Source organism: Rhodoligotrophos appendicifer (assembly GCF_007474605.1).
In the GTDB taxonomy this organism is placed as follows: Bacteria; Pseudomonadota; Alphaproteobacteria; order Rhizobiales; family Im1; genus Rhodoligotrophos; species Rhodoligotrophos appendicifer.
In genome coordinates this window covers 57,672-173,014 of sequence record NZ_VHKL01000007.1, presented here as the reverse complement: position 1 = coordinate 173,014, position 115,343 = coordinate 57,672, and the positions used below count along the sequence as shown (strand labels likewise).

103 protein-coding genes (2 of these 103 cut by a window edge) are annotated in these 115,343 nt (G+C 56.6%); 58 read left to right on the top strand and 45 right to left on the bottom strand.

Annotated features, from left to right (window positions below; genetic code table 11):
• A protein-coding gene (locus tag FKM97_RS16540) for an FAD binding domain-containing protein (RefSeq protein ID WP_144293540.1) crosses the window boundary here: on the bottom strand, positions 1–271 show its start. The gene continues 788 nt to the left of window position 1, outside the view; only the first 271 of its 1,059 coding nucleotides appear in the window; its start codon is at positions 269–271; its stop codon lies beyond the left edge, outside the window.
• Positions 268–780: a (2Fe-2S)-binding protein gene (locus tag FKM97_RS16535; protein WP_144293539.1), complete on the bottom strand. Its 513-nt coding sequence runs from the start codon at positions 778–780 to the stop codon at positions 268–270. The genes FKM97_RS16540 and FKM97_RS16535 overlap by 4 nt, the downstream gene beginning before the upstream one ends.
• Positions 781–968: 188 nt before the next feature.
• Between FKM97_RS16535 and FKM97_RS16530 the strand changes: the two genes are divergently transcribed.
• On the top strand, positions 969–1,547 hold the full coding sequence (locus FKM97_RS16530; protein ID WP_144293538.1) for a TetR/AcrR family transcriptional regulator: 579 nt from the start codon (positions 969–971) through the stop codon (positions 1,545–1,547).
• A gap of 287 nt (positions 1,548–1,834) precedes the next feature.
• Here the strand turns inward: FKM97_RS16530 and FKM97_RS16525 are convergent, their stop codons facing one another.
• The gene (locus FKM97_RS16525) at positions 1,835–2,752 is read right to left on the bottom strand and encodes a LysR substrate-binding domain-containing protein (protein ID WP_144293537.1); all 918 of its coding nucleotides are present in this window, start codon (positions 2,750–2,752) and stop codon (positions 1,835–1,837) included.
• Between the two features lie 127 nt (positions 2,753–2,879).
• Here FKM97_RS16525 and FKM97_RS16520 point away from each other — a divergent pair, with 127 nt between their 5' ends.
• The 11 genes from FKM97_RS16520 (at position 2,880) to FKM97_RS16480 (ending at position 11,734) form a co-directional block, all read left to right on the top strand.
• Positions 2,880–3,740: a fumarylacetoacetate hydrolase family protein gene (locus FKM97_RS16520; protein WP_144293536.1), complete on the top strand. Its 861-nt coding sequence runs from the start codon at positions 2,880–2,882 to the stop codon at positions 3,738–3,740.
• 50 nt (positions 3,741–3,790) lie between these two features.
• Entirely contained in the window at positions 3,791–4,423 is a 633-nt protein-coding gene (locus FKM97_RS16515) for a VOC family protein (RefSeq protein WP_205015121.1), read from the top strand.
• Positions 4,390–4,761 carry a VOC family protein gene (locus FKM97_RS26970; RefSeq protein ID WP_205015116.1) on the top strand — a complete coding sequence of 124 codons (372 nt, stop codon included), beginning with the start codon at positions 4,390–4,392 and terminating at the stop codon, positions 4,759–4,761. Before FKM97_RS16515 ends, FKM97_RS26970 begins: the two co-directional genes overlap by 34 nt.
• An 82-nt stretch (positions 4,762–4,843) precedes the next feature.
• A complete protein-coding gene (locus FKM97_RS16510) occupies positions 4,844–6,463 on the top strand; it encodes an FAD-dependent oxidoreductase (protein WP_246105132.1) in 1,620 nt (539 codons plus the stop codon).
• A gap of 45 nt (positions 6,464–6,508) precedes the next feature.
• Positions 6,509–7,402, top strand: coding sequence for a branched-chain amino acid ABC transporter permease (locus FKM97_RS16505; RefSeq protein ID WP_144293534.1), 894 nt, complete (start codon positions 6,509–6,511; stop codon positions 7,400–7,402).
• Positions 7,399–8,280 (top strand): branched-chain amino acid ABC transporter permease, encoded by an 882-nt coding sequence (locus FKM97_RS16500; RefSeq protein WP_144293533.1) that lies wholly within the window; start codon positions 7,399–7,401, stop codon positions 8,278–8,280. The genes FKM97_RS16505 and FKM97_RS16500 overlap by 4 nt, the downstream gene beginning before the upstream one ends.
• Positions 8,277–9,032: an ABC transporter ATP-binding protein gene (locus FKM97_RS16495; RefSeq protein ID WP_144293532.1), complete on the top strand. Its 756-nt coding sequence runs from the start codon at positions 8,277–8,279 to the stop codon at positions 9,030–9,032. The genes FKM97_RS16500 and FKM97_RS16495 overlap by 4 nt, the downstream gene beginning before the upstream one ends.
• Before the next feature lie 2 nt (positions 9,033–9,034).
• Positions 9,035–9,760, top strand: coding sequence for an ABC transporter ATP-binding protein (locus FKM97_RS16490; protein WP_144293531.1), 726 nt, complete (start codon positions 9,035–9,037; stop codon positions 9,758–9,760).
• Positions 9,761–9,788: 28 nt separating this feature from the next.
• Positions 9,789–10,793: an ABC transporter substrate-binding protein gene (locus tag FKM97_RS16485; RefSeq protein ID WP_144293530.1), complete on the top strand. Its 1,005-nt coding sequence runs from the start codon at positions 9,789–9,791 to the stop codon at positions 10,791–10,793.
• Entirely contained in the window at positions 10,769–10,909 is a 141-nt protein-coding gene (locus tag FKM97_RS26355; RefSeq protein ID WP_170240959.1) for a hypothetical protein, read from the top strand. The genes FKM97_RS16485 and FKM97_RS26355 overlap by 25 nt, the downstream gene beginning before the upstream one ends.
• A 51-nt stretch (positions 10,910–10,960) precedes the next feature.
• Entirely contained in the window at positions 10,961–11,734 is a 774-nt protein-coding gene (locus tag FKM97_RS16480; protein ID WP_144293529.1) for a glucose 1-dehydrogenase, read from the top strand.
• A gap of 463 nt (positions 11,735–12,197) precedes the next feature.
• Here the strand turns inward: FKM97_RS16480 and FKM97_RS16475 are convergent, their stop codons facing one another.
• The 3 genes from FKM97_RS16475 to FKM97_RS16465 all read right to left on the bottom strand — a co-directional run bounded on the left by FKM97_RS16475 (position 12,198) and on the right by FKM97_RS16465 (position 17,022).
• A complete protein-coding gene (locus FKM97_RS16475; RefSeq protein WP_144293528.1) occupies positions 12,198–12,488 on the bottom strand; it encodes a hypothetical protein in 291 nt (96 codons plus the stop codon).
• Between the two features lie 401 nt (positions 12,489–12,889).
• Positions 12,890–15,988, bottom strand: coding sequence for an efflux RND transporter permease subunit (locus FKM97_RS16470; RefSeq protein ID WP_144293527.1), 3,099 nt, complete (start codon positions 15,986–15,988; stop codon positions 12,890–12,892).
• Positions 15,985–17,022 (bottom strand): efflux RND transporter periplasmic adaptor subunit, encoded by a 1,038-nt coding sequence (locus FKM97_RS16465; RefSeq protein ID WP_170240958.1) that lies wholly within the window; start codon positions 17,020–17,022, stop codon positions 15,985–15,987. Before FKM97_RS16465 ends, FKM97_RS16470 begins: the two co-directional genes overlap by 4 nt.
• Positions 17,023–17,743: 721 nt before the next feature.
• Between FKM97_RS16465 and FKM97_RS16460 the strand changes: the two genes are divergently transcribed.
• Together FKM97_RS16460 and FKM97_RS16455 are read left to right on the top strand one after the other, a co-directional pair.
• The gene (locus FKM97_RS16460) at positions 17,744–18,466 is read left to right on the top strand and encodes a response regulator (RefSeq protein WP_144293525.1); all 723 of its coding nucleotides are present in this window, start codon (positions 17,744–17,746) and stop codon (positions 18,464–18,466) included.
• A gap of 17 nt (positions 18,467–18,483) precedes the next feature.
• Complete coding sequence (locus tag FKM97_RS16455; protein WP_246105121.1) at positions 18,484–19,737, top strand: ATP-binding protein; 1,254 nt, start codon at positions 18,484–18,486, stop codon at positions 19,735–19,737.
• 545 nt (positions 19,738–20,282) lie between these two features.
• Here the strand turns inward: FKM97_RS16455 and FKM97_RS27050 are convergent.
• Together FKM97_RS27050 and FKM97_RS16445 are read right to left on the bottom strand one after the other, a co-directional pair.
• Positions 20,283–20,450, bottom strand: a complete 168-nt coding sequence (locus FKM97_RS27050) for a Thivi_2564 family membrane protein (protein ID WP_144293523.1) — start codon at positions 20,448–20,450, stop codon at positions 20,283–20,285.
• A 165-nt stretch (positions 20,451–20,615) separates the two neighbouring features.
• On the bottom strand, positions 20,616–21,113 hold the full coding sequence (locus FKM97_RS16445) for a universal stress protein (protein WP_246105120.1): 498 nt from the start codon (positions 21,111–21,113) through the stop codon (positions 20,616–20,618).
• 703 nt (positions 21,114–21,816) lie between these two features.
• Here FKM97_RS16445 and FKM97_RS16440 point away from each other — a divergent pair.
• The 6 genes from FKM97_RS16440 to FKM97_RS16415 all read left to right on the top strand — a co-directional run bounded on the left by FKM97_RS16440 (position 21,817) and on the right by FKM97_RS16415 (position 28,791).
• Complete coding sequence (locus tag FKM97_RS16440; protein WP_144293522.1) at positions 21,817–22,707, top strand: LysR family transcriptional regulator; 891 nt, start codon at positions 21,817–21,819, stop codon at positions 22,705–22,707.
• A gap of 101 nt (positions 22,708–22,808) precedes the next feature.
• The gene (locus FKM97_RS16435) at positions 22,809–23,282 is read left to right on the top strand and encodes a formate dehydrogenase subunit gamma (RefSeq protein ID WP_144293521.1); all 474 of its coding nucleotides are present in this window, start codon (positions 22,809–22,811) and stop codon (positions 23,280–23,282) included.
• Positions 23,279–24,835 carry a formate dehydrogenase beta subunit gene (locus tag FKM97_RS16430; RefSeq protein WP_144293520.1) on the top strand — a complete coding sequence of 519 codons (1,557 nt, stop codon included), beginning with the start codon at positions 23,279–23,281 and terminating at the stop codon, positions 24,833–24,835. Before FKM97_RS16435 ends, FKM97_RS16430 begins: the two co-directional genes overlap by 4 nt.
• Before the next feature lie 10 nt (positions 24,836–24,845).
• Positions 24,846–27,725 (top strand): formate dehydrogenase subunit alpha, encoded by a 2,880-nt coding sequence (gene fdhF / locus FKM97_RS16425; RefSeq protein WP_144293519.1) that lies wholly within the window; start codon positions 24,846–24,848, stop codon positions 27,723–27,725.
• Positions 27,726–27,731: 6 nt separating this feature from the next.
• A complete protein-coding gene (gene fdhD, locus FKM97_RS16420; protein ID WP_144293518.1) occupies positions 27,732–28,565 on the top strand; it encodes a formate dehydrogenase accessory sulfurtransferase FdhD in 834 nt (277 codons plus the stop codon).
• Positions 28,555–28,791 (top strand): formate dehydrogenase subunit delta, encoded by a 237-nt coding sequence (locus FKM97_RS16415; RefSeq protein WP_246105119.1) that lies wholly within the window; start codon positions 28,555–28,557, stop codon positions 28,789–28,791. The genes fdhD and FKM97_RS16415 overlap by 11 nt, the downstream gene beginning before the upstream one ends.
• Before the next feature lie 9 nt (positions 28,792–28,800).
• Here FKM97_RS16415 and FKM97_RS16410 read toward each other — a convergent pair whose 3' ends face one another.
• Positions 28,801–29,049 carry a hypothetical protein gene (locus FKM97_RS16410; RefSeq protein WP_144293517.1) on the bottom strand — a complete coding sequence of 83 codons (249 nt, stop codon included), beginning with the start codon at positions 29,047–29,049 and terminating at the stop codon, positions 28,801–28,803.
• Positions 29,050–29,142: 93 nt separating this feature from the next.
• Between FKM97_RS16410 and FKM97_RS16405 the strand changes: the two genes are divergently transcribed.
• Positions 29,143–30,054, top strand: a complete 912-nt coding sequence (locus tag FKM97_RS16405; protein WP_428977914.1) for a DUF72 domain-containing protein — start codon at positions 29,143–29,145, stop codon at positions 30,052–30,054.
• A gap of 6 nt (positions 30,055–30,060) precedes the next feature.
• Here the strand turns inward: FKM97_RS16405 and FKM97_RS16400 are convergent, their stop codons facing one another.
• The 10 genes from FKM97_RS16400 to FKM97_RS16355 form a co-directional block, all read right to left on the bottom strand.
• The gene (locus FKM97_RS16400) at positions 30,061–31,119 is read right to left on the bottom strand and encodes an ABC transporter substrate-binding protein (RefSeq protein ID WP_144293515.1); all 1,059 of its coding nucleotides are present in this window, start codon (positions 31,117–31,119) and stop codon (positions 30,061–30,063) included.
• Between the two features lie 18 nt (positions 31,120–31,137).
• Positions 31,138–32,172, bottom strand: coding sequence for an ABC transporter ATP-binding protein (locus FKM97_RS16395; protein ID WP_170240957.1), 1,035 nt, complete (start codon positions 32,170–32,172; stop codon positions 31,138–31,140).
• 32 nt (positions 32,173–32,204) lie between these two features.
• The gene (locus FKM97_RS16390; RefSeq protein ID WP_205015110.1) at positions 32,205–33,005 is read right to left on the bottom strand and encodes an ABC transporter permease; all 801 of its coding nucleotides are present in this window, start codon (positions 33,003–33,005) and stop codon (positions 32,205–32,207) included.
• On the bottom strand, positions 33,002–33,841 hold the full coding sequence (locus FKM97_RS16385; RefSeq protein ID WP_246105118.1) for an ABC transporter permease: 840 nt from the start codon (positions 33,839–33,841) through the stop codon (positions 33,002–33,004). Before FKM97_RS16385 ends, FKM97_RS16390 begins: the two co-directional genes overlap by 4 nt.
• A 24-nt stretch (positions 33,842–33,865) precedes the next feature.
• Positions 33,866–35,035 carry an acyl-CoA dehydrogenase family protein gene (locus tag FKM97_RS16380; RefSeq protein ID WP_144293513.1) on the bottom strand — a complete coding sequence of 390 codons (1,170 nt, stop codon included), beginning with the start codon at positions 35,033–35,035 and terminating at the stop codon, positions 33,866–33,868.
• The gene (locus tag FKM97_RS16375) at positions 35,035–37,209 is read right to left on the bottom strand and encodes an acetate--CoA ligase family protein (RefSeq protein ID WP_144293512.1); all 2,175 of its coding nucleotides are present in this window, start codon (positions 37,207–37,209) and stop codon (positions 35,035–35,037) included. Before FKM97_RS16375 ends, FKM97_RS16380 begins: the two co-directional genes overlap by 1 nt.
• Before the next feature lie 440 nt (positions 37,210–37,649).
• Positions 37,650–39,671: an acetyl/propionyl/methylcrotonyl-CoA carboxylase subunit alpha gene (locus FKM97_RS16370; protein ID WP_144293511.1), complete on the bottom strand. Its 2,022-nt coding sequence runs from the start codon at positions 39,669–39,671 to the stop codon at positions 37,650–37,652.
• A gap of 132 nt (positions 39,672–39,803) precedes the next feature.
• Positions 39,804–41,210, bottom strand: a complete 1,407-nt coding sequence (locus FKM97_RS16365; protein WP_205015108.1) for an aminotransferase — start codon at positions 41,208–41,210, stop codon at positions 39,804–39,806.
• Between the two features lie 77 nt (positions 41,211–41,287).
• Positions 41,288–41,962: a hypothetical protein gene (locus FKM97_RS16360; protein ID WP_144293510.1), complete on the bottom strand. Its 675-nt coding sequence runs from the start codon at positions 41,960–41,962 to the stop codon at positions 41,288–41,290.
• Between the two features lie 76 nt (positions 41,963–42,038).
• Positions 42,039–42,926: a cation diffusion facilitator family transporter gene (locus FKM97_RS16355; protein ID WP_144293509.1), complete on the bottom strand. Its 888-nt coding sequence runs from the start codon at positions 42,924–42,926 to the stop codon at positions 42,039–42,041.
• 189 nt (positions 42,927–43,115) lie between these two features.
• Between FKM97_RS16355 and FKM97_RS16350 the strand changes: the two genes are divergently transcribed.
• Positions 43,116–44,183: a DmpA family aminopeptidase gene (locus FKM97_RS16350; protein ID WP_144293508.1), complete on the top strand. Its 1,068-nt coding sequence runs from the start codon at positions 43,116–43,118 to the stop codon at positions 44,181–44,183.
• 83 nt (positions 44,184–44,266) lie between these two features.
• On the opposite strand, the gene FKM97_RS16345 is transcribed toward FKM97_RS16350, so the two are convergent.
• Together FKM97_RS16345 and FKM97_RS16340 are read right to left on the bottom strand one after the other, a co-directional pair.
• Entirely contained in the window at positions 44,267–46,531 is a 2,265-nt protein-coding gene (locus FKM97_RS16345) for an autotransporter domain-containing protein (protein ID WP_170240956.1), read from the bottom strand.
• 368 nt (positions 46,532–46,899) lie between these two features.
• Complete coding sequence (locus tag FKM97_RS16340; protein WP_144293506.1) at positions 46,900–47,841, bottom strand: 3-hydroxyacyl-CoA dehydrogenase NAD-binding domain-containing protein; 942 nt, start codon at positions 47,839–47,841, stop codon at positions 46,900–46,902.
• Between the two features lie 130 nt (positions 47,842–47,971).
• Here FKM97_RS16340 and FKM97_RS16335 point away from each other — a divergent pair, with 130 nt between their 5' ends.
• The gene (locus tag FKM97_RS16335) at positions 47,972–49,291 is read left to right on the top strand and encodes an NAD(P)/FAD-dependent oxidoreductase (RefSeq protein ID WP_246105117.1); all 1,320 of its coding nucleotides are present in this window, start codon (positions 47,972–47,974) and stop codon (positions 49,289–49,291) included.
• 3 nt (positions 49,292–49,294) lie between these two features.
• Here the strand turns inward: FKM97_RS16335 and FKM97_RS16330 are convergent, their stop codons facing one another.
• The 3 genes from FKM97_RS16330 to FKM97_RS16320 all read right to left on the bottom strand — a co-directional run bounded on the left by FKM97_RS16330 (position 49,295) and on the right by FKM97_RS16320 (position 51,707).
• Positions 49,295–49,987, bottom strand: a complete 693-nt coding sequence (locus FKM97_RS16330) for an aspartate/glutamate racemase family protein (protein WP_144293504.1) — start codon at positions 49,985–49,987, stop codon at positions 49,295–49,297.
• An 88-nt stretch (positions 49,988–50,075) separates the two neighbouring features.
• Positions 50,076–50,990 (bottom strand): bifunctional helix-turn-helix transcriptional regulator/GNAT family N-acetyltransferase, encoded by a 915-nt coding sequence (locus FKM97_RS16325; protein WP_144293503.1) that lies wholly within the window; start codon positions 50,988–50,990, stop codon positions 50,076–50,078.
• A 96-nt stretch (positions 50,991–51,086) separates the two neighbouring features.
• The gene (locus FKM97_RS16320) at positions 51,087–51,707 is read right to left on the bottom strand and encodes a carbonic anhydrase (RefSeq protein WP_144293718.1); all 621 of its coding nucleotides are present in this window, start codon (positions 51,705–51,707) and stop codon (positions 51,087–51,089) included.
• Between the two features lie 504 nt (positions 51,708–52,211).
• Here FKM97_RS16320 and FKM97_RS16315 point away from each other — a divergent pair.
• From FKM97_RS16315 to FKM97_RS16290, 6 genes are all read left to right on the top strand, one after another.
• Positions 52,212–53,654 (top strand): site-specific integrase, encoded by a 1,443-nt coding sequence (locus FKM97_RS16315; protein ID WP_170240955.1) that lies wholly within the window; start codon positions 52,212–52,214, stop codon positions 53,652–53,654.
• Positions 53,655–53,790: 136 nt separating this feature from the next.
• A complete protein-coding gene (locus FKM97_RS16310) occupies positions 53,791–54,000 on the top strand; it encodes a hypothetical protein (protein WP_144293501.1) in 210 nt (69 codons plus the stop codon).
• A gap of 569 nt (positions 54,001–54,569) precedes the next feature.
• Positions 54,570–56,303 carry an AAA family ATPase gene (locus FKM97_RS16305; protein ID WP_170240954.1) on the top strand — a complete coding sequence of 578 codons (1,734 nt, stop codon included), beginning with the start codon at positions 54,570–54,572 and terminating at the stop codon, positions 56,301–56,303.
• Positions 56,304–56,315: 12 nt separating this feature from the next.
• The gene (locus FKM97_RS16300; protein WP_144293499.1) at positions 56,316–57,560 is read left to right on the top strand and encodes an MBL fold metallo-hydrolase; all 1,245 of its coding nucleotides are present in this window, start codon (positions 56,316–56,318) and stop codon (positions 57,558–57,560) included.
• Between the two features lie 36 nt (positions 57,561–57,596).
• Positions 57,597–58,505, top strand: a complete 909-nt coding sequence (locus FKM97_RS16295; protein ID WP_144293498.1) for a hypothetical protein — start codon at positions 57,597–57,599, stop codon at positions 58,503–58,505.
• A 50-nt stretch (positions 58,506–58,555) separates the two neighbouring features.
• The gene (locus FKM97_RS16290) at positions 58,556–59,113 is read left to right on the top strand and encodes a hypothetical protein (RefSeq protein WP_144293497.1); all 558 of its coding nucleotides are present in this window, start codon (positions 58,556–58,558) and stop codon (positions 59,111–59,113) included.
• 9 nt (positions 59,114–59,122) lie between these two features.
• On the opposite strand, the gene FKM97_RS16285 is transcribed toward FKM97_RS16290, so the two are convergent.
• Positions 59,123–60,115: a helix-turn-helix transcriptional regulator gene (locus FKM97_RS16285; RefSeq protein WP_144293496.1), complete on the bottom strand. Its 993-nt coding sequence runs from the start codon at positions 60,113–60,115 to the stop codon at positions 59,123–59,125.
• 82 nt (positions 60,116–60,197) lie between these two features.
• Here FKM97_RS16285 and FKM97_RS16280 point away from each other — a divergent pair, with 82 nt between their 5' ends.
• Genes FKM97_RS16280 through FKM97_RS16270 form a run of 3 tightly spaced genes read left to right on the top strand, consistent with a single transcriptional unit; the run spans position 60,198 to position 65,059 of the window.
• A complete protein-coding gene (locus tag FKM97_RS16280) occupies positions 60,198–63,497 on the top strand; it encodes a TM0106 family RecB-like putative nuclease (RefSeq protein WP_144293495.1) in 3,300 nt (1,099 codons plus the stop codon).
• Positions 63,498–63,545: 48 nt separating this feature from the next.
• Entirely contained in the window at positions 63,546–63,815 is a 270-nt protein-coding gene (locus tag FKM97_RS16275; protein ID WP_144293494.1) for a hypothetical protein, read from the top strand.
• 14 nt (positions 63,816–63,829) lie between these two features.
• A complete protein-coding gene (locus FKM97_RS16270; protein ID WP_144293493.1) occupies positions 63,830–65,059 on the top strand; it encodes a PDDEXK-like family protein in 1,230 nt (409 codons plus the stop codon).
• A 6-nt stretch (positions 65,060–65,065) separates the two neighbouring features.
• Here FKM97_RS16270 and FKM97_RS16265 read toward each other — a convergent pair whose 3' ends face one another.
• The 3 genes from FKM97_RS16265 to FKM97_RS16255 all read right to left on the bottom strand — a co-directional run bounded on the left by FKM97_RS16265 (position 65,066) and on the right by FKM97_RS16255 (position 67,723).
• Positions 65,066–66,049 (bottom strand): ADP-ribosylglycohydrolase family protein, encoded by a 984-nt coding sequence (locus FKM97_RS16265; protein WP_205015105.1) that lies wholly within the window; start codon positions 66,047–66,049, stop codon positions 65,066–65,068.
• Positions 66,050–67,021: a metallophosphoesterase gene (locus FKM97_RS16260; RefSeq protein ID WP_144293492.1), complete on the bottom strand. Its 972-nt coding sequence runs from the start codon at positions 67,019–67,021 to the stop codon at positions 66,050–66,052.
• A gap of 84 nt (positions 67,022–67,105) precedes the next feature.
• The gene (locus tag FKM97_RS16255; RefSeq protein WP_144293716.1) at positions 67,106–67,723 is read right to left on the bottom strand and encodes a hypothetical protein; all 618 of its coding nucleotides are present in this window, start codon (positions 67,721–67,723) and stop codon (positions 67,106–67,108) included.
• A gap of 307 nt (positions 67,724–68,030) precedes the next feature.
• On the opposite strand from FKM97_RS16255, the gene istA reads away from it, so the two are divergent.
• Together istA and istB are read left to right on the top strand one after the other, a co-directional pair.
• Positions 68,031–69,530 carry an IS21 family transposase gene (gene istA / locus FKM97_RS16250; RefSeq protein ID WP_144293491.1) on the top strand — a complete coding sequence of 500 codons (1,500 nt, stop codon included), beginning with the start codon at positions 68,031–68,033 and terminating at the stop codon, positions 69,528–69,530.
• Positions 69,527–70,399, top strand: a complete 873-nt coding sequence (gene istB, locus FKM97_RS16245) for an IS21-like element helper ATPase IstB (protein WP_281290112.1) — start codon at positions 69,527–69,529, stop codon at positions 70,397–70,399. The genes istA and istB overlap by 4 nt, the downstream gene beginning before the upstream one ends.
• 71 nt (positions 70,400–70,470) lie before the next feature.
• Here the strand turns inward: istB and FKM97_RS16240 are convergent, their stop codons facing one another.
• The 3 genes from FKM97_RS16240 to FKM97_RS16230 form a co-directional block, all read right to left on the bottom strand.
• Positions 70,471–71,736, bottom strand: a complete 1,266-nt coding sequence (locus FKM97_RS16240) for a hypothetical protein (RefSeq protein WP_144293490.1) — start codon at positions 71,734–71,736, stop codon at positions 70,471–70,473.
• 104 nt (positions 71,737–71,840) lie between these two features.
• Positions 71,841–72,695: an alpha/beta fold hydrolase gene (locus FKM97_RS16235; RefSeq protein ID WP_144293489.1), complete on the bottom strand. Its 855-nt coding sequence runs from the start codon at positions 72,693–72,695 to the stop codon at positions 71,841–71,843.
• Between the two features lie 17 nt (positions 72,696–72,712).
• Complete coding sequence (locus FKM97_RS16230) at positions 72,713–74,905, bottom strand: lytic transglycosylase domain-containing protein (RefSeq protein ID WP_144293488.1); 2,193 nt, start codon at positions 74,903–74,905, stop codon at positions 72,713–72,715.
• Positions 74,906–75,092: 187 nt separating this feature from the next.
• Here FKM97_RS16230 and dapA point away from each other — a divergent pair, with 187 nt between their 5' ends.
• Together dapA and smpB are read left to right on the top strand one after the other, a co-directional pair.
• A complete protein-coding gene (gene dapA, locus FKM97_RS16225) occupies positions 75,093–75,971 on the top strand; it encodes a 4-hydroxy-tetrahydrodipicolinate synthase (RefSeq protein WP_144293487.1) in 879 nt (292 codons plus the stop codon).
• A gap of 7 nt (positions 75,972–75,978) precedes the next feature.
• Positions 75,979–76,461 (top strand): SsrA-binding protein SmpB, encoded by a 483-nt coding sequence (gene smpB, locus FKM97_RS16220; protein ID WP_144293486.1) that lies wholly within the window; start codon positions 75,979–75,981, stop codon positions 76,459–76,461.
• Here smpB and FKM97_RS16215 read toward each other — a convergent pair.
• Together FKM97_RS16215 and FKM97_RS16210 are read right to left on the bottom strand one after the other, a co-directional pair.
• Complete coding sequence (locus tag FKM97_RS16215; RefSeq protein ID WP_144293485.1) at positions 76,458–77,114, bottom strand: uracil-DNA glycosylase; 657 nt, start codon at positions 77,112–77,114, stop codon at positions 76,458–76,460. The two genes, smpB and FKM97_RS16215, sit on opposite strands and share 4 nt — an antisense overlap.
• A gap of 5 nt (positions 77,115–77,119) precedes the next feature.
• Positions 77,120–77,725 (bottom strand): LabA-like NYN domain-containing protein, encoded by a 606-nt coding sequence (locus FKM97_RS16210; RefSeq protein ID WP_144293484.1) that lies wholly within the window; start codon positions 77,723–77,725, stop codon positions 77,120–77,122.
• A gap of 182 nt (positions 77,726–77,907) precedes the next feature.
• Here FKM97_RS16210 and folK point away from each other — a divergent pair, with 182 nt between their 5' ends.
• From folK to FKM97_RS16135, 15 genes are all read left to right on the top strand, one after another.
• The gene (gene folK, locus FKM97_RS16205) at positions 77,908–78,456 is read left to right on the top strand and encodes a 2-amino-4-hydroxy-6-hydroxymethyldihydropteridine diphosphokinase (RefSeq protein ID WP_144293483.1); all 549 of its coding nucleotides are present in this window, start codon (positions 77,908–77,910) and stop codon (positions 78,454–78,456) included.
• 135 nt (positions 78,457–78,591) lie between these two features.
• Complete coding sequence (locus FKM97_RS16200; protein WP_428977913.1) at positions 78,592–79,158, top strand: L,D-transpeptidase; 567 nt, start codon at positions 78,592–78,594, stop codon at positions 79,156–79,158.
• A 107-nt stretch (positions 79,159–79,265) separates the two neighbouring features.
• Positions 79,266–79,673 carry a DNA-directed RNA polymerase subunit omega gene (gene rpoZ / locus FKM97_RS16195; protein ID WP_144293482.1) on the top strand — a complete coding sequence of 136 codons (408 nt, stop codon included), beginning with the start codon at positions 79,266–79,268 and terminating at the stop codon, positions 79,671–79,673.
• Positions 79,674–79,806: 133 nt separating this feature from the next.
• Positions 79,807–82,014: a RelA/SpoT family protein gene (locus FKM97_RS16190; protein ID WP_144293481.1), complete on the top strand. Its 2,208-nt coding sequence runs from the start codon at positions 79,807–79,809 to the stop codon at positions 82,012–82,014.
• Between the two features lie 52 nt (positions 82,015–82,066).
• Positions 82,067–82,681 carry a DUF2062 domain-containing protein gene (locus FKM97_RS16185; protein WP_144293480.1) on the top strand — a complete coding sequence of 205 codons (615 nt, stop codon included), beginning with the start codon at positions 82,067–82,069 and terminating at the stop codon, positions 82,679–82,681.
• Positions 82,678–83,085: a holo-ACP synthase gene (acpS, locus tag FKM97_RS16180; protein WP_144293479.1), complete on the top strand. Its 408-nt coding sequence runs from the start codon at positions 82,678–82,680 to the stop codon at positions 83,083–83,085. The genes FKM97_RS16185 and acpS overlap by 4 nt, the downstream gene beginning before the upstream one ends.
• Positions 83,086–83,254: 169 nt before the next feature.
• Positions 83,255–84,046 carry a signal peptidase I gene (gene lepB / locus FKM97_RS16175; RefSeq protein ID WP_144293478.1) on the top strand — a complete coding sequence of 264 codons (792 nt, stop codon included), beginning with the start codon at positions 83,255–83,257 and terminating at the stop codon, positions 84,044–84,046.
• Positions 84,047–84,055: 9 nt separating this feature from the next.
• Positions 84,056–84,751, top strand: a complete 696-nt coding sequence (gene rnc, locus FKM97_RS16170; RefSeq protein WP_281290117.1) for a ribonuclease III — start codon at positions 84,056–84,058, stop codon at positions 84,749–84,751.
• 29 nt (positions 84,752–84,780) lie between these two features.
• Positions 84,781–85,677, top strand: a complete 897-nt coding sequence (gene era, locus FKM97_RS16165) for a GTPase Era (protein WP_144293713.1) — start codon at positions 84,781–84,783, stop codon at positions 85,675–85,677.
• Between the two features lie 3 nt (positions 85,678–85,680).
• A complete protein-coding gene (gene recO / locus FKM97_RS16160; RefSeq protein WP_144293476.1) occupies positions 85,681–86,406 on the top strand; it encodes a DNA repair protein RecO in 726 nt (241 codons plus the stop codon).
• A 71-nt stretch (positions 86,407–86,477) separates the two neighbouring features.
• Complete coding sequence (gene mce / locus FKM97_RS16155) at positions 86,478–86,882, top strand: methylmalonyl-CoA epimerase (RefSeq protein WP_144293475.1); 405 nt, start codon at positions 86,478–86,480, stop codon at positions 86,880–86,882.
• Positions 86,879–87,157 (top strand): DUF1467 family protein, encoded by a 279-nt coding sequence (locus FKM97_RS16150; RefSeq protein WP_144293474.1) that lies wholly within the window; start codon positions 86,879–86,881, stop codon positions 87,155–87,157. Before mce ends, FKM97_RS16150 begins: the two co-directional genes overlap by 4 nt.
• 499 nt (positions 87,158–87,656) lie before the next feature.
• On the top strand, positions 87,657–88,982 hold the full coding sequence (gene proS / locus FKM97_RS16145; RefSeq protein ID WP_144293473.1) for a proline--tRNA ligase: 1,326 nt from the start codon (positions 87,657–87,659) through the stop codon (positions 88,980–88,982).
• A 38-nt stretch (positions 88,983–89,020) separates the two neighbouring features.
• Positions 89,021–90,292, top strand: coding sequence for a lipoprotein-releasing ABC transporter permease subunit (locus tag FKM97_RS16140; RefSeq protein WP_144293472.1), 1,272 nt, complete (start codon positions 89,021–89,023; stop codon positions 90,290–90,292).
• The gene (locus tag FKM97_RS16135) at positions 90,285–90,995 is read left to right on the top strand and encodes an ABC transporter ATP-binding protein (RefSeq protein ID WP_144293471.1); all 711 of its coding nucleotides are present in this window, start codon (positions 90,285–90,287) and stop codon (positions 90,993–90,995) included. The genes FKM97_RS16140 and FKM97_RS16135 overlap by 8 nt, the downstream gene beginning before the upstream one ends.
• Here the strand turns inward: FKM97_RS16135 and ybaL are convergent.
• Complete coding sequence (ybaL, locus tag FKM97_RS16130; RefSeq protein ID WP_246105115.1) at positions 90,992–92,806, bottom strand: YbaL family putative K(+) efflux transporter; 1,815 nt, start codon at positions 92,804–92,806, stop codon at positions 90,992–90,994. The genes FKM97_RS16135 and ybaL overlap by 4 nt on opposite strands.
• Positions 92,807–92,914: 108 nt before the next feature.
• On the opposite strand from ybaL, the gene FKM97_RS16125 reads away from it, so the two are divergent.
• The 5 genes from FKM97_RS16125 (at position 92,915) to FKM97_RS16105 (ending at position 99,984) form a co-directional block, all read left to right on the top strand.
• Positions 92,915–93,163 carry a helix-turn-helix transcriptional regulator gene (locus FKM97_RS16125; RefSeq protein WP_144293469.1) on the top strand — a complete coding sequence of 83 codons (249 nt, stop codon included), beginning with the start codon at positions 92,915–92,917 and terminating at the stop codon, positions 93,161–93,163.
• Between the two features lie 48 nt (positions 93,164–93,211).
• Positions 93,212–96,652 carry a DNA polymerase III subunit alpha gene (gene dnaE, locus FKM97_RS16120; protein WP_144293468.1) on the top strand — a complete coding sequence of 1,147 codons (3,441 nt, stop codon included), beginning with the start codon at positions 93,212–93,214 and terminating at the stop codon, positions 96,650–96,652.
• A 313-nt stretch (positions 96,653–96,965) separates the two neighbouring features.
• On the top strand, positions 96,966–97,349 hold the full coding sequence (locus FKM97_RS16115; RefSeq protein ID WP_144293467.1) for a response regulator: 384 nt from the start codon (positions 96,966–96,968) through the stop codon (positions 97,347–97,349).
• Between the two features lie 123 nt (positions 97,350–97,472).
• Entirely contained in the window at positions 97,473–98,708 is a 1,236-nt protein-coding gene (locus tag FKM97_RS16110; RefSeq protein ID WP_246105131.1) for an MFS transporter, read from the top strand.
• Positions 98,709–98,826: 118 nt separating this feature from the next.
• Positions 98,827–99,984, top strand: coding sequence for a DUF2336 domain-containing protein (locus FKM97_RS16105; RefSeq protein WP_144293465.1), 1,158 nt, complete (start codon positions 98,827–98,829; stop codon positions 99,982–99,984).
• On the opposite strand, the gene FKM97_RS16100 is transcribed toward FKM97_RS16105, so the two are convergent.
• The 10 genes from FKM97_RS16100 to FKM97_RS16055 all read right to left on the bottom strand — a co-directional run bounded on the left by FKM97_RS16100 (position 99,981) and on the right by FKM97_RS16055 (position 111,357).
• Complete coding sequence (locus FKM97_RS16100; RefSeq protein WP_144293712.1) at positions 99,981–102,029, bottom strand: oxidoreductase; 2,049 nt, start codon at positions 102,027–102,029, stop codon at positions 99,981–99,983. The two genes, FKM97_RS16105 and FKM97_RS16100, sit on opposite strands and share 4 nt — an antisense overlap.
• Before the next feature lie 415 nt (positions 102,030–102,444).
• Positions 102,445–103,566, bottom strand: a complete 1,122-nt coding sequence (locus FKM97_RS16095) for an arginase family protein (protein ID WP_170240951.1) — start codon at positions 103,564–103,566, stop codon at positions 102,445–102,447.
• Between the two features lie 186 nt (positions 103,567–103,752).
• Positions 103,753–104,928 (bottom strand): vWA domain-containing protein, encoded by a 1,176-nt coding sequence (locus tag FKM97_RS16090; RefSeq protein WP_144293463.1) that lies wholly within the window; start codon positions 104,926–104,928, stop codon positions 103,753–103,755.
• Positions 104,929–104,967: 39 nt separating this feature from the next.
• Positions 104,968–105,579 carry a DUF2585 family protein gene (locus tag FKM97_RS16085; RefSeq protein ID WP_342783558.1) on the bottom strand — a complete coding sequence of 204 codons (612 nt, stop codon included), beginning with the start codon at positions 105,577–105,579 and terminating at the stop codon, positions 104,968–104,970.
• A complete protein-coding gene (locus FKM97_RS16080; RefSeq protein ID WP_170240950.1) occupies positions 105,548–106,492 on the bottom strand; it encodes a YcjF family protein in 945 nt (314 codons plus the stop codon). Before FKM97_RS16080 ends, FKM97_RS16085 begins: the two co-directional genes overlap by 32 nt.
• A gap of 53 nt (positions 106,493–106,545) precedes the next feature.
• Positions 106,546–108,006, bottom strand: a complete 1,461-nt coding sequence (locus FKM97_RS16075; RefSeq protein WP_144293461.1) for a YcjX family GTP-binding protein — start codon at positions 108,004–108,006, stop codon at positions 106,546–106,548.
• Between the two features lie 2 nt (positions 108,007–108,008).
• The gene (locus FKM97_RS26965; RefSeq protein ID WP_281290116.1) at positions 108,009–108,515 is read right to left on the bottom strand and encodes a SixA phosphatase family protein; all 507 of its coding nucleotides are present in this window, start codon (positions 108,513–108,515) and stop codon (positions 108,009–108,011) included.
• 64 nt (positions 108,516–108,579) lie between these two features.
• Positions 108,580–109,533: a homoserine O-acetyltransferase MetA gene (gene metA, locus FKM97_RS16065; RefSeq protein ID WP_144293459.1), complete on the bottom strand. Its 954-nt coding sequence runs from the start codon at positions 109,531–109,533 to the stop codon at positions 108,580–108,582.
• Between the two features lie 115 nt (positions 109,534–109,648).
• On the bottom strand, positions 109,649–110,449 hold the full coding sequence (locus FKM97_RS16060; protein WP_246105113.1) for an ATPase: 801 nt from the start codon (positions 110,447–110,449) through the stop codon (positions 109,649–109,651).
• A gap of 62 nt (positions 110,450–110,511) precedes the next feature.
• Entirely contained in the window at positions 110,512–111,357 is an 846-nt protein-coding gene (locus tag FKM97_RS16055) for an AAA family ATPase (protein WP_144293457.1), read from the bottom strand.
• Positions 111,358–111,549: 192 nt separating this feature from the next.
• Here FKM97_RS16055 and dksA point away from each other — a divergent pair, with 192 nt between their 5' ends.
• The gene (gene dksA, locus FKM97_RS16050) at positions 111,550–111,966 is read left to right on the top strand and encodes an RNA polymerase-binding protein DksA (protein WP_144293456.1); all 417 of its coding nucleotides are present in this window, start codon (positions 111,550–111,552) and stop codon (positions 111,964–111,966) included.
• Positions 111,967–111,987: 21 nt separating this feature from the next.
• Here the strand turns inward: dksA and FKM97_RS16045 are convergent, their stop codons facing one another.
• Positions 111,988–112,977: a cation diffusion facilitator family transporter gene (locus FKM97_RS16045; RefSeq protein WP_144293455.1), complete on the bottom strand. Its 990-nt coding sequence runs from the start codon at positions 112,975–112,977 to the stop codon at positions 111,988–111,990.
• Positions 112,978–114,840: 1,863 nt separating this feature from the next.
• Here FKM97_RS16045 and cckA point away from each other — a divergent pair.
• On the top strand, positions 114,841–115,343 hold the 5' portion of the coding sequence (cckA, locus tag FKM97_RS16035) for a cell cycle histidine kinase CckA (RefSeq protein WP_144293453.1). It continues 1,972 nt past the right edge of the window; the window shows 503 of its 2,475 coding nt (coding positions 1–503); its start codon is at positions 114,841–114,843; its stop codon lies beyond the right edge, outside the window.

The window sequence follows — 115,343 nt, the reverse complement described above, 5'->3', positions numbered from 1 at the left end:
CGGCCGGGAAGGTCCGCGCGAAGCGCTCGTCATAGGCAAGGTCCGAATTGCGGACCAGGGCGCCGACGCGCACGCTGCCATCCGCCAGCCATTCGATACGATCGAGTCCAGGCAGGCGCGTGATGTCGATCAGCCGCTTCGGCCGCGCCGTCCCCATCTTCATCAGATCGAGCAGGTTCGTTCCGCCCGCAAGATAGGCGGTGTCCGACTCGGCTCCCGCGGCAATAGCCTCCGATACGCTCGCCGGCTGTAGATAATCGAAACGGTTCATGCCGCGTTCCTCCGGCGGCGCCCTTCTTCACTCGCGTCGGCAAGCATCTTCTGGGCTTCGAGCACCGCTTCGGTAATGCCCTGATAGGCGCCGCAGCGGCAAATATTACCGCTCATCAGCTCGCGGATCCGCTCGGGGTCGTCTCCCGCATGTCCTTCTGCGATTAGCCCCAAAGCGCTCATGATCTGGCCCGGCGTGCAGTAGCCGCATTGGAAGGCGTCATGGGCGATGAAGGAGGCCTGGACCGGATGCAGTGTTTCATCCTCGGCAAGCCCTTCAATAGTGGTGACCTGGGCTCCGTCGAGGCTGGCAGCCAGCGCAAGGCAGGAATTGATGCGCCGGCCGTCGACGAGAACCGTGCATGCACCACACTGGCCCCGATCGCACCCCTTCTTGGTGCCGGTCAGATCAAGCCGCTCGCGCAACAGGTCGAGCAACGTTACGCGCGGGTCTTCAAGCGCGACTATGCGCTGCCGACCGTTAATGGCGAGGCTGATGGAGAGTGACATGGAGTAGCCCATTCAGTGTTTGTGATATATGGATCGAAGCCGCCGAGTGCGGAGAGATGAGGTCGCGTGCGGAGTTTTGATGCCGACTACCGTCGCGGGGAATGCGTACCCTATGCGGTTTCCCAATGAACTATATATACGGAGGATGCCTCCGTTTATCAAGGGGGATTTGGTCCTGGTCGGGATGAATGGCACCTGAGAGCACGACACGGACCCGCCGCAAGCCCCGCGCGGATTCCATCCGCAACCGGGAGCGCCTGATCGAGGCGGCGACGCAAATCTTCAGTGCGGGTGGCCCACAGGCAAGCCTGGAGGCCGTCGCGCGGGAGGCGGGCGTCGGGATTGGCACGTTCTATCGCCACTTTCCCACACGCGAAGCGCTGTTCGAAGCTGTCTACCGCCATGAAGTGGACCTTTTAGGCGACCTTGCCGAGCAGCTTGCCAACGACGAACCCGTCGAGGCTCTGCGAAAATGGCTCCATGCCAATGTCCGCCTCGTCGCTGCCAAAAAAGGGATGATTGAGGGCCTCCAGCTGGTCGCGCATGGCTCCTCGGAGCTGAAGGCGTATTCCTTCGAGCGGTTAACCGGGGCGATCGGACTGCTGCTCGATCGCGGTATCGCGGCAGGTGCGATCCGTTCCGACGTTTCGGCGGAAGACCTGCTGCGCACGCTTGTCGGTATCTTCTATGCGCAGGTAATGACCGACTGGCAGCCGACCGCGCTTCGCCTTGTCGATGTTTTTGTCGACGGGCTGCGCAAACGCTGAGATCGGTCCAATACTGCTTTAGACTATTTCCCAGAGGCCTGTCCAAGTTGGGAGGACATCGCCGCCGACGATAGCCCCAGCAGGCGATGGCAGCTTTCTCTGTGCCGTGGTTTAGTAACCGAAGTCCGCTTTCGACCTCGCTATGGTCGATTGTGTGAGCTGGTCGGATCGGCAGCTTCTGGTATGCTGAACACGACTGACCAACGACCGAAATTGCGGCGCAAAGTGGACGAGCAAACTTTCGCTGCGACTCTCGTGCTTTCCGCTGGGGAAAAACTCCTTACTCGCTACGTGGGCCCGGCAGATAATGGCCCAGCTTTCCGCCAACTGTTTTGCATCTGGTCAGCAAAAAATTGCGCCGCTGGGGTGAGCGGCAAGGAAGTTCGCCGTACCAGCACCATCGGGGGAGCAGGTAAAGGTTCGCTTACATTTATGGAAACTAAAGATGCCGAGGTTATAGCGAGCTCGGTCCACTGGATTGGGACCATGGCCAGCATATCGCTGTAGGCGAGTGTCATAATCAGGGTCAGGGCAGATTGAGTTTGAATGACCAGTGTTGGAGGCGGAAGACCATTTCTCGCAAAGAGAGTATCCATTTCTTCGTCAGCTTTATGAGTAATTGAGGTCATTACCCATTCCGCATCGACCAGTTCACGCAAACTGCGGGCATTCGCCAGGGGATGGCCGGCGCGCCCAAGTACAGTGCGCGTGTTGTCGAACAATTTCTCTACCAACAACTCCTTAGGAGTGGCCTGGCTCGGCTGCGGCCCAATGTAGAAGTCGACGGACCCGTCAATCAAACTAGATTCCAACGTGGGATAAAATCCCTCAATCAGTCGCAATTTTACGTCCGGATATCGTTGGCGGAACAGTTTCAGCGAGCGTGGTAACATGGCGATATGTGCTGCAATCGACAGACCAGCGGTCACGCTGCCCCCTAGCCCTCCCCTGATCTGATCGACTTCCTCCTGGGTTCGCCTGACCTCGTTGAGGATGACGTTCGCGCGCTTCACGACGGCTTCGCCAATCGGTGTGAGCGCCATTCCCCGGGCCCGGCGTTCGAACAATGGAGCGCCGAGTTCGTGTTCAATCTCGGTGACGCTGCGTGTCAAAGCAGGCTGCGAGAGCCCTAGAGCACGGGCTGCAGCTCTCAGACTGCCTCGGCTCGCAATTGCAGAAACGTTCCTCAGCTGATTGAGCTTCATGGCTCATCATGCGATAACTAAAAGGCATCGAAAAGACGTTTTTGATATCTTACTGTAACCACCTGCCCGTCCTAAGGTCCCCGGAATACGACAACGGCACAGACCGTTGCGATGGAGGACCAGCTGGATGCGCTTTGTGGCTTTCAATGACGGGACCCTCGACGGTCTCGCGGTCGAGGGTGAGAATGGAAGTCTGCGTGGACTGCTGGCCTCGGACAGCCGATTCCCCGGTCATCTCGATCACCTCGTTAATGGTGGCACATCAGTGCTGCAGGCCGCAGGACAGGTGCTTAGGTCCGGCTCGGCAATCGATCCTAGTGGGATCTCCTACAGGCCTCCCTTTGCCAATCCGGGAAAGATTGTCTGCGTCGGACTAAACTATGCGGACCATTCCGCAGAAGCGGGCTTTAAGGTTCCTGACTACCCTTCGCTCTTCACACGATTTGCCTCCAGTCTCATCGGCCATCAGGCGCCAATCCTGCGCCCTCGGGTCTCCGACCAATTGGATTTCGAAGGCGAACTCGTCGCCGTCATCGGATCGCCAGGCCGGCACATTCCCAAGGCTTCCGCTCTCGATCACGTGGCGGGCTATTCGGTGTTCAATGATGCCACGGTGAGGGACTACCAGTTCAAGTCGACGCAATGGACGATCGGCAAGACCTTCGACGGCACTGGCGCATTCGGACCGAGCTTCGTAACCGCGGATGAACTTCCACGCGGGTGCAATGGGCTTCGGCTCGAAACGCGTCTCAACGGTGCCACCGTTCAAAGCGCCCCCATCGACGACATGCTGTTCGATGTGGCCACGCTCATCTCTCTGCTCAGCGAGGCCTTCATTCTGGTTCCCGGCGATATCATCGTCACTGGGACACCGGCTGGGGTCGGTTTCGCGCGAACGCCAAAGCTTTTCATGAAGCCGGGAGATGTCTGCGAAGTGGAGATCGAGGGCGTCGGGCTGCTCAGAAGTCCGGTCGCAGACGAAATTTGAAGACAAACCCTCGCATTACGACGGGGGGATAGCAGGAAGGCAAGGCCGAGATGACGCAAATTCGCAGTGTCGCGTTGCCGACACGCCGGGCAGGTGAGCTTGGCGTCCACTCGCTCGATCATTTCGACCTGACGGTCCCCGACCTGAAGGTTGCTGACCATTATTACGGCGCCTTCGGTCTAGATCTGCATCCGCAAAGGGAGAGCCTCACCGTTCACACGGCGGGCGGCAGCCATTGCTGGGGCCGAATCTCGGAAGGACCTAGAAAAAAGCTGAACTATCTATCCTTTGGCGCTTTTGCCGATGATGTTCCGGCATTTAAGGCGCGCCTCGAGGCCCTAGGCGTGAAGCTCCTCGATCCTCCGCCGGGTGTGGATAGCGCCGGATTGTGGTTTCGCAACCCGGACGGCCTTCTCATCGAAATCAAAGTGGCAGAAAAGTCCTCGCCGAACGAGAAGTCGAGCATCGATCTCTCCTCGGCTCCTGCCGGAGCACAAGGGGCGCCGAAGCGCAGCCAGGTGTCCTTGGTGAGACCGCGACGTCTCGCGCATATCCTGATTTTTACCAGCGATGTGGGCGGCGCCATCAAATTCTACACTCGCACCCTAGGATTGCGGCTCGCCGACCGATCGGGCACGGAATCGCGTTCATGCACGGCATCCACGGCAGCGATCATCATTTGATTGCCCTGGCGCGGGCAGAGGGCACCGGCCTCCATCACCTGAGCTGGGATGTGAGTTCAGTCAACGAGATTGGCCTCGGTGCGATGCAAATGGCCGATCGCGGGTTCACCGAGGGCTGGGGTTTGGGGCGTCACGTTTTGGGATCCAACTACTTTCACTACGTGCGCGATCCCTGGGGCAGCTATGCGGAGTTTTCCTGCGATATTGACTACATCCCGGCCAACTGCGACTGGGATGCCGGCGATCACGCCGCGGAGGATGCATTCTACGTTTGGGGCCCAAGGCCACCGCAGGATTTCGCGTTCAACTACGAGGCCGCCTCGTCGAGTGATCGATGATGTCTGAGCGTCGCCAGGAGATGGGACAGTGATCCCGGATCGAACGCAGGTCCTTATCGTGGGCGGCGGCCCATGCGGCCTGATGCTCGCAAATGAGCTTGGCCGGCGCGGCGTCGATGTGGTTCTCGTCGATCTCAAGGCCTCGACGGCGGTAAACCCGCAAGCAAATGCGACCCAGGCGCGATCCATGGAGCACTTCCGGCGTCTGGGGTTCTCAGAAGAGATCCGCGCCCTCGGTCTGCCGGAGGACTATCCCACGGACATTGCTTATTTTACGCGCTTTTCGACCTATGAGATCGCCCGTGTCGAGCTTCCGTCCGCGCGTGACGCCAAGGTGGCTGTGCGGAACACCAACGGCTCGTTCAGCGCTGCAGAACCGCCGCATCGGGTTTCACAGAAATTCGTCGAAGGCGTTCTAGCAAAACATGCGAAGTCGCTGGCCACAGTCTCCGTGAATTTTAACTGGGCCCTGACGGATTTTACCGATACTGGCCATGATGTTGAGGCAAGACTTGTCAACACCGTCACCGGCGAAACGCGAACGATCCGGGCGCTCTACCTGTTCGGAGCAGACGGCCCGCGAAGCTTGGTTCGGCGCCAGTTGGGCTTCGATTACATTGGCGAAGGCAGTGCCGACCGTGACTTCATGGGTGGGCGGATGTTGGCGATGTATATCCATGCGCCACAGTTCTACGAGTTTTGTCCGCATCCGCGGTCTTGGATGTACTGGACCTTCAACGGCGAGCGTCGCGCCTTGATGGCCGCCGTCGACGGAACCGGCGAATTCGCCTTCCACACCCAGCTGCGCAATGGTGAGAACGTCCAGGAGATCGACGACAAAACTTGCCTTCAATACTTCGAGCAGGCGATGGGGATAAGCATTCCCCTGACCATCCTGTCGCGCGATTCCTGGCTGGCGGGCCGAACGCTCGTTGCCGACAGATTTCACAGCGGCCGCGTATTTCTCGGCGGTGACGCGGTCCATTTGTTCACGCCCACCGGCGGAATGGGCTACAACACCGCGATCGAGGATGCCGTCAATATCGGCTGGAAGTTTGCCGCTGTCGTTAAGGGTATCGCGCCACCGTCCCTGCTGGACTCCTACGAGGCAGAACGTCGTCCGGTCGCTCAGCGCAACACCATGCATGCGCGCCGTTTCGCCGATTCCGTGGGTCTCTATCGCCCGTCACCCGCAATCGAAGACGACACCTCTGCCGGGATCGCCGCGCGCCGGCGAGCGGGTGCATATCTGAGCGCTCATGCGCGCGCCGAGTTCAACATTCCCGGCTTCACCTTCGGCGGACGCTATGACGGCTCTCCCATCATTGTGAGCGACGGGACGCCCGCACCACCGGATTCCCCGACGGCCTATGTTCCAACCGGTAACCCCGGTGGACGCGCCCCGCATGTGTGGCTGAAGGACGGGCGCTCCTTGTTCGATCTGTTCGGCTTCGAATGGACCTTGCTTCGCCTTGGCGGCAAGCCCACCGATCCAACCCCCTACGTGCAGGCGGCTGCGAAGCTCGGAGTCGAGCTCAAGGTCGTCGATTGCAATGACGAAGAGGCCTTCGACCTCTATGAGGCAGACCTTGCCTTAATCCGGCCGGATCAGGTGGTGGCTTGGCGCAATTCGTCCCGAAAAAGTGTGTCGGCTGAAGAAGTGTTGGGGCGAGTGACAGGAAGACAGGCCGTACAGCAATAAGGGGCGGAAAGAAACCGCCGGCCTCGCTGGAGGGAGGGAAACACTATGTTAGCGCAGCAAATTCTCAATGGCGTGGTGGTCGGATGTATCTACGCCCTGTTCTCCCTAGGATTCACTCTGATTTTCGGCGTCATGAACATCATGAATCTGGCCCATGGCGCAATTTTCATGTGCGGCGCCTTTGTGGGCCTCTATGCGCTGACCTTGGCAGACTTGCCGATCGCGGTCGCTTTCGGCGCAGCGATCATTGCCGGGGGACTTGTCAGCATGCTGCTCGATTTCGTCGCATTTCGTCCGCTGCGAGCACGGGGCGGCGACGAGTTTGGTGCGGTGGTGTCCAGCATCGGAGCGGGTCTCGTGATCATTAGCGTCGCGCAACAGGTTTCGGATGCGCAGATCATGAGCTTCCCCTTCGGGTCGTTTCCCGTCGTGATCTACAAATTCCTCGGACTTCGCATAAGCCTGCTGCAACTCACGGTCATCGGAATCACGGCCGTGTCTCTCATCTTTCTCTATTTCTATGTTTACAGAACCAGCATGGGCCGAAAGATCAGAGCGATTTCGGTCAACGAGGGGGCCTCTCTGATCTTGGGCATCAACCCCGCCAGCGTTTATGCGCAGATCTTCTTCATCGCGGGGGCTTTTGCCGGTGCGGCAGGCTTCATTATCGGACTGACCTTCAATTCGGTCCAGTTCCTCATGGGCGAGTCGATCATGCTGCGCGGCTTCGTGGTCGTGATCCTTGGCGGTCTTGGAAGCATACCTGGAGCAATTGCTGCGGGCATCTCGCTCGGCATCGTGCAAACGCTTCTGGTGACCTATGTCTCGTCGGAACTGAGCGATGCGATCCTGTTCGCCCTGCTGTTCTTGACCCTGTTGCTTCACCCGACCGGCTTCTTCAAAGGGCTGCGGTCCGAGATGCGCGTGGTGCGGCAATGACCAACTTCTTCCTCGCCTATATTCCACTGGCCGAGCTCATCATTCTCAGCTCAGGGTTGGCCTATAGCCAGTACATCGTGCTCCGTGCCGGGGTCTTCTCCCTCGCGACGGCCGGATTTGCGGCCATCGGCGCCTATGCGGCTGCCAATGTGGTTCAAACGCTAGGATTATCGCCCGTTCTTGGCGGAATCTTCGGCACAGCCATGGGCGCGCTGGCGGGGCTCATGTTGTCGCTGCCTTTGTCGCGTCTACGAGGTGCCTTCCAAGCCATCGCCACCGTGGCTTTTATCGAGATCATGGTGTCGCTTATTCTCTATGCCGAGCCGATCACCGGGGGCGCCCTGGGCATGAATGGGATCCCGAAAAGCATTGCACTTCCTGGGCTGCTGGTCTTTCTCGTGCTGGTCTATGGAATGATCCAGGTGGTCGTCTCCTCAGGGGTGGGACGCGCCTTCGATGCGATCCGGCAGGACGAGACGGTCGCGGTCTCGCTCGGGATTTCGGTGCAGCGATATCAATGCCTGGCCTTCGTCCTGAGCGGCGGGATTGCGGGTCTGACAGGAGCGCTGATCGCCTTCAACACCTACAGCCTTTCGCCCGAGCAGTTCGGCTTTCCGATGTTGGTCGCAGCTTTGTCCGGCGTGATTCTGGGTGGTCGGATCTCCGTCGCAGGTCCCTTGGTTGGAGTGATGGTTCTCTCGATCCTGCCGGAGCTCGCGCGCCCGTTGGCCGACCAGCGTCTGGTGATGCAGGGCGTGATGATCGTCCTCGTCATCATCTTCATGCCGCTTGGCATTGTCGATACTGCGAGAACCTATTGGCGGAGCCGACAGGCCAGCGACGCAAAGGCCATCCTCGAGCGGAGGAAAATCGCATGACGGCCTTGCGGCTCGAAAGGATAAGCAAATCATTTGGTGGCGTTGCCGCTGTGGCAGACTTCTCCATGGAGATCGCGCCGGGGCGCATCACCGGACTGATTGGTCCGAATGGCGCCGGAAAATCGACCGTCGTCAACCTTATTGCCGGAATTCTCGGGGTAAATTCCGGTCGGGTTCTGCTCGACGGGGCCGATATCTCGAAGGAAAACGCGCACGCGATCGCCCGGCGTGGCGTCGCTCGGACCTTTCAGAACATTCGGCTGCTGCGTGAGGCAAGCGTGGTCGAGAACATCGTCATCGGCTTTCACCGCCACGAGCGAACGTCTCTTCTGACTAACATTCTCGGCCTGCCCTCGGCCTGGGCGGAAAAGTCCGACTTCTTTCACCGCGCGGATGCGCTGCTCGAACGGTTCGGCCTCGCCGCCTATCGCGACAAGCCGGCAGGCGCCCTCGCCTATGGTCATCAGCGCAAAGTCGAGATGATGCGCGCATTGGCAATGGCACCGTCGATCCTGCTCCTGGACGAGCCGGTCGCTGGAATGAACGACGTCGAGGCGGATGAACTGGGCACCATATTTCGCGAGGTGGCGGCCGAGGGCGTCGGGGTGCTGCTCATCGAGCACAATGTGCGCTTCGTCAGGGAGATGTGCAGCACGGTCTATGCATTGAACAGCGGCCGCCTGATCGCTGCTGGAACGCCGGACGAGGTGTGCGCCGATGCCGGCGTCATCGAAGCCTATCTGGGGGTGTGACCATGCTGACAGTGAACGATCTCACCTCCCGTTATGGCGGTATTACGGCCATTCGCGGGATCTCCATGTCAGTCCCCAAAGGCAGCATCACGGCCGTCATCGGACGCAACGGTGCCGGCAAGACGACATTGCTCAAGTCCATCTGCGGATTGATCAAGACGGCGGGCGGGGAAATTCTATTCGAAGGCCGGCCGATCACCGGCCTCCCCGCTTACAAGGTCGCTCGCATGGGCCTCGTTCTCGTTCCGGAAGGCCGCCAGATCCTGGCGCCGCTGACCGTTGCAGAAAATCTCGATCTTGGGAGGCAGGCGCTCGGCGGTCGCGCAAGCCGCGGCAGCGACGAGCTTGAGCGGGTCTATGCCCTGTTTCCGATTCTTAGGGAGCGGCACAATCAGGCTGGCGGCTCGCTGTCCGGCGGCCAGCAGCAGATGCTTGCGATCGGTCGTGCGTTAATGGGCAAGCCGAGAATGCTGCTGCTCGATGAACCCAGCCTGGGACTTGCGCCGCTCGTCACCTCTCAGGTTTTCGAGGCCCTCGTCCAACTCAACCGCGAGGGCCTGACCGTCGTCCTGGTGGAGCAAAATGCCCGACGTGCGCTCGATGTCACCGAGAATGCCTATGTGATCGAGCAGGGAAAGGTCGTCCAGAGTGGTGCAAGTCGGGAGATGGCTCAGGACCAGATGATCGTCGCCCATTACCTGGGCACGGCTTCAACCAAACAACTCTGACCAACAACAAACAGCAAGGGGAGACACCATGAAGAACCTATCCTTACACAGCGCTGCGCTCATATTCGGCATACTATCGGCCGGATCAGCCTTTGCTGACGAAGCCACCATAGCGGTTCAGCTGCCTTTGACCGGCGCGGTCGCCTCCTGGGCGGGGCCGCCGATGGAACGCGGCGTCGAAGTCGCGATCGATCATCTTGCCGCAGAGTTCGGCGACAAAGCCAAGTCGATCAAGATGATCATGCAGGACAATGCGAGTGATAAAAATCAAGCGATCACCCTGATGAACCGCTTCATCACCAATGACAAGGCCTCAGTGATCATCGGTCCACCCACCTCTCCCTTGGCACTGGCGGCCGCGCCGGTTGCAAATGCTTCGAAGACACCGGTCCTCGCTCTCGGGGTGTCGCAGAAGATCACTGAGTCCGGGGAATGGGCATTCAAGCTTTATCAGAACCCGCCCGAGGTGCTTGAATCTCTTGCGAAATACGCCGTTGAGACCGCCAAAGTTAAGTCAATCGTTCTCGTTTACGGACGTGATAACGAGGCGATGGTCGCTTACAAGAACATCCTGAAGGACTATCTCGCCGCCCATGGCGTGACCAACATCGCCGAGGAGTCCGTCCTCACTTCGCAGACGGACTTCATTGCCCTGGCGACCAAGCTGGTGGATATGGATCCGGAGATGATCTACCTAGGCGCCCTTCCAGAAGCCTCGGCGAACATCGTTCTGCAGGCGCGGCAGGCAGGACTTCCGGAGACGGTCAAGCTTGTGGGTTCGGATTCCATTGGGGCGCCTGACTTTATTCGCATCGGCGGCAAGGCGATCGACGGCACAATCTATCCCGCCTTTTATTATCCCGACGATAGCAACCCCGTGACCACAAAGTTTCGGGCCACCTTCAGGGAGAAGTTCGGCAGCGAGGCGGATCCCTATGCGGCGATCAGCTATACGGCAACCATGCTTGCCGGCTCGGCGGTCAGAAGGCCGGATCGGAGCCCTCGGCAGTGCGCCAGGCGCTCGCCGAGGTGAAGGATTTCCCCACCGTCCTGGGTACCGGCAAATTCACCTTTGATGCCAACAGAAATCCTATTTTCGGCATGCAGCTCGTCGTCATCAAGGACGGAAAGCCGGAACTTTTGAAATAACCGACTGGGGCAACCCCGTCACGATGCCGGCCGTCTAATGAAGAGAGACACATGAACGATAGACTGAAGGGTAAGGTAGCCCTCATCACGGGGGCGGCCGGCGGCCTGGGCCATGGATTGGTGCGGCGCATGGGGGAGAGCGGTGCAAAGCTCGTGCTGACCGATATTGACCGTGCTGAAGGTGAGGCCGCGCTCGAAATCTCCAGAACCGCAGGTGTCGAGGCGATCTTCCTGGAGCACGACGTTGCCGACGAGGCGAGCTGGGCAGAAGTCATCGGAGCTGCCGTCGCCCATTTCGGCAAGATCGACATCGCCGTCAACAATGCCGGGGTGGGCAGCTCCGCTCCCCGCGGCATTGAAGACGTATCGCTTGAGGAGTGGCGGCGGGTGATGCGCGTCAACCTTGACGGAGTGTTTCTGGGCTGCCGGACACAAATAGCAGCGATGAAGGAGACGGGAGGCGGCTCGATCATCAATATTGGCTCCACCGCGGGTTATGTGGGCACGAGAGGTGGCCCTGCCTACGGCACCAGTAAGGGCGCCCTGCGGACATTGACGAAGCATTGCGCCACCAGTTGCGCGCGGCTGGGCTACGGTATTCGGGTGAACTGCCTGCACCCCTCCTATGTGTGGACGCCCTTGGCGGCACGTCTGGCGACAGGAACGCCGGAAGAGGCGAAGGCGAAACTCAGGGAAATCCATCCCTTCGGCGGCCTTGGGGAACCCGACGACGTTGCCTGGGCCGTCGTGTATCTCGGGTCGGATGAGGCCCGCTTCGTAACAGGCTCGGACCTGATCATCGATGGAGGATTCCTGTCTGTCTGAATTTTGAGGACCGGCTGCTTCCACATCTAGGAGACCTAGGTGAGCGTAGACAGAGTTCTAATTGCGGACTCTATGGTCTTTCAGAGGAGGAGAGCTGGCCGTAGCGCAACGTTCCATTGGTCAGTAGCGGTTTGGTGTTGCTAGACGCACACGCCCAGCTTCATCGCTCGATGAGCTTGCCAAGCTGAACGACTGGAGCCCCGTCGCCAGCCTTCTCGATCCGATCCAGTCAGTCATCATGGATGAGGCTGAGGCCGCTTGGCCGCCCCTGGCGATGGTCAAGGTGCTGCTGCTCTCGGTCTGATACGATTTGTCGGACGTAAAGCTGACCGTGGCCCTCGACGACTGGGCTTCCTTGCTCCGAATCTGTGGGGTCTCCGGGAATGACAGCACCCGAGCGGAGCTCTAACACGTCAGGTATCGCAGACTGCCCGGCCTTGAGCTCGCATCTGAAGGCGAACTATTATTGTGCGTCTCCTGCCCTTCGCGTTGTGCTGGACTTGCGACTGCTGGCAAAATTGAGCTCAAAAGGAAGACACAGCTCCATGCTGCGCGTCGACGTGTCCCACGCGGACTCACAAATCCACTCGGCTTCCTCGATGGAAAGGTCCCTGTCAATTTTGATGTTCCATTGTTCAGGTCTGTCTTCTCCCTGGCGCTGAATAAAAACGATGATCTCCACGCCACTCGGTGAAATACCGTGCCTTCCAATTCGAACTTCCTTGAGGATCATTGATGTTTCTTGGAATTGCATGTTAGCTCCGTAGATAGGTCTCGGTCTGATCACGGTGAAACAGAACTGTAGAGCTTCACGAATAGAGAACCTTGTGCCCCCCGTCCTGATGATGCACGCTCACATCAGGACGTTTGGACTCAAAAGGCCCAGTTCCCATAGGGCGGTATCTAGGTCTATAAGGTTGGACTCTAAGAGATAAACAATTCTTGTTTGTTGAATTTTGTTTCCAACCTTTTCTGATGAAATCATTTTTGTTATTTTTTGTTTCCGGTGTACTCTACGATTGAGCGAAAGATGAATAATACTCGATATATATTTATAGTGGCGAGTGTCCGCCACCTCGATTTTGATCATTATTCGGCTTCAAAACCATTGACCAAGCATGGCCTCCACAAACGGGAGCACGTGAATGCTTCCCGCTAAGTGGAAGGCTGCCTTGGCACTTGAGCCGGTAAGAGGCGTTTAAGATGGCGCCCTAGGACGCTCTGGAAATCATCCATGAGCGTATAAACAACAGGCACATAGATCAGGCTGAGCAAAGTTGATGACAGCAGCCCTCCGATCACTGCAATGGCCATGGGGGCCCGTGTTTCGGTATCGGCCCCAATACCGATGGCAATGGGCAGCATACCGACCCCCATAGCCATTGAAGTCATAATGATGGGTCGGACACGCTTTCTCGCGGCATCCAAAAGAGCGTCTATGCGGCTCAACCCCCGGACCTCTGCGACGAGCGCATATTCGACCAGCAAAATGGAATTCTTCGCAGCAATTCCCATCAGCATGAGAAGTCCGATGAGAACCGAAAGACCAAGAGCTTTGTCTGTAACCATCAAAAAACCGAGTGCTCCCCCAACGGACAGTGGGAGCGCAACAAGGATGGTGATGGGCTGAATGAAACTTCGAAACAGCAAAGCGAGGGTCAAGTAAATCAGCAGGATGCCCGCGATCATCGCCGTCGCAAATCCTGAGAACAGCTCCTGCATCCGTGCTGTCTCTCCCCGCGAAAGTTCTCTCACGCCTGGCTGAAGAGATGTCATGACCGGCAGTGACTGGATTGCCTGATTGGCCTCGCCGAGAGTGAGTCCGGCGAGTTCCGCTTCGATGGTTTGGCTTCGGCTTCTTCCCACCCTTGATATCGTGTTGGAGCCAGCGCTGAAGCTGATGTCAGCCACGGAGCTCAGCGGCACAGGGCCCCCTCGTCCGTTGAGTGGGAGGATCGACAATATTGATGGATCGGCGTTGTCTGCATCGCTCAAGGCCACGACGATGGGGATCTGTCGATCTTCCAGATTAAACTTGGCAAGATCGGCATCGGCGTCGCCAATCGTGGCAATTTTGATGGTCGAGGCGATGTCGCTCGGTGTAATTCCGAGTTCCGAGGTGCGAGCGCTGTCTGGCCGAATGATCACTTCCGGTTTTGTGTTCGCGTCGGTCAACTGGGCATTTTTCAACCCAGACAGGCCTTTGAGCTGTTCCAGCAGGGCACTGCTGGTCTGCTCCAGGAGTTCGAAATTGTCGGAGACGAGGGTTACGGACACCTTGGAGCCGGAAAAGCCGTCGGCCCCGAATTGCAGTTTTACGCCGGCGATGTCAGCCAGCTTAGACGATGCCTCTCGCTCGAATTCCTGCTGCGAAACCGTCCGGTCGGCGCGCGGCACCAGATTGATCGTGATCGTCCCTGTATGCACTTCGGCGCTGGTCGAACCCCGGCTCGGACCGCTGCCGGATTCGGCAGCCTTGCCAATGGTAGCGAAGATGCCATCAATCGCCGGGTCCGATTTCAGCGCCGTTCGAACCTGTTGAACAACGGCAGTGGTCTCTTCGATGGTCGATCCTGGCGCCAATTCGACGGAAAGTGTCGATGTTCCGCGATCAGCTGCCGGCATGAACTCGGTCGGCAGCTGGGTCGCCAGGGACAGCGAGCAAACGAAAAAGAGGACGCCGGAGAAAATCGTGATCCAGCGGTGCCTGAGGGCAAGCCTTAATGCCCAGAGATAGGTGTGGACCCAGCTCGGAACATGGTCGGCTTTTGCAGCGGTCGACTTGAGCAGGTATGCCCCCATGAGGGGCGTGAGCATCCGAGCCACGAGCAGGGAAAACAGCACTGAGACGCAGATCGCGATTGCGAAACTGAGAAACATCTTGCCCGGTATGCCCGGCATGAAGGCCACGGGTAAAAAAACCGCCACGATGGTCGCTGTCGTTGCGACCACCGCAAGCCCGATTTCATCTGCGGCCTCGATGGCGGCTTGGTATGCAGTCTTCCCCGCTTGCTGCATGTGTCGAACGATGTTCTCTATTTCAACGATAGCGTCGTCAACGAGGATGCCCACCACGACCGACAGCGCAAGCAGGGTAATGTTGTTTAGCGACAGGTCGAGGATTGCCATGACTGCGAAGGTGGGAATCAAGGAAAGCGGCATGGCAATCGCCAATACCAGGGTCGCCCGGAGGTCGCGCAGAAAGGCCCAAACGATAATGATGGCCAACAATGCGCCCACCCATAAGGCCTCGAGCGCGGCATCGTAGCTCTCCTGGACGAATCCTGACGAAGAGCTCACCTCGACAAACTCGATCGTGGGGTTTTCGGCCTGCAGCAAAGCCACTTGCATCCGGACGCGATCAACGACATCGAGCTCACTCGAGCCGACCGAGCGAAAAACATTGAAGGAGACGACATTCTGACCGCTGAGAAGTGCAGCCTGGCGCGGCTTTTCCCAGGAATCGATGACGTGGCCTAATTCGGAAAGCTTGACCGAAGTACCCTGACTGGTTGCGATTCGTGTTTCAGCGAGCACCTCCACAGTCTCGGCCGATCCGATGGTCTGGATGGATTGCTCTTTGCCGCCGATCGTCATTCGCCCGCCGGGTTGATTGACATTGCTGGAGGCCAAGGTCTGGCTGATGCTCCCCGCGCTGATGCCAAAGGCTGCAAGGCGCTCGGCATCGAGCTCGACGCGAATGACCCGATCGACACCTCCCGACCGTTCGATTTTTGAGATATCTCCGACGCCGAGCAACGCCTTGGCGACGTCATTGTCGATGTACCAGCTCAGCTGTTCAGGCGTTAACGTCGGTGCTTCGACAGCGAATGTGAGGACTGAGTTTCCGGTAGCGCTGACCCTGGTGATGATGGGCTCTGTGGCTCCGGCGGGCAGATTGGCTTGCACTGAAGAGATGGCGTTGCGCACATCATTCGTTACGGTCTCGGGATCAGAATCGAGCGTGAACTCGATGGTCGTTATCGATGACCCTTCCGACAGGGTAGTGGACACTTCGTCGACACCATCCAGGGTGGCGACCGCATTTTCGATGACTTGAGCGATTTGCAGCTCAATCTCCCTCGGCGCGGCTCCGGGCTGTGTCACGGTTACGGTGACTGTTGGAAGATCGATATCCGGCATATTGTTGGTACGAAGCTGAGAAAAGCCCCACAAGCCGGCGACTGTCAGCGCTATGAATAGAACAAGGACTGGGACGGGGTTGCGGATTGACCAAGCTGAAATTGCGTTCACTGAAGAAGGTCCCGGCCGGTCGTGGCCCCTGCAGCATTCGCCACTGAATCCGTGACCCTGACGAGAGATCCTTCTGAGAGGAAGGCAGCCCCGGACGTCACCACGACCTCACCCTCGGACACTCCTGATGTCACGGCGATGCGGGTCTGATCTTGTTCACCAATGATGATAGTCCTCAGCGTAACCTTGCCGTTCGGTTCAACTACGAACACGCATGCTTTCCCGCCTCTCCAAATTACCGAGGATTGGGCCACGCTTAAGGAGGATGTCATCGCTGTTTCGATGGTGATCACGGCAAACATACCGGCCCTCAAGCCGCTATCGCGCGGAACCGTGATGTGGACCGTCCCCAGGCGGGTGGCAGGATCGACCTTTTGGGAAATCAAGGAGACTTCCCCCTCAAACCTCTCGCCGGAAGGACTTACGATCTTTGCCTTCTGCCCGATGTGGAGCAGTGCGATTTCCTTGTCCGATACAAGGGCTTCCACTTCTAAGCGACCCTCACGGATGAGAGACAGGAGAACTGTCCCGACCTGCACCGTGGAGCCCACGACTGCGGGCTTGCTCGCTACGGTTCCGTCAAACGGCGCGCGGACAGAGGTGCGATCGAGCTGAACGCGAATACGTCTGGCGACTGCTTCCGCCTGTGCCAGTTGGGCGCGGCTTGTCTTTACTTTCGTTTCCCTTTCTTCGGCAGTCTCTGCACTGATCGTTCTGCTGGCGAGGAGTCTCTCACCTCGGGCCGCAGTGGAGTTTGCTCGCTCCAACGTGGCAGTGGCCTCTTGAATGACCGCCTCCTGCTCAGCCAGTTGTGCCGCCAGAAGATCGCTGTCGAGGCGAGCCAGAATTTGATCTTTCCTCACCCACTCACCCTCAACCACGGACATTTCGGCGAGCCGGAGACCGCTTGACTCGGAGCTGATCGTTACCTCCTGCCAGGGAGCAACGGACCCACTGGCCGTAACGCTCCTTCGAAATGCTTCTTCTTTCACAACCTGAGTTGTTACTGTTGATGATGCTTCATGTGTCGTCATGCCCTGCTGCGAAACGTCGTCTGAATTTGACTTCGCGTATGCTCGCAGGAACAAAACTGATCCCAAGATCAGGATAACTGCAAATGTGGTGATGAACTGCGTTCGCATGCGATGACCCAATGACGACGAAGTCTGGGAATCCGGCCGATCATCGCGGGGGATGACCGGCCGGCAGTCAGCCGGATCGATACTGCTCTACCTGGGGGAGGTAAGTGGCAGCAGGCAACCCGGCTGCTTTCGACGCCTCAAGCGAACTTAGATGGCAGTTCGGCATTCGTTTGAGGACGCGAAATCAGTTCCGCAAGAGTTCTGAGATGATGGTAGTGAGCATGGCCGCCGGGTGTGAAGCGATCATGATGCCGAAGCCCACAAGCCGGACAGGACGGGCGCCCTGTCCTCCGCGTGAGCCGATGTGATCGCCGGTATCCGTCCACTCCGGGTTGATAGGGCCCCAGCGGCCGAGGTGACGTGAAAAGCTCTCCAAGACGGATCATTAGCCGCATTCGCCAAACACGTGGCATGTGGGCCCCTTTTCGCTGATGAACATGCACAAAAGATGAGCTCAGCGTTTTTCTGGGGTGCTTCGATTTGTTGCCGGAATGTGGCTGGCAAAGCCATTTTGTTTCCAGAAGTTGCTGCGCGCGTTGAGGAAATGTTTCGTTGCAAAATTGTCCACCTGAAGCGCGGCCGAGGCGATATTAAAGGTCTGAGGACAGAATGAATGACACAGACACACATCTTAGTCGTCGACGACGATAAGGAAATCCGTACTCTTCTTGGGCGCTATCTGGTTGGCCAGGGCTTCAAGGTGTCTGTCGCAGCAGATCGTCATGAATGTGAGAAGATGCTTGATACGGGCAGCTTTGATCTGATCGTTCTCGACGTCATGCTGCCTGACGGCTCGGGGTTGGAGATCTGCCGAGATCTTCGTAACCGGCGCCCTGCCCCGGCCGTCATCCTTCTGACGGCACTTAAGGAGGAAGTCGACCGCATTGTCGGATTGGAACTTGGTGCCGATGATTATTTGGCAAAGCCATTCAACCCGCGAGAGCTCACCGCTCGCATCAGAGCGGTGCTCCGTCGGTCGATCGGCCCCATCTCCGACCGGCCATCGGTCAATCTTTATCGGTTTGCAGGATACGTCCTTGAGCCGGAGACTCGAACAATTATGAACGCCGCCGGTGAGTACATCGATTTGACAGGAGCGGAGTTCGATCTTCTTCAAGTTTTCTTGGACCGACCCGGTCGGGTCCTTTCGCGGGATCAACTTCTTGATCTTACGCAGGGTCGAGAACGAGAGCCATTTGATCGATCGATCGATGTCCTGATCAGCAGACTCAGGAAGAAGCTTGGCGAGGGTCCCGATTGTATCCTTGTGAAGACGGTGCGGAATGGCGGCTATCAGCTGGTTGTCCGCGTAGTGGCTGACGAGCGCTTCGGATGAGCTCTCTGAAGACCCGAATGGCACTTCTTCTCGTCGTCGCCATCATCAGCGTCGTTGCTCTTGCGAGCCTCGCCGCCATCAGCGTTCTTCGAGAGCCGGCGATTGGGCAGACAATAACACCGATCGCCCAACAGCTTGCGCTGCAAATTGATCTCCTGTCCGGGTCAGATCCGGCGACCGTCGATCGACATCTGATGAACCATAAGGCCTTGGGGGAGGTTGATGAATGGACGACGCAAGTCATATCCCGAGCATTGCGTGCAATCGGTAAAACTCCACAGATTTTTGTCACCGACGATGCCGACCTGAACCATAAGCAAGTTTCGATTCGACTGGATAGTGGTCGGTGGCTGGTCCTGGGATTTCCAGATTTTTCTCCCCCCTCCAATACTTGGTATGTGTTCGGTGGTTGGATCTCTCTCATCGTTGCCGGCGCCGTTGCTGTTTCTATTTTTTTTGCGACGATCCTGACGCGCCCCCTGGAGATGATCGAGGCCGCAGTGACCTGGATCGGGCCGGATGGGATGCTTGAGCCTCTCCCGGAGGAAGGCTCTGGGGAAATTCGGGCCACGGCTCGCGCGCTGAACCAGTTGTCTAGCCGACTGAAGTCGGCCGTAGAAAGCCGGATGCGCCTCGTCGCGGCGGCCGGCCACGACTTACGCACTCCAATGACCCGTATGCGACTGCGTGCAGAGTTCTTGACCGAAAGTGAGCGGGAGAATTGGTTGGCCGACTTGGATGAACTTGAAAGGATTGCCGATAGTGCAATCATCCTTGTTCGCGAGAACGGGCGGCCAAGTCCGTGGGAGCTCCTTTCCTTGAAGACCCTTCTAAGCGAGCTGATCGATGATCTTTCACATCTGAACCTGCCAGTCTCAAGGGGAGTGCTGAATGAAATATTTGTCGAAGCGAACAAGGTCGGGCTGAACCGTGCCTTGCGCAATTTGGTTGTGAATGCCGCCACTCATGGGAAAAGATGCGAGGTGCATCTCCGCGAAGAGGAACACTCGGCGGTCATTGAAATCAAGGATTTTGGCCCAGGGATTCCTGCTGATCTGATTGACAAGGCCTTTGAGCCGTTCTTTCGCGTCGACCCTGGTCGGCGTCAGTCGGTGCCGGGGGCAGGCTTGGGTCTTGCGATCGCCAAGGAGATCATCGAACGATTGGGCGGAACGATCGTGCTCGTGAACATCGCCGAGGGCGGCCTGCTTCAGACCATTCAGCTTCCGAGCGCACCTTCACGAGAGGAAAGGCGTTTCCAGGCCGCGTAAAGGGGAACTCTTCATCCTAGCGTTTGCCGCCCTAGGCAGGGCGAAGTGCCGGTGTCGACTCCGCACCGGACGGTGCCATCATCTGCGCGGACAGTCCGCTTCCCGTTGCTCCACGGCACCGAACTTCTGCCCACGTGCCATGATGCCATTGCTGGAGCGGCTACAGTTTGGAATGAGAAGACCCCCGGCAGTGATGCGATCACGGCGAACGCGGTCACAGGGAACCGCCGCCGAGTCAACCAATCTGACCCGAATGAATCGATGAGGGTTCCAGCACGAGCCCCCTGCGATCCCTGTCGCTCCTCCACAGCTTCAGAGCAGACCGGTCCCAGCGCTTTCCCAGCCAAGCTGCACCGGATGTGCCGTCAAAACGCACGCCGGTATGCTCGCCAAGCCGAGTAGCCGCTCCGCGATTTCAGGCTCGTGAGATGACAGATATTCGGATTTCAGCGTCCATCTACTGTTTGAGGTAAGGAGGCTGTCAGGAAACGGAGGAAAAGGTCATGCACCGGGTCTCACGCTTCCCGCAGGACACGCAGGTGGTCTCAAAAAACCGCAAGATATCGCAGCAGAGATACGATTCCAATGATGATCACCACGATCTGAAGGATCTGACGAACTCGCCCATCCATTGGTAGCCGCTGTATTAGCCAAAGTACTAAAACGATCACCAGGAAGGTGATCAGAATGCTCACGAGAGCTGACATTGCCATGAAGTGTCCCCACTAGGGTGCAGATTGCACCTTCAGGAAGCTAGCCTGTGTGGAGATTTTGCGCCAACCAAAATGTCCCGAGGCGTAAGCGAGCCTTCCCGGCAATGTTAGAGAGCAAACGGGTCAACTGCAGCATTTCAGTGAGTGGGGAAACCAATCCATAGATTACCGGTAGACGAGAACCGGGATCTTTGAATGGGTCAAAACCTTCAACGTCTCGCTTCCAAGCACTATTGCAGACACTCCGCGGCGTCCGTGAGACGCCATCGCTATTAGATCACAGCCTTTTTGTTCTGCAGCCCGGATTATAGCCTGGTGGGGGTGATCATCTTGGATCTGCATCGTTTCATATGACACCTGAAGCTTATCCGCCATACGAGCCGCTTCCGCCAGAATCTTATTGGTTTGCTCGCGCACCTGCTGTTCGTGGCCTTCGCGTGTGCTCAACAACTGATGGGAGTCGATGGAAGCTGCGTGAAATGGCAGGGCAACAGTAAGAATGGTCACCTTTGCACCGAGTTCTCGGGCGAATGTAAGCGCCTTCTCCACTGCAGCGGCTGATAGCTCAGACCCGTCTGTGGGAACGAGAATGTGTTTATGCATTTCAACTTCTCCTTCGTAAGAATCTTGATGATTGCCGCGATTACCCTGCATCATTTTCATAGATGCGATCGCTCTCACCCCACGCTTGCGCCGCACTGGAGATGCCGCAATAAGTATCTGAGAGTTGCTACGACATTGCCCCTTCATGGGGGACTACGCTGGCATGTAGGGCCACCCTTAGTTTTGCAGGGCCAATATGAGGTTCAATTTTCAGCTCATCCGAGCGTCTTGAACAACTGGATTTCTTCTTCATGATAATTCGATCAAGAACCTCCCGTTACTTCCCTCAACTTTTCCTCCCAATAATTGTTATTCAGGACTTCAGCTGAATCAGTAGCTGTGCCTACAGCCTCAGCATTGATCTACATCAACATAGAAATACTTGAGACGTGATTCTGGCATCGGAAACGCCCACGACAATTTCTGCGAAGTCCGCCCGAGTGAATGCGCTGCTTCATGGATGACTTCAGGGCCGTTCTGTAGGGGGGAGCAGAGGATCGCGAAACCGAAGAGCGGGGACGCCTCTGAACGGGTGATCCTGTTGCAAGCTTCGGGTGCTGGCGCTAGCCAAGCTGACTGAGACGGTTGAACGGATTGACCCGGCAGCCTTAAATGTCGCGTTGAGCTTGCTCGAAGCTCAACAGGACTCAGCGGATATCTGGCCAATCGGCTGGCAATCCGATGTGACTATGCTGATACAATAGCTCCGTGCGGCCAGATATCAGCTGGGAAGATTTGGTTGCCGTCATAATGAGGCCGTTCTCTGATCGACAAGCTCGAATTCTTCATTGCACTCGCAAAAGAGCGGCATTTTGGGCGCGCCGCCATCATTTGCGGCGTTACGCAGCCTACCCTTTCCGCCGCGATCAAGCAGCTGGAAGACACTCTCGGAGTCATGCTGGTGCAACGAGGCTCCCGCTTCCAAGGCCTGACAGCCGAGGGACAGCGTGTCCTTGAATGGGCGCGGCGCATCGTCGATGACAGCCGTACGATGCGGGAGGAAATGCGCGCCACCCGTCACGGCTTGGCAGGGCATGTGCGTATCGCGGCCATCCCAACGGCTCTTGCCATGACCCCACGCTTGACGACACCTTTCAGGGAGAAACACCCAAATGTTACGTTTTCAATCCTATCGCGAACCTCGATCGAAGTGCTGACGCTGCTTGAGAATTTTGAAATCGATGTCGGCATCAGCTATCTCGACAACGAACCTCTCGGCCGGGTGGAAACTGTGCCGCTCTACTCCGAGCGCTATCAGTTGATCACGGCTGCCGGGACGCCCTTCTCCGAACATTCGAGCGTGAGTTGGGCCGAGGTGAGCCTACTACCGCTCTGTTTGCTGACGCCCGACATGCAGAACCGGCGTATCATCAATCATCATCTCAACGAGGCAGGTGCCGAAGCCAAACCTACGCTCGAGTCCAACTCAATGATCGTGCTGTTCTCTCATATCCGGACTGGAAAATGGTCATCGATCATGCCGCTCAATCTGGCCGAGACCTTTGGCTTTTCTGAGCCCATCCGTGCCATTCCCATTGTCGAGCCGGATGCGAGCCATTTGGTGGGCATAGTGGCCGCTCATCGGGAGCCGCATCCACCTTTGGTATCGGCGCTGCTCTACGAAGCACGACTCCTCGCCAAAACTTTCGCATGATCGATAGGAATTTTCTATCGACTGACGAGACGGCAGTATTGATGGGGCCCTCTCCTTTCGACTAGTTCTAAATAGGACTTATGAGAAGGAGGTGCCGCGTTATGCGGCCTGGAAATTCGCCTCTGATCGAACGTGTCATGGCAGTGGTCGAGAGACACAAGCCGTTGGAAGGTCCTCTTCTGCCGATCCTGCATGGTCTGCAGGATGAATTCGGCTATGTGCCTGTCGAAGCTCTTCCTCTGATTGCAGAGGCACTCAACATTTCCCGCGCCGAGGTCCATGGGGTCTTCACGTTCTATCATGACTTCCGACATCAACCTGCAGGGCGTCACATCCTGAAACTTTGTCAGGCGGAAGCCTGCCAGGCGATGGGAAGCGATCACATTCGGTACCAACTGGAAAGTGAGCTCGGTATCGGCTTGAAACAGACTGCACGGGACAATTCCGTCACATTCGAGCCGGTCTATTGCTTGGGGCTCTGCGCCTGTGCACCAGCGGCTATGCTGGACGGTGAAATGATCGGCCGCATCGATGCCAAGAGGGTAGCGGAGATCATTCAGGCGGTTCGGTCATGACGGTCAAGATCTATGTTCCTCAGGATTCGGGAGCTCTGGCTCTGGGGGCCGAGCAGGTTGCCGGCGCCATTAAGCAGGAGCTCGCTGCAAGAGGTGTCGATGCTATTCTGGTCCGCAATGGTTCGCGCGGCCTTTATTGGCTCGAGCCGATGCTCGAAGTGGAGACGCCGACGGGCCGGGTTGCCTATGGACCCGTCACTGCAAAGGATGTTCCATCGCTCTTTCAGGCGGGGCTGTTGAATGGTGGCCCCCATCCACTTTCCCTTGGCGATCCTCAGGAGATTCCGTTCCTTGCCAAGCAGACCCGCCTGACCTTCGCCCGTTGCGGTGTCATCGATCCTCTCAGCATCGAGGCATACGAAGCACACGGCGGCTGGCGCGGCCTCAAGGCCGCAATTGGCATGGTGCCTGAGGCCATCGTGGCACAGGTGACTGACTCCGGTCTGCGCGGGCGAGGCGGAGCGGGGTTCCCTACCGGCATAAAATGGAAGACGGTTCTGGAGACCGCCGCGGATCGAAAGTATATCGTCTGCAATGCGGATGAAGGCGACAGCGGCACATTTGCAGATCGCATGATCATGGAGGGCGATCCGTTCGTCCTGATCGAGGGCATGGCCATTGCCGGGCTTGCCGCTGGCGCTACAAAGGGCTTTGTCTATATCCGTTCCGAATATCCTCATGCCATCAAAGTTATGAGCCAAGCCGTCCAGCTCGCACAGCGCGCCGGATTTCTTGGCGGCAACATGCTCGATAGTTACCGCACCTTCGATATTGAGATCCGCTCCGGTGCCGGCGCCTATGTCTGCGGTGAGGAAACATCCCTCCTGGAAAGCCTTGAGGGCCGTCGCGGCACGGTGCGAGCCAAACCGCCGCTCCCGGCGCATAAGGGTCTCTTCGGCAAGCCCACAGTCATCAACAATGTGATTTCGCTCGCCTCCGTGCCCATCATCATGGACAAGGGCTCTGCCTTCTACAAAGATTTCGGCATGGGCCGATCGCGCGGCACCATTCCCATCCAGATCGCCGGCAATGTACGTCATGGCGGCTTGTTTGAGGCGGCCTTCGGCCTGACCTTGGGCGAGATCGTCGACGACATTGGCGGCGGGACAGCAACGGGAAGGCCGGTCAAGGCCGTACAAGTCGGTGGTCCCTTGGGTGCCTATTTCCCCCGCAGCCTGTTTGATACACCCTTCGACTATGAGGCGTTCGCCGCCAAAGACGGTCTTATCGGACATGCGGGTATTGTCGTCTTCGACGACACGGCCGACATGTTAAAGCAGGCTAGGTTTGCGATGGAATTCTGCGCCATCGAAAGCTGCGGCAAGTGTACTCCCTGCCGCATCGGCTCTGTCCGCGGCGTCGAAACTTTGGACAGGCTGGCCCAGAACATCGAACCCGAGAAGCAGATCGCTCTGGTGACCGATCTCTGCAGCACGATGAAGTTCGGTTCGCTTTGCGCGCTTGGGGGGTTCACCCCATATCCCGTGATGAGCGCGCTTACGCATTTTCGCGAAGACTTCAGGCCGTCTTCCGTCCGCCAGGCGGCCGAATAGGAAAAAGTCCATGGGTCTCGTCCAAGAAATCGACTACGGCACACCCGCCGTCCGAACCGCGAAGCTAGTGACACTTACCGTCGACGGTTTTGAGGTTACGGTGCCAGAGGGCACCTCCGTCATGCGCGCCTCAATGGAGGCGGGGATACAGGTCCCAAAGCTGTGCGCCACGGATATGGTGGACGCCTTCGGGTCGTGCCGTCTCTGCCTTGTGGAGATCGAGGGGCGCCCCGGGACCCCTGCCTCCTGCACCACGCCCGTCACTCCTGGGATGGTCGTTCATACGCAGACCGGGAGACTGAAGGACATCCGCCGCGGCGTCATGGAGCTTTACATCTCCGATCATCCGCTGGACTGCCTGACCTGCGCTGCAAATGGCGATTGCGAGTTGCAGGACATGGCCGGTGCAGTGGGTTTGCGTGATGTGCGTTATGGCTATGAGGGTGACAATCACGTTCAGGCCCGCCGTGAGGGGGAGACCAATTTTCAGTGGATGGAGAAGGACGAGTCCAACCCCTATTTCACCTATGATCCGTCCAAATGCATCGTCTGCTCGCGTTGCGTCCGCGCTTGCGAAGAGGTGCAAGGAACGTTTGCTCTCACGATCGAAGGCCGCGGCTTCGACAGCCGCGTGTCTGCAGGAATGCACGAGTCCTTTCTAGACAGCGAATGCGTTTCGTGCGGCGCATGCGTCCAGGCGTGTCCCACGGCCACGCTGACTGAAAAGTCGGTCATCACCATCGGTCAACCAGAACATTCCGTTGTTACGACATGCGCGTATTGCGGCGTTGGCTGCTCGTTCAAAGCGGAAATGCGTGGCGAAGAGCTAGTCCGCATGGTCCCGTACAAGGATGGCAAGGCAAATCGCGGCCATAGTTGTGTGAAGGGCCGCTTTGCCTACGGCTATTCGACACATAAGGATCGCATCCTGAAGCCAATGATCCGTGAGAAGATCAGCGATCCCTGGCGCGAGGTTTCGTGGGATGAGGCACTGACCTACGCAGCAACTGAGTTTCGCCGCATCCAACATCAATATGGTCGTGGCGCTGTAGGCGGCATCACCTCTTCACGCTGCACGAATGAAGAAACCTATCTGGTGCAGAAGCTCATCCGCCAGGGCTTTCGTAACAACAATGTGGATACCTGCGCCCGCGTCTGCCATTCGCCGACTGGTTACGGTCTCGGCCAGACTTTCGGTACTTCCGCGGGCACGCAGGATTTCGACTCCGTCGAACATACGGATGTCGTGATGATCATCGGGGCCAATCCAACAGACGGTCATCCGGTGTTTGCGTCCCGGCTCAAGAAGCGGCTGCGGAAAGGCGCCAAGCTGATCGTCATCGATCCGCGCCGCACGGATATCGTGCGCTCGGCGCATGTCGAGGCGCAGTATCATTTACCGCTGCGACCCGGCACCAATGTTGCGGTGGTCACGTCCCTGGCCCACGTAATCGTCACAGAGGGTCTCTTCGACGAGGCCTTCATTCGCGAGCGATGCGATTGGGAAGAATTTCAGGATTGGGCCTCCTTTGTCGCAGAACCACAACATTCCCCTGAAGAGATCGAGAAGCTGTCGGGCGTCCCTGCTGCAGAGATCCGCGGTGCAGCGCGCCTCTTCGCGCGCGGCGGCAATGGAGCGATCTATTACGGCCTCGGAGTCACAGAGCATAGCCAGGGCTCAACGACGGTCATCGCGATCGCCAATCTTGCCATGGCGACCGGCAATCTGGGACGCCAAGGCGTCGGCGTTAATCCCCTGCGCGGACAGAACAATGTCCAGGGCGCCTGCGACATGGGCTCGTTCCCTCATGAGTTGCCGGGTTACCGCCATATCTCTGGCGACGCTGCACGAGATATCTTCGAGAAGCTCTGGAACGTCGAACTCGATAAAGAGCCGGGGTTGCGCATTCCCAATATGTTGGATGCGGCCGTCGATGGTTCCTTCAAAGGCATCTATATTCAGGGCGAGGATATTCTCCAGTCGGATCCGGACACTCACCACGTGGCCGCCGGCCTGGCTGCCATGGAATGCGTCGTCGTCCACGACCTGTTTCTCAACGAGACCGCGAATTATGCCCATGTCTTTCTGCCGGGATCAACTTTCCTGGAGAAGGATGGAACCTTCACGAACGCGGAGCGCCGCATCAACCGTGTACGCAAGGTGATGTCACCAAAGAATGGATATGCCGACTGGGAAGTCACCCAACGCTTGGCCCAAGCGATGAAACTCGATTGGAGTTACAATCATCCGTCAGAGATCATGGACGAAATCGCCGCAACGACGCCAAGTTTTGCCAATGTGTCCTACACCTATCTCGATCAAGTCGGTTCAGTGCAGTGGCCGTGCAACGAAGTCTCGCCGCTGGGTACGCCGATCATGCATATAGACGGTTTTGTGCGCGGCAAGGGTAAATTCATCCGCACTGAATATTTGGCAACGGACGAAAAAACGGGGCCGCGTTTCCCTCTGCTGCTCACTACCGGCCGGGTCCTCAGCCAATACAATGTCGGCGCACAGACGCGGCGTACGGATAATGTCGTTTGGCATGAAGAGGACAAACTGGAAATCCATGCTCATGATGCAGAGCAACGAGGTCTCCGCACCGGCGACTGGGTGAAAGTGCAAAGCCGCGCGGGCGAAACCACGTTGCGGGCGTTCATTACCGACCGGGTTTCACCGGGGGTCGTCTATACGACCTTTCACCATCCGAACACCCAGGCAAATGTCATCACAACGGATTTTTCCGACTGGGCAACCAACTGCCCGGAATACAAGGTTACTGCTGTGCAGGTTGGGCCATCGAACGGTCCTAGTGAATGGCAGCGGGAATATGACGAACAGGCGCGAATGAGCCGTAGAATTGTCCGGCCAATGCAAGCGGCCGAGTAAAATCTGATGTCCGCAACCGGCCGATCTGCGCTGTCGAACGTCGTGCGGCTGACGATGAGGCATGCCGGTGCCAGCTGCCAGGAGCGGACGGTGCCCGAGGAGACGCCCGTTGCCTTCTCCTTTGGTGGCAGCACGCACGCAGTGATGATGGCTTCTCCGATGGATCTCGAGGATTTCGCACGAGGGTTCTGCATCACTGAGGGAATCGTGGCGTCTGTCGACGAGATTGGTGAGATTTGCATCGAGGATCATGGCGCCGGATTGGACATTCAGATTGTCCTCAGAGATGCCGCCAATCGTCGCTTCGAGACACGCCGCCGGCGGCTCGCGGGACCTGTAGGTTGCGGTTTGTGCGGCATCGAGTCAATCGAGGAGGCCATGCGCTCGGTTCCCAAGGTCGGCTCTCCAGCCGTTTTCCTCAGCGACAAAGACGTCGTGCAGGCGGTCAGGCTGCTGTCTCAGATGCAACCACTGCATCGCCAGACCGGCGCCGCTCATGCGGCGGGGTTTTACACGCCGAATTCTGGAATCGTCATGGCCCGCGAGGATGTTGGCCGTCACAATGCACTCGATAAACTCGCCGGTGCGCTTGCCCTGCGCGATATAAAAGGAAAGACAGGGGCTGTCGTGATCACCAGCCGTGTATCGGTCGAAATGATCCAGAAGAGCGCTGCAATCGGTACGTCCTTTGTAATCGCCGTATCCGCCCCCACTGCCCTGGCGGTCCGCACGGCAGAAAACGCCGGCATTACATTGATCGCGTTGGTCAGAGGAGACGAGTTCGACGTCTTCACCTTCTCTCAATCGATCCAGGTCGGAGCCCCAATCATTGTCGCCTGATAAGCTGATTCACATGGCCAACCAGATCGCGGCCTTCTTCAGATCCAAGCCGCATGCGGAGGGCGTGGCTGGGGTCGCCGACCATATCAACAAGTTTTGGGAGCCGCGTATGCGTGCGCAGTTGTTCGAATTGGTCGATGGCGGCAATACTGGGTTCGATTCACTCGTGATAGAAGCGAGGCCAAATATGACGCCCGTCACCGTCGCGGCCCCTTCCTCTCCCTAGCAGTGTCATTCAGCGGAGTTTCAGTCGGCGCGCATTGGCTCTGACTGTGCGCCGATAGTCCTGGACTACCTTGTCGTGACCCGCACCCGCCATGATGGTCGCCGAAGCCAGAGCAGCCGCCGTTAGCTTCTCCATGACCATTCGGTTTGCTTCAGCCTGCCCTATGGCACCGCCTTGACTCAACCTTGCCATTCGCAAGGCGATGACATGCTGAGATTCAAGACCCAATCGCATCAGGTTCATCCAGGACTTCAACATTCATCTACTCTCCTCGGCGGAGCGACAACCCTCACCCGCCTCGATCGTTCCCTTCCGCGCCGGGGAACTGGATTGATTAACGAGCATTGCAGGATGGGAACATCGTCGGAGTCGCGATCGGTGAAGAAGGCGGGAAGGATACGCATCGGCATCTCCGGGTGGACCTATGCTCCCTGGCGCGGGACCTTCTATCCAAAAGCGCTTCCGCGCCGGCAAGAACTTGCCTTTGCGGCCCGAAAGTTCGACGCCATCGAAATCAATACGACATTCTACGGCCTACAGCGTCCCAAGAGTTTTGGCCGATGGCGCGATGAGACGCCCGAGAGCTTCGTGTTCTGCGTCAAGGGATCCCGCTATATCACCCACATGCTGAAGTTGCGGAATATCGAAACGGCTCTGGCTAATTTCATGGCCTCAGGATTACTGCGGCTGGGGACAAAGCTTGGTCCCATTCTATGGCAGTTCTCACCCCAAATGACCTTCGACGCAGACCTGTTTCGCTCGTTTCTCCAAATGCTTCCGACCACAACCGCGGCTGCACAGGCATTAGCGCTGCGACATGACAACAGGATGGAGGGACGCACTTGGCTTACTTGCGACACCGACGGACCTTTGCGCCATGCAATCGAAATACGCCATGAGAGCTTCCGTGACCCCAACTTCATCGCGTTGTTGCAGGAGCATGAGGCTGCACTCGTATGCGCCGACACCGTCGACTGGCCGCTCCTCATGGATCTAACAGCGGATTTCGTCTACTGCCGACTGCATGGGTCGGAGGAACTCTATGTCAGCGGATATGACGAGAGTGCCCTCGACCAATGGTCGAAGCGAGTCACAGCTTGGGCCCAAGGACGCGAGGCGCCGGATGGCCAGCGTGTTAAAGCACCATCAAAGCGGCGCCCCGGTGGGCGTGATGTTTTCGTCTTCTTCGACAATGACGCCAAAGTCAAAGCTCCTGCTAATGCAACAGCCTTGGCAAGGCGGCTTAATGTTCAGTTAGAGTGAAAAGGATCAACCGAGCATCAGTTGATTCCATTTTTCCTCATAGGCGATCGAATATTTGTTCGCCTCCTCTTCATTGAGGATAAGCATATCCTTGATATTCTTCGGCGCCATGACGAGGATCTTCATGGTTTCGGGATCAGCCGCTGCCGTTGCGGAGCCCAGAACGGGTCCATAGGTCTTCAGCGCCAAGAGCTTTTCCTGCTGCAGCTTATCCAGGGCGAAATTGATCGCCTCATTGGCGACGGCGGCATAAGGCGTCCCCTTCGGAATGACCCACCAGTTCGCCCAGGCGATGCCGTCCTTATATGTGAAGTCAATCGGAGCTCCCTCCTTGGATGCCGCAAGCATGCGGCCACTCCAGGCCGAGGATGCCGCTAGTTCGCCGGAGGAGAGGAGCTGAGGGGGTTGCGCGCCGGCCCCCCACCACACAGTTACATTCGGCTTCAGTTCTTTGATTTTCGCGAGGGCCTGGTCGGCTTTTTCAGCTGTATAGGGGAAGACCTCACTTGGTTTCAGACCCGCGGCGAGCAAGGCCGCCTCGTAATTGTAGTAAAAATACTTGTATAAGCCGCGGGGTCCAGCAAAGCGCTTTACATCCCAGAAATCTGCCCAAGACTGTGGTCCGCCATCGGGAAAGGCCGACTTCGACCAGGCGATAATGGTCGCGCCGGTGGATGTTGCAATTCCGTACGGCGACACCCAGCCTTGGTCCAAAGCAGAAGCATTTGGTATCTTGGACATATCCAGCTTCTCAAGGAAGCCCTGCTCCGCCCCCTGCCAAACAGTTCGCCCGCCGACGTCTACGAGGTCCCATTCAACCTTTCCGGCTGAGACCATTGCCTTGATTTTGGCAGTCTCCGTAGGGGAGGTATTAATGACCTCGATACCCTTTAACTTAGCGAAGGGATCAATGAACGCATCCTTCTCCGCATTGGAGAGCGCTCCTCCCCACGACGTAAACGTGAATGGCCGCTCCGCTGCTCGACCTCTTGCAGGGAAGACCGCGGCACCCGCTGCTCCTGCTGCCGCTGCGATGAGAAAATTACGTCTACTCAGACCCTTCATTTCGACCCTCCTCTTGCTTTAAGTTATAGGCACTGCTCGTGCAGTGCCGGGTTTCCACGTGACCCTCACACGGGAATTCAGGGAATAGACTCTGTCGGTGATCTGGCGGGCAGCGATGGTCTGGCCTCCCTCGAGCTTCAGCGTGTAGGCCGTCAGCTCGCCGAGGTAGATGACCTCAACGATCTCAGCAGAAACACCTTCCCCATCGTGAGTGACGATTAGATGCTCGGGTCGGAGCAGCAGCTGTGCCTCCGTACCTGGGGAAAGAGATGGCGCCGCTGTTACGGTTAAGGTCCGCTTGAACGCAGGGACCTCGATCTCAGCTTCCTCTCCAACAAGCCGTTTGATGACAGCTGGGATGAGATTGGATTCGCCGATGAAACCGGCGACGAAGGCGTTGCGTGGAGCGTTGTAGATCTCGGAGGCGCTGCCAAGCTGCTGCATGACTCCTTGACTCATAACTGCCACACGATCGGAGAGCACGAGCGCCTCCTCCTGATCATGAGTGACATAGATGGTGGTGCGACGATGCTCCTGATGGAGGCGTCGTAATTCAAGCTGCACCGAGCGACGCAATTGTTTGTCCAGCGCTCCCAAAGGTTCATCCATCAGCAATACGTCGGGTTCAATCACGAGCGCTCGGGCCAGGGCGACCCTTTGCTGTTGACCACCGGACAATTGTTGAATGGGACGCTTTGAGTATTCTTCCATCTGGACAAGGGCCAAGCATGCCTGCACTCGGGCGAGGATCTGATTCCTGGCCACACTGCGGACCTTCAGACCGTAGGCGACATTCTCTGCCACCGTCATATGCGGAAACAGTGCATAGTTCTGGAACACCATACCGATATTGCGCCTGCGGGCCGGCAGATGTGTCACGTCGCGATCGCCGATAAAGATCCGGCCTTCCGTGGGCTCCAGATAGCCAGCGGTTAAATTCAACAATGTTGTCTTGCCGGAGCCCGACGGACCCAACAGTGTCAGGAACTCGCCAGCCCGCACTTCCAGATCCGTCGGTTGAAGTGCGGTGAAGGCGCCGTATTTCTGCTTCACAGCATCAAGGCGCAGCGGCTGTCCGGCTATGCTCATGATGTAGCTCTCCCGGAAGCTTTAGCGACCCCTTGAACGATGATGAAAAGCACGATCGCAATACCGATCATGAGGGTCGCAGCAACGGCGATGACGGGCGTGAATTCCAACCGGATCGACTCCCACATCTTAACAGGCAAGGTTTTGTTGCTGTATCCCGCCAAGAAGACTGCAACAACGACTTCGTCGAAAGACGTGATAAATGAAAAGATGGCTCCTCCAACTATGCCCGGGGTGATGTTGGGTAAAGTGATGGTCCGGAAAATCGTCCAGGGGCCTGCCCCCAGGCCCGCCGCAGCCCTGATCCAGTTGTCGTTGACCGCCCTCAAAGCTATGCCGACATTGATCACGACGAAGGGTAAGGCCAAGAGTGAGTGACCCAGGCTCATGCCCAAAATGGTCCCGGACAAGCCTACATCGAGGGCGCTGCGATACAAAGCCACCGCGGTCACGATCACCGGCACGATCAGCGGGGCCAGAAACAAGCCGGTGAGAAAAGCACGCCATTTAGGGCCAACACGCCTAAGCCCTAAAGCTGCCGCCGTCCCTAGAGTTACCGCAATCGCAGTGGCCAGAAGTGCGACCTCGATACTGTTCATGAACGCACTCCGCCACTCGCCATCGGCGAAAAAGCGGCTGTACCAATCGAGTGAATAATCGTTTGGCGGCAGAAAGATATAGCTCGCCTTGTTGAAAGACGCCGGCAACACCGCAAGGATCGGCATCACCAAGAAAGCCAGCACGACGCTTGTCGCACCATTTCCGACAATGCGAAGAGGTAAGGGCAGCCGGTTCATTTTGCAACCAGCCCCTTGTCGAGGGGCAGAAGCCGAGCAGCAAAGGCCATGATCGCCAGCACGATCACCAAGAGCACCATGGAGCCGGCTGCCGCTAATGACCAGGCGAGACGCTCGTTCACGAAGTTGGCGATCAGCATAGACAGTGTGATCGCATTCGCTCCGCCCAGGAGAGCCGGCGTGATGAAGAAGCCAAGCGACAGCAAGAAGACGAAGCTAGCTCCTCCGGCTATGCCGGGGAGGCACAGGGGCAAGTATACCCTGCGAAATGTGTCAAGGAGCCCGGCACCCAATCCGTCGCTGGCCAAAAGCAAATTACGATCGATTCGGCTCATAGCGGCGTAGAGCGGCAGTACCATGTAGGGCAACAAGATATGGACCATGCCGACGACAACGCCGACATCATTAAACATCAGGGCCAAAGGTTGATCGGTGACACCAAGCTCGATCAGAAAACGATTTACGGGACCATTGCGCTCCAGCAGAAGCATCCAGGAAAAGGTCCTGACCAGTACAGAGATCCAAAAAGGGAAAAGCACCCCGTACAGAACAACTGTAAAGGCTAAACCTTTGAGCTTACTGAGAGCATAGGCGACGGGCCATGCCAGGAGAATAGTGACCACAGTAACCAGGAGCGCCACCAAGAAAGTGTTTATCATCACCCGACGATAAACCGAGCTCTCCAACAGTACCGTAAAGGTCGCGAGCGGCCCCATCTCATCGGTGAACGCCAGGGTGAATAGACGAACCAGCGGGCCGATGAACGTCAACAAGAGCACGAGCACCGCCGGCCCCAACAGCAGTACCGTCTCCCAATGTCGCCTTTTTGCTCCCAAGGCTCGGCTCCTCCTTCTGCCCGATTATGCCCAACCGCTGAACAGCTCCATACCACGCTTCCTAATCTGACCGGCCACCACTACACGCTGAATCTCAGAGGTTCCCTCCCAGATCCGGTCGACACGAATGTCGCGATAGAGCCGCTCGACTGGATTCTCACGCATGTAGCCGCGCCCACCAAGGACCTGGAGGGCCTTGTCAATCACCCTGCCCGCCACCTCCGAACAGTAAAGTTTGAGCGCGCTGGCATGAGCGTGAACTCGCTTCCGATCGAGGCCCTGGTCAATTTCCCAAGCTACCCGGTACAACATGGACTTTGCGGCGAAGATCTCGACGGCCATATCCGCGAGCATAAACTCAACACCCTGAAACTCCCGAATTGCCCGGCCGAACTGGTGCCGCTGAGTGGCATAATCATTGGCGATCTCCGCTGCCCGAATTGCGGCGCCCAAGCTGTGGGAGGCAATCTGCAATCGGGCCTCCACAAACCAATCCTTGGTGAGTTCCAAGCCCTGCCCAATCTCTCCGAGCACTTTGCTCTCGTCGAGTTCGACCCCCTCCAAACGAAGCTCGGCATGATCAAATGCGAAGTTATGCATGAATTTTGGGGATCGGAGATGGTTGATGCTCGAATTCGGTTTGTCCACCAGGAACAACGTCGGCTTGTCCGGATCATCATCCACATGGGCGTGGACGATCACGAAATCTGAAGCATTATAAGATGTTACGAACCATTTCTCGCCCGTAACAACCCATTTTCCGCCCTGCTTAACTGCCCTTGTCTTAACGCGGCGAGGATCGGAGCCCGCGTCGGCCTCCGTAATCGCGAAACAACCTCGCCTATGCCCGTGGCAAGAGGGCTCAAGATACTCCGTGATTTGCTGCTGCGAGCCAAACTTCAAGCTGACTGGCGGACGCCATACACATGACCAAAGGCCGTTAGTAACACGACCCAGCTGTTCTTCGATGACCGTTTGCTCAGTCATGGTCAGACCTAGCCCGCCATGTTCCTTCGAATGATTGATGCCGGCCAGCCCCCATTCGCGTACCGCCTGTTTGACGGCATCGCGACGGTCCATCGGCAGTTCACCGTGCTCGTCGGCAACAAGCTCAAGCGGAATTAGAACTTGATCGCAGAAATCCCTTCCACGACTGGCTAATTCGAGTTCACGAGGCGAAAAATGAAGATCCATTACATCCTCTGGGGAAGGTCGTTTGAGACTATCAAGGCATCTACCGCCATGCAGCCGCTCGCCGATACGATGAGGGGGTTTACGTCCATCTCCGCGATCAAGTCGCCGAGATCAGCAGCAAGGATTGAAAAGCGGCTAAGCGCTTCGGCGAGTGCACCAATATCTGCCGGGGGCCTGCCCCTACGGCCGTCGAAAAGTGGGCGAAGCCGCAGCCGATCAATTAGGCGGAGAGCCTCCTCCGCGCCGAAGCCCGGCAGCGCGACAACCCGGTCTTGCAACACCTCGATCCAAACGCCGCCTGCCGCAAGGATTACTAACGTCCCGAATTGAGGATCGCGAATAAGCCCGAATGCCACCTCGATGCCAGGCGGTGCCATTTCTGCCACCAGCACATTCGGTCCTAGTCGCGCGCACAAATCCGCATAGGCTCGGACCAGCGCATTCTCGTCAGGAAGATTGAGTAGGACCCCGCCAAAATCTGACTTGTGGTCGATGCCAGGCTCGGCTGTCTTCAACGCCACGGGGTAGTTGATCTCGGCTGCTGCTCTGACGACCTCCACGAGGCTTGCCGCCCGTTGCAATCTCGGCACGGAAATTCCGTAATCCGACAAAAGCGCCAGCGATTCGGCTTCGTCGAGATGTGCTGCGCCGCCGAGCCTCGCTCTCCAACGACCTATGACCTCGGGTTGTGTCGGCGCAACCACATTCCGCTTCAGTGCCTTCGCATCGCGGAAGGTCAAAAGCGCTTTGATCGCCTTCAATGCTTCCTCGGTGCCGTCAATGACTGGCACCCCTTGTTCTGTCACCTTGAGCGCGAGATCGCGGTGATCGACGCCTGCGAAATTGGTGGCGATCGCCAAGGGTTTGGCGGTTCGTTCTGAGACGCGCAGTACGGCGCGAGAGAACCCATTTGCAATGTAGCTGTCACTGCGAATGTCCTGAAACAACACGCCGACCGAAGTCTGGTCATCCTCCAGCAGCGTGGCTAGACAAGCCTCCACATGATTTTCGAAATCACGCCCGGTCCCCCAGACGTCCAAAGGATTTGCAGGTTGCAGCCCAGCGTCGAGATGAGGCCGGAGGCGCTCCAGCGTGGCCGCCGACACGGCTGCGAAAGACACATCGTGCTTCGCCGCGAGATCGGCCACCATTTCCCTCTCGCCACCAGAGTCGTGCAGACTCACGAGACCTCCCGGACCCGCCTCTCGCCCACAAGAAAACAGCAACAGATGAGCTGCGAGATCATCAAGATTATCAACAGCAAACACACCGTAACGCTCGAACACCGCTTCGTAAGCCGCTGTGTTCCCAGCGATCGCGCCGCTGTGGCTGGCGGCGAAGCCGGCACCTAACTCGGTGCGTCCCACTTTTAGCGCAACGATGGGAATGCGCCGCAACTGCGCTTTCTCGAGCGCGGCTACAAAGCTCGCCGGATCTCTGACTGTTTCAATGAAAAGCCCAACTGTTCGAGTCGAGGGTTGGTCCAGTGCCCAATCGAGGTAATCCGCGGCGGTCGTCGTAAACTCCCGGCCGCTAGATACACAAATCGAGAATTTGAGCCGCTGGTCATTATAGGTGAGTGCGCTGAATGCAGAACCAGATTGCGTGATAAAGGCGACACGGCCGGGCTTCATCCGCTTCCTGACAGCGAAGCCGGAAACTCGCAGGCCAATCTGCGGGTTGAGAAAACCCATCCCATTCCCGCCACAGATCTCCACACCAGCGGCCTTCGCCTTTGCGGTGAGACGCGCACCCAGCGCATCATCTCCGCTTTCTCCCAAGTCACAGCTGGCAAAAATCGTCGCGGCACGCGCCCCATGGACTATGGCCTCATCAAGGCCATCCTCCAGAGCCTCGTTGGCCAATCCGAGCACGACGTGCTCAACAGTTTCCGGGAGCCCTTTCAGATTAGGAAAACAAGCGACGCCTTCAACTTCGCCGTATTTCGGATTGATTGCATAAACCCGGCCAGCATAACCATCCAATGCCGCTGCCCACATCATCGTGTTGCCTGGGCTGTCTCGCCTAGGTGAGGCTCCGACAAAGGCAATCGAGCGGGGCTTCAGCAGAGCATCCAGGCGCAACGGTACCGCGGACTGCGAAATGTCCCCGTCGGGAAGCGTTCTACTCGTTATGGCCTCCCCCATCCCGTTCTCTCCACTCGCTTGGCCCATGATAGCTCTGAAAGCCAAACACGCGAGAGCCGGAATTGTCAGGAGGTCATGACTTCAGGTCATGGCAAGTTGCACAAAGCAACCTCCGGCTAGCATCACGCGTGACCGGGTGGATTTAAGATTGATCGTCCCTGGCTTCTTCTGAAGGATCAAATTCTTCTTGAATATGGGAAATGTGAAGTCGGGAGGGGGAAGGCTCTGAAGAGCCATCATTGTCATCGCCGCAATGATGGCGGACGCAACGACGCATGAAACAATTGATCCGCGCATGAGCGAAAGCACTGCGGCAGCCGCAGACTGAGCGTGCATAGGAAATCCCCTTCCCCTGCTTTTTCTCTCCAATGGCGCTCCCCAGCACCATCAGTTCAAAGGAGTATAGACGGAGGGAATAGCCAAGCAATGCGTTGGATGTGTCGAAACCATCACAAACGCTCCAAATCTTAGGTGGGCGGCAAGGCCTCCAAGATGATGACAACCTGTCCCTCAGCCACTTGGTCGCCCTCGGAGCCAGACACACTCTTCACCCGCGCGCGACCGGCTGAGAGCAACGCATGCTCCATTTTCATCGCTTCAAGCAGCGCGAGTCTATCTCCGCGTTCAACTTCATCACCTACGGCAACAAATATTTTCATGAGCTTGCCGGACATGGGTGCTTTGATCGTCGAGCTGCCTTCAGCAGCATCAAGATCACGGTCTAAGAGATCCTGCGCCCGTATCTCCAAATGCAAACCGCGCCACTGGGCGAAGATCATATCATCATCGTCATGGATCACCGCCACCTCTGGGATCCCATCAACCGAGGTCAAGAGCCGATTCCCCTCGATTATTACCCCTGACAGACGAGTTTGCTCCGGCCCGACCAGCATTGCGCTGCCCTGATTTTCCCAAAGTACATCAATCGAGGCAGGCTTGCCGTTGATCAGCAAATGAATCCTGTCCCTGCGGCAACCGCCCAGGGCCCAACCGTTCATCTGTGACCATGGTGAATCCGGCTCGTTTGACAAGCGCTTGGCGCGACGGGCATTCACATTCCCCAGATGATGCATCCAAAGACCAGCAGCAACTGCTTGGATGGCAGACTCACTCAGCTGTGGGACCAGACCGGCAAGACCAGAATCGATAAGTCCAGTGTCAAACTGTCCGCTGACGAACGGGGCACTCCCCAGAAGTTTTGCGAGAAAGCCGAGATTGGTGCGAAGCCCAAGCACCGTTGTTGCGTGAAGGCTCTCTACCAGCCGCTTGCGCGCTTCCTCTCGTGTTTCTCCCCAAGCGATCAGCTTGGCGATCATCGGGTCGTAATAAGGGCTTATTTCCGATCCGGCCTCAATGCCGGTGTCTATGCGGAGCCCGGGTTCGTTACTGGGCCAGGAAAGGCTCACGACCTGCCCGGTCTGCGGAAGAAAACCGTTCTCGGGATCTTCTGCATAAAGACGAGCTTCGATCGCATGCCCCCTCGGAGCCCCTAAATCAGTTTGAGACAAGGGCAGCGTCTCTCCAGCGGCTACGCGGAACTGCCACTCAACAAGATCTACACCGGTCACGGCTTCGGTGACCGGATGCTCAACCTGAAGTCGAGTGTTCATCTCCATGAAGAAGAATGAGTCCTCGTTCAAACCTTGGCTGGTATCGGCAATGAACTCTACTGTCCCAGCACCGACATAGCCAACCGCCTTTGCAGCGGCTACAGCAGCCTTCCCCATCCTTACTCGCATGCTCTCTGGCATGCCGGGCGCGGGTGCCTCTTCTATTACCTTCTGATGGCGCCGCTGCATGGAGCAATCACGCTCAAAGAGATGCAATGCCTGGCCATGCATATCCCCAAAGACCTGAACTTCTATGTGGCGCGGATTGGCGACGAAACGCTCCAGAAGCACGCGATCATCTCCGAAGGCGGATTTCGCCTCTCTGCGACAACTACCGAGAGCCTCAACAAAATCCTGATGACGGCTGACCCGGCGCATGCCCTTTCCGCCACCGCCGGCAATCGCCTTGATGATTAGGGGATAGCCCAGCTCATAGGCCTTCTGCTTGAGAAAATCCTCCTGCTGAAGCTCACCATGATATCCGGGGACGACAGGAACGCCCGCACTCTGCATCAGTTGCTTGGCCGCATCCTTGAGACCCATAGATCTAATTGCGTGGGGCGTCGGACCGACGAAAGCAATCCCAGCCTGTTCACAAGCTTCTGCGAAAGTGGCGCTTTCAGAAAGGAAGCCATAACCCGGGTGAATACATTCCGCCGCTGCACTCCGTGCAACCTCAAGGATGCGGTCGCCACGCAGATAGCTTTGAGCCACCTCTGCAGCCCCGATGCAATAGGCTTCATCCGCCGATCTTACATGAAGCGCTGCAACATCAGGCTCCGAATAAACCGCGATCGTACGTAGCCCAAGCTTTCTTGCCGTCCGGATCACGCGGACCGCTATCTCGCCGCGATTGGCAATCAAAACGGACGAAAACATTAGGCCCCTCCACGGGCAGCAGGCTTATTACCCAGACGGGCGGCGTAGTCGAATGGCATCAAAGCGTCAATGGTGCTGTCCTCGCACCCTGCCCGAGAGATCAAAGCTCCCATTCTGCTTTTGCCAGGGAGATCAGGCGGCGCCCAACCCCTCACGCGAAAGTTCAGCAGCAACCTCAATTACGCTTTCACTCAAAGTATCGGCCAGAAAATCCACTTCCATCCGATTGAGAACCAGAGGTGGCGAAATAATGTTCAGCGCGCCCAGGGGACGGACCATCAAGCCTCGCTTGCTGCAGCTCGCGGCAATTCTCCTGCCTATGTCGATGTCGGGTGCGAAGGGTGCCTTGGTTCGCTTATCAGCAACATACTCGATGCACATCATGAAACGGCGGCCACGGACATCGCCGACGAGCGGAAGATCGGAAAGTGCGTTCAAGCGAGTTTCGAGGTATCCGCCGAGTGACCGGACATGGCCGCAAAGATCTTCACGTTCGATAATTTCGATGTTCTTGAGTGCCACGGCGCAGCCGATGGGATGACCACTATAGGTATAGCCGTGAGCAAACATCGCCGTCGGATCGGCAGCAGAGATGACGTCGTAGATCTCGTCGGTAAACAGCACTGCCGAAAGGGGAAAATAGCCCGAGGTCAAGCCTTTAGCGGTGTTGATGATATCGGGTATGAAGCCAAACTCGGCCTCACTGGCAAACATATGACCAATTCGGCCGAACGCCGTGACCACCTCGTCGGCAATGAAGAGAATCCCCAGGCGACGGCAGGATTCAGACATCCTTTTGTTGTAATCTGCGGGAGGCACGATGACCCCTCCCGAGCCAAGAATAGGCTCGGCGATGAAGGCTGCAACATTGGTGGCCCCGATCTCAGCCACTTTAGTTTCGAATTCTGCGAGCAACTGGTCGCAGAAGGCTTCCTCGGTCATGTTCTGCGGCCGACGGTAGGGGTTTGGAGAGGAAATATGGTGGATGAAGTCGCTGAGATAGTGGAAGTGCGGAGAACGGTCCCCGAGCCGATTTCCTAGGGAAATTCCAAGCATCGTGGAGCCGTGATAGCTATCGTGACGGGAAATCACATGCCGCTTGTTCGGTTGTCCTTTGCGGCTCCAGTAATAATGAGCCAACCGGACCGCCGTATCATTGCCGGTTGATCCACACGTCGCATAAGCAGTGTGATTCAGGCTTCCTGGCGCGAGCTCGGCAAGCTTAGCTGCAAGTTCGGCAGCCGGCGCGTTGGTGGTGTCTCCGAATGCCGAATAGTAAGCCAGACTTCTGGCTTGGTCTGCCATGGCCTCCGCTATTTCCTCACGACCGTAACCAACATTCACACACCACAGGCCAGCGATCCCATCCAGGAACCGGTGCCCATCGCTATCGAAGACATAGGCACCTTCGCCCCGACTAATGATTGTCGCTCCAGTCTCGTGAAAACTATCAAAGTGTTGCCACGGATGAAGAAAATGGGCCTTGTCTTTGCGCCAAATGGTCTCCGCATCCATGCGATTGTGACCATGAAGGTTCATGCGTAAAGCCCCGTTCTCATTTGATATGAATTCACCGTTCTGCGCAGGTTGGACCAGCGCAGATACAGTGTCCAGCCTCAGGGCTTCTGCCGTACGCAGCTCGCGACAGCCGACTTCAATTCGTTGGCTGATTTTGTCGCCGCAACCTTTTGAAGGTCCGCAAGTCCCTTCTTGATCTGCTCATCCGACAGGCCCTGCTGCTTGGCCGCAGATTGGAACAACTGACGGTAGCGTACTGCTGCGTCACGCACCTGAGGATCGCCTGTCATGCCCGACTGGACTGCCCAGCCGAGGGCTGCAGAGCAGGTCGCCCACATATCGCGGCTCATGACAGTTTCGGTCGGCTTGGGTGTCGCGGAGACCATTAATTGAACCGTCTCCGCGATGTTCTTAGTCAGGCGTTCCATGCTCTGCTGACAGGCGATCAATACCGGCTGCTCTTCCTTATTCAAAAGCCGCCGCTTCTCAATCATCGCATCAACAGACGTCTTTACCCTCTGGCGGACGATCTTCGGGTTCGCACTACTTCCCTGCATGGCCGCGATGTATGCGCCAAACAGTTCTTCATACTTCGAGCGTATCTCGGCTGCCGCATCCTTGGCGACCTTATCGGGGGCACCCTTTTCTGCCAAGGCGCCGAGAGCTGCACAACGCAGCCAGCTCGCCGCAGCGGGAGGAACATCCTGAGCACTGCCGGGGAGTGAAGCAAGCAGCAAAAGGGGTGCAGCAAATAACAGTCGGTTAAGCATCATTGACCTCGCTTTAAGAGCACCATAGCGAGGCTTGTTGATCGCGTCATCGGGTAGCCGGTCAGTTTCCGGTTACCGGTCAATGCAACACCACTACGCCCTGGAGCTTAGCCTCATTTTCTGGCTCGACGTGAATGATGGCTTCCACATCAAACTCGGCCGTAAGCGCTTCTTCAATGCAATCACAGATGTGATGCGACGCGGCCACAGTCATATCACTGGGAACGACCAGATGGAACTCGACGAATATCATTCGTGCAGCCTGGCGGGTCCTCAAGTCATGCACTTCAATTGCTCCGCTGGCCGATCTTGAAATAATCTCGCGGAGCCGTTCCAACGTTTGGGGATCGACCGACTCATCCATCAGTCCTCCTACCGACACCCTAACAAGGCCAAAGCCCATCCAGAGGATGTTGACTGCGACGATTGCAGCCAACATCGGATCAAGGATGGTCCAACCTGTGACTTGGGCGAGGCTGAGACCCAAAATAACCCCGATCGAAGTCACGACATCCGCAAAGAGATGCTTCCCGTCCGCAAGTAGAGCGGGTGATCGACGGGCGCGGCCAGCACGAACGAGAAGGAAACCCCACACCGCATTTACCGCAGTGGCGATCCCATTCACCAGCAATCCCATAGCTGGCGCCTCGACAACTTGAGGTGCCAGAAAACCGTAATAGGCTTCGCGAAAGATCGACAGCGAGGCAGCGACGACCAAAGTGCCTTCCAGCACAGCCGATAGATATTCCGCCTTGTGATGACCAAAGGGGTGGTTGCGGTCTGCTGGCTGGGCACTCAGATTCAATGCCACTAGCGCGGCGATTGCCGCCGCAATATTGATCAGGCTTTCGAGGGCATCAGAGTAAAGCGCGATCGACCCGGTAATCCACCATGCCCCCAGTTTCAAAAGGAATACCAGCACGCCAACGGCGACGGTGTAAGCAGCGAGCCGTATCGAGGCCTTCATAATCTCACGTCCCAGTCGAACAGTTTAGCGCAGCGCTACTCGGATAGAGGCCACACGACAAGATGCTAGGCGATGCGGCGCTTGCGACCATTACCGCAAGGGGCTGATAGAGTTTTCCGGAGGAGAGCTCGAAATGATAATGATGCAAATCAAAGATCCATGTTTCGGGGCAAGGGGCTCTCGGTTCAAATGACGCATATCCGATTAAGAGATCTCGGTATCGCCACCGGTCAGATGGCTGCCGGCCCTCTCAACGCCATAACCGACGTCGCGGGTATTGAGGTTGGGTTCGAAACCCTGATCTGTGATCATCCCATGGTTGCCCGCACCGGAGTGACCGCCATCTGGCCTTCAGCCGATATCTTCACCCACTCCGTATTCGCAGGGTATCATTCGTTCAATGGAAATGGAGAGATGACCGGCACAATCTGGCTTGCTGAACAGGGTCTCCTGGCATCTCCTGTCTGTATCACAAACACTCACGCTGTCGGCATTGTTCGGGATGCGATCTGCCGTCTTGCTGTAAAGAGAGGCGTCGAACAGGCTTGGCATCTGCCCGTTGCCGCAGAAACCTGGGACGGTTGGCTGAGCGATGCGGAGCGATTCCCCGTCACGACCGACCTGGCGCTTCGTGCTCTGGAGTCGGCTGCCGGCGGGTATGTGGCGGAGGGAAATGTTGGGGGTGGGACCGGCATGATCGCACACGAGTTCAAAGGCGGTACAGGAACGGCATCCAGAATCCTTTCGCCAGAACAAGGCGGATGGACCGTCGGTGCTCTTGTGCAAGCCAATTACGGCATGAGATCCATGTTGCGGGTAGCCGGCGCTCCTGTGGGTCTTGAGATCCCGGAACGTCTGGTTCCTCGTCCGAAAGAGAGCAAGGATGATCAGGGCTCCATCATTGTCGTCCTTGCAACCGATGCGCCGCTCCTGCCAATCCAGTGTCAGAGGCTAGCACGGCGGGCTACCACAGGTTTGGCCTGGGTCGGCGGATTCGGCGCCAACAGCAGCGGCGACATCTTTCTTGCATTCTCCACCGGCAACAAAGTGTCACTTACCCAGCCAATGATGGATGTTCAGATGCTCGGTATCGAACAGTGTACCCCTTTATTTCAAGCAGCGGCGGAAGCAACCGAGGAAGCTATCCTCAACGCCATCATCGCAGCCAAGACCATGACAGGCTATCGTGGCCGAACTGCCCACGCCCTTCCCCATGATTTGCTGATCAGCGCCGTGAACCGCTACCGTCGCGAATAGGCGCCCCTTTCACAGGAGCGCCCCTTCACTCGAAGTCGACCGGTCTCAGCAGTGGCAGGAGAGGATCGCCTTCCCTAAAATTCTCAGAAAGCAACGTCCAATTTGGCCTTCGCCAAGTAGGCTTCAGCCTCGCCATTGAGACCGATGTCATATTCCCCACTGAAACTGGCTGTGATCCCCGAGGAAAGAACGGCCTGCATCCCCGCGGTGATTTCCGCTCGGAAGCCGCCAGTGTTGGTCTCGATCTCCAGACCGTCAATGATCGTGGTCATATTTTTGAGGAACTGGTTGGAGAGGCCAATTCCGCCGAACGCCATCATACCTCGGTAGTCGGTCATGGCTGTGATCCCCAAGCGTCCCAACAACGCATCGTTGCTGTCGAAATCGACATTGCTGACACCATTGTTGAATTTGTCGAGCGAGACAATTTGGTAAAGCAGCTGTGCCATCGGGACCAAGGAAATATTCTCGGCAACATCGTAGGTGAAGCCACTCTCAACAGAGAGACCAAAGACGCCGCCTTTTATCGAACGGTCAGATTGAGCCACAGCCTGGAGGTCCGCACTCACGATCTGATACTGCATCGAGAGGTCGGCGAAAATATCTTGAGCCATGTAGCTAACATATCCGCCGATTGCGGTCATGTTCCCGCCCGTGCTGCCCGCAGATCCCACGTCGCGACCCGTGACATCAGCAGACGAATAGGCATATCCGGCCATGAGGCCAATCCTGGCGCCACCCATTTCCGGCAAAGCAAGGATATCGAGGCCCATCAATGCACCGGCCGTCGTTGCATCAATGCCGACCCCTGTGTCGTCATCCAAATTGAATCCACCACCAAAGGCCCTGATCCACGCACTCGGCGCCTCACTCCAATTAAACCCGCGGCGATCAACAAAGCGGCCGAGCATCTGATTGGTGGTCTCGACGATGCTGGTTGGAAGAGCGGCTGAGACATAACTCTCGGGTGCAACCAGGGTCGTTATGCCAATAACGTACCCTCCAAGCGGGTCGATTCGCGTTTTCAAAAGAATATCTTGCCCATTCTGGACGTAGCGATGATCCAGAGCAAAGGACCCACTGGGCAACTCGCCGCCTACGGTAATCAGCTCAACTCGCGATATGTCGCCAATCTCCGCGCTCCCGCCAATCTCAGTGCTATCCACATTGAGAAGTTGGACAGATGTCCTGCTACCGGCAACATTTCCACCAATCGTAAATTGATCATGCGTTACGCCGGCTTCATGGGACGCCGCCGAAAAATCCACTTCAAGGGTCACCGTGGCACCCGGAGTCGCAATGTAATCTCCCATGACCGTAGTTATACCTGGCGAGTTGCCTGGGCTGATATTGCCTCCACTTACAAGATTTCCGCCAATCGCCACGTTACCACCCAGGATTGAGGTCCCGTCTACGGACGCGTTGCCGATAATTTGTGCAGGAGCCGCTTCGCCCCCTGCAAGCTGAGAGCCATGCATCAAAAGCAGATCTTCCCGAACCACGACTCCATTGCCGAGCTCCAGTTCAGACCCTGCCAGTTGCAGCGAGCCATTCACGACGGTTCCATCCCAGATCGACGATCCGGTGGCGCCCTCAAAGTGAAGATCAGAGACCGTGTCCTGAAAGATTTCCTGGTCGTCACCCCCTACCATGCCGGTCAAGACATTCGCCCAGTGAATGTCATATGGCTGGCTCGAATTATTGTATCCGGTTAACAGAATTTCGCTCAGTCGGCTGATTAAGTCCTGGGAGCAATTCTCCACCTCTCGTGCTTCGCAGTTCCCCGTGTCCAAGGTGCCAATTATTGTGTCATTGAACAGATACTGAACCTCGTTTCCTACGTATAGAAGACGAAGATTGTTCCAGCCATTGTAATTCACGCTGGCAGTCGTCTCCGACCAGGTGCCCTCCAGATCGTTCCATACGCGAATAACACCGTTACCGTCGACGTTTGAAAAGCCGATGATTGGCGAAGCTTGCATTGCCCCGTCTGTGCCGGTGATATTGCCCCACAAGGACGGCGCCTGGAAGATTCCCCTCTCGCCATCATCGCCCGCACCAGGCGCTGACGACCAGCTTGAGGGAATAAACAGATTGCCGGAGACGAAGCTGTCGCCACCGCCCAGGTTCGTCTGCGCCTTAAAGCCTTGTGTGCTATAAAATTCCCCCTGAAGATCCTCGGCACGATTCTGCACAAAACCGCCGGTACCGATGTGCATATGCAGCACATCGGTACGGCCTCCGAACTCGGGCAGAGTTTCAAATTTATCCGTCGCATATCGGTCCGTGTACCAGTCAAGGCCAGCATAACTTACGGGATCCGCGCGAAGGCCTTGGTTGGCAATCATTCCGGCGGCCATGAGAAGGACCGACAGAGCCGTGGACTGAAGAAGTGGTCGCATAATCCCCCCGTGAGGCCAGCTGAGAAACTACCACCCCTGATAACATATGGGATTTTACTCCTCTATAGGTTGCATTAACCAGATTGTGATCCTGAGGATCGCGCTCCCTTTTCCACAGCGGAGTTGGAGGCCTAAGGTACAGATTTTCTGACGATTATCGGGTGCGGATATTTCTGCCACACTGGCCAGGAATGGTGTTTGGTTCCCGGCCGCTAGGTGTCACTGACACTGATCAGGGCCAATCAGTGCTGCGAAAACCGATTCTTTATGGTTGATTCAACTGGACCCGCTGCACCAAGCCCGAGGCTCGACCGCTATGTTCGATGCGAACTGTCAGCCTTTAGCCAACGGATGAGTTCTTGCGTCCTCTGTCGCAAAAGATCTTCCCGGTTTTCTTCCGACCGCGGGTGAACGCGGGAATTACCGTTTCCGGCACTTGTTACCATTTCACGTAGCGCCGTCGGAGGCAGAGGCGCGACGTCGAGCGTCGGCTGGAGGAACTCTGCAAACCGTACCATGGTGGCCAGTCCGCCTAGGTCCGCGGATTCAATCGGCCCGGTGATGCCTAGGCGTCGTCCGATGCTGTTTCGCACTACAGCGTCAATAGCCGCTGCCGAGGCCACCCCCTGCGCCCAAAGCGACCAAGCTTCTCGTAGTGCCGCAAACTGAATTCGGTTGCCAATAAAGCCAGGGATCTCGCGATCAATGACCACAGGCTCCTTACCGATATGTCGCAGCACGTTTGTTATCCATTGAAGTGTCTCTCGAGACGTCTCCGGGCTTCCACAGATCTCAACCAGGGGCAACAGCTGTGGAGGATACCAGAAGTGGGTCGCGACAACGCGCTCACGGCGGTTAGCGCGAGCCCCAAAAACGCTGGCAGGGTGTCCGCTTGAAGAGGCAAGAACAGCATCAGTGGAGCAAATTTCGTCAAGCTTCTCAAAGATCGAAAGCTTCAGCGCCATGTCCTCAGGGACCGCTTCAATCACCAGATCCGCATGCGCTGCATCGGCTATTTCGGTGCTGGTTGTGACACGTCCCAGGATGGTGGCGACCTCGCTGCGATGTAGCAGTTCGTGCTCGGCAAAGGTGCTGAGACTTTCACTTATTTTTTGGAGGGCCCGCTGCAGGCTCTCCTCGCGATGGCCTATCATCGTCACCTGGATCCCACCCTTAGCGAAGACCTCGGAGATCCCATGACCGATAATACCGTTGCCAATCACGGCCACACGGCGCGGAAGATCTGGTCTGCTCATGACATTCCCCTCGATTAAGCTTCATTGCCAGAGGCTAGCGACGCAGAGCCAGGGGTCAAGCTCGCACTGTGCACGGACGCACTGCAAAGATATAGATTGGCTTTGCTGCAAGGTCGCGGAGGAGCGTCAGGTGGAGTCGTCGATTTTCACGTCGGATTTCAGAGAGCAACCCTATTGGTGGGACGCGGCTCCGCTGCTGCCGCAAAGCAGCCTGCCTGCCCTGCCCGCTTTGGCGGATGTCGTAATCATCGGTTCTGGCTATACGGGACTGGTCGCTGCTGTGAACCTCGCTCGGGCCGGCGCCGATGTTGTGGTGATCGAGGCGGAAGATGCAGGGTATGGTGCATCCAGACGCAACGCCGGCTATTTGGGCCGTACGTTAAAAAGGGATTATGCTTGGCTGGCCAAGCGCCATGGCAGCGAATACGCCCATGGAGTTTATCGCGAACTCAACGAAGCTTATGAAGCTGTCCGAGACATTGCGGTAGAGGAAGGAATTGATTGTCACATCAATCAGTGCGGTCGGTTCATCGGCGCGACTTCTCGGCCACATTACGAAATTTTAGCGGCCGATCTGGAGACCAATAAGAGGCATCTGGGTGTAGAGTTCCAGATGATCTCTCGGGCAGAGCAGCACCGCGAAATCGCTTCGGATGCATATTTCGGAGGCGCGGTAATCCCTGATCTGGGCTCCATCCATCCTGGCTTATATCATTCAGGATTGCTCAGGGCTGCTCTGAATTCCGGGGTGAAAGTGATCTCGCGCACCACCGCGCGTAGCATCCGGCAGAAGAGATCTGGTTCGAGCAAGGAACAAGTCGTGGACACCGATCGCGGAGAAATCACCGCCGGGAACGTCATCTCTGCGACAAATGGATATACGCGGCAGAGCTTCTCGTGGTTGGCCCAACGGCTCGTGCCATTTAAGGGCTACATGATTGCCACCGAGGTCCTGAGCGCCGACCTCATCAATCGTCTCTTGCCGCACCGCCGCACATATATCGAAACGAATATGAACATCAATTTCATTCGGCCCGCGCCAGACAGCGAGAGGATCCTCTTTGGAGGCCTTACAGGAAGCCGTGCCTCAGATGCTCGCGCAATCGCTCCAGCACTCCGTCGGATCCTCCAGCGACTGCTCCCCGATATCGGAGAGGTCAGGCTTTCCCACGCATGGCTTGGGCAGTGCGCCGGAACCTTCGATTTCATGCCGCACATCGGTGGCGCAGACGGGCACTATTATGCGGGTGGTTACAATTTTGCTGGCGTTCCGATGGGCACACATTTCGGTCGCAAGCTTGCTCTCAAGATCCTTGGAAAACCTGAAGGCCAGTCGGTGTTCGAAATTCAACGCTTTCCTACGCTGCCCCTTTACAACGGGAACGCTTGGTTCATGCCGTTAGCGATGAAGTATTTCGATCTGCATGACCGGTGGATCGCACGAGGTTGAAGGCTAGTGCAGGGCGAAATCGAGCGCTGCATCGGCGTGAATGGCCGTTGTATCGAACACCGGGATATCCACGTCTCCGGCGCCTAGCAACATGGTAATTTCCGTGCAGCCGAGAACAACTCCGTCACTACCCATCCTACGGGCACGGCCTATGATCTCCAGAAAAGTCTGTTTGGACGGCTCGGAAACGATCCCGAGGCAGAGTTCATCGTAAATAATGCGATGGATCTCCGCCCGCTCTGCTTCACCGGGCACCACGGCCCGAACTCCATGGCGGTTTAAGAGTCGGGCGCGATAGAACTCTTGTTTCATGGTGTATCGTGTTGCCAGGAGCAGGGGCTTCCTCGAGGTCGTGCGCAGGATCGCGGCAGCGGTAGCATCCACAATGTGAATAATGGGCAGCTGTACGGCATCCTCAATTTGCTGCGCCATCTTGTGCATGGTGTTGGTGCAGATCACCAAGCCCTCGGCGCCGCCCCGCCTGAGTTGGTGGGCTGCCGTTATCATCACCGACGTCAGGGCCTCCCAATTTCCTTGGGCTTGGAGAGCAGCAATCTCCGCAAAATCCACCGACAGCAAAAGAAGGGAAGCGGAATGAAGCCCACCCTGTCGAAGCCTGGCACCTTCGTTGAGAAGGCGGTAATAAATGGCCGTACTCTCCCAACTCATCCCACCGATCAAACCCAGCGTCTTCATGTCAGCTCCGATCTTGAAGATTTATTCTTCCCCTGTGGGGAGGCCGGTGGGACCGAAGATGAAGAGGTGGCATTCAAGCTCCAGCCCCCTAAAGATCCAACGTCCAGGTTTGACCATTGAGCGCGTGGCCAAAGGAGCGATGGGGCTCTTCTGAAACGAGCCTAAAACCCTCCGCCCTGTAGATGTGTAATGCTGCTTCCAGAATGTCATTGGTCCACAATGTGACCTTGCGATAGCCGATATCTCGGGCGCGCTCAATGCAACGGCGCACCAACTGTTTTCCGAGGCCGTTTCCGCGCATTGCGGCATCGACGTAGAGAAGGCGGAGTCTCCCGACCTCTGGATCACCGTCCTTCATTAGAAAAACGGAGCCGACGATTTGATGGCCACCGTCAGCAATCCAAACCTGTTCCCGTTCAGTGTCGAAACTTCGGATGAACTCGCTGACGATGCCAGAAATCAGGGCCTCATAAGTCCAATCCCAGCCATATTCCTCGGCGTAGAGACGAGCTTGACGATGCACAACAAAACTCAGATCACCAGGCCGCGGTGCGCGCAAAGTGACCTCTTCCAGTTGTGTTGGCTTTGAGAGAATGGTCGATATGCAGGTCATTGCCGCGGTCAGCCTTGCGATATCCGCACTGTCAAGAGGAGCAAGCATGCGCTCCGCGTCGACAATGGCTGCTTTGTCCAAGGCAGCGAAGGCTGCCTGACCTTGCGAGGTCAATGACAAAAATCGGTATTTCGCATGATGGGCGCTTACCTCCGTTGCGATTAGTCCTCGCAGACGAAACCTCGATAACATGCGGCTCAAATGCGCCTTATCCATATTCAAAATGCGAGAAAGGTCTGCGGCGGTCGATGCGCCCCCATTGGCCAACTCATAGAGAACGCGTGCCTCAGCCAAGCTAAAAGGGCTTTTGGAAAGACGATTGGTCAACACCCCGATCTGGCGGGTGTAGAATCGATTGAAGTTGCGAACTTCGTTGACCGGGGTAGCCATGCAGACCTCCTTGCTTGTAGTGAGTGTTGCCTAAGTCAACACTCACTACAAGCAAGGATTTTGGGCGCTCTCTAAAAGGTTTATCCGAGAGGTTGGCTAACGGTCCTGCAGGCGATCGACCTCACCCAGCGTCTTCACGGTGACGTTCAAATCCGTAATCAGGCCATTTGCGAGAGAATAAACCCACCCATGGATATTAAGGGATTGTCCCCTTGCCCATGCATCCTGGACAAACACATCGGAAGCCACGTTCCGGACCTGACGGATGACGTTGAGCTCGCATAGGCGATCAAGCCGAGCGCGATCCTCTACTATGGCTTCCAGCTCGTGACGGTGATCATGGGCGACCTCGCGGATGGGATGTAGCCAATGGTCGACCAGACCCCGTCGCTGACCGTCCACAGCCGCCCGCACGCCGCCGCAGCCGTAATGACCAACCACCATCACGTGCTTGACCTTCAGTACGTCCACTGCAAATTGGAGAACCGACAAGTAATTGGCATCCTGAGGCGGCGCAAGATTGGCCACGTTGCGATGGACGAACAACTCGCCGGGATCGAGATCAACAATCTCGTTGGCGGGGACCCGACTATCTGAACAGCCAATCCAAAGATATTCAGGTGCCTGCTGGCGCTCCAGACGACGGAAAAAATCTGCGTCCGTCGCGACTTTGCGAGCCGCCCAGGCTCGGTTGTTAGCCTTCAGATGATCGAGCATGACGCCATGAAATAGCGTGAACCATCGTCGCTCACAAGCGCCTTTAAAAGGGTCGGACCAGGAAAACAGGCTCTCATACCGGCTCCAAATAACCCCAAATTCATATTGCCATAGGCTTTGGTGCGGACGGGGGGAGGTTCTGGACATCGCACTTAAGCCTTTGAAACGCTTGAAAGCGGCTTCAGCCCTTGCTTCTGTCCCATGCACCTGTCACTGTGGATGTTACAAAAAATTCTATACACTTTGACAAACGGTGGGGCGATGGCGGGCAAGGTTCGGTACCTTTTAGAGCGCAATGGCAGGTACTATTCTAGACTGCTCGTTCCAGTTGAGTTGCGTACCGTATTGGGCAGCGAGCTACGTACGCCTCTTGGTGGCGATCGGCGAAGTGCCCTACGCGCTCACAACGCAGCCGTTGCTAAACTGCAAGCCAAGATCGAGGCTGCCCGAGACGAGATTGACAAGCCAAAGGTCAAACGGCGCGGCGCTCAACGAGCCGCACCAATGACCACACCGGCAATGGCTCGATCCCATTATCGCGATCTGCTCGCTGAAGATGAGTCAATGAGAAACCACGATCCTAGATGGGCCTTAGGCTTGCCCGACATGAACTATATCGGAGCGCTGCGCGAAGTCATCAAAGGGACGGTGACGGACAATGTAATGGCGCTTGTCCTGGCGGAGGCGGCCTCGAAGTTTATGGACGCCGGCAATACGGACGTTGAACCGAACAACGAGGGGTTCCGGGAGTACGCACGAGCCCTTGCCGTGGCTGAGGTTGAAGCCCGCAAAGTGATGGCACTGCGCGATGAAGGCGAACCTGATCAACCGCCAACGCATCCACTATTGCAGCCTGAGGCTCCCCTTACCAGCGATACGCTAAAGGCCCGCGCGTTGACGCCTGAAGCCATGAAGACGCTTGAGCAAATTTTGCCGGAGTTTCTTGACGAGAAGAAGGCGCGTCCCGGCACTGTGCGAGAATACATAGTGATTGTGCGTATGTTCGGAGAAGTGATCGACGCCAACAAGCCTCTCTATGCGATCACCAAGCCAAACGTGATCGAGTTCAAACGCATCTTATCAAGGGCGCCAGCCAACTATTCGAAGCGCTTTCCTGGCAAAACGATCCTGGAGGCGATCGAGTTGAACGCCTTGAGGAAACAGCCGTTCGATACTCTTGATCCTTACACCCTCAACAATAAGCACCTGAGCCGATTGCGCACCCTTCTTCAATGGTGCGTCAACAACGCCATCCTTCCAGACAATCCTGCTAATGGCGTCAAGGTCGATGGAAGCACCAACGGCTCCGAGCCTAGCCGTCTTCCCTTCACAACACAGGAAATCAACTCGATCTTCACGCCACTGCTAGACAGAAAGAATCAGCCCTATTCGGAGCAGGTTTGGGCCCTTCTCATTGCGGTTCATACCGGCATGCGGGCCTCGGAGATTGCGCAGCTCAAGATTTCCAGTATCCGCGAAGAGCGAGATATTCTCTGCTTCGCGGTGGAAGAACGCACGAAAAATGCAGGATCCCGGCGCCTCGTGCCGGTTCATAGCAATCTGATCGAGCTAGGGCTCGAAGAGCGCATTGCGGTCCTAAAGCGCGCTCGCCAAACGCATCTATTCCCCACGTGGTTCGAACAGGGAAAGGACTCGGCCACGGACGCAAATGTGCGGTTTACACAGTACATTCCGAGGTGGTTCAGCCGCACTTACCTGCCCAGCGTTGGTATCGTGGACAAGCGGAAAGTGTTTCACTCTTTTCGGCATCATCTTAAAACCGCCCTAGCCGTATCGGGCGTTGATCGACTGACCAGCGATGCAATCACCGGGCATGCAGATGGCTCCGTTGCAGGCCGCTATATTCATGGCGTCTCTATTGAGCGCATGCGCGATGCCATCGAGCTTATGCAGCTCGGCGGTATGAAAATTAGCGATTTTACTTAAAATGCGCTCGAGCAATGGTTCGATTGCGGACCATCCGGTCGCGTTCGTCGCGTTCTCCTCAATGCCGCCTAGCTGTCGACCGTCTTCACCGGCACGAAGCGCATAGTCGCTTGGCTAAATCTCCTGTTGAAAATGAATGATGCGTAACAACACCCGCCTCCCTGCACACAAGTTTCATGCGTCACGAAATCCACAAACCCGCGAAGTTGTTGCGGGCGTGCATGAAGGCGATCCCGGGCGTAAGTTTTTCCATCAACAGACGGGCATAGAGAACGGCCACCAGCAGGTCTTCGACGGTAGATTGGCAGCGAAGGTCTGTGGCGGCGAAGTTACCGTCGAAAAATGAACGTGCCTCCGTCCGGGCGCTGAATTGGTCGCACCACTAAAGAGCGTGGTCCCCTGAGTACCGAGCGCGCCACCGAAGGGCGGCGAGATGGTGGAAGCGGGTGACTTTGCGGGGCAACACTGTCGTGCGGACATAGAAAACGAGAAAAATAAGATCATCGAGATGACTCTTAACTAAATACGACCGTTTTTGTCGCCTCTGAGCTGTATTTGTAGAGCCTTGATCAACTGCAAGGGGCTCACATGCATCAATACGAACGCTGGTATTTGCGTTTCCAGCTCGCTCGCGCACTCAAACTCTCGCACCAGCTCTCGTCTCGGCCACCACAAACCCTAGTTGCTTGGATCGTGACCTTCGGACCCAACATCGGCCTCGGGCGCATACCCATCGACCCCGAGGAGCTTGAATGCCCGGATAACAGACCGATTGACAAGGAGATCTGGCAGCGTCTTTCGAAGCCGATTTCGAAGCTTATTGCAACGTTGTCCCCGCCTGCAACGCCTTCTCCACTGGAAAGGCGCCTGCGCTGGGTGAGCGAAGCCCTCTCGCTTAACTCGCCGGACAGGGAGGTGATAAGCTACCTCGCACGCCGCAAGATTCACACCCAGCTGGCAAGCTTAACCGAGGCGCAGTGTGGCCGCATCGGTGCTTTCCGAAGCAACGATGACAACATTCTGACGGCGGCGAGGTTCCTAGGCTGGACGGAGAACGCTCTTCGGACCCGACTTGACAGCGCGGCACCTCTTCTCCGGTTTGGTCTGATCGATGTCAACTTTCCTGGCGATGTCGAAGCAAACGAGACCCTCGTCCGCATTGCCACCGCCCCGACGCAGAGCCCGAAAGTCCTGCGCAACATGCTTGTCGGTAGCACGCATGCCAGTACCTCGCTCGACTGGAGTGACTTCGCTCATCTCGGCGAGGAAGCGGAATACGCAAAGCGGCTGTTGAACGCAGCTCTTCGGGACGCGCGGCCCGGTGCCAATCTGCTGCTGCATGGTGTTCCTGGTTCTGGCAAGACCGAATTCGCAAAGCGCGTCGCCTGCGAAGTTGGTGCTGATCTGATTGCCATTGGGGAAGCTGATCACCTGGGTGGCGAGCCTAATCGAAGCGAGCGCCTAAGCCATCTGCTGCGTGCCCAGTCCCTCGTCATGTCGGGGGAACGGATTATTCTCTTCGTCGACGAGGCTGACGACATATTCGTGGGCAACGATTCGAACCGCCGGAGCGATCGTTCGGGCTCAAAGGTATTCCTGAACCGTGTGCTCGAGGCCACGCCTATTCCAGTGATCTGGGCCACTAACGACGCTGGCAGCCTTGGGCTTGCCGCCCTCCGCCGCATGGCCTTTGCTATTGAATTCCGCACGCCGCCGGCCAAGGCGCGGGCAACCGTTCTGGCCCGTACCTTGGCTGCATACCACTGTTCGCTGGCGACGGCCGACATCAGGGCGCTCGCCCGCCAGTTCCCGGTGGGGCCGGCACTGTTCGAAAGTGCCGTCAAGACCGCAGCCGCCCTCGGTGGCGGTGCTGACGAGATCCGCAAGGCAATCACTGCCGTCGGGCGTGTAGCTGCACCGAACATAATGCGCGGCATGACTGCCGACGCTATGCGTACAGCGTTCGACCCAAGGATCAGCCGAGCCGACTGCGACTTGGTCAGACTGGCGGAGCAGATTGGCAACGCCCCTTGGCGGGCGCTTTCGCTCTGTCTCACCGGACAGCCAGGGACCGGCAAGAGTGCCTATGCCCGTTACCTCGCGGAGATTATGGACCTCGAGGTCATCGAGAAGCAGTCGTCCGACATCTTTGGCATGTTTGTGGGCCAGACCGAGAGGGCCATCGCGGACGCTTTTCGCGAGGCTATCGACCAAAACGCTTTCCTAATCTTCGACGAAGCCGACTCCCTATTGCGCAAGCGTGAGTTTGCTGTCCGATCCTGGGAGGTTTCTCAGGTGAACGAGATGCTGACCTGGATGGAACGCCATCCTCTCCCCTTCGCCTGCACGACAAATCTGGCTGCAGACCTCGATGTCGCCGCACTCCGTCGCTTCACCTTTAAGGTCGAGTTCCTCGCCATGAACGAGCAACAGGCGGCGTTGTCCTTCATGAGCTGGTTCGCCGCGCCCGCTCCAGCCTCGCTCGCCGCACTCGAAGCCCTGACGCCGGGTGACTTCGCTGTCGTTGCCCGCAAAGCCCGCATTCTGGGTGCCGTCGAGCCCGAGCAACTGGTTTCCTGGCTGCGCAATGAGGTCGATGCGCGGGCCGGTCTCAAATCATCGCCTATCGGCTTCTCAGCATCTCTCTGAACGGAGGGCTACATGCAAATCCGGATTCACCGCGGCACGCGCGAAATTGGCGGTTCCTGCGTCGAGGTCGAGCATCGAGGCGCCTCTATCGCCCTAGATTGTGGCCTGCCCCTCAATACCGATGACATCGACACTGTTTCCATGCCGGACATTCCAGGCCTTGTGGATGACCGGGAGGGCTGCATCGGCGCAATTCTCTCCCATGGTCACCGCGACCATTGGGGCCTTTTGCCCCGCATCCGCTCTGACCTTCCCGTAGCGATGGGTAATGCCACAGCGTCGATCCTCCAAGCAGCGAAGATGTTTGTGCCGGGAGGCTATCTACCCCTTAACCGCCTCGACTTGATGGATGGCAAACCTCTGGTCATGGGTCCCTTCACGATTACGCCACGCCTTGTCGATCACTCGGCATTCGATTCCTACGCCATAACGATCGACGCCGGCGGCAAGCGTTTGTTCTATTCTGGCGACTTGCGTGGCCATGGCCGCAAATCCGCTTTGTTCGAGCGTCTCGTCGCCGCGCCACCCCCTTTCGTCGATATGATGATCATGGAAGGCTCGACTATCGGCCGCCTTGACCCAGGATCCAGCTTTCCGACAGAGACAGACCTAGAGAATGAATTCGTCGATGCTTTCACATCGACCCGCGGCATGGCCCTCGTCGTCTGCTCCCCGCAGAACGTTGACCGCGTCGTCACCCTTTACCGTGCTGCCAGGCGCAGCAATCGGAATCTCATCATAGATGCCTATGCCGCCGAGATCCTAAGATCTACCGCCCGCCATTCAATCCCCAAGGTGGGATTTCCTTCTCTGAAGGTGTTCCTTCCAAAATGGCAAAGATTTTTCCTTGTATCTACCGGAATCGCGTCGATCGTTGACTCATACAAGGATCATCGGATCTGGCCTGAGAACCTCAAGAGCGAAGCAAAAGGAACAGTGATGCTTATAAGACCTTGGATGATTCATGAATTAGGTCATCTGAATTCACTGGACGGATCGATAGCAATCTGGTCCCAATGGGAGGGTTATCTCAGAGACGGAAAGGGCGCCGAATTCAAAACAGTATGTGACTCGCACGAGATACCGCTGAAACTGATCCACACATCGGGTCACGCCAGCATCCCCGACCTGCAACGACTGGCCAAAGCTGTAAATGCAGAAAGGCTCGTGCCCATCCATACCTTCCAGCGCGACCAATTCCCAAACTTGTTCGACAACGTGACCGTCCTCGACGACGGCGAATGGATGGAGGTTTGACCCATCGGGCAGTTTGACAGGAAGCTAAGCGTTGGCTTGATGAAAGCTTTAATTAAGCTCGCAGAAGACCAGCAACCGAATTGGTGGAACGAGACACTTCGCAGCAAGGATCTATTCGTCGCCGTCCGCGATGGTTATTTGAACGCCTATGTGAATGGCCAAAGTGTCTTCCGCATCGAGGGAGAACGTGGCCCTGACGGCATCCGCCCGCGGGTGGCGATCCACTACAAATATCTGCTTAAGCCAAGCGTCGCCAAAGGAACAGAATATGTAACCTTCGATGGCATCCGATTTCTGCAGAAAGGCCAGCCGCTGGATCCACAGTCAATCGTCCAGACCGGCTACAGGCCAGGAGAAACGCTGACCGAATTAATCAAAGCCGCGAAAGTCTACTCGAACGCCGAAAAGCAGGGCGTAGCTGAGATCATTAAGAAAAACCTGAATGTCATCGACGTCGAGGCCGCCTTTGCCAAGCCGTCGGACAATGGCGGACGGACTACCGCCCCGCGCCTGGATATTGTCGCGCTTCAGAAAGTCGACCGAGAAACTGCAGCGCTTGTTTTCTACGAGGCCAAGCGAGCATCGGATACCCGTCTCCGATCCAATGGCGGAGAACCCGAAGTCGTCGCGCAATTGAAAAACTACAGCCGCTTCTTGGAAGACCATTCCGAGCAGATCGTTGAGGCTTACAGGAACGCCTGCAAGGCTTTGGTAGATCTCCGAGCACCAATACAAACCATCAAGACTGACGATCTGATTCAAGGCGCAGCCTGCGGTAAGCTCAGGATTAAAGTGGATACCAAGCCACGTCTAGTGGTCTTTGAATTCGACGCCGCACAGAAGGGCGGCGATGCCTTTAAAAAGCGTCATGCTGCCTTAATGGAGTTTGGCATCGTGGTTCGTGCGAAGGGGAATCCAAAAGACTTCAATTTGACACGCGACTAAGTCCAATCACTTGCACTTCTGAAATTTTCCATATGATTGGGAAGATGACCATGCCGAAACACTTGATGATATCAGTTGACTGGTTTGGACCTTATGCGACTGCAGAGTCTGCCCACGTAGCGGCCAAAGCTGATTACGAAGACGGACTTTATATGTGCATTGGGTGTTGCGACCAACAAACCCAGGCCCAGCTTCAATATATAGGAATAAGCACGCTGCTGTATAAACGTGTCAGAATAGGAAGGTTGCATTTCAAAAAAATTATAAGTGACCATCAGTTTTGGCTTGGAGAAATAACTACAGCTGAGCCCCCGGGAAAAAAAATAAAAGTTTCAAAATCAACTTTAAAATATGCAGAATGGCTACACGCTCGTTTTCTCAACCTTCCTTTTAATGTTATGAAAACGAAAACCATTCCAGATCGAAGCGTAACTGTCTTAAATAGATGGTTTGATACGACATACGATAATATATCGGAAAGACCTCACCCAGATTGGCCAGACTTGATCGACTTTCCATCTTACGGGCTGCCAGCACGTGCTGTTTGGTTCGGTTCCAGACAAGAGATTTTTTCAGCACCAGCATACAGACTGAACGATGGACGCTAATAAGGAATCTCACGGCATCGCCGGAAAATCTCCCCGACGATGCCCCTCCACCATCTTCCGCAGCGCCTCCGGTGCCAGCACCTCCACCCGATCGCCCCAACTATACAGATGCCAGCACATCTCAAGATGCCCTGCCGCTCTGAAACGTACCACAAGCGATCCATCGGTCTGTTCTTCCAGCTCCTGCTCGGGGTGAAACTGATAGCCCCTCGCCTGCCCCGCCGCATCTGACCGGAACCTCCATACAATCTCTCCATATTCGTCGTCGCGCTGATAGACCCCGAATGCCCGGTTCGCGAAACGCTGAAGGTCGAACCCGTCAGGCCGCAGGAACATCTCCGTCGTTACTCGGACTGCCTCGATCGCCTCAAGTCGATAGCTTCGTACCGGCCCCTCCCCGTCCTCCACTGGCCGCCCCACCAGATAGCGTCGCACACCCGACAACACGCCGTAAGGTTCGATCCGTCGAACCCGTGCGTCTTCGTCCTGGTAGCCTCGGTAGTCTATTTCCAGGACCTGGCAACCTTTGATCGCCTCGGAAATCGCCTCCGCTACCACCGGGTCCCATTTCGGTTTGGGCCCCGGCCGAGCGACGAAGCCCTGCGCCTCCAGGAGGGCCTCATGGTCTGGCTCGATGCGTGCGATTGTCGTTCGCGGCACCAATGACAGCATCTTGTCTCTGAGCTGCAGAACCAACCGGGCATCCGCGTCATGTCCCGCATGGCCGAGATGGCTGATGGCGAAATCCAGCGCCGCTAATTCCTCGGGCTTCAAGGTCATCAACTCGCGCAGATGACCACCCTGCATCCGCCAGCGCTTGCGTCCGTCATCGCCCGTTGCCGAAGCAACGTCGGGAAAGGCGTTCTCCAGCGCCACCAGCATGCGTTGCGCGGTGCGATAAGAACAGTTGAACCGATCGACGATCTCCTCAAGGGAGACACCGCGGCGTCCAGCGGCCATTGCCGCAAGATTCAGCAAATCCTCGGCTTTTGCAAAAGACATCCCCCCGGATCCCCTTCCCGCCAGTTTTTGTCGTCTTATCCCCATACTACCTTTGCGATAGACTTGTGCAACGTGGAGCTTCATGAAGAACCAGAATGGTCACATTATCCTTTCACCCAGCGACCTCGTGCGGTTTCAGGCCTGCGAGCACGCGACGGAGCTGGATTTGCGCTTCGCACGGGGGGAGGATCTGGAGCCAGACGAAGATGATGCCAATTCCGCCCTGCTACAACGCAAGGGCCACGCCCATGAGGCCTCCTACCTGCGTGACAAAGCGGCGGGGGACGTCGTGGAGATCTCCAGGGAGCGCGGCTTCGAGGCTGCCGCAATTGCCACGCGCGAAGCCATGCAGGCAGGCGCACCCAATATCTATCAGGGCGCCCTCTCCGCCGGGATCTGGCAGGGCTGGTCCGACTTCATCGAGCGCGTCGATCGTCCATCCGCCTTGGGCGATTTCTCCTACGAAGTCGTTGACACAAAGCTGAAGCGCCACGCTTCCCCTGCCCATGCCCTACAGTTGTCAATCTACTCCCGCGGCCTCGCCGAGATCCAGGGAGTTCAGCCGGACCTCGCCCACGTTGTTCTAGGAACTCAGAAGCGAGTCTCGATCCCCCTGAACGAAATATCTTCTTATGCCGGCCGTCTCAGTCGACGCCTTGAAGGATTCATTACAAGCCCATGGCCCACGCTGCCCGAACCGGTGGGAGCCTGCGGTTTCTGTCGGTGGCGAAGTCGTTGCGATGACCATTATTCAGCTACCGACAGCCTCGTTCGCGTCGCCGGCATTACCGGCCTCCAGCGCCGCCGCCTGACGGGCGCTAACATCCGCACCCTGGCCGATCTGGCCGCCAATATTACTCCTGTGCCCCGTATGCACGCCGACACCCTTGCCAAGCTTCGCAGCCAGGCCCGGCTTCAGTCTGCTCGCCTTTGTGGTGGAGGGCCAACGTTCGAGTTGAAGCGTCTCGAACCTTGCCGCGGTTTCGCCCGCCTGCCCCTTCCATCCCCAGGCGACATCTTTTTCGACATGGAGGGTGACCCTCTGGTCGAAGGCGGCCTCGAATACCTATTTGGCCTCTACTGGGAAATTGATGGCAAAGGAGAGTTCAAGTCCTGGTGGGCGCATGACGCCGAGGCCGAGCAAGGTGCCGTCATCGCGGTCCTCAATGCTTTTGCCGAACGCCTCACCCGCTATCCTGATGCCTTTATCTATCACTACAACCACTACGAGGTGACTGCCCTCAAGCGACTTACCCAGCGCTATGGCGTTGGCGAGGCCGTTCTTGATCACCTCCTGCGCAACCACCGCTTTGTCGATCTCTATCGCGTCGTCGGCCAGAGCATCTATGCCTCCGAGCTTGGCTACTCTCTGAAGGATCTCGAAGCCTTCTATCTGGAGAAGCGTACAGGAGAGGTCGCCAACGCCGGCGACAGCATCGTTGCCTATGAACAGTGGCTCGAAACAGGTGATGCACAGATCCTCGACGACATCAAGCGCTACAATGAGGTTGACTGCCGTTCCACAAAAGGCCTCCGCGATTGGCTCCTCTCCATCCGCCCGCCCCACGCCCAATGGTTCGAGCATGTCCTTGAGGGCGAGACAGAGGCCGATGAGCAGGATGAATCCCGCGAAAACCTCAGGGCTTCCATTGGTACCGCCCGGCCGCACCTCGGCGACGATGTGGCCGACTTGCTCTTTGAGTTGAACTTCTTTCACGCCCGATCGAACAAGCCGGGCTGGTGGGAATATTTCGACCGCCAGGAGAGGGATATCGCCGCCCTGGTCGAAGACCTCGAAAGCCTCGGCGGCCTCACCGCCATCGGCAAGCCCCAAGGGCTCGAGCGGCTCTATGAATATCCCCAACAGGAGACCAAGCTCCGGGAGGGATCCACTGTTGAAATGCGCGGCGATCAGCGGAGGATTACGATAGAGAGTTTCGATCGGGCCCGAAATCGTGTCCGCCTTGCTTTCCCCAAATCGTTTGACGTCCTGCCCGATGCCCTCGACCTGATCCCCTCGGGACCGCTGCCTGTGAAAGTGATCGAAGCGGCAATCGCCCGCGTGACCAACACCATGGTGAAGGGTGACGAAGCTTATCGCGCCATTGGTGACTTTCTCCAGCGTCGCCAACCGCGTCTCGCTGGCCGCAGGTCGGGCGCACCCATCCTCGCTACAACGGATACGACAGCCGGTACCGTCGCGGCGATCGCTGCTCTCGACGACACTTGTCTCGTGATCCAGGGCCCCCCGGGCACGGGCAAGACCTATGTCAGCGCCGTCGCTATTGTTGAACTCGCCGTCGCCGGCAAGCGTGTCGCGGTCTCTTCCAATGCCCACAAAGCCATAGATAACCTGCTGATGGCCGTCGCGGAACACGCCCGTCGAAGGGGCGTGACCATTAATATTGTCAAGAAAGTCGGTAGCGGCGATAGCGGCCCCGAAGACCCCATGGTTCGCAGCGTAACGAGCAACAGCGCGACTGCCTTGAAGGTGGCGAACGTCGTCGGCGGGACCGCATGGTATTTTGCCCGCCCCGAAGTGGACGGTAAATTTGATCACGTCTTCATCGACGAGGCCGGACAGGTTTCCATCGCGAACACTGTCGCCATCGCCGCCTGTGCTCGCAATCTTGTCCTCGTCGGCGACCAGATGCAGCTTCCCCAGCCCATTCAGGGCATTCATCCTGGCGAGAGCGGCCTTTCCGCCCTCGATTATCTCCTAGCGGGGCACCACACGGTCCCGCCCGATCGTGGCATCTTCCTGCCGGTTTCCCGACGTATGCATCCACGCATTTGCCGCATCGTTTCGGATCTTGTCTACGAAGGTCGGCTGGTCAGCGACGAAGGCGCCGCCCGCCATAGTCTCGACGCCCCCGGCCTCCCTCCCGCTGGCATACTCTTCGAAGAAATCGCCCACACCGGAAATGCGCAGTCCAGCAAGGAGGAAGCCGCCCGCATCGAGAAACTCTATGCCCGACTGCTCAAGGCCCGCTTCACCGATCGCGAGGGCGTCCAGCGTCGTCTGACCACGGCCGACATTCTGGTGGTCAGCCCGTATAACGCGCAGGTCAACCTGTTGGCCGAAACTCTGCCTCACGGCGCCCGCGTCGGCACTGTGGACCGCTTTCAGGGCCAGGAGGCCCCCGTCTGCCTGATCTCCATGGCCACTTCGTCCGGCGACGAGATCCCGCGCGACATCGCCTTCCTCTTTAGCCTCAATCGCCTGAACGTCGCCATTTCCCGTGCACAGGCCCTGTCCATAATCATCGCCTCGCCCCGGCTCCTCGACGTCGCCTGCGGCACACTTGAGGAGATGCGCCTCGTCAACGCCCTTTGCGCCCTGCAGGACTATGCAACCGTACACAAACACGACAAGATCTGACGTCTCCCCCGCCTATGTTGAAATCATCAGCAGAGGGAGGATTTTGCCATGTACACAATCCACGCCGAAAAGCGCTGCAACCAGCGCGGCATCCGTCACGACGTCGTCGAGATCCTGCTCACCTACGGCGAGCGTCGCTATCGCGGAGGCGGCGCGAGCATCTGCTACATGGACAGATCAGCCCGCCACCGCGCCCGCCGCGGCCTTGGCAACCAAACTTACGCCCGCGTCGCCGACCGCCTCGACACCTATATCGTCCTCGCCGAGGACGAAGCCATTATTACCGCCGCCCCGCGAAGGGGCAGGTTGAAAGTTTGAAGAAGGACCCCAGCATGAATGAAGAATCAGTTGGAGAGCAAAGCCTCGCCGTCGACATCGAGTCCAAACTTGCAGATCTCATAGATGATCCGAGCTTTCACGATCTGCACAACAGGATGGACAAGTTCAATCTTTTTGAGGCCATAGGAGGTGTTCGCGCGGAGTTGCGTCATTCAAATTTTCTCGGGTTTCTCCTATCTCCTGCGAGGCCACATGGCCTCGGTTCGCAAATTCTTCTCGGTTTTCTACGGGGCGTAATTGAGAAAATTCATCCCCACTCAAGGCCGGTAAAAACTTTAGAACTCATTGTCGGCGATATGGACAGTGCAATTGTGCACAGAGAACGTGCCAATATCGATATACTGATTGAAATCGACGACCTCAAACTGGTCGTATTGATAGAAAACAAGATTGGAGCGAATGCCGGTCCCGGACAATTACTTCATTACAGGAATCTCGTTGCTGGAATGTATCGAGAGAACACGAGGTTTATCTGTATTTACCTGACGCCAACGGGGAAAGCCTCAAAAGAAGACGGCTATGTCGAATTTTCTTATTCCGAATTGGCACAACTTATAGAGCGCAATATCAACACTAGTTCGGGAACCCAGGCGCCATCTATGTCACTGATATTAAATCATTATGTGGACATGCTTAGGAGAAATGTTGTGGCAGACGAACAGCTTCAGGAAATTGCACGCAAACTTTACGATCGTCACAAAGAGGCAATCGATTTTATCATCGATAACCGGCCCGATGACAGCGTTTTAGCGGTGCTAAGGCCGATTATACAATTAGATTCGACTCTTCAGCAGGACCGTCATGGAGCGAACATTCTTCGGTTCATTCCACAAGAGTGGGACATCCCGGATCTTAAGAGATGTGATCCTGAAGACTGGACTCGAACGGGTCGAAACTTACTGTTTGAAGTAAAAACGGCTGCAACTGGGGTTTATAGAAACCGTGTTGTTGTCGCCCTTGTTATGGGCCCTTCTGATCAGGAGTTTCGCAAGCGGTTATACAACATGGCACTGGATACGCCGGGGCTGTTTAAGAGAGCAGTGAAACCCATGGGGGCAAAGTATGCCTCAGTTTATCTACGGGAACTTTTATCAACAAAGGCAGCAAACGAAATGGACTTCGATCAAATGGCCGAAACGGTCCAGAAGAATTGGGCTGATTTCGTGAATTCTGATCTTAAACTCTTAACCGCGGCAGTCTTGGAAAACATCTCGGTGAGGTGACCTTTGTTAAGACTGCCTCATCCGACGTCGCACCAACCCCGCGGCGAGCACTGGAACATCAACCGGCCAATAACACGCCGGCCGCGGCCGCTTAATCCCGTTACCCTCCATCGGCCGGCAGGCCAGGATCGCAGCACTCCACCGTGCCGGAATGCCCGCTCCCCCGTCCGCCGCCCCCAGCAGCGCGCCGCAGATCGCGCCATTTGTGTCCGTATCGCCGCCCTCGCCGACTGTCGCAATTACCGCATGCTCTACCGTCGTACCGATCGCTAGGTGCCGGAACGCGTTCTGGAAGGCTGTCAGCACCCAGCCCTGCTGATGCATGAAATCCTCCGGCCCGTGACCGCTCCGAGCCAGTGCCAGCGCGCGCTGTAACGAGGCCGCCGATGCCTCCGGCATAACCGACTCGGCTGCGGCCAGCATGGCGTCACGATCGTCACCGGCCACGCCCACGTGGATCGCTGCTACGAAAGCCGCCGAGGCGGCCTGACATACCGGATGCGGATGGCTCAGCAGCGCATCCTGGCGCGCGGCGGACGCCGCCTCGGCCGCATCCCACGCCCATAGCCCGATGGCTGCGCAGCGCATCAGCGCCCCATTGGCCTGGCTGTCCTCGCTCGCCGCCGAGCGGGCCGAACCGGCCCTGTCATCGCGCCCGCTGGCGGCTGCCGCAAAGGCGCGCATGGTCGTCCCGCCAATGTCGAACGGCCGCGACAAGTACCAATCTGCATAGGCCGCGGCCACCGGCTCCGAATCCCACGCTGCCTGCCCGACCAGCACCCGCGCCAGCGCCAAGGCCAGTTCACTGTCGTCCGTCGGTTGCCCCGCGATCGTGTTCCATACGCCACCATCGGCCAGGTCCCGTACACCGTCGGGATACAGCTCCGAAATGGTCTCCGGGTCCTTGAACTCCACTAGAGAGCCAAGGGAGTCCCCTGAGACCTGCCCCATCAGACAGCCGACCGCTCGGTCCAGCATCACATCGGACACTTACCCTCTCCCGTGAGGACAAGAACGGCGCTCCGAAGCCCAATCGCAAACGACCTTTCCGTCTGCCGCCACTGCTATCAGCTTCGATGCGTCAAGCACGGCCTCCCCATCCCACCGGTAGGCGCACAGCACCCCGTCTTGAGCAATACTGAAATCCAGGCACGCATAATGCTGCGTCTGCAGCATCGGCGCACCGTTCAGCCAATAGTGCCCAAAGAACACCGGCTTACCCGGCGGCGTCACCAAAATTTCTGCCGGAAGCGCTGAATCCGGCAACATTTCAGGATCTTCCACGCCAATAGCGCCGAGCCGGTAGGTTGTAGCCGCGCGATCCCACCATTTGATCCTGGCCGACCGCCGCTCATGCCGATCCTTGTCCCGAAAAAAAGCCCCATTTGGCAACGGCAGCTCGATTCCCTTCAGCAGGATCTCCGCCGCCTCGAAGACGGGATCACCTTCGACAAAGACTCTGGCAAATCCTTCCTCGGTCAAGACTGAGTCAGGCCGCACGAGTGGCGCAAGAATATCCATGCTCGGCGTATGCCAGCAGGCATGCACGACACCAAACGGCCCCTGATCCAGCCACAGCGGCAACGTCTTGAACCAACTGACGATCTCCCGATGCAGAGGAGACTCCTCTCCGACCGCCTCCAGAAACCGAGAATGCTGCTGCCTGTTTTTGGGGCTATGGGGTCGAGCGGGCCTTCCGTCGGGCCACTCAGTCGCCCATCCGATCGCGTTGAGCTCATGATTTCCCATGAGAACCGTTGCCGTCCCCGCCTCCTGCATGCGACGGGCGATAGCTACACATTCCAGCTGCAGCGAACCTCGATCGATCAGGTCACCCACGAAGATCAGATGGCGCTCCGGATGTCGCCAGACATTTTCTGTCTGCTCGTACCCGAGTGCGGCCAGCATCCCTTTGAGCGCCACCCCATATCCGTGCACATCGCCAATAATATCGAAGCCCACAACATACCTCTCAGACAGACCAAAGGATAATGAGAACCAGCAGCAGGAAGCCGAGCCACATCAGCCGGGCCACGGGTCCCTCCCTCAAAGTGAAAGTGGAGGAAAGCCCTCGTACCAATTGGCATGACTGCCCTCGTGATTTTCCATTCCAGGCTTTGTCAGGCAGCCTTTTGGCGCGACGTAACTGTCGATCCTTCGCTCGGGCTGCTCGTGCCAGTTGATGTTGAATGCTGCAAGTTTGGGGAAGAAGGCCAGGGTCGAATAGGGGAGATGGTCATGGATCCACCACGCCATCTCTCGCCAGTCTGCGCCTTCCGAATACCGGGCGGCAAACCAGGGCACAACCACACAAGCAGTTGCCCCCATGCATCCCTGGGCATCCCGACGGTCCCAGATGTGATGGGCATAATTGTTCTCATTGCTGGCGCAATTCAGATCGTGATCATTTCCAAAGCCATTTACCGCGCAGGACCGATAGGCCGAACGGATGGCCAGCCGTCCAAAACTCGCCTGCAGCGGTTCCAGCAAATCTTCACAGAGCCGTCTGCCGGCGGCAATCGCCAGATCCGGATCATCAGGAATGTTTGCAATTCCATGAAATGCGGAGATTTCAGAGTATAGGAAGTCCCGCATGTAGAAGTTAGCCGACAACTGTTCCCGGCCGAACTCCTCCAGAGCGTTGATGCTTTTGATTGTTTTCATTGTTCCCCAGCTACCATGGAAGTGCTTCACTCAGCTAATTTTTCGCCCCATACGGATTTGGGTTGAGTACCAGTGTCCTACGCCAAAATTAGTCACATTGATCATTGTGATCCTAAAACGGGAGTACAAAAAAATAGTGTGCATAATGCAGAATAAGTTGCTGGCGCATGGGACGAGTGACTGGACCCGCTCTGTCGCATGTGCAGGGCGGTGACAAATTAGGCCATGGAGCGCCGACGTGATGGCGGTGCGGGCGGAGTAAAAGCCGTCCATTGGCTAGGCTGGTCCCTTTGGGGATCGGCCGGGAATGTTTTCCGTGGAAGTCTATGCTGCCGTCCGGCGCTTTGTGTTTGTCGAGGGCAACAGCCGTCGTGAGGCGGCCCGTGTCTTCGGGCTGAGCCGCGAGACGGTTTTGAAGATGTGCCGGTTCTCGTTGCCGCCGGGCTACACGCGCACCAAGCCTGTGACGAAGCCGAAGCTGGGCGCGTTGTTGCCGGTGATCGATGCGATCCTGGAGGCAGACCGAACTGGCCCGATGAAGCAGCGGCATACGGCGAAGCGGATCTTCGAGCGGCTGCGCGACGAGCACGGGTTTGGCGGCGGCTATACGGTGGTGAAGGACTATGTCCGGATCGCCCGAGCCAGAGGGCGCGAGACCTTCGTGCCGCTGTCGCATCCGCCCGGCCATGCGCAGGTGGATTTTGGCGAGGCGGTCGGCGTGATCGCCGGCGTCCGCTGCAAGATCCACTTCTTCTGTATGGACCTGCCGCAGTCGGATGCCCCGTTCGTGAAGGCGTATCCGGCCGAGACGACGGAAGCGTTCCTGGACGGGCATGTGTCGGCCTTCGCCTTCTTCGGCGGCGTGCCGCTGTCGGTGCTCTACGACAATCTGAAGATCGCGGTGGCAAAGATCTGCGGCGACGGCAAGCGGGAGCGGACGCGCGCGTTCACGGAACTGGTGAGCCATTATCTGTTCAGCGACAGGTTCGGCCGACCCGGCAAAGGGAACGACAAGGGCAAGGTCGAGGGGCTGGTGAAGTATGCCCGCTCGAACTTCATGACGCCGATCCCGGTGGCGGCGAGCTTCGACGATCTCAACGCTATGCTGGCCGAGCGGTGCCGGGCGCGGCAGGCGGAACGTGCCGGTCGCAACGCCGCGACCATCGGCGAACGGCTTGGCGCCGATCTCGAGGCCTTCCGGGATATGCCCGCTGTCCCGCTTGAGCCCTGCGAGAAGCGGGCGGCGCGCGTCTCGTCGACGGCGCTGGTGCGCTACCGGTGCAACGACTACTCGGTGCCGACCAGCCACGGCTTCCAGGAGGTGATGGTGAAGGGCTTCGTCGACCAGGTCGTCATCCTGTGTGGCGGCGAAGAGATCGCCCGCCATCAACGTTCGTATGGTTCGGGCACCTTCATCTTCGACCCGCTGCACTATCTGGCGCTGATCGAGACCAAGCCGAACGCGCTCGATCAGGCGGCGCCGCTGAAGGATTGGGGTCTTCCCGAGACGTTCCAGCATCTGCGCCATCTCATGGAGGCGCGCATGGGCAATCGCGGCAAGCGCGAGTTCATCCAGGTCCTGCGGCTGATGGAGGCGATCCCGAAGGAGATCGTGGCCGGCGCCGTCACCGAGGCAATCCGGCTCGGCGCGATCGGCTTCGATGCGGTCAAGCAGATCGCACTGGCTCGTGTCGAGCGTCGTCCCGCGCGGCTCGATCTCGCCGCCTACCCGCACCTGCCGAAGACGGCTGTGAGGACGACATCGGCCGCCGACTACGCGGTGCTCATTCCTGGGAGAGCGGCATGACCGTCAAAGGGACAGGCGATGCGATGCCGGTTGGAACGACGAGCGGCACGCCGCAGGTGCTGCTTGGCCATCACCTCAAGCAGCTGAAGCTGCCGACAGTCTTGCGGGAATACGACAAGGTCGCCCGCGAGTGTGCCCGCGACGGCGTCGATCATCCCCGCTATCTACTGCGCCTGGTCGAGCTGGAGTTGATCGACCGGGAGCGTCGTGTGGTCGAGCGGCGCATCAGGCAGGCCAGGTTCCCGGCGATCAAAAGCCTCGACACCTTCGACTTCACCGCGATCCCCAGCCTCAACAAGATGCTGGTGCTGGAGCTAACCCGCTGCGAATTCATCCTGCGCCGGGAGAACGTGATCGCTCTCGGCAACAGTGGCACCGGCAAGAGCCATGTCGCGCTCGCGCTTGGACTTGCCGCCTGTCAGAAGGGATTCCCCGTCGCCTTCACCACTGCCGCGGCCCTGGTTCATCAGCTCATGGAGGCACGTGACGAGAGACGTCTACTGAAGCTGCAACGCGAACTGCAGGCGGTGAAGCTGCTCGTCGTCGATGAACTCGGCTACGTGCCGTTGTCGCCGACGGGCGCCGAGCTCCTGTTCGAGGTGTTCTCGCAGCGCTACGAGCGCGGCTCCACCATCGTCACTTCGAACTTGCCCTTCGAGGACTGGACGTCGGTCCTGGGGTCCGAGCGGCTCACCGGCGCGCTGCTCGACCGGCTGACCCATCACGTTCATATCCTGACCATGAATGGCGACAGCTATCGTCTCAAGCAATCCGCTGGCCACCGCCGGGCGATCGCCTCGGCGGCCGAGGCGGAGCGAAACCAGGCCAACACCACCAACTCCGAGATCGGCGAGATCAGCAAGCCCTGATCCTCGATCCCGACACGCCGCCGAAGCAGAGAAGGGTCCCGATCGGGACCCTTCTCTGCTTCGGCGCACCCTCACGCAAGTGGCCTGCTTTTACTCCGCCGCAGTGGCCTGGAATTGCTCCGCCGTTGACAGGCATTTCTGTTTGTCCCAGGAGAATCGGGCTGCACATATTTGCGCCTGCCCCAACTGGCCTCCAGCCCGAGACGCATCGATTCTATGGGTTCCCACAGAAGATTCACGTGAATGCTCATGGTTTCCTTAGTCACGGATGTCGTTGCGAGATTTGTCCCGTGCGCAAAGTTAGCTTCTTCAGTAGCTTCCTGTGTGTTGCGCATGGCATACCCCCAGCCAATATTTGTACTGAGTTGCGGTGTCAGCGTGATCGTGGCGCCGGCAAAAAGCCCCAGTGCTGTATTGAGATGTAGTTTGCCTCCGGCTTCCTGCCAGAGTGCTTGACCTCCCCCGAGCAGGTAGTTTCCAAGTCCAGCGCCGACCATGGCGGAGGTCGAAAGGTTAACGGCCCTCATAACCTCAAAGTTGGCGGCCGTTTGAATGCCCCAACCGACAGCCTGGTCTCCCTTCACCATTGTTGGAGTGACGGCAGTAGAAAAGTAGCGTGCCACACTTGAGAACAAAACTGACGCACCCCCTGGCAGGGTGTACTGCAATCGTGCTGTTAGATCTGGCATGGTGCTTTGCAGGGCAGCACTCTCAAAGCTCGGCTTCTCAATCGAAAGGGCCACCTCAAATGGTCCACTGTTGTGAGTCAGCCGGAGCTGGGCGTTTCTCGACTTGTTCATCAGCCCTGCGGGCCCGTTATAGTCGACGGTTGGAATGCCGCTGGAGGTCGACATGAAGTTGCGCCAGGTTTGGCCGATCCCCAGCCGGATGGTGTCGGTCACCTCCCACTCACCCCAGACGTGGCGCATTTGAATGTTGGGCTCGACATGCTTGCCACTAAAGAAGTCGCCCTCTATGAGCGCGCGCACCGCGCCCATTTGCGTAACGTGCCGAGCGCGGACCGATATCCGTGTTTCACGACCCTGAACCCGTAAATGATGCGATCGCGGTTTGTTCTCTAAGGCAGAGAAATCGAAATAGTCACCCAGATCTTGTTTCAGGTCATAGATCGCATCGACTTTGAGGTAGCCGGAGATGTCGATTTCCGCATCTGGCGCGAGAGCTCGACCCTCAGAACGTTCTGTATCTGACGGTGTATTGATGCTGATGAAGGGCGCTTTTGCACAGCCTGCGGACAAACAGACGACCGCGATGCCTAAGCTCCTAGCAAAGTAATTGCCGGATCCAATGCCGCTTATGGAGGCCAAAGAAACCACTCGGCGCACCTCATGCTGTAAGAATCATGCAGCAAATGCAACCTAAGGTAGAAATACTAAAAACAGAGGAAATTTTTGGTGCTCAGCTCATCGATTTTGGGAACTTAGAGGAGGAAGGGTTCGATGCCCTCAAGCGCCTCTGGTTCATCGAGGAAGGGCGCATGACCACGCCCGGGAATGTTGATGCTCAGAACATTCGGACTGACGTCCTTCATGCTGGCCAGAGTCTGAGCACTCAAAATGTCGGATCTGTCACCTCGGATGACCAGAAGTGGTCTTGTGGCTAGGATTTCAAAAGGTCCCCACAGAGGGGAGGCTGCCTCTGGTATCAAGTCTTCGGTCTCCGGTAAGGTGCGGGACAGAAGTGGATCGTAATCCAGGATTGGTCGACCGCCGCTATCGCGGTAGAGCCTGCGGGCGAAGCGTTCCCAATCCTTGTCACTCATGTCTGCGAAATCAGGATTGGCTCGCGCCAAATCAGCAATGGCATCGGGCCAGTTGGGAGCAGGTTCTCGCCCGACATAGCCGACAATTCTCTTCAAACCGCGCGTCTCAATGACCGGGCCGATGTCGTTCAACACAGCTTGCTCGATAAGATCAGGACGGATAGCGGCCAGAAGCATGGAGATTATCCCCCCTCTAGAAGTTCCAATGACACGGATCTTCGTCAGTTGTAGTTTATCGAGAAGGAGGAGAATGTCGGCAGCTTCTACTTGCGGCGTGTACGTGCGCCAATCTGCAGAGCTGGAAAGACCACGGCCCCTATAGTCCGCTACAATTACGGGGCACTGCGTGGAGAGACGAATAGCGAGATCATGAAAGTCTTTTCCGTTGCGCGTTAACCCTGTGAGGCAGAGAACAGGAAGCCCTCGGCTTCGCCCACTATTGTAAATACGGGCAGCGAGCCTCGTACCGCCTACGCCGCGATAGTTCAGAAGCTGCCAGCCTTCTTCGTTCATTTCGGCCGGATCTGAGGCTAATTGCAGGAGGAGATCAAACGCTCAATGGTACTCGCGCCGCTGCAGCGATCCTCTGTCGATGCGATATTTTCAGGTGAGGAAGAACGAGAGGTTCGAGCGGTCCCGCCTCGAGAGATCTCGCTCGTCATTCCCATCACCTGCTTAGGGGTCAGCCGCGCACGGTATACGATGACATTTGCCATGATCTTCTGGACGTATTCCCGCGTCTCCGCAAACGGGATCGACTCTATCCAATCGATGGGATCAATTTGCCCCTTGCGGGGATCACCGAAACGCGAATTCCACTCGCTGACTCGCCGGGGACCGGCGTTGTAGGCGACCAGCGTCATGATATAGGAGCCGCCGAAACCGTCTACGAGGTCGCTGAGATGAGCGGTGCCCAGCGCAAGACTGTAAGTCGGGTCAGTAAGCTTTGCGGGCTGAAAGGGCTGCCGATGCTGACGCGCAACGAGTCGCGCAGTATCAGGCATGATCTGCATCAGACCACGGGCCCCGGCTCCGCTCACGGCGACGGGGTTGAACTCACTTTCCTGACGGATCACACCATACATGAGGGCCGGATCTACGGTCTTGATAGGCTTGAAAGAGGGAACGGCATTGACCGGGTAGGCGAAGGCGCCAAGATCAAACCCTTTGGTGGCAGCAGTGCGGGCGCTACGCAATGCGAGGTTCGGAGCCTTAAGCCGCCATGCCACGGTTGCAACAGTTGCTGCCTCGTCCGCACTTTTCGAATGTCTGGCGGCGGCCACGAAGAACTGGGACAACAACCTCTGTTGGCCGGCACCGGCCAGTAACTGTGCTGCCGCCAGGAGCTCATTGGAACGGCTGACAGAAGCGATCAGCTTGTCAGACACCTCCGGCGTGCCGCCAACGGGTAATTGCTTCCCGCTCAGCCCGATCTGATCTCGTGATAAGAGACCGTAAAAGGTGTACTGATACCGAGCAGCTGTCGAGAAGTGGGCTTGCGCGGCACGGCCGTCACCAAGCACCATTCGGGTGCGGCCGAGCCAATACTCGGCTTGCGCGACCTTTTCCTGACTGGTGACCACTCGGCGCAGCTGTTGAAAGTGCACGAGGGCCTTCTGAGGGTCGTTGAGATACCGCAAGGCAATCCAGCCTGCGAGGAACTCACCCTCATCGAGTCCGGATCCCTCATTGTAGCCATGAGAGCGAACAAGGGTGTAGGCTTCTGCCCACGCCTTGGGCGAATTCGGGGTGAGGGCCTGTCTTGCGAGCATTCGCTTCTCGACCCACCAGGCGTAAGGATCGTCCATTTCCCCAGGGGCGGGGTTGATCGTCGAGGCGATAGCTCTGGCCTGCGCCTCCTGACCGGCCCTACGATAATAGCGCACCAGAGGGTAAAGCATCACGGGCTGGTTGCGCAGGCTTGCCGGGAGAGAGTTCAGGAGCTTTAGACCGCCGCTCGACTCGGCAAAGAGAGCTTTGGCAGCCTGAACCATCCGGACATGGTCCGTGGATATCCGGGCCGCGGTACGGGCGGCTGCGGCTGTATTCTGATCATAGATTTGCTGCACGAGCCGTCGACGATGATCTGCGGATGAGATGAGCGAGCCGAACTCTGCTAGGACTCGCTTTTCGCTCTCGGCCGAGAAATCCGTTTCCCGCCAAGCTTTTCCTGCCCAGCGCGCGGCTTCGGACCGGTTCCCTTCCAAGACGTAAAGTCGGGCTAAAGATAGCATCCCGGCATAGCCGATCGGTTTTGCCGTTGAGAAATAATCTTGCAGGACGGAGGCGGACGGATTTCCGTCGTAGAAAGCCTTTTCAAGCCGCTTGGTGATCAGATCTCGTTGAGGCCAAGTGGGGTTATTGCGCAAAAAGGCTATAATTCTGTTATAGCCGACATCCGGCGAACCACTCTGAACGAAGAGCCATTCAACGACCTTCCTTTGTACGGGGTCGGAAAGCCTGTCGGCCAAAGCTTGTGCTTCATTATGCTTCCCAGAAAGCGTACGGCTGACGGCCAAGGTGAAATTCGCATCGACTGCCGCCGCCTCGCGGCTGAAGGAAGATGCGAGGAATAATGATAGGATCACCACGCCAAACGCGCGCGACCGACGGAAACCTCGCACCAGCCCCAAATGGGCATGTTTCGTCTTTGAACTGACTGCTTTACTCATGTCCAACTCAGTTTGGCCTAACTTGAGATTGAATTCGAGCCCCAAATTCATTGTTAGGGAATTGGTTAATTGGCTGGCCACTATGATTGAAAGATATTGCTCTATCGTTACGCAAGCCGCGAGTGCCCTCTGGGCTGTTCAGCTTGCTGGCCGCGCCGCATCAGACTATGGTCGCTGCTCTTTAAATTATCGCAGCGAAGGCCCGGCTAATATGCTGGGAAAGGCTTAGGAGACAACGATGTTTAAGGGTTCGATCACTGCTTTGATCACCCCTATGCGCAACGGCGCCGTGGACGAACTTGCCTTTCAGGATTTTGTTGACTGGCAGATTTGTGAGGGTTCGCACGGACTGGTGCCGGTGGGAACCACCGGCGAATCGCCGACTCTTGATCATGACGAGCACGAAAGAGTGATAACTCTTGCAGTAGAGGCCTCAGCGGGGCGGGTCCCTGTGATTGCCGGCACCGGGTCCAACAGTACTGATGAAGCTGTATCACTAACGAAGTTTGCCCACTCGGCAAAAGCGGATGCCGCTCTTGTTGTGGTGCCCTACTACAATAAGCCAACCCAGGAAGGGCTCTATCAGCACTTCAAGGCCGTCGCTGAAAGTGCAGACATTCCAATAATCATCTATAATGTACCGGGCCGAACGATTACGAATATATCCGTTGAGATCATGGCTCGGTTGTTTCGGGATCTTCCGAATATTGTCGGTGTGAAGGATGCAACCGGAGACATGTCTCGCGCAAGCCTCCAGAGGAATCAAATTGGCCCTGACTTTCTTCAGCTGTGCGGGGAGGATGCGGCGACCCTGGGTTTTATGGCGCATGGTGGCCAAGGGGCGATTTCAGTAACAGCGAATGTCGCGCCACGTCTATGTGCCGATTTCCAGGAGGCATGTTTGGCGGGCGACTTCTCCAAAGCCCTCGTATTGCAGGATCGATTGATGCCCCTTCACTCGGCCTTGTTCGTCGAGACGAGTCCCGCCCCCGTAAAATACGCGGCAAGTCTGCTGGGTCGCAGCACCAGCGAAATCCGTTTGCCGATGGTGGAGCCCACCGAAGCGACAAAACGGATCGTCGACGCCGCCATGCGACACGCGGGACTGGTAAACTAGGCACGAAATGACAGGTACCAAAAACAAGAGCAAGGATGGCCGACTGGTCGTGGCTGACAACCGCCGTGCGCGCTTTGATTATGAAATCATGGAGACCTTTGAAGCGGGGCTTTCGCTTCACGGGACGGAGGTCAAGAGTCTGCGGGAAGGCAAAGCCGGGCTTGGTGAATCATACGCCACCATGGATGGCGCCGAGCTGAAGCTAATTAACGCCTATATCCCCGAATATGGACAGGGCAACCGCTTTAATCATGAGCCCCGACGACCACGAAAACTTTTGATGCATCGCCGGCAGATCGACCGACTGTCGGGGGCAATTCAGAAAGAAGGCCTGACGGTAGTGCCGTTGCGCATCTATTTTAATGAGAAGGGGTTCGCCAAGGCCGAGATTGCTCTGGCTAAGGGCAGAAAGGCTCACGACAAACGAGAGCATTTGAAGGAACGCTCCTGGGAACGCGAGAAGGCCCGGGTTCTGCGCGAACACAATTAAGGACTGAGGCCTGCTCGTGCTGCCGCTGCGCCAACCACTTCGGCAAACATTTTGGGTGTTAGCCGGTAGGTCTGAGTATTGTAGCGTGAACAGTGGTAACTATCGAAGAGGACGGTGCTGCCGATTTCGTGGATGCTCCCATGGCCGAAACGATAAGACGATGCCTTTACGCCAAGCGCCATCAAAACGGAATCGTGGGCTATCTTGCCCAAAGCAAGGATGATTTTAGCCTTAGGATAGAGGGCAAATGCGCCGGCGAGAAAGCGGTTGCAGGTTCGGATTTCGGCCGGCGTCGGCTTGTTTTGCGGCGGAACACAACGAACCGAATTCGCAATGACGCACCCCTTCAGACGTAGCGTATCGTCAGGCCGCTGCTCATACACGCCTTCGGCGAGCCCGAACTGAAGCAATGTTCCATAAAGAAGATGACCAGCGTAATCGCCTGTGAATGGACGACCAGTCCGGTTCGCGCCCTTCATGCCCGGGGCTAGCCCGGCAATGATGAGACGGGCCTTCGGGTCGCCGAAGCAAGGCACCGGCGCGTTATGCCAATCCGGGTGAAGCCGGCGAGCTTCCTCGCGGAACTCCACCAAGCGTGGACACAGTGGACAATCCCTAGAGGGTTCGGCAGGCAGGATCGGAGTGAGCACCATGGCAATCAGATATCAGCGAAATCCTCGAAATCATCATCGCGTGGAACGTATTGATCGTCTCGCTTGGCGGGTTCCCGCTCGTTGGTTTCGCGTCCAATTTCACTCCGAAGCTCCATCAGATCAATGAACTGATCTGCCTGCCGCCGAAGATCATCGGAGACCATTGGTGGTTTTGTCGCCAGCGTTGATATTACGCTCACCCGTAGGCCCTTGCGCTGGACGGCCTCGACAAGAGACCGAAAATCGCCGTCTCCTGAAAACAGAATGACATGGTCTAGGCTGCTGGACATCTCCATCACATCGACTGCAAGTTCGATGTCCATGTTGCCCTTGATTTTCCGACGCCCAAGGCTGTCTGTGAATTCTCTCGTGGGCTTCGTGACCACCGAGTAACCATTGTAATCGAGCCAGTCGATCAATGGCCGAATAGGCGAATACTCTGAATCATCAACGAGCGCCGTATAATATATCGCCCTGACGAGACGTCCCTTCGTTCTGAAGATTGTCAGTAAACGCTTGTAATCAATATCGAAACCAAGCGCTTTGGCGGTCGCGTATAGGTTCGCTCCGTCTATAAAAAGGGCGGCGCGTTCGCCCGGGTAAAAGAACATGGGTTCTCCTGCGTTCTAATAGAACCGTCTTGTCGCGAGCCGCATCATGAAATTGGGTTGCCACAGCCATATTTCTGTGTGGCACCATCCCCCAGCGGTCCGTCGAGACCTATCTTAAGCGAAGTCGTTATAAGCGACTTCGCCTTGTTATAACAGCGTTCAATAAAGGTCACAGTCCAGTAATGTTTCCAGTCTGCTCGTCGCAAATTCTCATCGGATTGGGGAGCAACTTGTCCGGTCCATGGGGCACGCCGGCCGAAACAGTGGAGCGTGCCATTGGCAGCTTTTCGGATTCCGAAATTTTCGTCCTGAGAGCCTCGACGATCTTGCGAACATCGCCATACGGCAAACTGCACCAACCCTCTTTCGCTAATGCTGTCATTGCCGTGACGACGCATTTGCCGCCCCACGCGTTATTGAAGCGTTTGCACACGATTGAACATCGGGCCGGAAGGAAGCGCGGCGAACGATGGGGACCAAGAGTGCTTGATCTGGACCTTCTGGCCTATGGTGACTTGGTCACTCGACGTCCGACCCATCAGGAATGGAAAGCAGGGCGCAGACATCCACTGGTTCTGCCGCACCCTGAGCTGCCGCTTCGACCCTTTGTACTTCGTCCTATTCAGGAGATAGCACCGTTCTGGCACCACCCCATCAGTGGGCTCACAGCAGCTCAAATGGGCAATCGTCTGATGCCCGCGCGAGGAGGCCGTATACTGGGTCGGGCGTGATCAAAATGCCACACTCAAAAATAGACATCGCATCACAATTCCGCCCCTATGCTCAGGGCCGGAACATTTAACTTTCTTGTAATCCTCCCTACTGCCTGTATGTCAGAGGAATATGCTCCATTTGAGGACGTGAACATGGCTATGGGGGTAAAGCTTATCCTTGCATCGGCTGCACTATTGATGCTCTCCGCGCAAAGCGGGATGACTCAAAGTCGTTATAATTTTTCTGCCGCTATGCCCGGGAAGGCAGCATATAAGACCGATTATTCCGGCAAGCGACTGGAGGCATTCGACGGCCCGCAAAAACCTGGAACAATCATTGTTCGTACTGCGGAGCGAAAACTCTATCTGGTGCTTCCCGGTAAGCAGGCGATGGTCTACGGCGTGGGCGTCGGGCGTGATGGGTTCACCTGGAAGGGAACCCATCGGGTGACGCGAAAGGCCGAGTGGCCTGGTTGGACCCCACCGGCCGAAATGCACAAGCGCCAGCCGGGGCTCCCTGCCTACATGCCTGGTGGTCCAGATAATCCGTTGGGAGCTCGCGCGATGTACATAGGCAGTACAATTTACCGGATCCACGGCACCAGCCAGCCCTGGACAATCGGTCAAGCGGTGTCTAGCGGTTGCATCAGAATGGTGAACGAGGAGGTGATCGACCTCTATTCCAGGGTGAAGGTCGGGGCAACGGTAATTGTACAGTAGCCATCCGGCTGGTTGCAGAGCCTGGGTTCGACGACTTGCCTTTTTGAGCGGCTGCGCCTACATAAGCGTTCATCCGTCGCATTTGACCACATGAGGAGGCGAGCTCTATGGCGCGCGTCACCGTAGAAGACTGCATTGAAAAGGTGCCGAACCGATTCGAGTTGGTTCTGCTTGCCGGCCACCGTGCGCGTTCCATTGCACAGGGGTCAGCATTGACGATCGACCGGGACAACGACAAAAATCCCGTCGTAGCGCTGCGTGAGATTGCCGATGCAACCCTCGATAAAGGCGATCTTTCCGAGGATCTCATCCACTCGATGCAGAAATATGTTGAGGTGGATGAACCTGAGGCCGAGACTGCGCCGATGCTGGCCTCACCAACAAGCACAGCTAAGTTCGAAGGCGCAGATGACGACGATGTCGTCTTTGATCGGATGAGCGAGGAAGACCTTTTGCGTGGCCTCGAAGGGCTTCCGCCCGCGGAAAGTCCCGGTAGTTCGCGGTCTGGTCTGTAAAATCAATAAACATCATGTTTCTTTTGAACCGGAGTGGCGAATATGGCTGCTCCGGTCTTTTTGTTTTCATCAACTTAGCTCAAGATCGTGGGCCGCCTTATGAGATATCAAGCAAAACAGAGTTAGTTCGGCAATGATGCGTCAATATGAACTCGTCGAAAAGGTTCAAAGCTACGATCCCGATGCCGACGAAACATTGCTGAACAAGGCCTATGTGTACGCAATGCGCGCTCATGGCGCTCAGAAACGCGCATCCGGCGCTCCGTATTTCTCTCACCCTCTCGAAGTCGCGGCGATCCTCACAGAGCTTAAGCTTGATGACTCAACGATCGTGGCAGCTCTGTTACACGATGTGGTCGAGGACACTGGCTCCACTGAAAAGGAGATAGAGGAGCTATTTGGAACGGACATTGCGTCTCTTGTCGACGGCCTGACAAAAATCAAGAAGCTTGATCTTGCGACCAAAGAGGCTGCGCAAGCAGAGAATCTCCGCAAATTACTTGTAGCGATTTCCCAGGATATCCGGGTTTTGCTCGTCAAGTTGGCCGATCGCCTGCACAACATGCGCACGATCCAGCATATGGCACGTGATAAGAGCCTGCGAATTGCTCAAGAGACCATGGATATCTATGCGCCTCTTGCCGGCCGCATGGGTATGCAGCAGATGCGCGAGGAACTGGAGGATCTGTCCTTCAGAGTTCTCAATCCTGATGCACACCGCACGATCACCGAGCGACTAACGCGGCTCCGTGACGAAAGCGGGGATATTCTGGCAGAGATCGAGGAGGCATTGCGGGCCAAATTGGCTGATCATGCTCTCCAAGCGACAGTAAGAGGAAGAGAAAAGCGTCCTTACGCCATATGGCGGAAAATGGAACGCAAGCATATTTCTCTCGGTCAACTCTCCGACATCTATGGTTTTCGTGTAGTCGTAGAAGATATCGCTGCCTGCTATCAAGCGTTGGGAATCGTACATCAAACATGGCGCGCTGTACCGGGTCGATTTAAGGATTATGTCTCTAATCCCAAGCAAAACGATTATCGGTCGCTCCATACAACGGTGATTGGACCGCATCGTAAGCGTGTTGAACTGCAAATCCGGACACAGGAGATGCAAGATGTTGCGGAGAGGGGCGTCGCAGCTCATGCGCTTTATAAAGATCTGGGGGATTCGGGGACTGGCATCGGGTCGGTTCCTGTCGATCAAGATTCGAATGCCTATCGTTGGCTCCGACATCTGGTGGATATGCTCTCGGAAGGGGTCAGTCCGAAGGAGTTTCTAGAGCACACAAAGTTGGAGCTTTTTCAGGACCAGGTCTTTTGCTTCACTCCGAAAGGAGCGCTGATTGCACTCCCGCGAGGGGCTACGCCGATCGATTTTGCTTATGCAGTCCACACGGATATTGGGGACTCCTGCGTGGGATGCCGCATTAACGGTCGCCACGCGCCGCTGATCACGGAATTGGATAATGGTGACGAAGTAGATGTCATTCGCTCCAAGGCACAGACACCACCTGCTGCATGGGAAGCTTTTGCTGTTACCGGAAAGGCGAGGGCCGCGATCCGTAGAGCCACCAAGCAGGCTGTGCGTCGACAATATGCCGGCCTGGGGCGAGAAATGCTCGAACGGACGCTGAAGCAGGCCAATCACGGGTATGACGAAAAGGAAATTGAGGCAGCGTTGCCAAGGCTCGGATTCAAGAACCAGACGGTGGCCGATGTACTTGCTGCGGTGGGACGAGGAGAGATCTCCCGTGAGGATCTTCTTAAGGCCATGCGGCTCAACAGTGGGACACCTCCCACCGGCGTTATGAGTGACACACTAAAGACGATTAGCAAGGCCATCGGCCTTCCCACCGTCCTTGGCCGCAGGCACAGCAATGATCAGAATGCCATACCTGTCAGAGGATCGGATCCGAACCTTCCTCTGACCTTTGCGCCCGATACTGGAGCTGTCCCGGGAGAACGCATTGTGGGGATCCTGACGGCAGGAGAGGGCATTATCGTCTACCCCATTTTTGCCAAGGCGCTGAAAAACTTTGATGATGAGCCAGAGCGCTGGATTGATCTAGCGTGGGATAGTGAGCGCGACCCTGAACAGAGGTTCCCAGTCGTCATTAATGTGATGATCCACAACGAAGTGGGGGCTCTCGCCCAGGTCACCCAAGCGATCGGCGAGAACGACGGCAACATTGAAAATCTGCAAATGACGTCTCAAGGTCCAGGGTTTTACGACGTGAGAATCCTTCTGGACGTGACCGATATCAAACATTTGAACAAAATACTGGAGGCGCTCCGACGACGTCCCCTCGTTAGCAGCGTTGTAAGGACGACGGGTTAGCCGTTAGAATCGAACCATTCTCCGCCTCAGCGCCTCCAACTGATGGATCCGCATGCTCTTTGGACGACGAGATAAGCCCGGGTTCAGAGATCGCGCCCGGACTTGGTTCTGGCCACAGCGAGGCTGGCGACGCGCAACGACTTACACTTGGCATCGTGTGGGGAGGATTACTGCGTCGCCGCATCGTGTTGCTGTGGGGATTGCCTGCGGCGTGTTCGTTTCCTTTACGCCGTTTCTCGGATTTCATTTGCTGCTGGCTGGACTTATGGCTCTCGCGCTCAAGGGCAATGTCATTGCTGCTGCTGTAGGGACATTTATAGGAAATCCCCTGACATTTCCTTTGATCTGGATTGCCACATACAACCTTGGAGGAACGCTGCTGGGACGAGTGCCCAGCGAGACGGTCGTCGTTACCTGGCCACCACGTATCTCCGATTCACTGCTACCGGAAACAACGGAGAATTGGTTCGGATTTTGGGATCTGATCGAACCAGTGCTGCTGCCGATGACGGTTGGAGGCATAATCCTCGGATTGGCATTTGGGCTCTTGAGCTATTATCTGGTGCGTGAGGGTGTGGGTGCCTATCAGGCACAACGGCGTGAGCGAATTTTGGCTCGTCGTGCCCATGCAAGCCACCGGTTTGAACTGGATGACGAAATCCCATGATCCTGGGAATAGGTAACGATGTAATCGATATCCGCAGGGTTGAGCGCACCTTGAACCGCTTTGGAGATCGCTTTGTCCAGCGGCTTTTCACCGATGTTGAGCAGCGAAAATCCGACCGCCGTGCTGCACGAGCCGCTTCCTATGCCAAACGTTTTGCAGCAAAGGAGGCCTGTTCTAAGGCCCTCGGGACCGGTTTCCGCAAAGGTGTCTATTGGCGTGACCTGGGAGTTGTAAACGAGCCCTCCGGACGTCCGACGATGGTTCTAACGGGACCAGCAAGGGATCATCTTGCACGGATGACCCCTTCGGGCTGCGATGCAGTGGTGCATCTCACAATCACCGACGACTATCCTTATGCGCATGCCGTTGTCATCATCTCAGCTGTGTCTAAGGGAACGCTGTGATGTCCCCGTACACGTTGCCGCGGCGCAACAAGGCAAACGTCCTTCGACTTAATCGGTGATCCAGTTTGCTTAACAGAATTCGAGCGGATATACGAAATCCCGAGGAAACCGAAAGGTCGACCCGGCACATAATGCGCCTGTGGCCGTGCCTCGGTGCAGAGCAGCAGATATGGCAACGATGACAGAGAGCGAAAAAAAGGCGGGTGGCGCTTGGGAGGTGATCCGCGTCGTCATTCACGCGCTCATCATCGCGTTTGTCATTCGCACCTTTCTGTTCCAGCCGTTCAACATACCCTCCGGCTCTATGATCCCGACATTGCTCGTGGGCGATTATCTGTTTGTGTCGAAGTTCTCCTATGGCTACAGCCGCTATTCCTTTGCATTTTCCATGGATCTGTGGGGTAACCGCCTGTTCAAGATTGGGCCACTTCCTTTTAACGGCCGCATCCTTGCCAGTAATCCGAACCGCGGGGATGTGGCGGTATTCAAATTGCCCACAGACAACGAAACAGATTACATTAAACGTGTCATCGGTCTTCCGGGTGACCGAATCCAAGTACAGGGGGGAACGCTCTACATCAACGGAGAAGCTGTAAAGCGCGAGCAAGTGTCTGATTTCGATGACACTGATTCCTATGGGTCCGAGCGGAAAGTTCGACGGTATAGAGAAACTCTGCCTAACGGTGTTAGCTACTACACGCTTGATCTCTACGATAACTCACCCGGTGATAACACTAAGGAGTATGTTGTGCCGGAGGGGCACTACTTCATGATGGGTGACAATCGAGATAACTCGACGGATAGTCGGTTTCTCGGTCAGGTGGGTTATGTGCCTTTTGAGAATTTTGTCGGAAAGGCGCAGGTGATATTCTTTTCCCACGAGCCCGATGCTTCGCTTCTGGCCATTTGGGATTGGCCATGGACTATCCGATGGGATCGTTTTTTCACACTGCTCAATTGAGATGGCCTAATTAGCGCAAAAATTGACACTCTTGACCTCCTGGCGAGAAAGCTTGGTCACGGCTTTCAGTCTCTCACTATGCTTGAACGGGCGGTGACTCACTCAAGCTTTGAAGCGGGACGCCGACGGAAGGAGGGCGATTACGAGCGTCTGGAATTTCTCGGCGACCGCGTTTTGGGGCTGATAATCGCGGAGGAACTTCTACGCCGTTTTCCAGACAGTTCTGAGGGTGATCTCGCCCCACGATTCAATGCTTTAGTACGGCGAGAGGCCTGCGCAGATGTTGCCCGGGAGCTTGATCTTGGTAAGTTTATCAAACTTGGCACCGGGGAAGCGTCCACCGGAGGACGTAACAAGACAGCAATCCTCGGTAACGTGTGCGAAGCGGTAATTGCAGCAATCTATTTAGACGGCGGGCTGGAGAGTGCCCGGCATTTCATTAACAGAAATTGGGCGAAACGATTTGAGGCTGCGGAGAATGGCGCCAAGGACTGTAAAAGCAGTCTCCAGGAATGGGCACAGGCGCGCGGCTTGCCGCCTCCCGTATACAGAGAAACGGCTCGCATCGGACCTGATCATGCGCCCTTGTTTGAGGTTGAGGTCGCCCTCCAGGGATACGATCCGGCAGCGGGGCAGGGGACCTCTAAACGTTCCGCAGAGCAGGCAGCAGCGGAACTCCTGATAAATCGTTTGGAGGCGTCGTGACCGATCTCAACGTGCCATCGACAGAGGAGATGAGCCGCTGTGGCTTCGTAGCGCTAATTGGAGCGCCCAACGCGGGTAAGTCGACACTGATTAATGCCCTTGTCGGCACGAAAGTGGCGATTGTTACGCCGAAGGTGCAAACGACCCGCGCACCCTTGCGCGGAATTGCAATGGAACAGCAAAGCCAGATCATCATCTTGGACACGCCCGGCATTTTTACTGCGCGAAGGTCGCTCGATGAGGCGATGGTAGAATCGGCTTGGGCGGGCGCTTCGGACGCGGACATTGTGATCATGATTACTGATGCGCGGAGGGGGCTAGATGATGATGCCGAATCAATAATCCAGCGCCTTCGCGAATCCGAATTTGAAGCGCATCTGGTATTGAACAAGGTCGATCTCATAAGGCGTGAGGAATTGTTGGAGACAGCCAAGATTTTCAATGATCGCTTCGGTTTCGGCCGAACGTTCATGATCTCGGCTTTGACGGGGGACGGGCTGGCTGGCTTGCGGAGTTTTCTCGCCGATACAGTGCCCAAAGGGCCTTGGCTATACCCCGAAGATCAGGTTGCTGATGCTCCGCTACGGCAGATTGCTGCCGAGATCACCCGAGAGAAGCTTTTCCTGAAGCTTCACCAGGAACTTCCATACGCCTCGACGGTCGAAACTGAAGCTTGGACTGAACAAAAGGATGGTTCGGTTCGCATTGACCAGGTGATCTATGTCGAGCGAGATGGACAAAAGAAGATTGTTCTGGGCAAGGGCGGAGAGACAATCAAGGCGATTGGACAAGCGGCGCGTAGGGAGATCGGGAAGTTCGTGGGGGTCCCCGTGCACCTGTTTTTGTTCGTTAAAGTCCGTGAAAAATGGAGTACTGACCCAGAACGGCTGCGGATGATGGGGTTAGTACCACCGAGCCGCTCCTGACCGATGCACTGGCGTGAAGAAGGGATCATACTAAGTGTTCGCCGCCATGGCGAAAGCAGCGGTATTGTGGAGGTGTTCAGCCGAGGCCACGGGCGAACTCTTGGATTGGTTCATGGCGCACGGTCCAAGTCGAGACGGCCGGTGCTTCAACCGGGCAACGTGGTGGACGCGAGTTGGCGGGCGCGCCTGTCGGAGCAACTTGGGACATTTTCACTGGAGGCTGTAAGTCTGAAGGCCGGGCTTCTTATGGAAAATCCTGCCCGTCTGGATGCGCTCCTGAGCTCTGTGTCTCTGATCCAGATGGTTCCCGAACGAGAATCGCATCCCAAACTATATGATGCATTCCGTTTCGTGTTGGACGTGCTGGATCAGGACGCACTCTGGTCAACTCTTCTTGTGCGATGGGAACTCGGCCTCCTGGAGGAACTTGGCTATGGGCTCGATCTGACAGGGTGCGCCGGGGGAGGATCGGCAGCGCATTTGATCTATGTCTCACCGCGATCAGGGAAAGCGGTGAGTGCAGAAATGGGCGCGAACTATCACGACCAACTGTTAGCCCTTCCATCTTTCCTGCGCGGCGAAACGAACCAACAGATCGGTAAGCGGGAAGTTCTTGATGGCTTCCGCCTTACGGGCCATTTCTTGTTGCGGCACATATTGGCCCCGCGCGGTTTGGGCCTCCCTGAAGCCCGCTTGCGGCTGGTATCGAGGCTCGAGGACCAATTGTGATGGCGGCTGATGTTGCAGCAAGTTACCCCTCGCGGTAGGCAGAGGCTGTTCTCTAGTTTAAGGAGCCGATCATGTTAGGGCGTCTGAACCACGTTGCCATAGCTGTGCCAGATCTGGCGGTGGCAATAGCGAATTATCGCGACAATCTAGGGGCCAGCGTCTCCGCTCCCCAGAAAGAGCCCGAGCATGGAGTGACCGTCGCATTTGTAGAGCTGGCGAACACTAAGATTGAATTCCTCGAACCGCTTGGTGATGAGTCTCCGATCGCCGCCTTTATGGAGCGCAATCCGCAGGGCGGAATACATCATATTTGCTATGAGGTAGACGACATCTTTGCAGCCCGCGACCATCTGAAGGCTCAAGGTGCGCGAGTGTTAGGCAGTGGTGAGCCGAAGATTGGGGCACATGGAAAACCTGTTCTTTTCCTGCATCCTAAGGACTTCCTTGGGACCTTAGTGGAATTGGAACAGGCATGAACTTTACGAGCGGGATAGCGATCTACTTTATTATTTGGTGGTTGGTATTGTTTACTGTATTGCCATTTGGTGCCTACAGCCCTCATCAACTTGATGAAGATGGGACATCAGAAAAATCACAGCCTTCTTCTCGCGATCCGCAAATTTTCCGCAAGTTCACAATTACAACTGTAATCGCGTCCGTAGTTTTTATTTTTGTTTATTTAATTGTGACAAATAAATATATCTCGCTCCTTGATATACCTTTTTTGGAAAGCTTGAGGCCCTATTCTTGAATTTTTTTTCCGAAAGATTCGGTTCTTTGTACTACGCAAGTTGCAAACACTTCTAAACAAAAAAACAAGGCTTTCGCCTTGTTTTTATAGTTTCAAAAGTGGTCCCTTAACTCTCGATATCGCCTCATCCAGAGCTTCTCGCGCGGGATTTCACATCCTCTTTACGCTGTAAGACCTCTCCTCCCCAGACTTGGGCCGTTAGGGCCTGCTTTGCAGCTCGCATAGAGACAACGCAGCCATTGGTTCTTCTTGTTATAACAGCACCCTAGAGAAGTCCGTCGCGCGTGTCATCTGAAATTTTGGCTTTCTTGTGATCAACCTGTAGTTCCTTGAAAGAAGATCAAAGATTAAATGTCAGTGCTCCTGTCCTATTGTGCGGTGCAACTTGGGAAAGACTGCGGGCCCTTGTTTTCTTGACGACATCGCTTAAAAGGTGCGGTGCACCGGCCCCTAGTCGCCTTAAGAGTGCGATATTCGACACTGCTTATGGATTTCCACGATGCTCCTTAGTCGCTACTTTCTGCCTACTCTCCGCGAGGATCCGAAGGAGGCCGAAATCGTCTCCCATCGGCTCATGCTGCGGACCGGAATGATCCGTCAGGAAAGCGCGGGTATTTATTCATGGCTGCCTTTGGGCTTCCGTGTCCTCAAAAGGATCGAGAATATCGTCCGCGAGGAGCAGGACCGATCTGGAGCGCTTGAGGTTCTGATGCCGACAATTCAGCCTGCCGATCTATGGCGGCGTAGCGGCCGATACGATGATTACGGTCTGGAGATGTTGCGCATCAAAGATCGCCACGAACGGGAGATGCTCTATGGTCCGACGAACGAGGAGATGATCACTGACATCTTCCGACAGGGCGTCCAATCCTACAAAGACTTGCCGCGCAACCTCTATCACATTCAGTGGAAATTCCGCGATGAGATCAGGCCCCGATTCGGCGTGATGCGAGGGCGCGAATTTCTGATGAAGGACGCCTATTCTTTTGATCTCTCGGCGGAATCTGCGCGGCACTCTTATAATAAGATGTTCATAGCCTATCTCCGCACGTTTGCCAGAATGGGGTTGGTCGCGATCCCCATGCGTGCAGATACTGGTCCAATTGGCGGAGATTTAAGCCACGAGTTTCTTATTCTCGCACCCACAGGCGAGAGCGGTGTGTTCTTCGATCGGGGATATCTCGCCCTGGATTGGACTGCTACCGAGATAGATTACAATGACGTCCAGGGTTTGCAGGAGCGCATTGCGAATTATACGAAGCTTTACGCTGCAACAGACGAGAAGCATGACGAATCGGAATTTAATGAGCGGGTGTCGGTCGACCATCGGGTCTCAGGTCGCGGCATCGAAGTCGGCCATATATTCTTCTTTGGAAGCAAGTACTCGAAGCCGCTTGGTTGTTTTGTTCAGGCAGCAGGCGGCGATAAGGTAGAGGTGCAGAGCGGGTCCTATGGCATCGGCGTATCACGTCTTGTGGGCGCAATCATTGAGGCAAGCCATGATGAGGCTGGTATCGTTTGGCCTGAGACGGTGGCTCCATTTCAAATAGGCCTCATCAATGTCAAGCAAGGCGACCCTGACAGCGACACAGCTTGCTCTAAATTATATGACGCGCTGAGAATGTCGGGCGTGGAGGTGCTGTACGACGACCGAGATGACCGGCCAGGCGCCAAATTTGCGACCATGGACCTCATTGGCTTGCCGTGGCAGATCATTGTAGGCCCAAGAGGTCTCGCGACTGGCGTGATTGAACTAAAGAACCGCAAGACCGGTGAGCGCGAGTCCCTTTCGCCTGAAGCGGTCCTCGCTCGTTTCACAGCTTAGGTGAGTTACCGTCTTGCCTGCTCCAGTTCCGGATTTTTATGAGCCGCCAAACCCAGACCTTGCCCTTCGCCTCATTTGAGTGGGGAATTGCCGGCCGTTATCTTCGCGCAAGACGAAAAGAGGGCTTCATATCCGTAATTGCTGGATTCTCGTTCCTGGGAATCATGCTGGGTGTTGCCACGCTCATAATAGTAATGGCGGTCATGAATGGTTTTCGCGCCGAGCTGATGGATCGTATTCTCGGCTTCAACGGTCACTTTACGGCGTTCGGCATACCGGGTCCTATCACCCAGTACGAAGGCTTGGTAGGGCGGCTCAAAACTGTTCCCGGTGTTACTAAGGTCGTACCTTATGAAGAAGGCCAAGTACTGGTCTCTTCGCAGCGGACCTCAGGCGGAGCACTCGTCCGTGGCATTGGCGAGGCTGATCTTAAGTCCTTGAAGGGCATAGACACGGACCAGCTGCGAGGCACTTTGAACGGGTGGGGCACCGGAGAGGGTGTTGCTATAGGACGCCGTATGGCCTTTAGCCACAACGTTGGATTGGGCGACACCATATCGGTCATGTCGCCGAAGGGACCGGTCACGCCCTTCGGTGTTGCACCACGGGTGCGGCAGTTTCCAATTTCGGCGATCTTCGAAGTCGGAATGTCGGAGTATGACAGCTCGGTTATTTTCATGCCACTCGCGGTGGCCCAGGAATTTTTTGCCGAGGAGGAAGATGGGGTAACAGCGCTGCAGATCATGGTCGATGATCCGGGCCAGATCTCGAAATACGTTGCGCCGTTGCAGCAGGCAGCGGGTCCAGGCATCGAGCTGATTTCATGGCAGACGACCAATCGTACCTTTTTCGATGCGTTGGTTGTTGAGCGAAACGTAATGTTCCTCATCCTGACCATGATCATTCTCGTGGCCGCGCTGAACATCGTGTCCGGCTTGATCATGTTGGTGAAGGACAAAGGATCCGACATAGCAATTCTTCGGACGATGGGCGCGAGTAGGGGATCGATCATGCGCGTCTTCTTCATTACGGGCGCTGCAATTGGCGTCGTCGGCACCTTGGCTGGGGTGTCGTTGGGCGTCGCCGTCTGCCTCAATATAGAGTTCATTCGTCAAGGGCTAAGCGCTCTCACGGGCACTCAGCTCTTTTCCCCGGAGGTCTATTACCTCAGCCAGCTGCCGGCGAAGATGGAGATACATGAGACGGTGCTGATCACGGTCATGTCTTTGTTCCTTTCCTTCGTCGCCACCATTTACCCTTCATGGCGGGCGGCCCGCCTCGACCCTGTCGAGGCGCTCAGATATGAATAGGGGAAATGACGGCGCTTTGGCTGCACTTCAGTTGAAGGACATACGACGCGGCTTCAAGCAGGGCATTCAGAGGTTGGAAGTGCTGGCGGGCATTCAGCTGTCGTTGCAGGCTGGAGAAGTCGTGGCGCTCGTCGGACCTTCGGGTGCTGGCAAGTCGACCCTTTTACACATATCAGGCCTCTTGGAGCAGCCTGATTCCGGAGAGATCCTCATCGGGGGCAAAAATCTGGGACAGGCGAGTGAGGCGGAGCGTACTCGCACCAGGAGGACGGAAATTGGCTTTGTGTACCAGTTCCATCATCTTTTGCCGGAGTTCTCGGCTCTAGAAAATGTGATGCTTCCTCAGCGGCTAGCTGGCAGAAGCAAAAGCCAGGCCCGAGGACGTTCCCGGGAACTGCTCGAGAGCCTCGGTTTGTCCGCGCGCCTCTCCCATCGACCGGCAGAGCTGTCCGGCGGAGAACAGCAGCGGGTCGCGATAGCACGCGCGTTAGCCAATGAGCCTAGGATCCTGCTGGCAGACGAGCCTACTGGCAATCTTGATCCTAAAACGGCGGGCAAAGTGCACGAAGAGCTAATCAATCTCGTTCGGGGCACTGGTTTGGCCGCGCTTATTGCCACGCATAATTTGGGTCTTGCCGAGCAAATGGATCGGATGGTTAGGCTTGAGAATGGGATCCTCCTTGAAGGTCCCGCTTTAGACTAGATGGATCTATGTTGGTCCTCCAGCGGTTGGGTGGCTTCGCTTGCGGGGTTGCCCCCTGTCGAAATTGGGTTGCGGAGGGCATCCGGGCGATCTGTCGTGTCAGCGACATAGGAGATCATCGCATCAGCGATCTCGCGTTCGCCCATGATGACGCAGTCAGCACCGTGCTGTCGCAAGTGCTCGACCTCTGCATCCGAATGGGCGCGAGCGATAATCTGGAGTTCGGGGTTGATTTTACGGGCCTGCTCAATGATCTGACCAGCCTCGAACGAATGAGGAATTGCCACAATGAGCCATTTTGCACCTTCGAGATTGGCTGCCCTTATGAGCTCCGAAGCAGCGGCGTTTCCCGAAATGGCCTCCATTCCGCGCTCTCGCAGTATCTTCACCTCTTCGTCCCGCTCTTCGATGACGAGCACGGCCTTGGCCTGAGCGACGAGGGCTTCCCCGACGATCGAGCCAACACGGCCATAGCCGATCAGGACGGCATGGTCGCTCAGACCGGTTATCGGCAACTGCCGCAGAGGAGGCTCTGAGATTTCGGGCTCAATTACCGCAATCCCTGGTGCGCCTTGTTCTGGTTTTCGTTCAAATTTGGCCTCAAGAAGGGGGCGCCATTTTTCTATTGCCGCAAAGAACAGGGGGTTCAGCAAAATCGAGAGAATGGCGCCGGCCAAAATAAGGTTTCTTCCTTCCGGTGGAAGAACCTGCAAGCTGACACCCAGGCTCGCCAGGATAAAGGAAAATTCCCCAATTTGCGCCAAACTGGCTGATATAATCAGTGACGTGCCGACCGTGTAACCGAAAAGTCGGACGATGAAAAATGCGGCGACCGATTTCCCGATCACGATGATCAGAACAGTCGCAATGACTGGTCCGGGATCCCGGAGAAGGATGCTCGGGTCGAAAAGCATGCCCACTGAAACGAAGAACAAGACCGCAAACGCGTCTCGCAAAGGCAAAGTCTCCTCGGCCGCTCTTTGCGAAAGCTCGGATTCACTGAGAACCATTCCAGCGAAAAAGGCCCCCAGCGCGAAAGAAACACCGAACAGCGTGGTCGCGCCATAGGCAACGCCCAGCGCGATGGCCAGCACCGCGAGCCGGAATAATTCTCGTGACCCCATATGGGCTATACGGTGCAGGACCCAGGGGATGACTCGACGCCCGACGATCAACATCAAAGCAACGAAGGCCGCGACTTTGCCTAAGGTGATGGCAACGGTTTGGAGGATGTCGATCGAACGAGATCCTCCCATGACCAGATTTGAATTTGGGTCATCCACGCTGATCAGGAGTCCGGAAACGGCAGGCAGCAGGACGAGAGTGAGGACCATTGCGAGATCCTCGACAATGAGCCATCCGACGGCAATTCTCCCCTTCTCGTTGTCCAGCAGACGCCGCTCCTGCAGCGCGCGCAGAAGTACTACGGTGCTGGCTACTGAGAGAGCCAGACCGAACACAAGTCCAGCTCCGATCTTCCAGCCCATGAGCAGCCCAAGACCGAGGCCGAGCAGAGTGGCAAAGGCAATCTGAGCAAGAGCTCCCGGTATGGCAATTGCGCGAACAGAAAGCAGGTCCTTCAGCGAGAAATGCAGACCAACACCAAACATGAGCAGGATGACCCCAATCTCGGCTAGCTGAGTAGCCAGATCGAGGTCGGCAACAAATCCGGGTGTAAACGGGCCGGCGAGGATACCCGCCAACAGATAGCCAACGAGAGGGGAGATTCGCAGCCGATTGGCCAGAGCTCCAAGAAGGAAGGCCAGAACGATGCCTCCCACGAGGGTGCTGATCAATGGTGAAGAATGCACCCAGCTCTCCTTGCATCTATTGATTTGCGGTGGACACCTTGACAGACCGGCAGGCCCGCGGCATCTAAGCATTATGATCGAAAGTGATCATAATGCGCAAGTTTTCTCATGATGCTTACGGCGGAACAATGCCGGGCCGCTCGGGGCCTTCTCGATTGGACGCAGGAGGATCTCGCAGAGCGGGCGGGACTGTCCCGCGGCACCATTAGGGACTTTGAGAAAGGTCGTCACGATTTTCATCGTTCGACCTTGGCTCAGATCCTGTCTGCCTTGGAATTGGCTGGCGTGTTGTTTATTCCGGCGGATGCCGCTGGCCCAGGGGTCCGCCTTCGCCACGTGCCACTTGCCCGTGAATAACTGCAGGTTCCGTTGTTACGTCGTCGTAGGTCTGCGATAGACTAGGGAATGACCAGCAATACAACTAGCCCCGTCCCCTTCGTTCACCTGCGCTCACACTCAGCCTATTCGCTTTTGGAGGGCGCTCTACCCGTGAAGCAGCTGTCGTCGCTGTGCAAGAAGCACAGGATGCCTGCGCTGGTGCTGACGGACACCAATAACTTATTCGGCGCTCTCGAGTTTTCAGAATCGATGGCAGGGATGGGAGTCCAGCCGATCATCGGCATTACCCTGAGTGTTGATTTTGAAGATGCTGGCGAACGCCCGATCCGGGCTGCCGGACTGCCAAAACGCCTGCCAGTCATTGCGTTAATCGCCAAGGATGCAAAAGGCTATCAGAATCTGATGGCGCTATCGAGCCGTGCATTTCTCGACACTCCGGATGCGCAAGGCGCTCACGTGAAATTCGCACTTGTAGCTGCTCACCAGGAAGGTCTGATCTGCCTCACTGGGGGCCCTAAGGGAGTAATCAATGAGCCTCTACTGAGCGGCGATGATGCGCAGGCGCGAGCTCGGTTGGAGCATCTAAAGGAAATCTTCAACGATCGACTATACGTGGAATTGCAGCGCCACGGAATGGAAGAGGAAAGGGCGACTGAGGTTCCATTGGTGGAGCTCGCCTATGCCTTGGATCTACCGCTTGTGGCAACAAACGAGCCCTATTTTGCTGTTCCCGAGGACGCACCGGCGCATGACGCCCTGATCTGCATAGCCGAAGGATCTGTGGTGGCGGCTGAGGATCGACGCCGTCTCACCCCGGAACATTTCTTTAAATCTTCCTCCGAAATGGCCGCGCTCTTCGCTGACCTTCCGGAGGCGGTCGCAAATACTGTTGAAGTTGCGCGTCGTTGTTCGTTCCGGCCAAGGGGCCGCGAACCCATTCTTCCGCGGTACTCCACGAATGAAGGGGATGAGCTTAAGGTTCAAGCCCGCGAAGGCCTGCGAGCGCGCTTAGCTACGCGGGGCCTGGCTGCGGGCCATGAAGAGAAAGAGTATTGGGACCGGCTAGAGTTTGAACTCGACGTCATCGTAGGGATGCAGTTCCCCGGCTATTTCCTGATTGTCGCGGACTTCATCAAGTGGTCCAAGGCTCAGGACATTCCGGTCGGACCAGGTCGCGGTTCCGGCGCTGGATCAGTTGTGGCATGGGCTCTGACAATTACCGATTTGGATCCTCTGCAATTCAATCTGCTTTTCGAACGCTTTCTCAATCCTGAGCGTGTGTCGATGCCGGATTTTGACATCGATTTCTGTCAGGAACGCCGTGACGAAGTTATCGACTACGTTCAGAAAAAATATGGCCGCGAGCAGGTCGCTCAGATCATTACATTTGGAAAGCTGCAGGCTCGGGCTGTGTGTCGTGACGTAGGCCGAGTGTTGCAGATGCCCTATGGGCAAGTGGATCGTCTCTGCAAGCTCATTCCGAACAATCCCGCCAATCCGGTTACGCTGCGCCAGGCAATTGATGGCGAAGCGAGGTTACAGGAGGAGCGTGATAAGGACGAGACGACGCGGACGATGCTCGAAATGGGGCTGAAGCTGGAGGGGCTTTACCGCCATGCCTCAACCCATGCTGCCGGTGTTGTAATAGGCGACCGCCCTCTGCATGAGCTTGTGCCACTCTACCGTGATCCACGGTCTGATATGCAGGTCACCCAGTTCAACATGAAGTGGGTCGAACAGGCCGGGTTGGTGAAGTTCGATTTCCTCGGCCTCAAAACACTTACTGTTTTACAGAAGGCTTGCGCCTTGATCCGGCGCCGAGAGCCTCGTTTCGACCTCGATAAAATCGCCTATGATGACGCGAAGACTTACCAAATGCTGTCCCACGGGGACACAGTTGGGGTCTTCCAGTTGGAAAGCTCGGGATTTAAGGACCTTCTCCGAAAGGCCCTGCCGACTGTTTTGGAAGATATCATAGCGCTGGTTGCGTTGTATCGTCCTGGTCCCATGGACAACATTCCCAAATATTTGGCCGCCAAGCACGGCGAGGAGGCGCCTGAATTTCTGCACGAGGCGGTCACACCAATCACCGCGGATACTTACGGAGTGATCATCTACCAGGAACAGGTGATGCAAATCGCCCAAGTCCTTTCGGGTTATTCATTGGGTGAAGCTGACCTCCTGCGCAGGGCGATGGGCAAGAAAATCAAGTCCGAGATGGACCAACAGAAAGTCCGCTTCGTCGAGGGCGCGGTGTCGAAGGGAGTGGACAAACCTCAGGCCGAGTTCATTTTCGAGCTTGTGGCGAAATTTGCCGGATACGGGTTCAATAAATCTCACTCCGCCTGTTATGGGCTCATAGCCTATCAGACGGCCTATTTGAAGTGTAACTATCCTGTCGAATTCCTCGCCGCGTCGATGACGCTGGACAGCGGGAACACCGATAAGCTCTACCTCTTCCGTCGAGAGGCCCAGAGACTCAAGGTTAAGATCGATCCACCTTCTGTGAATCACTCGGAAATTGATTTCGTTGTTGAGGAAGGCCGAATTCACTACTCGATGGCAGCCCTCAAGAATGTTGGAAAGGGTGTTGTCGAGCACATTATGAGATTACGGGAAGAGGGCGGACCATTCGTCAGCCTTACGGATTTTGTGCGACGCATCGATCCACGGGTCGTTACCAAGCGAGCCCTGGAGAATATGATCAGAGCCGGTGCTCTGAGTGAATTCAATCCCAACCGAGCTCAGCTCCTTGCTGGCTTGGACGCGATTATGTCTATGGCCGACCGAACCGCACAAGATGCTGCATCTGGGCAGGTTGACCTTTTTTCTGGTGCAGGTCATGCAGCGACCGATGTACCGCTGCCGCATATTGAATCCTGGCTGCCAATGGAGCAACTGGCACAGGAATTCGAAGCCGTTGGCTTCTACCTTTCAGGGCATCCACTCGACGATTACATGGCTCCTCTTGCAAAAATCGGCGTGGAAAGTTGGGCGGTCTTCTCAGAAAAGGCAAAAAGCAAGGGTGCCACAGCTGGGCGTCTCGCGGGCACGGTGACGCACCGCCAAGAACGACGCTCTAAGAGCGGAAACAGGTTTGCGTTTGTGGGTTTCTCAGATCCAACGGGGCAGTTCGAAGCAGTGGTGTTTGCCGATCAGCTGGTTATGATCCGAGAGATGCTCGAACCTGGAAATGCTGTAATCCTAAGAGTGGAAGCCGATGTTGAGGGTGAGGAGACACGGCTACGGCTTCATTCTGTGGAGCCGCTGGAACGCTCGGCACAGGCTATAACATCTGGCCTGACGATTTCCGTCCGAGAAACGGTTTCAATCGAAAGCCTCGCAGCTCGCCTGGGCAACGGCGGTCGCTCTCCGGTAAGACTGAAAATGTTGCTGGGGAGCTCACGCGAGGTCGAGATGGTTCTCGGCAACAAGTTCACGATCACTCCACAGATCAAAGCCGCCATCAAGGCGATTCCGGACGTATTGGACGTGCAGGATTTGTAGAGGGAACTTTTGCCAGGATGCTCCGGGCAAAGGTGGCCGCCTTGCCTCTCATCTTGCCTGGAGCCTGATTGTTTTCCCGTTCAGGGTACTGAGTCGCCGAAGACGAGGGGCGGTTATGCCCCAACTTTTCCACAATTGTCTTTTCCCCGGTGGCGGCCACATTCATATAACCATTTGTTATTTCTTGCATTTTTTCTGCTTAGAGCCTGTGGATATCCTGTTAACCTTTCATTAAAGCCCCGCTCCCTAGGACTTATGCAGGAGATCCGTAGCCCGATTGTGTCGGTGCAGCGGAGGCTCGGAGCGAAAACGAATGACCCATTGCCTGATCATTGCGGGCCCAGCGACGGATCGTAACCACCTTGCGGTCCTGCTGAACTCCTATGGGTTCGAGATCCAGAGTGCTCAAAGCCCTGAGGAAGCACTGGCTCTTTGCAGAAACCGGATGCCCGACGTTATTATGATGCCTGACACCATGGGGACCATGAACAGCGTGGCCTTTCTGCAGCGGCTGCGACGTGCCAGGTTAGGATCAAAGCCGGTGGTGCTGATTTGCGCAGAGCAGACTTCTGCAAGCTCAATAAGTCAGGCCATTTGGGAGGGAGCATCGGAGTGCCTGATCGAGCCATTTGATGCCGATATCCTGGACTTCAAGCTTCGTCAGGTTGGGGTCGCTGGACGCGACGAGGCCGCTTAATGAAAGCTCTGCGAGCCGTTTAGACGTCAGTGCAAACAAGGGCGTCGTTTCCGTCCAAGCTTATGCTCATGCCGCAACATACAGAATCCGCATGGACCGGAAAAATGACCGCGGGGACGCTTGATGTTTCTGGATGGTGTGCGATCTGTTTGGGCTTTGCTCGTCGGTGTAGCGCTGCTCTCACTCGGCAACGGCCTACAAGGAACGCTGCTCGGGGTGCGGGCCGCGATGGAGGATTTCACGCCGGGAGTGACGGGCATTATAATGGCAGCCTATTCCGTAGGCCTGCTTATTGGGTCGGTCATTACCCCAAAACTTGTTTCCTATGTTGGTCACATTAGGGTTTTCTCGGCGCTTGCCTCGGTAGCCTCCACTGCTGCCCTGGCGTTCCCGGTATTTGTTGATCCTTACTGGTGGGGGATCATGCGGGTAATTCTGGGCTTCTGCCTGTCCGGGTTGTTTATCGTTGCCGAAAGCTGGCTGAATGCGGTTTCGACCAATCAGGATCGAGGCCGCTTGTTGTCCGTTTATATGATCATCACCTATTCCTGCATGGGGTTTGGTCAGTTTTTGCTGAATGCTGCGAGCCCTGGGGGCTTTGTTCTTTTCGTCCTGGTTTCCTGCACGGTGTCACTTGCCATGGTCCCCATGGCGCTGGTTCAACTGACGGCGCCGGATATAACTCGGCCTCGGGGGGTGAAAATTCGCGAGATTTACAGCCGATCGCCCCTTGCTGTGGTGTGTGCATTCGCCAATGGATTGGGACAGTCGGCGTTCTTTACGATGGGCGCCGTCTATGGAACACTGGCGGGCCTGACTGTGGCGGAGGTCTCGATTCTCATGGCCCTTCCACCTCTCGGTGTCATTCTTTCCCAGTATCCGATTGGACTGTTCTCTGACCGTCATGACCGACGCAGCATTTTAACTCTTCTGGCATTTGCAGCTGCACTGCTGGCAATCGGCTGTGTGCCTGCCGCAGGTCTGTCGAAAACGCTGCTGATCACGATTTTCTGCCTGTTCGGAGCCCTTGCGCTTCCGCTCTATTCGGTAGCCCTGGCTCATGCCAACGACAATTTGGACGCTGACCAGATCCTGGGCGCCAGCGGAAAGCTGGTGTTGATTTACGGGTGTGGATCGGTGGTCGGGCCTGTCCTTGTCGGCGGGATTATGAGTGCCCTCGGAGCCGTCGGATTTCCCATCTATCTTGCCGCGGTCTATGCCTTGATGGGGGCCTTCGCGATCTATCGTATGTCGCGCCGGGCGGCGCCCCCTAACCGAAGCGACTTTGTTCTCGTCAATCCTAGGATGACTCCTGTACTGCCGGCGGCAGTCATTTCAGAAACGGAGTACGGGGTCTGACGTCCTGCCCTCACAAGTTGCAGTTATGGTAAACGGTTCCTTAACGTTTAGCTGAAATCATCTCCCATAGGACAGTGTCAAGGACACTGTTGGCATATTCTGTCCTTGGGGGACGCTAATGTTGCCGACAGACGCCGTTGGTTTGGACGTTGGCTTTCTTGCTGGTGTTGCGCAGAATCCCTCTGCCTATCAAAGAATGAAGCTCGCGCGCGAACTTGCCGCCTTCGTGTCCGATGATAAGACCGGAGCGGAGGAACGCTCGGCAGTCTTGCCGGTGCTCTTAAAGCTTGCCAATGATGAGGTGGTCGCCGTTCGTCGTGCAATCGCACAAGAGGTGGAATTGGGGACACATGTTCCACCCGAGCTAGCCTTTGCTATTGCTGCAGATGAAGATGGGATTGCTCTGCCCTTTTTGACTGTTTGCCCAGGCTTGAGCAGCGGCACTTTAGTGGCAATAGCGCGTGTGGGTGACGCCGAACGATTGATTGCAATCGCGAAGCGTTCCGTTCTTCCGCGGGCGGTGCTCGGGATCCTTATCAAGCAGGGTACCGCGGCAGTTTGCACGCATCTGCTGGCGAACCACGCGATTAAAATTCCCATTGAAGGGTTCCGTATCCTGTTGAAGCGGTTTGGAGGCCTGACTGTTATTTGCGAGGCGATGCGCAAGCGAAAGGATCTACCGGTCGAAGTGCGCATCCAATTGACACGCATCAACAATGATCGCGTCAAGGTTGTCCTTGCCCGGCAAGGTTGGGTGCCCGATGGCCGGTTGGACGATCTCGTGACGGAGGCTGAAGAGATCTCCTTTCTTCAAATCGCAAGTGAACTTGATGCTGCCGGCCTTGAAGCAATGGTGCGATATCTGGCGACCGACAAGCTCATGACAGGAAGCTTGATTTGCCGAGCTGCCTGTCATGGTGAAATCAGTTTCCTTGTCGAGGCTTTGGCCTTTCTCGCAAGCATGCCGTCTCGGCACCTGGCTACGATCTTCGCAACGCGCAACGTTGCAAGCCTGAAGTCGGCATGTGAGCGCGCCGAATTGCCGGCCCCCTGCATTTCCCTTGTCACTCTAGCGATGCAGTGTGGCAAAGGGTACAGCCGCGAGGAGGGGCCTGTCGACTTTGCCCAGGCAATGGTTAATCGAGCAACCCAGCAGCGGGGCAGGCGGAATCAGGCCGGTTTTACCGACCTGCTTAGTCTCATCGGTGCCTTCGGCCCGGAGGAGATCAAACCGGTGACCGATCGCCTGCGGGAAGGAAAATCGCGCGCCGCTTAGAGATCCTTGCACAGACGCATGGCATCGTAGATAGCTGCATGAATGTTTCGCGAAGCAACTGCGTCGCCGAGCCGAAAGAGCTGAAACTCTGCTTCTGGGCGAGTTCGCACGTCTTGCTTCTGGCCTGAAATCAATGCCCCATAGTCGACTTCGCCACGGTTGATGGACAACTCCTTCAGCGCAAAATAGATGTCATCCAAAGGCAATGTGCCGTGTTCTACGACAACTTGGTCGACGAGCCGCTCTCCAACATCTTTCTCTGCGAATTCACTCGTTAGAGTGACTGCGAGCTTATTGCCTTCTCGTCGGATTGCACGCACGCTGCTGCCGATGCTGATCCGTGCGCCACGCGACTGCAACTCCGCCATGTAAGGCGCGAAATTCAGGCCCCCGACATCGGGTGCAAAAAAACGTTCGGGCGTGACGATTTCGAGATCTGAACCTTGTTCGACGATGAACTGTGCTGTGGTCATACCTTGATGGGCACCATTGTCGTCGAACAGCAGAACATCGTCTGCGGGCTTTACGTCGCCGGAGAGGATGTCCCAGGTGGAAACGGCCAAATCCGTTCCAGTCTCGATAAGAGGCTGTTGTGGAAGGCCTCCGGTGGCGATGAGGACGACGTCTGGATGCTCAGCGAGCACATCGCTTGCTTCGGCCAACGTGTTAAATCTCAGAGCAACCCCCAACGCCTCTAGTCTCGCCATTCGCCAATCGACGATGCCGATAAATTCGCGTCGCCGCTTTAACTGCGTAAGAAGCCGGATCTGCCCGCCCGGTTTGTCTGTGGCTTCAAACAGGATCACCTCGTGTCCGCGCTCAGCGCTGACCCGAGCAGCCTCCAATCCGGCCGGACCGGCGCCGACAACGACAACCTTGCGACGCGCACCTGATGTTTTCGGCACGATATGAGGCATGGTTCGCTCGCGGCCCGTCGATGCGTTATGAATGCAAAGCGCTTCTCCCGCCTCGTAGATACGATCCAAACAGTATGTTGCTCCGACACAGGGGCGGATTTCCTCTTCCCGCTTCTCCATGATCTTGCGAACAATATGTGGATCGGCGATATGAGCACGCGTCATTCCGACCATGTCGAGCTTGCCTGTGGCAACCGCATGCCGTGCAGTGGCGACATCGTTGATGCGAGCTGCGTGGAAGACCGGAAACTTTGTCTCCCGGCGAACCTCGCCGGCAAAATCCAAATGAGGTGCCGCGCGCATCCCGTGGACGGGGATGACCTTGGTGAGGGCGGCATCGCTGTCAATGTGGCCACGTATGACGTTGAGGAAGTCGATTTGGCCGGATGCTATTAACCGACCGGCGATTTCGAGGCCCTGTTCCTTGGTGATGCCGCGGGCCCAATCCTCGTCCAGCACCAGCCGCAGACCAACGATAAAGTCTGGGCCGACCGCTGCGCGGACGGCATCCAGAACGCGGTAGGTGAATCGCAGTCGATTATCGATGTGACCGCCATATTCATCCTCCCGCTTATTTGTTGCGGGGGACCAGAACTGGTCCAGAAGATGGCCGTAAGCTTCGAATTCGATCCCATCGAGGCCGGCTTCCTGCATTCTCTGGGTGGCTGAGGCGTAATCTCCGACGATGCGGTCCATGTCCCAGTCTTCGATCTCTTTCGGAAAGGCGCGATGGGCCGGCTCACGCACCGGGGAGGGCGCCAGGACGGGAAGCCAGTCCGCCTTGTTCCATCCGGTGCGGCGGCCTAGATGGGTCAATTGGATCATGACGGCGCAGCCATGTTCGTGGCAATCATCCGTCAGTCGCCTCATGTAAGGGACTATTTCATCCTTATACGCCAGGAGATTGCCGAAGGCAGGCGGGCTATCCCGAGAGACTGAGGCGGAGCCCGCAGTCATTGTCATAGCCATACCTCCTTTGGCCTTCTCCAGGTGATAGAGGCGGTATCGCTCACCAGGCATTCCGTTGCCGTCATGATAATTTGGCTCGTGCGCGGTAGACATGATCCGGTTCTTCAGCGTGAGGTGCTTCAGCTGAAACGGCTGAAGCAGCGGATCATTGGACTGGATGAGTCTGGTCGTGGCCATGGAATCTCCGGGGAATGGCATCCTAGAGACAATCTAACCTATACCGTCGGGGATCAACATCACAGCTTGCGTGTGCGCTACACCATCCTCACAGGTGGTGTGCACCGGAGGGAAGGTTCCCTTCCAAGTTATGTTAGGCGATCCGATTACATAAGCAGAAACGCCCAGAGAGCGATGATGATTACGATTGTGGCTAAAGCGCCAGCCACGGAAAGGCCGAAAAACCAGAGGAGACGATGCTTCAAGGTGCGCTTTGGAGGCTCCGGCGACCGATCTTCTGCCTTGATTGTAAAGTCCTGCATTGATCTTTACCTTTCCGCAGAGCAAAGTGAGGCAAAGAGTTTAGGCCAAGACTGGTGCCACGAGAACCGGAAAGAGAGGCCCTCCGACCAAGTCGTTATGGTTGCTGCCAGGAGAAGGGGAGCTCAAGCGCTCTGCTGATCTGGGCGATGCTCTCGCGAGCATAGAACGTGTCATCCGGCATGAAGGCGATCGGATCGAGCAGCTTCATCTCCAGGCCTAGGATCCCTTCGACGACTGCGTGGGCGCAATAAGCAGCATAGGCCGGATTGTAACCTCCCTCTTGAACCATCAGAAGTTTGCCCCCGGTAAGCTCCTCCGCCAATGCTCGTGCTCTTTTCCCGAGTTCATAGAAGCCGTTCATAGTCACGCATTGTCGTCCATTGGGATCGAACTGGCTGGCGTCCTGACCATTGGCGATGATGATGAGGTCCGGCTCGAAGTTGCGCACGGAGGGGGCGACAATTGAGTCCCAGGCGAGCAGATAGCCAGCGTCACCTATGCCGTAGGGAAAGGGGATATTGATGTTAAAGCCTTTACCGGCACCATCGCCGCGTTCATCAGTGTATCCTGTTTGAGCATGACCTTCGCCGGCCCAGCGGCCATGGTTCATGTGCATGGATATGGTAAGGACATCTGCACGGTCATAGAAGCCGGCCTGTGTTCCATTTCCATGATGAACGTCCCAGTCGATGACGGCGACGCGCTTAATCCCTCGACGCATGGCGTGTTCGACCGACAAGCCGATATTGTTGATGAAGCAATAGCCGTCGACATACTCCCGCGATGCATGATGTCCAGGCGGCCTAACCAACGCATATGCCTTGCGGGTGCGCTCGTCGAGGATTGCCTCCATAGCCATTAGTGCACACCCCGCCGATGCGCGAATGGCGATCAAGGCGCCCGGCTTCATGAGTGTCGATAGCGCGAAGTTATGACCCTCCCTGTCACCTTGCTTCAAAAGGTGCAGGAGGTCGGGTGTGCACCAGGACAGAAGCTCCTCATCCGTGGCATGGCGGCCTTCGTTCCAGTCTATGTGTCCAGAAACAGGGCCGCGCTTCAGAACAGAGCGCATGTTGACGATGCGATCATTGCTTTCCGGATGGGCCATCTGGATGTCCAGGTATGGCGAGGGGATACCCTCGAAAACACCCGCGCCTGTGTCGTGCTTCAGACAGTCATCATGCCAGAAGACGGCGAGACGTTCGGATGAGGACATGGAGACTCCTGTGGTGTCAGAGGAAGCGCATTTCTTTAGATGGAGTGACCTGTCCCGGTCTAGCTCCGGAAAGATCATGGGTCCAGGACGGTCAAGCTAAGGATGGAAAGGCTATGGAAACGTCAGTTGAACTGGCTCCAGTCATTGCTCCCACCGTGCCGCACTGAGGGAATGCACCTTGGATTTTTATCGAGTCAGTTCTCGCATGGCGCCGTCGAGACCTTCGAGGGTGAGACCATACATGCGCTCGCCGAAAATTCGGCTGATCATCTGGGTCGACGGCGTATAGCTCCAATAACGCTCTGCCGTAGGATTGAGCCAGACAGACTTCGGGTAGATGTCCATAACCCGTTGCAGCCACATGACGCCAGCTTCCGGGTTCATGTGCTCGACCGATCCGCCTGGATGGGAAATCTCGTAAGGGCTCATGGACGCATCACCTACGAAGATGACCTTATAATCCGAGGAATAAGTATTGAGTACATCCCATGTGGATATGCGTTCCACCTGTCGGCGACGATTGTTTTTCCAAACCGTCTCGTAGAGGCAGTTATGGAAATAATAGTACTCAAGATGCTTGAACTCGCTGCGAACCGCTGAAAACAGCTCCTCGCACAACGTTATATGCGGATCCATGGAGCCGCCCACGTCGAAGAAGATCAGGACCTTCACTGCGTTGTGGCGCTCTGGAACAAAGGCAAGGTCAAGATAACCTTTGTTCGCTGTCGATTTGATCGTCGTATCAAGGTCGAGTTGATCAGCGGCACCGGTCCGTGCGAATTTTCGTAAGCGCCGCAAGGCAATCTTGATGTTCCGGGTGCCAAGCTCCACCGTATCGTCGAGATCTTTGAATTCCCGCTTGTCCCAGACCTTTACGGCGCGATTGTTGCGGTTCTTATCTTGGCCGATCCGAACACCTTCGGGATTGTAGCCATAGGCTCCGAACGGGGAGGTTCCTGCGGTGCCGATCCATTTGTTTCCCCCCTGATGACGCCCCTTTTGCTCCGCTAGGCGCTTTTGCAACTCCTCCATGATCTTGTCCCAGCCGCCGAGGGCTTCGACCATGGCTTTTTCCTCCTCAGTGAGGAATTTTTCGTTCAGCTTTCTTAGCCAATCTTCGGGGATCTCCGCAGATGCAATATCTTCGCTTGCTTCCAGACCTTTGAATATGTGGCCGAACACCTTGTCAAAACGATCGAGATTCCGTTCGTCCTTCACCAGGGCTGCTCGGGAGAGATAGTAAAACTCTTCCGTTTGATACCTGGTGACCCCTTCATCAAGGGCTTCCATGAGGGTGAGGTACTCCCGCAACGAAACAGGGATCCCTGCTGCCTTGAGCGCTTGGAAAAAGTTAATGAACATGAATGTCCTTTTAACGCGCTGTAGGCCGGTTCGACAAGCTTACGAAATGCCGGCTTGCCATTGGCGAATAGCCTCCACGGGATAGAGCAGCATCAGGATGTTGAGCGCGAGATTGTCCCGAATAACAGAAAGTGCAAGGAGTTCCATGGCGACGATGAGAGAAATCGAGATCCAGACCGGCAGGACGGCGGCCAGAAAAAACCCCGGTAACATGAAGAGGATGTCGCTGGTCGAATTGAGGATGCTGTCTCCCACATAGTGCAGGGAAACAGTTGCTGAGCGATAGCGATCAATGACCAGAGACGAGTTCTCCAGGATTTCCCAGGTAGCTTCCAGCAGGAGAGCCACAACCGCGCGGAATGCCAATGATTTTTTACCAATGATAGTCCACAGAACACCGTAAAACAGGAAGCCGTGGATGATGTGGGAGAGGGTATACCAATCTGCGATCTGCTGCGAATTCTCCGGACCGCTCGCATCATTCACCCACAGGCGTATCGTTCCGCAGGTACAGAGCGGTGTCCGCCCCATTAGGAGTAGAATTAGCGCGGTTGCGGCGACGATTGCGACACCAACAGCGATATAAGGAAGCGCCGAGCGCAGAGGGAGGGAGATTGCGCTAATCCTCTTCGTCCTTGACTGTATCGCCAATACGTCCGGCTATAGCGGATAACCGAGGGCGCTTAAGGGTTTCGAAGGGGAGGGGGCGGACGACATCGATTGCGGTAAGGCCAATGCGCGCCGTCATGATACCGTTTACAGCGCCTTCGCCCACTCTTGCGGAGAGTCTTCCCGCGAGTCCGCGTCCAATGACGTGCTGTAGTAACGTATCGGAAAAGGCGATGGATCCCGTGACGGCCAAGTGTGTCAGCACCATTTTGGCAAGGCGGATGGTGCCAAGCAGATGCGGGCGTGAACCGTAAAGGGTTGCCAGTCCCCGGAGCATCACCAAATTCTGCGCGGCCACGAAGACGACGTCGAGCGCTGCCGCGGGTGTAAGCGCTGTCAAAATGGAAACGCGACGTGACGACCGCGCGATGAGCCCCGCCGCATCGCGGTCGAGCTCCGTCATCAGCGCGCGTTCGGCCAGTCGAACGCGGTCGGCCGGATCAATTATCTCGCTTTGGCTATAGGACAGATTCTCTATCGCGCGTGCCATGTCGACTCGATGGCCATAAAGCGCCTTCAACCCCCTCAACGTCTCAGTGGCGTCCTCCTGCTTATCGCTGCGCAGCGTACGCTCCGCGAGCGCCCGAACAGTGCCGATTTGCTCCAGCCGAGATAGTCCCCAGATTTCGCGGATCACTATCGCAACCGCAGCGATTCCAGCCAAAAAGGCAAGTCCCAGTGCGGTCCAGCCAAGCCAATCCTCACGCGCAAAGAGGGTTTCTACGAAGCTATAAGCCCAATAGCTAAAGGCCATCAAAAGTAAGCCGCTTAAGGCCGACCAAAAAATGGCACCCCAGCGCCACCCACGGCGGCGGCCAGCCAGATGACGGAGTGCTGGTTGTTCTTCCTCGGTGCCTGGTGGGGAAGGGGGAGGCGGGGGCGGTGCTTCAAACACGCGCGGGCTCCTTGGCACACGCGTTCGGAGCTCGATTTTGCTTTTGTTTTCCGTCATTCCAAAAAGTCCGACAGAAGAAAGTTCAGGGTCCGGTCGAGACGGATGTGCGGGAAGCTGGCTCCGAGATCCCAGCGACCGGATTCAAGCTGCGGAGGTCGAAAGCGAACAAATCTGACTTGTCCCTCGGCGGCGCCGGCCAGTGCGGCATTTGGGTCCTCTGGCAGGTCCCCGGGGAATATTGCAGCCTCTCGAAGACCATCGAACCGGTCGTGGCCGAGATATTCGCCCGCCTGTGGAACGCCGACGATGCACGGCAACTTGTCCCCGCCCTCGAGAATATCAGCTTCCCGGGTCGCCCGAATGGCAGCAAGGGCTGTGACGTCAACTTCTGAGCCTTGGAAGGACGCTCGAGTTATGGACTGCTCGACCAGTAGCGCGGCAATCGCTTCGAGCTGGTCGTGGCTCGTGTGGTGCAGCAGATCGGCTTTGGTTGCTGCAATCATAATTCGGTCGATGCGTCTTCCAAAGATACCGGTGAGCGGATTTCCCTTGCCATGGCGAAAACTGCCAAGCACGTCGGTCAAAGCCCGACCCAGGTCGGTGACCGCAGCGGCACCTGCATTCAGCGCTGCGAGCGCATCGACCAAGACGATCTGGCGGTCAAGGCGCGCAAAGTGATCACGATAGAAGGGCCGCACGACGTTCCGGACATACGCATCATAGCGGCGAGCCATCATCGCCCATTGTGAACGCTTTGGTGGTGTGCCGCCGTTAGGAGGGGTGTTCAACGGTGAGAATGTCAGGAGCGGCGAGCCCTCAAGGTCGCCCGGCATGAGAAATCGGCCCGGGGGCAAGAAAGACATGGCGATTTGATCTTCGCGGCACGCCAGCAAGTATTGCTTGAACGCCTCTGACGCCCGTACTGCGGCAGTTTCGTTCTCCGGACCGAGGGGGTCGGCCTGTTGAAGGATTTCGTGCCAAGCTCCGTGTGTGTTCGCGCCGGTGGCGTGGCTGGCCTTGATCATTGCTGATGACCATGTCTCATAGGGCATGTTCATCAGGGGAAGGTCCAGAAGCCACTCCCCGGGATAGTCCACAATGTCGATATGGAGGCGGTTTCGACCCAGTTTGCGGGCTAAGACGCTTCTTGGTTGGTACTCGATTGTCAGGCGCAGCTGGCTCATTCGGCGCGTGCTGTTAGGCCAGTGTCGATCAGGTCCCAGCAGAGCTTCTACGTGCTCCTCATAGCTGAACCGGGGAACATCGTCATCCGGCTGCGGTTCCAAATAGGCTCTCGTGATGCGCCGCTCGGCGAACGGATCAAACAAGGGCAGCTTTCCACCATGCAGCAGATTGTGGACGAGTGCCGTGATAAAAACGGTCTTTCCTGATCGAGAGAGACCAGTGACGCCAAGGCGGAGCGCAGGGTTTCCAAGTGCGCCCGTATATTCTGCGAGCTCAGTTAAGGCGATGAGGCCGCGATCGGCCATTCGACTGAAACGTGACCTGGCCATCCTTAGGCGCCCAGGTCACGAGGCGTCGTGAATGAAATCAGTTGACCAGAACCGAGAACGATTTCCTTCCAGGACCGCGCGTCAAAATCGATCACCGTCAGAGCTGCCGTAGGGTATTTATTGGCGATCCGATCGCGCATGTGGCTTTGCTCGGCACCGACGAGCTTCAGCGCGGCTTCCTCCATGCTCGGATTATGTCCGATCACCAGAATTGGTGAAACGTCCTCCTGTGCGCGAACAACGCCGATGATCGCTGAGCCGTCACCGAAATCATAGAGTTCTTCAACCACCTGGACATCGACGGGACTAGGAAACGCGCGCCGGCTGAGTTCGCAAGTCTCGCGAGCTCGCATTGCTGGAGAGCACAGAATCAAGCTCGGCAAGGGCCTGAGACCCGTCATAAACAGACCCATTGTGACTGCAGCCTCTCGACCTCGTCCCGTGAGCGGGCGATCTCGATCGCTCAGAGGTGCGTCGGCCCAGCTCGATTTGGCATGACGCAGCAACATTAGACGCAGCATGGCGCAAGCCTATTAAAGGAAGTGCTGGAAGAACTTCTCTTCCAATTAGGGTTCAGGACGCATGCCTGATCGGATCGCCCATCACAGACCTGCGACCGATATCACGAACATCGAAGGGCGCCGTCTGATACACCTCATTGATCCAGTTTCCGAAAAGCAGGTGCGCGTGGCTTCGCCAACGATTTTCGGGCGCCGCATGAGGATCGTCATTGGGATAGTAGTTTTTTGGTAAGTGTATCGGCTTTCCGGCATTGCGATCGCGCCAATACTCTTCCCCAAGACTGCGGCTGTCATACTCGATATGGTTGAACATATATAGCGAGCGTTTTTCGGCATCCTGCAGCAGGCATAAGCCCGCCTCTTCCGATTCCATCAAGACTTCGAGGCCAGAGCTTTTCGGGAGGTCTTCTCGGCGATTTTCGGTCCACCGGGAAACCGGAATGGAGAAGTCATCGGAGAATCCGCGTAGATATGGAGAACTTGGCTTCAAATTCTTGTGTCGAAAAACGCCGAACGCCTTTTGGTCCAACGAGTATTTTGGAACGCCGTAGAAGTGGTACAAAGCCGCTTGGGCACCCCAACAAATGGCGAAGGTGGAGTGTACATTGCTGCGCGTCCATTCGAAGATTTTGGATAGCTCGCGCCAATAGGTAACGAGTTCGAAGTCGAGCAGTTCTACTGGTGCTCCGGTCACAATAAGTCCGTCGAACTTCTCCTCCCGGACCACATCCCAGGGTCGATAGAATGCGAGCATGTGCTCCGCTGGTGTGTTTTTAGGGGTGTGGCTGGACAACGACATGAGCGAGAGCTCCACCTGCAGCGGTGTCGCGCCAACCAGCCTCGCGATCTGTGTCTCGGTTCGCTCTTTATTCGGCATAAGGTTCAAAAGCGCGATCCGAAGAGGTCGCACATCCTGGCGGATGGCGTCGTCTTCGGTCATCAGCATCACGCCTTCCGCTTCAAGCGTCGCGTGGGCAGGGAGATCATTGGGGATCTTAATCGGCATCCCTCTGAAGCCTTTCATCCAAAGGCCGCGATTATTCCCGCTGGCCCGAAAGCAGATGAGCCATGATTTAGGATGTTCGGCTTCTTGCCGCAAGCTGAGAGGATGGAAAGGCTTCTCACTGCCCGCGGTCGATGGCGCGCGCAACCATGGAGAGGAAATCTTTCTCAGAAGTGATCGCTGCCACCTCTTCCGCCTCGACTGTATACCCGCATTGATCAGCGAGTTTCTGATAGAGCGGTATCCTATGGTAAATCAGCTGCTCGAAGCCCCACACGGCAAACCCGTCGGGATCGACCTCGTCATCGGCCACATGATCATTCAGGGATTTGTACTCTGCCCACTTCTGAGTGAGAAAATTTTCTTGGTAGTACATAGGCTTAGGTGAGGCCTTAAAGCGGTCGATCAGCATACGGGCATGATCTTCGGTCCCGCGTATATAGAGCATCAATGTGTTGTCTGAGAGGGTTTTAAGGACGAGATCGTCAGGATTGTCCGAGTCGACGACCTCACACAGGCTGCCTCCACTATCGCAGAGAAAATGCTCATAGGCGTAGATCTCACGCGCTTTCTCCATGAACTCCGGAACGTCCAGGAGAGAACGAACTTCAGCGCGTCGGTGTTGAGTTTGACGGCGCCGATACTCTGCGAAAGGAAGACCGTGTTTGGAGGGGTCGCCTGGCTTGCCGAGATAGACCGAGAGCGGTTCCAGATTCTCAAAGGTGATGTTGGATCGCAGATAGATTGAATCGGACAACAGCAGATCGCGAAGAAACGGGATTCGCATCGCCTCTCGCTTGAAGAGATCGACGATGTAGTCCGCCATGTAGCGGGTGCCGATGCGGTAATCGATGGAGTAGTGAAACCAGTGGTTTCGTCGGAGTGTGATGCCGATCCTGGTCTTGCCGACGCCGGACATACCGAACACGGTCACCGCCTTAGCAGGCAGCGCCAAAAACTCCGCACCCGAGTTGAAGCGCATTACCGTCCCTCGCGCCGTCCCAGAAACGCCAAACGTTCGAACAGCTGCACGTCCTGTTCATTCTTGAGCAGTGCGCCGTGAAGCGGCGGTATGAGCTTGCGTCCATCCTGCTCGCGAAGCGTTTCCGGAGGAACGTCTTCGTTTAAGAGCAGCTTCAGCCAATCCAGCAGTTCCGATGTTGACGGCTTCTTCTTCAGGCCGGGGACTTGCCGCAGGTCATAGAAGGTATTCAACGCCTCAGCGACAAGGCGTCCTTTCAAGCCAGCAAAATGAACATCAATAATTGACTCCATCACCTCCCTGTCGGGAAACTTGATGTAGTGGAAAAAGCAGCGCCGAAGGAAAGCATCAGGCAGCTCCTTTTCATTATTGGAAGTGATGATAACCACTGGCCGTTGCTTAGCTTTGATGGTTTCACCCGTCTCGTAGACGTGAAACTCCATACGATCGAGTTCTTGAAGAAGATCGTTGGGAAATTCAATGTCAGCCTTATCGATTTCATCAATCAGCAGGACGCATCGTTCGTCTGACTGGAAGGCGTCCCAAAGTTTGCCTCGGCGAATATAGTTCCGCACATCTTTTACGCGCTCATCGCCAAGTTGGCTGTCTCGCAATCTTGTGACGGCGTCATATTCATAGAGACCCTGATGCGCTTTGGTGGTCGATTTGACATGCCATGCGATCAGCTCCATTCCTAACGCCTTCGCGACTTCCTCCGCTAGAACGGTTTTCCCAGTTCCTGGTTCTCCCTTAACGAGCAGGGGACGCTGGAGCGTGATAGCGGCATTTATCGCCACGCGGAGGTCGCCTGTGGCAATGTAGTTCTTAGTGCCTTCAAATCGCATAGAAACAGGTCTCTTTTTGGATGTTGCGACGCAACGGTGCTGCTGTTGTAACGAAGCCGCAGAAAGATGGCCAGCGGTCCTGCGAACAGCGCAAACTCTTAGCACCCTCCGACTTGCCTATTGTGAGGGAGGGAACAGGTCGATATATAGGCGCGCATTCGGAGGAGCCATGCGGCAGCGTTGAGGATACCGATGGGTATAGAGATTGCCTCTGACTACAAACCGTCCGACAGTGAACCCTTTATGAATGAGCGCCAACGCGAGTATTTTCGAAACAAGTTGTCGGCTTGGAAAGACGAAATTCTTCGCGAAAGCAAAGAAACTTTGGAGCATTTGCAAAACGAATCGTCCCAGTTGCCTGATCTCGCGGATCGCGCCTCCACGGAGACTGACCGCGCCCTTGAATTGCGCACCAGGGACCGTCAAAGGAAGTTGATTTCGAAAATCGAAGAGGCCTTGCAACGCCTTGACGATGGTTCTTATGGTTACTGCGAGGAGACAGGCGAGCCAATTGGGTTGAAGCGATTGGACGCTCGGCCCATTGCCACTCTTTCTCTGGAAGCTCAGGAGCGGCACGAGCGGCGGGAGCGCGTTTATCGGGACGATTAGGAAGTTGACGACATAGCTTGTCTAACAACCTCGCAGAGGCTGGTTATTGTCCGCGCAGCTTTCGAGCTCAATCTCGATGGTGGCATGAGAGATCCCGAACTTCTTCTTCAATCGATCTTTGATTTCGGAGATTACGCTAGCGGATGTTACAGCTTCACTGAGCCGTGCATGAAGAGTGATGAGCGGCCGCTCACTGGTTAGTGCCCAGATATGGACATGGTGGATATTATCCACGCCCTGCACGGATTGACAGAGATCCCTGGCGATTTCATCAGCCGAAAGATGCGACGGAACACCCTCCAACAGGATATGCCCAGCATCACGCACCAGCCTTATTGCACTTGATAGAAGCAGAAGCCCCACAAGCGCGGACAACAGGGGGTCGATTGGCATCCACCCTGTTCTGAGGATCACGATCGCGGCGACGATCGCCGCGACTGAACCGAGCAAGTCACCCAACACGTGGAGGAGAGCGCCACGAATGTTGAGATTATCTCGATCTGCACCATTCAATATGATGAAGGCGCCGATATTCGCCAACAGACCGGCCGCCGCTACCCAGAGCATGGTGGTTGCCTCCACCTTCTCCGGTGATAGGAGACGCAACCCGGCTTCTACGAAGATCCATACGACAACCAGAATCATGGCCACGCCGTTCGTGTATGCGACCACGATCTGCAGCCGGTCGAAGCCGTAACTGCGAAGTGCATCCGATGGCCGCGCGGCAAGTTTGAAGGCGAACCAGGCAAATCCCAGTGACACCGAGTCCGTGAGCATGTGAGCGGCGTCGGCGACGAGAGCAAGCGAGCCTGACGTGAGCCCGCCGATGAGTTCCAGCACCATGAAGCAGACGGTAATCAGAGCCGCCCAGAAAGTCCGCCGCTGATTGGCTCCATGAGCGTGGCCACCCACGCCATGAATGTGCTTTCCCGCTTGATGGTTGTGATCACCAGACTGCAAGGCACCGTGGTTATGTTCATGGCGATCGCTTGCGGAATGATCATGATCCATGATCCAGTCCTAGAAGCGATCCGAGTCGCTGTTCTTGAAGGCCCAGCTCATGCCCGCTGGCGCGTTTCGACGGGGGGGTGAAGCAGACGGCTCTGGCTCATCGAGGGCCCCTAACGAAGGCTCCTGACGCTCGTCCGGCTCCCATTGCTCCTGTTCGGCTTCTGATGCCCTTCCTACCGATGGGGCGAAATCATCAGGATCATGACTGGTGGAAGGGCCGAACTGACCTCCGCCTGCTGCCGCTGAAAAATCGAAGTGCTGTGTCGCTCCCATGGAAAGTACAGGGGGGTCACCGGGACGGCGCGGTGGTGGCGGGCGCAAGCTCTCACTACGTGGCGGGGGCGGCCGCAGGCCGCCGGGCTCTCCGATGCCAGCCTCGGGCCGACGGCCTTCGTAGGGAGCTGCGTCGCCCCGAATGGGTCCCGCGAAACGTTGCTCCGGCCTGGGAGGCAAGGGGCGGGGGGTCTCGGTACGTCGGAAATCGGGCCGCGGAACTTCGGCCCGGACCGGTCGTGGAGGCTCCCTACGCAATTGTGCTTCTGTTCGGGCTTGCGGTTCGCGAATAGGGGCCTCGCTCCGGGCGTGCAGATCGCTTCGAAACTGCGGCTCGCTTCTGAGCTGTGGCTCGCTGCGGGGCTGCGAGTCGTTCCTAAGTTGTGGCTCGCCACGCAACTGAGGTTCATTGAATTGCGGCCTCCGCTCGGAGGGCTGCTGACGCTGCAGGTCGTCTTGCAGCTCCTGCGACGGAGGGTCTTGCTCCCTGTGGTCCTCTATATCCACCCCTCTAAACTCATTTTCATTTTCATTTTCGTTCTGATTTTCGTTCTCATTCTCATTCAGGAACGCATCGTCTTCGATTCGTGCCGGGGTGGCTGTCGCGAACTGACGAGGCGGCTGAATGGGCTCCGGTCGACCAATAAAAGCCGGTGGCTCTGAGGGAGGAAATAGGGGTTCCCTCATTGAAGGTGGTTCGGCCGGCCCAGGCTTCCGCCTTGGTTGCGGCGCCTCGATCATTTCATCCTCATCGAGCGAGAATGAGAAGGCTCTCTCGGCAGTAGGAGCACCAGCCGTGAGCGGAACTGGCGCGGGTCGCGGAATTGGGCGAGGTGCAGCAGTAATTGTCGGACCGGGACTGGGAGGACGGCGATCCGGGGTTGCTGCTGCGGCCAGGGACGTCGCAGTTTCGCTTCTTCCCGCAATGGGTCGCGCCGTCGTTTCTGGCCGCGTCGCAACGGGCTCTACAGACTTTTGTGGAAGTGGTTGTTGAAAGCCAGCTGCCGGTGCAAAATTGCGCGGTAGCTCACTTTCTGCTTGCTGGGTTACACCCTTGGTCCCGCCGATACCCGTCTCGATTACGAGATCTTGTCCCCCTCCGAGCAGAATAAGGTGTTCCACGTTATCCCGTCTGACCAGAACCAGCCGCCTGCTCTTGTCGACATCCTGGTATTCGGTGATCGCTAGCCTTGAACCCTCACGCGCGCGTATCCGCCCGCCTAAGGCCTTAATGACCATGATGAGAACGATTAGAACCGCAAGGATCGCGATTGCCGCGATGATGGTTCCCATCCATTCCTGAAGCAATTCCATTGATCATTCCGTTATGCTGAGAAGTGCTCGCCCTGGTCACGAACTGCCGGTGGCACTCTAGCAGAAATTGCTAGTCCACTCGCAAGTCTGTCCACTCAGAAGGCGTGAACGGACGAAAATCCGCCAATCTCTATCTGTTCAACCGGACCCTCAAACATCCCAACTGTAAAGTCTACCGGTTATACTGCGACTGATTCGCGCTGGCGAGATTATGCATATTTGAACATGACCGGAGCGCACACTGAGCGACGCTCTGAAAGTTGAGGCGCGAGGGGCATGGTACCGGTCATTTTGACGATAGTGTCGGGGGTCTCGGCGACCAGCGAGAACATGCTGGGCTACTGGGATAACAATGCGGTGCCGGTCTGGGTACAAGCAGGTATCGCTATGGCCGGAGTTTTTGGTCTCATAGCGCTGATTGCGTGGCTGTCAGGCTTTGCTCATTTCGGTGGGACTTCGAAAACATCGCGATTTTTTGAAGCGCTTTTCGATACACTCCCTGACGCTTGTGCCGTCACGGATGCCCGGGGCAGGGTGGTTTACTCCAATACAGCTTACAAATCCCTCCTGGCCGCTGCCGGGCTCAACCGCCCAATAGGGGTAGAGGGGCTCTATTCCGGATATCCTGACATTTCGGACAGAATTTATCGGCTTTCGCTGGCCTCCCGAGAAGGGCATTCGGCTCATGAGGAATTTCGGTTGGCCGCGGCAAGTGTGGCTGCCGGAGCAAAGAAGGATCGTCCGGCTTGGATTCGGATCACCGTAGAGCGCAGCACTGC

What these genes read in the sequence shown, in the direction of transcription:
- rpoZ (WP_144293482.1), top strand. Translation starts at nt 79,266, where the DNA reads ATGGCGCGCGTCACCGTAGAAGACTGCATTGAAAAGGTGCCGAACCGA.
- FKM97_RS16535 (WP_144293539.1), bottom strand. Translation starts at nt 780, where the DNA reads ATGTCACTCTCCATCAGCCTCGCCATTAACGGTCGGCAGCGCATAGTC.
- folK (WP_144293483.1), top strand. Translation starts at nt 77,908, where the DNA reads ATGTTTCCAGTCTGCTCGTCGCAAATTCTCATCGGATTGGGGAGCAAC.
- FKM97_RS16310 (WP_144293501.1), top strand. Translation starts at nt 53,791, where the DNA reads ATGATGCGTAACAACACCCGCCTCCCTGCACACAAGTTTCATGCGTCA.
- FKM97_RS16140 (WP_144293472.1), top strand. Translation starts at nt 89,021, where the DNA reads ATGAGCCGCCAAACCCAGACCTTGCCCTTCGCCTCATTTGAGTGGGGA.
- FKM97_RS16370 (WP_144293511.1), bottom strand. Translation starts at nt 39,671, where the DNA reads ATGTTTTCGTCCGTTTTGATTGCCAATCGCGGCGAGATAGCGGTCCGC.
- FKM97_RS16285 (WP_144293496.1), bottom strand. Translation starts at nt 60,115, where the DNA reads ATGTCTTTTGCAAAAGCCGAGGATTTGCTGAATCTTGCGGCAATGGCC.
- FKM97_RS16075 (WP_144293461.1), bottom strand. Translation starts at nt 108,006, where the DNA reads ATGGCCAGGTCACGTTTCAGTCGAATGGCCGATCGCGGCCTCATCGCC.
- FKM97_RS16515 (WP_205015121.1), top strand. Translation starts at nt 3,791, where the DNA reads ATGACGCAAATTCGCAGTGTCGCGTTGCCGACACGCCGGGCAGGTGAG.
- fdhD (WP_144293518.1), top strand. Translation starts at nt 27,732, where the DNA reads ATGTCCGCAACCGGCCGATCTGCGCTGTCGAACGTCGTGCGGCTGACG.
- FKM97_RS16445 (WP_246105120.1), bottom strand. Translation starts at nt 21,113, where the DNA reads ATGAAAATGATGCAGGGTAATCGCGGCAATCATCAAGATTCTTACGAA.
- era (WP_144293713.1), top strand. Translation starts at nt 84,781, where the DNA reads ATGAGCCGCTGTGGCTTCGTAGCGCTAATTGGAGCGCCCAACGCGGGT.
- FKM97_RS16215 (WP_144293485.1), bottom strand. Translation starts at nt 77,114, where the DNA reads ATGGTGCTCACTCCGATCCTGCCTGCCGAACCCTCTAGGGATTGTCCA.
- FKM97_RS16060 (WP_246105113.1), bottom strand. Translation starts at nt 110,449, where the DNA reads ATGTCCGGCGTCGGCAAGACCAGGATCGGCATCACACTCCGACGAAAC.
- FKM97_RS16055 (WP_144293457.1), bottom strand. Translation starts at nt 111,357, where the DNA reads ATGCGATTTGAAGGCACTAAGAACTACATTGCCACAGGCGACCTCCGC.
- FKM97_RS16095 (WP_170240951.1), bottom strand. Translation starts at nt 103,566, where the DNA reads ATGTCCTCATCCGAACGTCTCGCCGTCTTCTGGCATGATGACTGTCTG.
- FKM97_RS26970 (WP_205015116.1), top strand. Translation starts at nt 4,390, where the DNA reads ATGCACGGCATCCACGGCAGCGATCATCATTTGATTGCCCTGGCGCGG.
- FKM97_RS16405 (WP_428977914.1), top strand. Translation starts at nt 29,143, where the DNA reads ATGGGAACATCGTCGGAGTCGCGATCGGTGAAGAAGGCGGGAAGGATA.
- FKM97_RS16350 (WP_144293508.1), top strand. Translation starts at nt 43,116, where the DNA reads ATGACGCATATCCGATTAAGAGATCTCGGTATCGCCACCGGTCAGATG.
- FKM97_RS16505 (WP_144293534.1), top strand. Translation starts at nt 6,509, where the DNA reads ATGTTAGCGCAGCAAATTCTCAATGGCGTGGTGGTCGGATGTATCTAC.
- FKM97_RS16110 (WP_246105131.1), top strand. Translation starts at nt 97,473, where the DNA reads ATGTTTCTGGATGGTGTGCGATCTGTTTGGGCTTTGCTCGTCGGTGTA.
- fdhF (WP_144293519.1), top strand. Translation starts at nt 24,846, where the DNA reads ATGGGTCTCGTCCAAGAAATCGACTACGGCACACCCGCCGTCCGAACC.
- FKM97_RS16365 (WP_205015108.1), bottom strand. Translation starts at nt 41,210, where the DNA reads ATGAACCTTCATGGTCACAATCGCATGGATGCGGAGACCATTTGGCGC.
- lepB (WP_144293478.1), top strand. Translation starts at nt 83,255, where the DNA reads ATGGCAACGATGACAGAGAGCGAAAAAAAGGCGGGTGGCGCTTGGGAG.
- FKM97_RS16150 (WP_144293474.1), top strand. Translation starts at nt 86,879, where the DNA reads ATGAACTTTACGAGCGGGATAGCGATCTACTTTATTATTTGGTGGTTG.
- FKM97_RS16410 (WP_144293517.1), bottom strand. Translation starts at nt 29,049, where the DNA reads ATGTTGAAGTCCTGGATGAACCTGATGCGATTGGGTCTTGAATCTCAG.
- FKM97_RS16490 (WP_144293531.1), top strand. Translation starts at nt 9,035, where the DNA reads ATGCTGACAGTGAACGATCTCACCTCCCGTTATGGCGGTATTACGGCC.
- FKM97_RS16280 (WP_144293495.1), top strand. Translation starts at nt 60,198, where the DNA reads ATGAAGAACCAGAATGGTCACATTATCCTTTCACCCAGCGACCTCGTG.
- istB (WP_281290112.1), top strand. Translation starts at nt 69,527, where the DNA reads ATGACCGTCAAAGGGACAGGCGATGCGATGCCGGTTGGAACGACGAGC.
- FKM97_RS16485 (WP_144293530.1), top strand. Translation starts at nt 9,789, where the DNA reads ATGAAGAACCTATCCTTACACAGCGCTGCGCTCATATTCGGCATACTA.
- proS (WP_144293473.1), top strand. Translation starts at nt 87,657, where the DNA reads ATGCTCCTTAGTCGCTACTTTCTGCCTACTCTCCGCGAGGATCCGAAG.
- recO (WP_144293476.1), top strand. Translation starts at nt 85,681, where the DNA reads ATGCACTGGCGTGAAGAAGGGATCATACTAAGTGTTCGCCGCCATGGC.
- FKM97_RS16315 (WP_170240955.1), top strand. Translation starts at nt 52,212, where the DNA reads ATGACCACACCGGCAATGGCTCGATCCCATTATCGCGATCTGCTCGCT.
- FKM97_RS16255 (WP_144293716.1), bottom strand. Translation starts at nt 67,723, where the DNA reads ATGAAAACAATCAAAAGCATCAACGCTCTGGAGGAGTTCGGCCGGGAA.
- dksA (WP_144293456.1), top strand. Translation starts at nt 111,550, where the DNA reads ATGGGTATAGAGATTGCCTCTGACTACAAACCGTCCGACAGTGAACCC.
- FKM97_RS16190 (WP_144293481.1), top strand. Translation starts at nt 79,807, where the DNA reads ATGATGCGTCAATATGAACTCGTCGAAAAGGTTCAAAGCTACGATCCC.
- FKM97_RS16360 (WP_144293510.1), bottom strand. Translation starts at nt 41,962, where the DNA reads ATGATGCTTAACCGACTGTTATTTGCTGCACCCCTTTTGCTGCTTGCT.
- FKM97_RS16200 (WP_428977913.1), top strand. Translation starts at nt 78,592, where the DNA reads ATGGCTATGGGGGTAAAGCTTATCCTTGCATCGGCTGCACTATTGATG.
- dapA (WP_144293487.1), top strand. Translation starts at nt 75,093, where the DNA reads ATGTTTAAGGGTTCGATCACTGCTTTGATCACCCCTATGCGCAACGGC.
- FKM97_RS16230 (WP_144293488.1), bottom strand. Translation starts at nt 74,905, where the DNA reads ATGAATTTGGGGCTCGAATTCAATCTCAAGTTAGGCCAAACTGAGTTG.
- FKM97_RS16400 (WP_144293515.1), bottom strand. Translation starts at nt 31,119, where the DNA reads ATGAAGGGTCTGAGTAGACGTAATTTTCTCATCGCAGCGGCAGCAGGA.
- FKM97_RS16275 (WP_144293494.1), top strand. Translation starts at nt 63,546, where the DNA reads ATGTACACAATCCACGCCGAAAAGCGCTGCAACCAGCGCGGCATCCGT.
- FKM97_RS27050 (WP_144293523.1), bottom strand. Translation starts at nt 20,450, where the DNA reads ATGGCAATGTCAGCTCTCGTGAGCATTCTGATCACCTTCCTGGTGATC.
- FKM97_RS16135 (WP_144293471.1), top strand. Translation starts at nt 90,285, where the DNA reads ATGAATAGGGGAAATGACGGCGCTTTGGCTGCACTTCAGTTGAAGGAC.
- FKM97_RS16465 (WP_170240958.1), bottom strand. Translation starts at nt 17,022, where the DNA reads ATGACGACACATGAAGCATCATCAACAGTAACAACTCAGGTTGTGAAA.
- FKM97_RS16380 (WP_144293513.1), bottom strand. Translation starts at nt 35,035, where the DNA reads ATGGATCTTCATTTTTCGCCTCGTGAACTCGAATTAGCCAGTCGTGGA.
- FKM97_RS16045 (WP_144293455.1), bottom strand. Translation starts at nt 112,977, where the DNA reads ATGGATCATGATCATTCCGCAAGCGATCGCCATGAACATAACCACGGT.
- FKM97_RS16330 (WP_144293504.1), bottom strand. Translation starts at nt 49,987, where the DNA reads ATGAAGACGCTGGGTTTGATCGGTGGGATGAGTTGGGAGAGTACGGCC.
- metA (WP_144293459.1), bottom strand. Translation starts at nt 109,533, where the DNA reads ATGCCGATTAAGATCCCCAATGATCTCCCTGCCCACGCGACGCTTGAA.
- FKM97_RS16325 (WP_144293503.1), bottom strand. Translation starts at nt 50,990, where the DNA reads ATGGCTACCCCGGTCAACGAAGTTCGCAACTTCAATCGATTCTACACC.
- FKM97_RS16475 (WP_144293528.1), bottom strand. Translation starts at nt 12,488, where the DNA reads ATGCAATTCCAAGAAACATCAATGATCCTCAAGGAAGTTCGAATTGGA.
- FKM97_RS16345 (WP_170240956.1), bottom strand. Translation starts at nt 46,531, where the DNA reads ATGATTGCCAACCAAGGCCTTCGCGCGGATCCCGTAAGTTATGCTGGC.
- dnaE (WP_144293468.1), top strand. Translation starts at nt 93,212, where the DNA reads ATGACCAGCAATACAACTAGCCCCGTCCCCTTCGTTCACCTGCGCTCA.
- FKM97_RS16210 (WP_144293484.1), bottom strand. Translation starts at nt 77,725, where the DNA reads ATGTTCTTTTACCCGGGCGAACGCGCCGCCCTTTTTATAGACGGAGCG.
- FKM97_RS16115 (WP_144293467.1), top strand. Translation starts at nt 96,966, where the DNA reads ATGACCCATTGCCTGATCATTGCGGGCCCAGCGACGGATCGTAACCAC.
- FKM97_RS16525 (WP_144293537.1), bottom strand. Translation starts at nt 2,752, where the DNA reads ATGAAGCTCAATCAGCTGAGGAACGTTTCTGCAATTGCGAGCCGAGGC.
- FKM97_RS16090 (WP_144293463.1), bottom strand. Translation starts at nt 104,928, where the DNA reads ATGTTCATTAACTTTTTCCAAGCGCTCAAGGCAGCAGGGATCCCTGTT.
- FKM97_RS16320 (WP_144293718.1), bottom strand. Translation starts at nt 51,707, where the DNA reads ATGCTCGATCATCTGAAGGCTAACAACCGAGCCTGGGCGGCTCGCAAA.
- FKM97_RS16185 (WP_144293480.1), top strand. Translation starts at nt 82,067, where the DNA reads ATGCTCTTTGGACGACGAGATAAGCCCGGGTTCAGAGATCGCGCCCGG.
- FKM97_RS16510 (WP_246105132.1), top strand. Translation starts at nt 4,844, where the DNA reads ATGCTCGCAAATGAGCTTGGCCGGCGCGGCGTCGATGTGGTTCTCGTC.
- FKM97_RS16105 (WP_144293465.1), top strand. Translation starts at nt 98,827, where the DNA reads ATGTTGCCGACAGACGCCGTTGGTTTGGACGTTGGCTTTCTTGCTGGT.
- smpB (WP_144293486.1), top strand. Translation starts at nt 75,979, where the DNA reads ATGACAGGTACCAAAAACAAGAGCAAGGATGGCCGACTGGTCGTGGCT.
- FKM97_RS16430 (WP_144293520.1), top strand. Translation starts at nt 23,279, where the DNA reads ATGACGGTCAAGATCTATGTTCCTCAGGATTCGGGAGCTCTGGCTCTG.
- FKM97_RS16500 (WP_144293533.1), top strand. Translation starts at nt 7,399, where the DNA reads ATGACCAACTTCTTCCTCGCCTATATTCCACTGGCCGAGCTCATCATT.
- FKM97_RS16455 (WP_246105121.1), top strand. Translation starts at nt 18,484, where the DNA reads ATGGCACTTCTTCTCGTCGTCGCCATCATCAGCGTCGTTGCTCTTGCG.
- acpS (WP_144293479.1), top strand. Translation starts at nt 82,678, where the DNA reads ATGATCCTGGGAATAGGTAACGATGTAATCGATATCCGCAGGGTTGAG.
- FKM97_RS16520 (WP_144293536.1), top strand. Translation starts at nt 2,880, where the DNA reads ATGCGCTTTGTGGCTTTCAATGACGGGACCCTCGACGGTCTCGCGGTC.
- FKM97_RS16460 (WP_144293525.1), top strand. Translation starts at nt 17,744, where the DNA reads ATGACACAGACACACATCTTAGTCGTCGACGACGATAAGGAAATCCGT.
- FKM97_RS16495 (WP_144293532.1), top strand. Translation starts at nt 8,277, where the DNA reads ATGACGGCCTTGCGGCTCGAAAGGATAAGCAAATCATTTGGTGGCGTT.
- FKM97_RS16290 (WP_144293497.1), top strand. Translation starts at nt 58,556, where the DNA reads ATGCCGAAACACTTGATGATATCAGTTGACTGGTTTGGACCTTATGCG.
- FKM97_RS16530 (WP_144293538.1), top strand. Translation starts at nt 969, where the DNA reads ATGGCACCTGAGAGCACGACACGGACCCGCCGCAAGCCCCGCGCGGAT.
- mce (WP_144293475.1), top strand. Translation starts at nt 86,478, where the DNA reads ATGTTAGGGCGTCTGAACCACGTTGCCATAGCTGTGCCAGATCTGGCG.
- FKM97_RS16340 (WP_144293506.1), bottom strand. Translation starts at nt 47,841, where the DNA reads ATGAGCAGACCAGATCTTCCGCGCCGTGTGGCCGTGATTGGCAACGGT.
- FKM97_RS26965 (WP_281290116.1), bottom strand. Translation starts at nt 108,515, where the DNA reads ATGTTGCTGCGTCATGCCAAATCGAGCTGGGCCGACGCACCTCTGAGC.
- FKM97_RS16480 (WP_144293529.1), top strand. Translation starts at nt 10,961, where the DNA reads ATGAACGATAGACTGAAGGGTAAGGTAGCCCTCATCACGGGGGCGGCC.
- FKM97_RS16375 (WP_144293512.1), bottom strand. Translation starts at nt 37,209, where the DNA reads ATGGGCCAAGCGAGTGGAGAGAACGGGATGGGGGAGGCCATAACGAGT.
- FKM97_RS16235 (WP_144293489.1), bottom strand. Translation starts at nt 72,695, where the DNA reads ATGAACGAAGAAGGCTGGCAGCTTCTGAACTATCGCGGCGTAGGCGGT.
- FKM97_RS16355 (WP_144293509.1), bottom strand. Translation starts at nt 42,926, where the DNA reads ATGAAGGCCTCGATACGGCTCGCTGCTTACACCGTCGCCGTTGGCGTG.
- FKM97_RS16125 (WP_144293469.1), top strand. Translation starts at nt 92,915, where the DNA reads ATGATGCTTACGGCGGAACAATGCCGGGCCGCTCGGGGCCTTCTCGAT.
- istA (WP_144293491.1), top strand. Translation starts at nt 68,031, where the DNA reads ATGTTTTCCGTGGAAGTCTATGCTGCCGTCCGGCGCTTTGTGTTTGTC.
- FKM97_RS16270 (WP_144293493.1), top strand. Translation starts at nt 63,830, where the DNA reads ATGAATGAAGAATCAGTTGGAGAGCAAAGCCTCGCCGTCGACATCGAG.
- FKM97_RS16300 (WP_144293499.1), top strand. Translation starts at nt 56,316, where the DNA reads ATGCAAATCCGGATTCACCGCGGCACGCGCGAAATTGGCGGTTCCTGC.
- FKM97_RS16390 (WP_205015110.1), bottom strand. Translation starts at nt 33,005, where the DNA reads ATGAACCGGCTGCCCTTACCTCTTCGCATTGTCGGAAATGGTGCGACA.
- FKM97_RS16435 (WP_144293521.1), top strand. Translation starts at nt 22,809, where the DNA reads ATGCGGCCTGGAAATTCGCCTCTGATCGAACGTGTCATGGCAGTGGTC.